This is a genomic window from Clostridium sp. KNHs214 (assembly GCF_000744935.1).
In the GTDB taxonomy this organism is placed as follows: Bacteria; Bacillota; Clostridia; order Clostridiales; family Clostridiaceae; genus Haloimpatiens.
The window spans coordinates 1-115343 of sequence record NZ_JQMW01000009.1; the positions used below are offsets into that span (position 1 = coordinate 1).

Consider the following 115343-nt stretch of genomic DNA (forward strand, 5'->3'; position numbering starts at 1 on the left):
CAGACAATAGCTGAATTAACAATGATGATAGCAACACCTCAATAAGGGGTGATTTTTTTGTTTTAAATTTATTAAATGATTTTATGGGAGAGTGGTAAATATGTTTAATTAACAAAAGAAAGTGGATTAGTAAAAAAATGTTTGGTGCCATTAATATTGAATGGTACTTATACATATGAGCAAGTACCAGCACTTTTGAACCTTAGAGAGTGTGTAGGAGAAGTATTAAAGGAAATGGGAGCTATAGAACAAATTTAAATTTGTAATAGAATGTTTGTAATAATATGACTTAGTTTTAAAATAGAACTTTTCATGTTTTTTTTATAACATGAATTTATAGGATTATGAAGCATATATTTAATAATAAAAAATATTGGAGTTGATATATGTTGAAGGAAAAATAGAGTTTTTAATTAATAAATATGGTAATGTAAAGGATTTTTCAATTAATAATAAGATAATGTACCCAAAAATGAAAGAAAATATTAAAATACCAGAACATGATGTTTATGGTAAAGGTATAAGAGTTCAGGACTTACCAGATAATATAAAACTAAATATGTGTTGTGCAGTCATTGGAGCACAACCATTTGCTAGAGATGATATTATCGCATACTCTTTAATTAAAGTAGGAAAAAATAAAATGAAAGTCCTATTTAACGAGGGGCGAGATGAAGATGTTGAAGTGATGGGTTTTGACGCAGTATATTATTATAAAAGACTTAAAGACGTGGTAATAAAGAGGGAAGTTGAAATAGGGGATGTATTTTTTCAAGAAATAAAAAGAATTGAGAATTCTGTTTTTATCACTTTCTATTCGGAAATTGAAAGTGATTTATTAGATAATGTTCTAGATTTTGCGCAAGAAATATCTGAGGAGATAATGGATAACTTAAGGTCATCATTAGGTTATAACATAAGATATATTGGAGGTGTAAAGAATGAAAAGGAACTTACTAAAGAGATAATTATTCCCTTACTTAGAAAACTAGGTTTTATTAATGTTCGATACAATCATGGTACTTATGAACATGGGAGAGATATTATATTTTCTAGAAAAACAGAATTTGATGATATGGAATATTATAGTGCACAAGTGAAATTTGGAGATGTTTCAGGTGATATTAGGTCACGACAAACAATTGAACTTCTTGAACAAATAAAACAAGCGTTTGAAATTAGTTTTAGAGATATATACGGGAAAACTATTGAAGGAATTTCAAAACTAATAGTTATAATATCGGGTAAATTTTCTAAACCAGCATTAGATCAGCTTAATGATGGATTAAAAAACAATGAAGCAATAAAGAATAATGTGATATTTATTGATAGACAAAAATTAGAGGGGTTAATAGAAAAGGTAGAGCATATTTAAAATGGAGAAAGAAGTTACATTAATTAAGTCCTTTTTTATATTATTTTTTGGAGGTGCATTTTGGAAAATGAAATAATTAAAATGGTTGCTAGCCAGGGAGTGTTTGCGATTTTTTTCGCTTACCTCCTTTTTTATGTGCTAAAAGAAAATTCGAAGAGGGAAGGGAAATACCAGGAGATTATATCAGATCTAACACAGAAATTTAATATCCTAGATGATGTTAAAAAAAGTGTAGACAAAATAGAAGAAAAATTAGAAAGGTAGGAGATTATATATGAAAATAGCAGTAAGAGGTGGACATAATTTTTTAGCAAAAGGTGCAAGTGGTTTAATTGATGAAACAACGGAGGATAGAAAGGTTAAAGATGCAGTAATTAAATATTTGAAGCAAGCAGGACATTCGGTTTTAGATGTCACACCAGGAAATATGGATTCTAGTTCAGATTTGGCGTATGGAGTTAACAAGGCTAATAATTGGCGTGCAGAACTATTTATATCTATACATTTTAACAACGCATATGATAGTTATAATGGTGCAATAGGTTCAGAAGTGTGTGTATACAATACTTTTGATATAGCACAAAGAGTTGTAAATAAATTAGGTGCATTAGGATTTAAAAATAGAGGACAAAAGGTTAGACAAGGTTTATATGAATTAAGAAAAACTGCATGTAAAGCAATTATATGTGAAGTTTGTTTCTGTGAAGCAACAGAGGATGTAACACTATATAAAAAATTAGGTGCTGATGTAATAGGCAAAGCTATAGCAGAAGGTTTAACTGGACAAACTGTTAATAGTACACCTTCTACACCAAAACCACAAGCTAAAGTAAAGAAAACTTGGGAAATTAATATTCAAGGACAAATAATTAAAGACTTACAGTATCAGTTAAACGTTCAATGCAACGCAAATTTAAAAGTAGATGGTTATTGTGGAGATAATACTGTAAATAAGTTAATAACCGTTCGTAAAGGAGCTAGGGGTAATATAACTAAGATAATACAAAAACTACTTATAAGAAAAGGATATTCGGTTGGTAGTTATGGAGCAGACAGTGTATTTGGAAATGGCACTTATAACGCTGTTTGTGCAATACAAAAGGCAAATGGATTAAGTGTAGATGGTGTGGTAGGTAAGAATACTTGGAAAGTTTTATTAAAGAAATAGGAGGGATGGATAATATGAGTATATTAAGTTTAATAGTATTAGCATTAATAGGAGAATCAGTTTGGGAAACATTAAAGATGTTATGGCAGCAAGGGAAGGTATCTGTAGATAGAATAGGGGCACTTATAGTTGGCTTGTTACTTTCTTTAGGTACAGGCATAGATATTATGTCTATGGTGGGCATTCCAATGAAATACAGTATACTAGGTGTTATTTTAACTGGTATATTAATAAGTCGTGGAGCAAACTTCATGCACGATATATTAGCAAGTATAAATAATATACAAACTAATTCTAAATTAAATGCTCCAAAAGAAATAGATCCAGTAAGTATAACAGAATTTAGAGATTAACTTTTAGGCAGCAAGCGGGGAAAACTCTGTTTGCTACCTTTTTTATTTTTTGCCTTGTTGATAACATGTTAATAACATACCATCAATGGGGTATTTTTATATACCATGGATATACCACCATAGGGGTATAAAACTATATACTGGTAAGCTATATACTAGTAACCATATACGTATAATAAGACTATATTTAATAAGACTTATATAATAAGAGATATATAAAATACTATAGTATAAACAACTAAGTATTATATACCTAAAGGTATACTATAAAATAATCGTTGGCGGTTGTTTTGTCAAGTATAAATTTAAATAAAAAGGTAACTATAATTAAATTTAGTTACCTTTTTCCATATTCTTTTAATAACAATTCTAAAGCTTTATCAAATAATTTTGAGATTGGAATAGAAGTTTCAGCTGACAACTCTTTAAATTCTTTTAATAGCTCTTTATCAAATGTACTTGAATAACGTTCTCTATTAACTAAAGTATCTTTTTTATTTTCCATAAAAACCTCCTAGATTTGATTATATCTATATTATACCATATAAATTAATTAATTATAAGCAATATTAATTAACTTTTTTCAAAAAAATAGTTGATTAATGTTAATCAATGTTGTATACTAAAATAAATTAATCAATATTAATTAACATTAATCAATAAGGAGGTCAACTATGAGTAACGGATTTACTAAAATAGACAATTCTATATTAGAAGACCAAAGCATATCTTTTGATGCAAAAGGCATTTATGCAATTCTATCAAGATATATTTCAATTCCAGGATTTAAAATAAACAAATCTCATATAAAATCTGTTACTGGATTAGGGCTTATTAGGTTTAATAGAGCATGGAAAGAACTTAAAGAAAAAGGCTTATTAATACAGACTAAAACAAGTGTTAATGGTAGATTTGAATATACTTATAGCCTGGGTAAAGAAAAATCTACTGCTCCAGTAGAAGAAAAACTTAATAAAAAACCAGTGGACAGTGATGGTAATGCTCCAATAGAGGGACAAATTTATATTGATGAAGTTATAGAACCAGTAGATAAAGATGTAGATATAGTAACTAAAGAAACTGGATTTAATAAAGGAAATGCTATGGAGCTATTAAGGGCTGCTAGTAATAATATTTTAAAAATAATACAAGCTTATAAATATGCTTTGCAGCAGAGCAATGTTAAAAATCTTTTCAAATATACATTATGGTGTATAAAAAACAATGTATGCCATAAAGAAAATAAGGTGAAGACAAGTACATTTAATGATTATGCACAACGGAAATATGATTATGACAAACTTGAAAAGGCATTACTCTACGGAGAAGAATATGAGTTGCCAGTATAGGAGGGTGATTTAAATGAATATTGAACTTATAATAAAGATTTTAAAAAAATCAGTAGAGTCAAGCGAAAGGGATTACAATAGGAATTTAGAGTTATTCGGTGAAGAAAGTGAATTAACTAGTTACCATAAAGGGCAATTAGAGGCGTATAAATTACTACTAGAATTTATTGAAGTTAATAATAAAATAGATGGGGGTATGTAAGAATGAGTAATTCTTATGATGTTACAGAAGTATACGAGATTGTAGAGTTTTTTAAAACTTTAAATAAGAATGACCATAGAAGATTTGAGAGTAGAAAAAATATAAGTTTAGAGTTGAATAAAATAGAATGTACTGAAAAAGAAAATTATACGAAAGAAGATATCTTGAAGATATTAAGAAATATTCTATAAATATAAAAACTGGAGGTAATTAAAATGAGTAAAATAACAGTTGTAGATTTAGGAAATTACTACATTAAATATATAGGTGAAAACAAAGGTAGTTTTAGCTCAAAATACACTACAGATTATCAAAGTTATCAAGAAAGTTTTCAAAGGGTGGAGATAGATGGATTTATAACATACTTAACTATAGGAGAATTTTCAAAGGAGTATGATAAAACTAATAAGGAGAATTTCATTCCTCAACTAATGTATGCTATATGCAAGGCTAACAAAGAAGATGTTATAAAAACTAATTTATGTCTAATGTTGCCTATAATGCAGATGGCCAATAAAAACAAGCTATTGGATATAATAAATAAACATAAGAATACTAAATTAAAGTTTAATGGCCAGGATAAGAATATTAATATAGAAGATGCTTTAATTTTACCTGAAGGTTATAGTTCTTATTTTAGTTTAACAAAAGAACAGAGGCAGGGCGACATATGTTTAATAGATTGTGGAAGTAGAACAATAAATTTAAGCGTTTTTGAAAATGGAAAAGTAGTAAAATTGCAAACCGTTAAGCTTGGATCATATGACTTCTATACTAAAATTAAAAATATAGAGAATAAAGATTACAGTGAGGAAGATATTCAAAGGCTTATAAATAATAAAATAATTACAGTAAATCCAAAAGAGTATAATTTATTTTTAAATAATATACTAAATGCTATAAAGCCATATGTTAACCTATCAACTTACAAAGTATATTGGACTGGTGGTACAAGCTTAATGTTAAAAGACTATATAAAACAATTGAAACTGCCAAGTAATACTATATTAGAAAATGCAAGTACCAGTAATGCAGATGGGGCGCTTGAAGCAACTAAGAAGGTGTGGAATAATAATGGCAATAAGTAAGAATAGCAGAAGGGTACAATTCACACTTAATAACTCCAAAGATAAAGAAAAACAGATAATACAATTCCTTGATGGCTGCTTAAATCCTAATGCAGCCATCAAGGAGATTATTTTTAGCTATATAGTGAGTAACTGTGATACACCATTACTCAAAGTTACTCAATCAGAAGTAACTCAAGGTGATACAAAGTCACCACAAGTGAGTAACATTGACAATAATATAGTGAGTGATAGTGATGATAAGTTAGTAGAAGTGAGTAACTGCGAGGAGAAGTCACTAGAAGTGAGTGAACTTGAAAAAAATGAAATGGATGAATTAAGTAAGTTTTTATAGAGTAGATAAAATTACCCTGTTTTTCATATGTTTACAAATTGTACAAGCTATTGTATAATTTAATGGTAGAATTACATATTAGGAGGTAAATGTTATGAAAAAAGTTGTAGGAATTATCAGTATTGTTCTTTTCTTCATAGTTACATTTCAGTCATGTGCAGCGGGATTAGGAAATGCCATGTCAAATTCAAAAGAGGTGAGTGGTTCAGCTGGACTTATTTTAAGCATATGTATGCTTATAGGTGGAATAGTTGTATTAGTATCTAAGAAACACAAAGGAATGGTCATTACTTCTATAGTATTTTATGTATTAGGCGGAGTAATAGGATTTGCTAATGCAGGTACATTTTCAGATTTAAAAATTTGGTCAACATTAAATTTAATATTTGCTGCTCTATTGATTTTTCATTTAGTTAAAAATAAAGAATTATATTTAAAAGAAGCTGAATAGGAAGTAAAGAAGCTCTAGTTTACCTAGAGCTTTTTCCGTACTAAAATCGTACTAATATTTTTTAATAACCTATAAAATACAATATAATATGTATAATTAATATAATGAAAGTAAGGAATATCAACGTTTGATAAACCTTACTTAAATAATGTGATTGAGTGGGAATAACGGAAATCCAGTAAAATCAATACTTAGAATACACGTTTTATAATAAAATAAAAAGAGGTACCTATGATCTTATGTTTAAAAATGTAATTTCATAGGTATTTTTTATTTTATAAAATATAGTAAATATTTGTAATATTCAATATTTTAAATACGATAATGGAATAAATTGTGATACAATCATATTAACAAGCTTGCTAAAGATAGTAATTATTTAGGATGGCTGAATAGTTAGTGCGCCAAGAAAAGCTTATTAATTCTGTCAAAGTGAAAGTCTTTGATGAGTAAGGTCTAACCAACCACTCATATCGAGTGTTGCATCGAAATTGGTAACAACTAGATGAAGCGTACACAGAGAACTATATAGACCACAGGGAAGACCGTAATTACTGAAGCTAAATGAGCCTCGTTATCAGTTTAATGCAGATGGTGACGTGATTAACTACACGGAAACCTATACAGAGGAATCGTAAAAGGTGAGATTCTCGAGGGTCTGTCGGGGTCGAAGGGCGTGGTATGTATAGAGAGAATTAATAGGAACTTGGGAGGCTCCTATGGCTCCAATAAATTTGGTAGGTCTATCCAATGAAAAAAGAGGACGGCTAATGCACATAGGAATTCGGATTAACTCATAGTACTCTGAGAACGGGAGAACCGTTTACGTGGGGAAGGGGTTAACAAATATATGTAGCTCACAAATGAAACATTATCTGGACTGCAGGACTGGAGGAAATAATGCAAACATCACTGTGGGGAATAGCAAGAAAATCAAAGCAAAATAAAAAATACAAATTTGGTAATTTATATGGGTTGATAAACAAGCAAGCTTTACACACTGCTTGGAAAGAAATAAATAGAAGCGCAGCTGCTGGTATAGACAAAATAACAGCAAAAGAGTTTGGAGAAGATTTAGACAGAAACCTAGATGAATTACTAAAAGAACTAAAAAATAAGAGTTATAAAGCTAGATTAACAAAAAGAGTAAACATACCAAAAGGAAATGGGAAAACTCGCCCGTTAGGATTGCCTACATTAAGAGATAAAATTGTCCAAAGAGCAGTTGCATCAATATTAGAGGCAATCTATGAACAAGATTTCTTCAATTTTAGTTATGGATATCGACCAAACACAAGTGCCCAAAAAGCAGCAAAAGAATTATCAGATAATCTAATGGGTAATTATAACTATATTGTAGAAGCTGATATTAGAAGTTTTTTCGATAATATTGACCATCAATGGCTTATCAAAATGTTAAAAGAAAGAATTAAGGATAAGGCATTTATAAGATTAATAGTCAAGTGGCTAAAAGCTGGCATACTAAATACTGATGGAAAAATAATAAACCCTAAAACTGGAAGTCCTCAAGGTTCAATAGTAAGTCCTATATTGGCAAATATTTACTTGCATTACTCGCTAGATTTATGGTTTGAAAAAGTTGTTAAGAAGTCTATAAAAGGCGAAGCCTGTATATGTAGAGTTGCTGATGATTTTGTCTGTGCGTTTAGATATAAAGAAGATGCAGATAGGTTCTATAAAGTAATAGGTAAAAGACTTGGAAAATTTGGACTGAAGCTAGCGGAAGAAAAGACAAAGATTATAAAATTTTCTAAATATGATGATGTAAAAAGTAAAAGTTTTGATTTTGTAGGTTTTGAGTATAGATGGAGCAAATCTAAAAAGGGTAAAAATATAGTAAAGCGTAGAACAAGTAGAAGTAAATTGAAGAAATCTATACAAGCTTTTAAAGATTGGTGTAAAAGAAATAGAAATAGTAAGTTCAAATGGATAATAAAAATGTTAAATCTAAAATTTAGAGGGTACTTTAATTATTATGGAGTTATAGGAAATAGTAAAGGATTATATGATTTTTATAATCCAGCTATAAAAATACTATTTAAATGGCTAAATAGAAGGAGTCAACGTAAAAGTTTCACATGGGAAGAGTTTAATCAGGCAATAAAGAGGTATGGATTAATTAGACCAAAAATAACAGAGAAAAAGTACAAACAAATTAAATTAAAAGTTTGCTTTGAGTGATTACGGAAGCGAGTATATTTGAAGAGCCCGGTGCGGTAATTCCGCACGCCGGGATTCTGTGCGGGGTGCGTTGGGTAACCAACGCGTCTACCGCGACCTAATATTGTTTTATCATAATAAAAGATTTTAAAAATTCTTAAAGAAGGGTGATTTTATGAAAAAAAAGTTTTATTAAAAAATATTGCGTTCATATTAGCATTTTTCACAGTTATGTTAATAGGAGGCAATGTTGAACATGTATTTGCTACTGAACCGGATATGATACAAACTATAAATATTAATAATTTTAAAGAATCTACTGAAAAAGTTAGTAGAACTATTACTATTACTGATTCAAATATAATTTTCGACAAAAATAAAGCTTTTAATGAAGGTTTTACAATTAGTTGTTTTAAGTATTATTACCGACCTTAATAGTTGGATTTTAAATCCGGCAAAAGAGGTCGGTTTTTATATTTTTACCTTAACCCTACCAGTTACATAAATGTTTTTATATGCTATAATTGGCATAAATAAGGAAATGATTGCACAATGAAGGCTACTGTAAAATCACATATATTTGACTTAATTTTTGACATAGTGGTGGTTTTAGGAATAGTCTTTGCTATGACTTATATACTTTATACTAGTTATAAAAAGCCATTTGATATATTAGGCATGCTAAGATTTATATTGTTAAATTTTACTTATGTTTAGACTGTTTAACTTATCATGAACAGAAAAATTTAAAGAAGATTTTAACAAGTAAGAGTGGAAGAGAAATAATTCAAAAAAACAGAAAAAGTGTTGGAAATGCACTTTGGTTTAAATAATGAGAATTAATGGAGGCATTTCGTATGAGAAATATTACAGGTCAAGATAAGGTTTTTGAAAAATTAATGACTGAAAAGGAACTGATTCAGTTTAGTATGTTTTATGCTATACTAACAGCTGAGGATTCTTTTATTGTAACTAATGATAAAAATGTAATTATTGGACAAGAATGCCCAACCTCTCCTTTATGGATTTACATTAAGAATAATTTATCTAATGAAGAACGTGAAGAAGTGGTTAAAATCATATGTGAAAAACTTGCCTTTAATCCTACTCTTAATATAGATGGAGAAGAAATATATATTCAGCGGATTTTGCAAGAAGTTTCAAGAATCTCTGGCAGTTCTTTTCAGATAAGTGTTCCTAAAAATTCATATGTTTGTCATAAGCCTATAAAGCCTAAAATCATTAGTGGCAGTTTATCAAAAGCCAATGAAAATGATTTAGAAATTATTACTATATTATCTAGAGATAATTGGGAAGACATTGGTTTTGGAAATCTTACACTAGAACAAGCGAATAAGTTTGCACAGAGAAAACTAACCAGACCAGATTTTCACGTTTGGAGAAATCAATATGAAAAAGTTGTTGCTATGGCATCCGTTCATAAATATGGCAAAGTTGCAATAACTGATGGTGTTTTTACTGATAGAAATGAACGTAATATAGGTTATGCAAAATTTTTAATGTTTACGATTACAAAAAAACTACTAAGTGAAGGGATTTTGCCGATATTATATGCCGATCGTCGCAAACCAGTTTCAAATCATTTATATCAAAGTATTGGTTATGAATTTTGTGGTGAGGTTACAGAGTATAGATTTTTAAATCGTAATTAGTTAGTATATATTGTTATTTTACATGTAAAATAGTTATCTGCTGTAAATTATAATATTTTGAAAGATTAAAAGTATTTTGCAATAATGTGACAGTGAAATGTTTATTATAGTGAATACATGGGGAAAGAGGAGACAATATGAAGGGGTATATTTTAAAACAAAAGAAATTGCTAATTTTAAGCACTTTATTAACAATTTTAGTAGCGTCATGCAACACTAGCATGGCATTTCTTATGAAACAGTTGGTTGATATAGGTACTATAAAGGATATTAACAAATTTAAGATTACAATTCTTATTACAGGGGTAGTTATAATATCACTTTTAATTAGTGAATACTTTAAAAAGATAGTAAATAATATATTGATAAAAAAATGGTCAATGGACCTTAAAAACGATGTTTTTGATAAATTGTTAAAAAGAAATCCTAAAAATTTCAATAGTAGTAACTCTGGGGAATATATATCTACACTTACAAATGATATTAATATGATAAAAGAAGTATATTTTGAAAGTATAATTGCATTGATACAAACAATTATACAGGTAATTATTGGTGCATACGCTATATTTAAATTAGATATACTAATAGGAGCTTTTGTAGTAATTTTAAGCATTTTGCCATTATTTATTCCAAAGGTAACAGAAAAATATCTTTCTAGTAAAAAGGAATTTCAAGCGCAGAAGATTGGTATTTTTACCTCTAAGGTTAAAGATATTTTTGAAGGATTTCAAGTAATAAGAAGTTTTAATATTCATGATAAAATAAACAGGGAATTTAGAAGGATAAATTATGAAGCAGAAGATTCAGAACTTAAATACAAGAATTACAATAGTTTTGTAAATATATTAACAGCTTTCTTTTCATACCTTATGTTATTGGTTTCTCTAGCAATAGGAACATATCTAGTTATTAAGGGAAAAGCAACAGCGGGTATACTTATTGCATCTATTCAGCTTATGGATATTGTGGATATGGCAGTTTTAGATTTTACTTATGAAGTTATTGATTTAAAATCCATTAAACTTGTTAAATGTAAAATTATGGGCATTGTAGATGAACAAATTCCAAATGAAGAAGGTATGGAGAAGGAAACATTTAATGAAAGCATCGAATTTAAAAATGTATGTTTTTCTTATGAGAAGGATAAAGAAGTTCTTAAAAATATTAGTTTTTCTTTAAATAAGGGAAATAAATATGCTGTTGTTGGACAAAGTGGTAGTGGAAAATCTACTATGTTAAATTTGCTTTTAAGATATTATACAGAGTATGAAGGAAACATATATATTGATGGAGTTGATAACAGAGAGCTTAAACTCAGCAATTTATATAGATTAATATCTGCTATACATCAGGATGTTTTCATGTTTGATTCAGATATTAAGGATAATATATGTTTGTATAATGATTATAGTGAAGAAGAAATAAAGAAAGCTGTGGAGTTTTCAGGATTAAGTAACATTATTAACAACGTAGAGGGCGGAATAAACGCACTTGTAGGTGAAAATGGGGGTAACCTATCTGGTGGTGAAAAGCAGAGAATTTCTATTGCTAGGGCTATAATAAAGCGTACTCCTATTATTTTCTTAGATGAAGCCACATCTTCATTGGACAATGAAGCATCATGGAAAGTTGAAAATTCAATTTTGAACTTAAAGGATATTACAGCCTTGGTTATTACACATAAATTATCGGGGGATTTATTAAAAAGGTATGATAAAATACTAGTTATGAAAGATGGAGTTTTAGAAGAAATGGGAAGTTTTCATGAACTTATAAATAATAAATCATACTTCTATAATTTATTTAATATTGAAGCTAATGTATAGAAAGAATATTATTATGATATTGGACTAGTTGCAAATAAGTTATCTGTGTTACAATTTAAATACAGATAAAGAGAGTATTAGAGATTTAGATAAAGCATATACTAATTTCTTTAATGGAAGAGGCTTTCCTAAATTTAAAAGAAAGAAAAAATCAGAAACTAGATTTTATAGTAGATATGACAAAATTTATTTTCAAGATAACTTTGTTAATATTGAAAATATAGGTAAAGTTAAATATAGGGTGGATTATGATATTGATTTAGGAATATCTCAATTAGCAATAACAAATATAGATAAATTAAACACTAGGAATGTTAATAAAACAAACAAAGTTAAAAAACTAAGTAAAAAGTTAAAAAGGCTTCAAAGACAATGTTCAAGAAAATATATTATGAATAAGAAGGGAGAGAGTTACCAAAAAACCAAGAACATTGCAAAACTTGAAAAGAAGATTAAAAAAACTTCATAGTAAACTTAAAAATATTAGATTAAACCATATACACCAAGTTACACAAACGAAAGTAGCCGCAATATAACCTCTTTGCAGGAGGTTATAAAATGGGCAAAATCGGACATTATGAAGTAGGAAAGAAACAAAACTATATATTTATATAATCTTTTTATAAAGTTTTATAAGGTTTTTGGTAACGGTGGCAATTTGGTACAGCAATATACAAAAAAAATCATTCGAGAGACATTCATTAAATTGTTGAATGAGCGTCAACTTAACAAAATCACAGTTAAGGATATTGCTACAGAATGTGAGATCAACAGGAATACTTTTTATTATTACTATTCAGATGTATATGCAGTTTTGTCAGAGATTTTCCAAACAGAACTTCAGACAGTCATTGATGAGTATAATGATACACTCTCATGGGAGGAAAGTTTTATTGTGGCTACTAAGTTTGCTTTAGAAAACAGGAGGGCTATTTATCATGTATATAATTCCATGCAAAGAGAAGAATTAGAGAATTATATATATAATGTAGCAGGAAATGTCATGATTCGGTATGTTGATAAAGTAAGTGAAGGTACCTCAGCTTCTTCCAGGGATAAAAATCTTATTGCTTCCTTTTATCAGTGTGCTCTTACTCAAATGGTGTTACGCTGGATTTCTTCCGGAATGAGTGAAAATCCTGAAATTATTATCAGACAAATCGGGAAGCTTTTCGATGGAAACATTCTCTTATCCCTTAAGCGAAGTGTTAGTTTAAATGATATATGATAAAAATCAATAAGGGATTTCTTTTTTATCTAATGTAAAAGACATAAGAAAGTTATATCGTCCTTATGTTTGTTGTACCAAAGAATGCAGTAAATGTTGCTTTTCTTGGGCAATTTGCTGAAACACTAGATGATCTAGGACGTGATACTATGTTTACTATTGAATACTCTGGACCTACAGCTATGGAAGCAGTATATGTATTGACTGGAGTTGAAAAAGGAGTTCATGAAGTATTTAATTCAAGATATGATATCCGTTATTTGTTAAATGCAGGCTTAAGTTTATTGGATGGCGAAAAGCCACAAATTGATTTACCACCATTAACTAGACGTAAAATTTTAAAACAAATATCAGGAACAGAAATTGAAGAGTTGCTAAAGAAATATGGAATTAGATAGCCCATTTAAATGCTTGTTTTGATACAATAACAGCAATGATTTCATTAATAAAGGTTTCTAAGGATTGAATAGTGTTGTAATGTATCAACTAATTAAAATTCTAAATACCTAAGCTCTATTTTGCATGTGAGATTTTTGTATATGTTTACAATGTATACAAAACTATGTATAATTTAGGTGGATTATGAAAATGAAGGAGGAGAATGTTTTGTTTGATTTCATATCAATTGTAGGATTTTTGGCTTGCATAGTTTGTATTGTTATGGCAATAGTTTCTTTAATTAAAAAAAATGGCAAGGCTAAAAAATTTGCAAAAGGAATTTTAGTAGCTTTTATAATATTTATGGTAGGAGTTATTAATAGTCCAAGCTCAAAAATAGATAGTAGTCAATCTACCAAAGTAAGTAGTAATAAAAGTGAAACTAGATGCAGTAAATCCTGAATATGCGGTTATAAGTGTTGGAAAAGGTAATAGTTATGGACATCCAAGCAGTTCTACAATGAGTAGACTTCAAGCTAAAAAAGGTATTAAGATATTTAGAACAGATGAAAATGGTACTGTAATAGCTATTAGTGATGGAAAAAATATAAAGTTTAATTGCAGTCCAGGTACATATGCTGCAGGTGATAATAAACCCAGAGTAACTAAACCTGAAAAATCGGTAACTAAACCTAAAGAATCAGTAACTAGTTCTTCCAATAGGACTAATAATAAAGCGGTTAGTAAACCAGCTCCAAAGATTGCTCCAGCACCGTCGCAGAATAATGGACAAACAGTATATGTGACAAAAACAGGAGATAAATATCATAGTGGTAATTGCCAATATTTAAGAAAAAGCAAAATCCCTATTAAAAAATCACAAGCAATAAGTCAAGGTTATGGTAGGTGCAGTAAGTGCAGACCTTAAAATAAAAAACTCTGGTTAAGCCAGAGTTTTTTTAGCTTAAAAAATAACACTTATGATATTTAATGTAATATATTGTAAAAAAACTATAGGGTTTAAATAAATTAATATAAATAAATCACTTATTTGAATTAAATTGTAAAAAACAATTAAGAAAAGATTGAATTTTCAGAATATAAGTGGTAAAATTTACAGAAGGAACTAATTTTACAAATATGTAATAATTTATAAGATGCTTAAACTATTTTTTATTTATCAATTAAAAGGGGGCTTTAAATTGAAAACAAAAAAATTACTAGCATTAACTTTAGGGGCAGCACTTATATTTTCTACAGCAGTTGGGGGTTGTGGAAATAAAGATGGAAGTGAAAAGAATACTTCCAAAGAAGAAAAAATGGATAAGGATCAATACATGAACTTAAATTTAGGGGCAGAACCAAAATCATTAGATGTGGCTAGATCAAGTGATACTATTTCATCACAAATATTCTCAGAAGTATACGAAGGGCTAACTAGAATTGAACAGGATGATAAGGGTAAAGATGTTATAAAAGCAGCTGGAGCAGAGAAATGGGAGCATAATGAAGAGGGAACCCAGTGGACTTTCCATTTGAGGGATTATAAATGGTCCGATGGAAAACCAGTTACTGCAAAGGATTTTGAATATTCCATAAAGAGAACCTTGGATCCTAAAACAGGTTCTAATTATGCATTTTTATTATCTCCAATTAAAGGGGCAGATGAATACAATTCAGGCAAGGGTTCAAAGGATGATGTTGGAGTAAAGGCTGTAGATGATAAGACTCTAGAATTTACATTAAAGCAACCGTGTCCATATTTCTTGGATTTAACATATTTTAAATTATTCTTACCTCAAAGAGAAGATATAGTAAAAAAACATGGAGAAAAATACGGTACTGACAGTGAGACATTAGAAGTATATTGTGGCCCATTTGTTTTGAAGGATTGGACTCATAATAATCAAATGATTCTTGAAAAGAATGATAAGTATTGGGATAAGGACAAGGTTAAACTTGAAAAAGTTAACTTTAAAATTATAAAAGATGAGAATGCTTCATATAACTCACTTTATACTGGTGCAATAGACACTATGGGAGTTTCAAAACCAGAATGGATTAAGAAATTTGATGCTACAGGAAAATTTGAGAATATAAAAGGTTTCTTGCCAGTATCATGGTATGTAGGTTTTAATCAAAAAGAAAAATTATTTACCAATTTAAATGTTAGAAAAGCATTTTCACTAGGATTTACAAGAGAAGATTACGCTAATGTTATAACTCATGGTAGACATGAACCATCTTATGGCTGGTGTCCTCCAACAGTTCAAATTAGCGGTAAGGATTTTAGAGAAACGGTAGGGGAAGAACCTGTTAAAGCTATGGCTAAGGAGAATCCGGATGCAAAAGCATTACTTGTTAAAGGATTGAAGGAACTTGGAATGAACGAGGATCCATCAAAAATAAATATTACCATATTATTATCAGGGACAGACCAATATTATAGAACACTTGCAGAGTATGTACAACAAATGTATAAGAAAACTTTAGGAGTAAACATAAAAGCAGAATATGTAGAATGGCCAATATTCCAGAAGAGAACAGATGAAATGCAATATCAAATGGCTATCATGGGATGGCAGGGAGACTATAATGATCCTAATACATTCTTTGATATATGGATGACAGATTCGGGTATGTGTAAGACTGGATGGTCAAATAAGAAATATGATGAACTTATAAAGAAGGCTATGAGTACATTGGATGTAAAGGATAGAATAGAAGCGTATAAGGAAGCAGAAAGAATATTGTTAGTTGAAGATGTAGCTATAGCTCCAACAATTTATTCTAGAAGGAATACTTATAGATATAAATATGTTAAGAAATTGATGAGTCCGTTATTTGGCAATGGTGTAGAGCTTAAGTATGCTTATACTTCTGGAAGACAGAAATAAAATTTAAAATAGATTTAAATAAAAATAAAAGGAATCAGTTTATGGTTTATACATAAATTGATTCCTTTTATTATGCTTAAACACATAAAAATTTTTAAGTTGTTAACTTTTCACTCATATTGAGAATGAGAGATTTATGCTAATTATCCCAAACTTTAAAAATTTATGAATTGTAAATAAAATATTCACAAAAAATTTTTATTATATATATTGACTAACAGTCATTAAGGAATATAATAGTAAGTGTAATAAATGACTATAAGTCATATATTAAAAGTTAAGCAATTAGTAGGGGATGATCCATCGGTATTTATGTATGTTTTATTTGAAATTATATTAAAAATTATAGGGAGATGATTCATCTATTGATTACTTTGGTAAAAGATGAAGGTATTACGGTAGGTAGCTATCGGATAAATTTTAAAAGGAGATGAAATAATGAAAAGGTTTGGGAGGTTTATAGCAAAAAACAGGATTTTAGTAGTTGTTATATCTATATTACTTGTATTTCCTGCTCTTTACGGAATGATATCTACAAGGATAAATTATGACTTGCTAACTTATTTGCCTCAAAACTTAGATTCCATGAAGGGACAAGAAATACTAGATAAGAAGTACTCAGATGCAGCTACTTCCATGCTTATAATTGAAGACATGGAACCTAAGGATATAGTAAAGATTAAAGAAAAAGTATCCAAAGTAGAAGGTGTAAATAAGGTAATATGGGTAGATGATGTTTTAGATACTACTATCCCAAAGGAAATACTACCAGATGAAGCTAGAAAGTCTTTTTATAGTGGTAATTCCACAATGCTTATTATAAAGTTTAATGAATCACCATCCTCGGAGAATACGCAACAGGCTATAACGGACATAAGAAAATTAACTAATAAACAGTGCTTTTTAAGTGGTATGTCAGCTATAGTTAAGGATACAAAAGATTTAGCAGATAAAGAAACTCCATTTTACGTTTTACTTGCAGTTGTATTTTCAGTAATAGTACTTAGTCTTACTATGAAATCAGTAATTATACCGTTTATATTTTTAGCAGCTATAGGATTAGCTATACTTTATAATTTTGGAACTAATATATTCTTTGGACAAATATCTTATGTTACGAAAGCACTAGCAGCGGTATTACAACTTGGAGTTACTATGGACTACTCTATATTCTTACTTCACAGATATGATGAAGAAAGGGAAAAATTAGAAGATAAAAATGAAGCTATGGCAGATGCTATAGCGAACACTATAGTTTCTATAACAGGAAGTTCACTTACAACTATAGCAGGATTTTTAGCATTATGTGTTATGACCTTGGCTTTAGGTAAAGATATAGGAATTGTAATGGCTAAAGGAGTTATGTTAGGTGTAATATCTACAGTTACTGTTTTACCAGCGCTTATATTGATATTTGATAAACCTATTCATAAATTTAGTCATAAGACAATTTTACCAGAGTTCAATAAAGTAGCTAATTTAGTTACAAAAAACTATAAAGCTTTTATAGTTCTATTTCTTTTATTGTTCATACCAGCAGTGTATGGAAATAATCACACAAAGGTTTATTATAACTTAGATGAATCTCTTCCAAAGGATATGGAATCTATAGTTGCTACAAATAAACTTAAGAAAGAATATAATATGACAACCACTCACTTTATATTAGTAAATGATAAAATAGAGGGTTATAAAGTTAAAGAGATGGTTGATAAACTTGAAAAAGTAGATGGTATAGAAAAAGTTCTTTCCTATGATAAGTTTATAGGTTCATCAATACCAGAAAGTTTTATACCTAAAGATATAAAAGATATATTTAAACAAGGTGGCTACAATTTAATACTAGTAAATTCAAAATATAAAGCAGCAAGAGAAGAAGAAAATACACAAATAAATGAAGTTAATAAAATAGTGAAGAGTTATGATAAAGGGGCAATGGTAGCAGGAGAAGGACCACTTACTAAAGATTTAATAGAGATTGCAGATAAGGATTTTAAACATGTAAATGTAGTATCTATAGCAGCTATATTTGCTATAATATTAATCTTATTTAGATCTATATCAATTCCTATTTTATTAGTTTCAGCTATAGAACTGGCTATATTTATAAATATGGGAATACCATTCTATACAGGAACTACAATACCATTTATAGCTTCTATCGTAATAGGATGTATACAACTTGGAGCTACAGTAGATTATGCAATATTAATGACTACTAGGTTTAAAGAGGAAATAGGAAACGGATATGATAGATTTGAAGCAGGAAAGATAACTGTTAAGGGAACGGCAAAATCTATAGTAACTAGTGGACTTACTTTCTTTGCTGCTACAGCTAGTGTTGGAATAGTATCCAACATGGATTTAATAAGAACATTATGTGGAATGATTGCAAGAGGAGCACTTATAAGTATGGGAGTAATATTATTTATCCTTCCATCAATACTTATAGTTTGTGAAAAATTTATAAGTGTTACAACCATGAAGTGGAAAAATGGAGAGCAACAAAAGTTAGATGAAAAAACAGCTTAATTTGGAAAGGAAAAGAGGGGATTACATTGAAAAAAGGTATGTCAAAAAAAGTTATAAGTTTAGTTATGGTAGGAACAATTTTAAGTTCTAATGCTGTTTATGCAAAAGAATTAATTCAAAAGGACGAATCTGTATATGTAACTTTAGGCGTAGAAGGAGAAGTTAAAGAAAAGATAGTAAGTGACTGGTTGCACAGAGATGATGCAAACGGAAATATAGAGGATAAGACATTATTAAAAGATATAAAGAATGTAAAAGGTGAAGAAAAACCTGATATACAGGGAGATAAGCTTATTTGGAATACAGATAAAAAAGATATATTTTATCAAGGCAAGACAGATGCTGAGCTTCCAATAGCGGTTTCTATAAAATATGAATTAGATGGACAGGAAGTTAAACCAAAAGATATAGTAGGTAAATCAGGAAAAATAAAAATAAAAGTAGATTATGAAAATAAATCATATAAAACTGTAAATGTAAAGGGTGAGGATAGAAAAATATATACTCCATTTACTACTGCTACTGTAGTTAATTTACCAATGGATAAGTTTTCAAATGTAAAAGTGAATAGTGGAGAAGTTGTTTCTGACGGAAATAATCAAGCTATAACCTTTATAGCACTACCAGGATTAAAAGAAAGCTTAAGTATAAATAAAGATGTAGAAGACTTAATAGATTTAAAAAACAGCTTAGAGATAACAGCAGAAGTAAAGAATTTTGAAATGGGACCTATTATGATGACAGCAACACCTAAAATTCCAGAGGTTAAGGAATTTAAGGATGCTAAAAATTTCGATGAACTATTTGAAGGATTGGATAAATTAAAAGATGCCAGCACACAATTAGAAGATGGCAGCTTTAAATTAAAAGACGGCAGCCAAAAGTTAAAAGATGGACTTAATAAGGCTAATGATAAGGTAAGTGGTGTGAAAGGCATGATGGGTAAGGAGCAGGATAAAATTGCTCTTATAAAATCCCAAAAGAATGTAGAAAAAGAAAGAAAACTTATAAGTCATGCTTTCTTTGCGAAAGATTTAGATACATCTATATTAGATTTAGGAGAGGTATTTTCAGATCCTACAGTACAACAATTATTAGATAAATCTTTAAAAGATTATAAGGCTTTAGATATTAATTCTATAATGCAACTTCCAAGTGTTAAGGAATTGATGAGACAAGAGAATCTACGTAAGATGGATAAACTTGAGAAGGATGCAAGTGAATTATTAAATTATGATATGGGAAAACTTCAACCTTTGATGAATGTTTTAAAGTACTCAGATAGTTTAGGTAAATTAGCTAATAATGCATCTGCACTTTATAATGGAATAGATATTTCTAAAATAGATCCGCTTATAAAATTAGCCCAAAATAAAGATGTTATTTTAAAAATGGCAAAGGATGCTAATGATTTAGGAACTTACTTGAAATCTGATCAGTTAAAACCTATTATGGGACTTGCAAATAATAAAGATAAGGTAAATGGATTAATAAATGCCAGTACAGAATTGTCTAAAGTAGACTTGGAGAGTATGAAGGGATTTTTAAATGATCAAAGTGCGGGAGCAATGGAGTTTATAAAGGCTACCGATTCTCTAGAAACAGATAAAGGACAAATGTTGATGGCAAAAGTAAAGTCTAATCCAGCTTTAACTGATGAGGAAAAAACTCAATTAATTAAAATTATAGGTGCTTCTAGTGCTATGCGTGAGGGATTGAAGACTTCAGTTCCACAAATTGCCAAAGCTAAAGATAATTTAGAAAAACTATCTGGATTACAAGCAAATTTAAAAGATGTGGCACCATTATTAGCAGCACTTCCAGCTAGCATGGAGTATGTAACTTCTACTGTAATGCCAAAAACTAATGAATTGTTCAAGGAAATGGAAGGTATTAGTCCATATTTAAAAGGAGCAGAAGGAAGCATTAAGTATATTAATGCTATAATGCCGCAACTAAAAGGCTTTAAAGGTGAGTTAGACAAAAATAAAGAAGGTATAGAAACAGCTCAAAAGGCATTGAATCCTGAAACTTTAGCTTATATTAAAGAGCTTCAACCAGTTGTATCATCTATGAAAGCAGATTTGTATGCTAATGAGAAAAATATAAAAAATATTAAAGCCCTAATGAATGCAATGAATGCTAATGGTGGAATGAAGGAAACCTTAAACAAAATAAATACTTTAGAAAAAGATATGGAAAAGGCTAAACCAATAATAAATAAAATAGAGAGTAGCTTAACTAAGGAGCAAATGAATCAAATTAAGAATTCACCAGAATTAATAAAGAAATTAAAGAGTATGCAGAGAGATTTAAAGGATAGTGAAAAAATATTAGAAGTAATGCAAAATGCATTAAAACAAAAGAATATAGAGCAGGCTAGAAGTCTAATAAATGCTCTACCACAATTGTCTAGTGGAGTACAGCAGTTAGCTGATGGTTCTAATCAGTTATATGATGGACTAGATACACTATCTGCTGGTATGAAGAAGTTTAATGATGAGGGTGTAAATAAAATATATTCTGAATTAAAAGGAAAGACACCAGATGTAGAAAAGCTAATAGATATAAAGGACAATATAGTTAATTTATCTAATGAATATGAAAGTTTTACAGGAGTTACAGAAGAAATGGAAGGAAAAGTTAAGTTCGTAATGAAAACAGATGAAATCAAACTTCCAGAGAAAAAAGAAGAGGCTAAAAAAGAAGATAAAAAAGAAAAAGGTGGATTCATAGCTTGGATAAAGAACTTGTTCCACATTAAATAAAAGCTATGTTAATATGAAATGAAAATTTATATAAATACACCATAAAAAGTTTGCTATAAAAGGTAGATTTATAAGTAAAAGGCTATGCATATAAAGGGATTTATTCTCCAATTCATGCAGGGCCTTTTGTTCTATATGCAACTTCCATGTATTTTACAATAATTTATTTTTATGATTATCTCACAAAAAGCATTACATTACTTGAATTATGAAATTTCTCTGGAATGACTTGCATAAGAAGCAAAGGAACTATTTAAATTTATTGTTCCGAGCTCTTATGCAAGTCATGGAGGAGAAATTTCATAATTCCACCACATTGTACCTTTTTGTTGTTTAATCATTTTTATGAATTTGTGTATTGAATTTCAACTAATGGGAAAAATAATTCAAAAATACATTATACAAAGGTTTACATAGCTTGATTTATTTTTATATATAAACTAAAATTTTTATATATAAAGAGTTTTGTTTTAGAGGGAGTTTTGCTCTAGCTAAAAATTATAAATAATTTAAAGTGCAAAACTAAATATAAAAACTTTTACGAAGCCATCGTCCATTGTCTCGTTGCTAGTTAACATGATGTGAAATTTAAAATTGTGTGTAAAGATTTAGTTAAATATTAAATAGTTTAATAATTTAAACAGTTTACAGGAGGCCAAAACATGATAAAGGGATTAAAATTAGATTTAAGTAAAACAAGTCCTTATTTAAAAGAACAAGAAATAATGAATCTACAGCCAATGGTAACAGCTGCTCACCAAATGCTTCATAAGGGCACAGGAGAAGGAAGTGATTTTTTAGGATGGGTAGAACTGCCACAAAACTACGATAAAGAAGAATTTGAAAGAATAAAAAAGGCTGCAGCGAAAATAAGAAGTAATTCAGAAGCATTAATAGTTATAGGTATAGGTGGATCATATTTAGGTGCAAGAGCAGCTATAGAAATGTTAAGCCATACGTTTAACAATTCATTAAATATAAATAAAAGAAAAAATCCTTTGATATTTTATGTAGGTAATAATATAAGTTCTACATACATGGCAGATTTGCTGGAAACTGTAGAAGACATGGACATTTCAGTTAATGTAATATCAAAATCAGGTACTACTACAGAGCCAGCCATAGCCTTTAGAATATTTAAAGAGCTTTTAGAAAAAAAATATGGAAAAGCTGGTGCTAAAGAAAGAATATTTGCAACTACAGACAAGAAAAAAGGAGCACTTAAAACTTTGTCAGATAATGAAGGATATGAGACTTTTGTAGTTCCTGATGATGTAGGAGGAAGATTTTCTGTTTTAACAGCAGTTGGACTTTTACCAATAGCAGTAGCTGGAATAGATGTAGATGAAATGCTTACAGGAGCTAGAGATGCAAAAGAAAAATATATTACAGATGACATAAATAACAACGATTGTTATAAGTATGCAGCTGCAAGAAATGCCTTATATAATAAGGGTAAAAAAGTAGAAATGATGATAAATTATGAGCCAGCAGTCCATTACTTTGGTGAATGGTGGAAACAATTATATGGGGAAAGTGAAGGAAAAGATGGAAAGGGAATATTCCCAGCAGCAGCGGATTTTTCAACAGACCTTCATTCCATGGGACAGTATATTCAAGATGGACTAAGAAATATATTTGAAACAGTGATAAATGTAGAAAAACCAAGAAAAGATATTCAAATAAAAGCTATTGAAGAAGACTTAGATGGACTAAACTTCCTTGCAGGAAAAGATATGGATTATGTAAACAAACAAGCATTTAGAGGAACGCTACTTGCTCATAATGATGGAGGAGTTCCTAATATAGTTTTAAATGTACCAGAATTAACGCCATACTATTTTGGGTACATGGTATATTTCTTTGAAAAAGCTTGTGCCATAAGTGGATATTTATTAGGAGTAAATCCATTTAATCAACCGGGGGTTGAGGCATATAAGAAAAATATGTTTGCTCTTCTTGGAAAGCCAGGCTATGAAGACATGAAAGAAGAACTAGAGAAAAGACTTTAAATAAGGATATTGTGAAGCAAGTGCCGTAAGAAAAATCACACTTTAAGTCCGTGAAATAATTGTAATTTGGGACTAATCACAATACGCTAAGAACTTCTACATGTTTGCAGATTTCAATTCCCTAAAACCTTAACTCGCTCCTTGCGTCCCTCAAACAAGAAGGTTTCTTAACGGGAATTGAAATCTGCAAACATAAGAAGTTCTAAAGCTAGTTCCATAGTCCCAAATTTCAATTGTTTCACTCTCTTAAAGTGTGATTTTTCGGTTCATGCATAAGCTATCTATGGGGGAATACAGCTAACTAAAGGATGATTTTCCTCCACTACGTTGTGGAAAATCTTTAATTAGATAAAAAAAGTAAAATGAAAAGGGCTAAAATTATTTCATTAAATGAAATAGTTTTAGCTTTTCTCTTTAGCGATTTAAAAATCTTTTATTGGCGGCAGCCAGCCTAAATACGTAGGCATGATTAGGATTTATATAACTTATATTTCGCATGTATAAAATACCAATAAATTATTTTATTTGATTTTATAACTAACGCATAATTTTCATTACCGTTAAAATCTAAATATTTTTAATATTCATCTTGATTCCTCCAAACTAAGTTTTGTAAATTTAATAATATCAAATAATCTTAGTTTAGAGATATATTTTTAGAAATTATTTAATAGGTAATTTTAACCTGCGAAATGTGAGATATAAATTAATGTTTCACGGCAAAATATATTAGGCTTTATTTAGTGCTTTATTTTGACAAGCAATTATTTATTAGTCAGAAGTTTAACACTTAAAAGTTTTTTTGGCGTGAGCCTGTTGATTTATAATGAATGATCGTCATATAGGTTAAGAAACATAAATATGTATTATAATAACAAATTCTAACATCTAGAAACTATAACCTAGTACTAAAAAACATTTGATGACTAGGGAGTAAACGAAAGGCTCCGCCTAAAAAAATATTATGAGCGCTTTCTCATTTATTTACAAATTAAAGATTTTCCATAGCGTAGCGGAGGAAAATCATCCTTTAGTAGGCCATCTCCCCTAGAAGCAATGTACGCATGAACTGAAAAATCTGTCTTTAAGGTAACAATAAATATATTTTCTTAGACTATTGAGCTAGCCTTAGAAATTCTTTGTTTTCAAATTTCAATACCCGTTAAGAAGCTTTCATTGTTTGAGCGCCGTCAGAAGCGAGTTTGAAAGCTTTAGGGTATTGGAATTTGAAAACATTAGAATTTCTTGGCGTACTGCGAACAGTCTAAGAAAATATATTTATTGTGGACTTAAAGACAGATTTTTCTTATGGTACTTATTTCACAATATATTCTTATTGGGTGTATAATAAGTTAAAAAACGAGGTAATAAATATGAGAATATTAGTAGATGCAGATGCTTGCCCAGGAAGAGATATTATAGAAAGGGCAGCTAAAGAAAGCCAAGTGGAAGTAATAATGTTTTGTGATTTAAATCATGTGATTAAGAGTAGCTATAGTAAAGTTATATATGTGGATAGTGGTTTTCAAAGTGTTGACATGAAATTAGCTAATGAAGCCCAAAAGGGAGATATAGTTGTAACACAGGACTTTGGAGTGGCAACCATGGCATTATCTAAGAGGGCTTATGCAATTGGACCTAAAGGGTATATATATAATGATGATAACATAGATAAGCTTTTATTTGAGAGACATATTTCATCTAAGGTCAGAAGAGCCGGCGGAAAAACTAGCAATGCTAAAAAGAGAAGTGCGGAAGATGACAAAAGGTTTTATGAAAATTTAAAGTTTTTAATAGAGAAATCACTATCTGCAATAGATTACAGCTAATTTATTTATAAAAACTCTAGATACCATTAGGATTATGTGATAAAATCATTTTGACAAACTAATACGTTAAAGGAGTAGTATTATGATATTGATGAATTTTTTCGAAATATTGGGTACTATTGCTTTTGCTATTTCGGGAGCTTTGTTAGGAGTTCAAAAAAAACTTGATATTTTTGGAGTATCTTTTTTGGCAATGGTAACAGCTGTAGGGGGAGGAATATTTAGAGATATAGTTATAGGCACAATACCTCCAGCGGCTTTTCAAGATCCAAAGTACTGCTTAATAAGCATAGGTACTGCTGTAATAACTTTTCAGCTTCATAAGGATATGAACAAGCTTAGAAAGATAATATTAATATCTGATGCTATAGGTCTTGGTATATTTACTGTAATTGGAGCTAATGCAGCATTTTCCCATGGGATAAAGGGAATATTTATAGTAGTATCTACAGGATTATTTACTGGTATTGGCGGAGGTATACTTAGGGATGTAAGTGTTCAGCATATACCGATAGTTTTTAGAAAAGAAATATATGCTGTGGCATCTATTTTAGGAGCTTTAGCTTTTTACCTATGTTATAAGTATATATCTAAAGAAACTTCAATTTATATAGGTTTTATTGTAACATTTACTGTACGAATAATCTCCGTAAAGTATAATTTAAACCTTCCCGGATGTGAGCAAAAGCATGAAGACTTAACGGTGGGTTAGTATTGTTGTAGAGATTAGTTAGGTATGATGTGGTTTTTTTTATGTTTGTTTGAAATAGGGCAATATGCAATGTTTATATAAATTTCCTTGAGTAGTACTATATGGTATAATTATTATAATCATCATTTACTAGCTAGGGGGTTATATAAATGTCATATGTGGTTAAAAAATACATAAAGTGGACAAGTATATTGACGGCTATAAACTTAATAGTAGCTGCCTTAATATGTTGGTTTACAGGTAAGAGGAATATGGGGAATTACAGTACTATTTTATTTTGGACATCAGGAGTAATTATGGCACTAGGAGGATTTTCTTTAACTGGTAGTATAGGTGGTCGAAATAACATGGGGTATCAAAAGGCTAGAACCGTTGGTACTCAAGACCAACTTAAGAGGGTTAAAGAAGATTTGGATGCTACGGAAAAAGACATGAAATTCATATTAATAGCAGGTGGTGCTGGATTAATTGGATTTTTAGTGAGTGCATTAATTTTAAAAATTTAAATATAAAAGTAATCACCTCAGATAAACGTAATGCTGAGGTGATTTTATATATAAGGTACATGAAAAGAAATAACAATTCAAATATACTAGCATACTGACTTGTTATTATTTGAATGTGCCTAAACAAAATTCTTATTTTCAGGAGGAGTTTTTTTACTTATATGAGCTTAGAAAATAATATTCATGGGTATGCTGCAGTTGTGTTTCCTTTGGTAGAAGGAGAAAATAGACTGTAGGCATCATGGCATAAATAAAAAAATAGGGGATGAGTACATGCGTATAGGTATTGATTTAGGTGGAACTAGTATAAAAGGTGGCATAGTGGATGAAAAGGGTAGTATACTTTTACAAAAAAGCTTGAAGACAATAAAAGGGAAAGATGAGAATGGAGATAAAATTTGTAATGGTATAATACAAATTATAAGGGAGCTTATTAAAGCAAAAAATGTATCAATCGATGAAGTAGAATTAATAGGTTTAGGAATTCCAGGAAATATAGATTATCAAAGGGGTATAGTAGGAAGGTGTGTAAACTTAGGCTGGGAAAATGTACATTTAGGCAGCATATTGGAAAAGGAATTTGGTAAAAGAGTCCTTATTGATAACGATGCAAATGTAGCTGCTGGTGCTGAATATTTATTTGGAAGCTCAAAAGATAATAAAATATCGCTTTTAGTAACTTTAGGAACTGGTGTAGGTAGTGGAGCTGTATTAAACGGAAAGATATACAGAGGGATAAATGGAGCTGCCATGGAATTAGGTCACACTATTGTTGGAGAAAACTTTTATAATTGCTCCTGTGGAAATAATGGATGTTTAGAAACATTTACTTCCGCAACAGCTATAATTAAGTATGCCATAAAATTAATAGAAGAAGGCAGAAAAACTATTATCACTGATAGTGTAAATGGAGAGTTACATAATATAGATGCAAAAATAGTTTTTGATGCGGCTAGAAAAGGCGATGGGGTTGCTTTGGAGGTATTAAATAGATTTATAAAATATTTAGCTATTGGTATAAATAATGCAATAAATATTTTAGACTTAGATTCAGTTGTAATAGGCGGAGGAGTGTCTGCAGGGTGTGATTTGTTTATAGATAAATTAGTAAGTGAGATAAATAAGATCAAGTTATATAAAGATACATCTCTTTGTACTATAAGAAAAGCTACTTTAGGAAACAGTGCTGGAATTATAGGCGCTGCTATGCTTGATAAGATATAATATAGAATTGAAAGGGTTAGGATTAGCATACAAAAGGTACAGAAAGAAAAGTTTTAAGTACATAAGAAGTATATAAGGTGGAGTGATTACTCTACCTTAGGCACGTTCAAATAAATAACAAGTCAGTATGCTAGTTTATTTTGTGTCATACTGCGTCAGCAGAACCCACCGATAGTTCTACTAGCGGCGGAAACTGCTTCCTTGTCTGACACAAAATATACCTGCATCTTTGACTTGTTATTTATTTTCATGTACCTTATTTAAATTCAGGCATATCTATTTCATCCTTTATGCCTTCTGGATATAATAAAGCGTTGTTGGTTCTTTCCATAATATTATAACCAAGTTTAGAAATTTGAACGTCTATATTTTTCTTTTTATAGGTATAGTCCGGATTGTAGTTTTCAAAATCCTTAATCATATTATCACTCTCCATACTTGTGAACTCACTCACCGCCTAAAATGTGGGAGCTTCCTGCTTTCTAGAGTTAGTAACATATACTCTTCATAGGCTTAACATCGGGTAGAACCAACCTTATATATACAGTTATCAAAGAACATTTATACAAGTGTATTATATACGTTTTTTATTAATAATATACTTGTAAGTTATGGTATTTTCAGAAGTGTATAGAACACTTCTGAAAATAGTGTTATCCATTGAGCTGTGGTATTAAGAAATTCATATACAATATATTGGTTTGAAATTTAATAGCAAACCAATGTGTTGTAGAATTTATTCTTAGTGCGGCAGCCCCATTTTCATGCAATAATATTAAAATAGTTGCTAAAATGCAAAATTTGTTAAAAAAATAAACTATAATATTCCTAAAAATTGAAGGGTTTATAGTAAATAAATTGAATATTACAATATAAACTATTAAAATTATTGTTATAAAATATATAAGTATAGTATAATATATTTATATACATAATATGGGTGAGCACTGTAAATTAGGCATATTTAATAATTGGTGGTATGATGGGGGATTGATTATGAACGAAATAAATATTAGGTGTAGTTTAGAAAGTCCTCAAGATAAGCAAAAGGATATATTACTTACAGTAGAAGGCGCAGAAGAAGAAAATTTACTTTATAAGTTTCTTATAGGTAGGGATGGTACGTGGAAAACACTGCGAGATTTTCAAAGCAATAATAATCTTTTGTGGTGTCCAGAAGAGGATGGAAAATACATAATAATGGTACAAGCTAAAAAGCAGGATAGTAGAAGTGGTTTTGATTATGTAAGTAAAATAGAGTACATTATAGGTGAAGATAAAGAAAGACTGATAAATGGTTTATATATAAATAAGGAAGATGTAAATTTAGGCGATAAAATAACTATTACTGTAGAAGGAACTAAAATTCCTTTAATGTATAGATATTGGATAAGAGAAGAGGATAAATGGGAATTAATAAAAGAATATTCACCAGAGAATATGTTAAATTGGACTGTTTTGAAGCCTGGTATACAGCAGGTATTAGTAGAATGTAAAAATTTAGATTCCGATAATAGTTGTGATGATTTTCAAACTGTGTCTTTTAAGGTAAGAGACATAAGAAAGCTTGAAATAACAGACTTTAAGTGTTTAACTAAAAATTTATTAAAGGGAAAAGAAATACTATTTCAAGTAAATGCTTCTTATGAAGATAGTAGAATGATTTTATATAAATTTGTAAAAATATATTCAGATGGAAATGTAAAATGTATTCAAGATTATTCTACTAAAAGAACTGTATCTTATACTGAAAATGAAGGTGGAGAATTTAAACTTTTATGTCTTGCTAAAGATATGTATTCCACAAAAGAATTTGATGATAGGGCTATCATACTTTATAAAGTTAAGCAATATGAAAAAATTAAAATACAGGCTTTTACTACAGATTTAAGTTCCCCTCAAATATGTGGTACAGATATAGAACTTAAAGCTATAGTTAAAGGTGGAGAAAATTTATTATATAGATTTAATATAAAGGGTCCGGAAAATAGGGATTCTGGGTATATTGAAAGTAATAAATATATATGGAAACCGGAGGAAATAGGAAATTATACTGTAGTGCTGTATGTAAAGGATGAAACCTTTGAAGGTGAATACGAGAGCAAAGAGAGTTTGGAGTTTAATATAGATGAAATAAGTGCGGAAGATGTAAAAATAGAAGATGTGATTTATGAAAAAAGAAATGCATATTTAAAAAAGCAAGTTATAAATGTACAAATAGAAGCTTCAGGTGGAATAGAACTTAAATACAGTTTCATTGTAAGAAAAGGCGCCAAGGAAGTTGAAAAAGTAAATTATGGAAGTTGTAATTGGGTGAATTTTACTCCAGAGGAATGTGGAATTTATGAGTTAGAAGTAAGAGTTAAGGATAAGTATTCTAGAAGAGAGTATGATACCCATGAAATAATTAATATGGAGGTGAAAGATTATTTACCAGCTAATATAGATTATGTTCTTACAGATCCAAGAGAATTCTATATGGTAGGAGATGAAATAAGATTAGAGGTTATATGTCCAGAGACACAGGATACTATGGTTAAATATATATTAAAAATAAATGGACATCCTGTGGAGGAAACAGATTATATATATAGTAAATTATATAAAATGTTGCCAAGATGCAAGGGTATTTATCAGTTAGATATATATGCAAAAAATATAAAGAGTACTGAAGAATATGACAGCAAAAAATCTATTAGAGTATGTGTAAATGATTGTTTCCCAGTAACTGACACAAAACTAAAAAGTAATAAATTATGCTTTAATATCAATGAATGTGTAACTTTTTCTGTTAGTAGTGAGGGTGGAAAAGATGTGGTATATGAATTTTATCTAATGGAAAAAGGAGAATGGAAGAGGGTTCAAAGATACAATAGAAAGGAATATTATAGTTTTATTCCTTTTTCACAGGGAATTTACAAAATATTAGTACTTTCAAAGAGTAGATATAAAAAACAGGCTTATGAGGATTATGATAGTTTTCAGTTTTTAGTTGAGGAGCCTAAAGAGCAGCATAAGATGGAAAAAAATGATGAGGTAGATGTGTATGTATAATTTCTGTATTAAGTTATGGGAGTTATTGTTCGAATATATAAGTAGTAGGAATACGAGGTGATTTTATGAGAATAGAAGATACACAAAATGTATTATTTATGAAAATGTTTATGGATAGCTTTAGCAATCAAATAGGAAAGGATTCTCCTGCATTTTCAGTTATGTTAGAAAGTATGTCTAAGGCTTTAGAGGGAAATGAAAGTTTTATTTCACAAGGAAATAGTTCACAAATCAAAAATATGTATAGTTCCGAAGGCTCTAGTATATTAAGCAAAGATATGCAAAATACAGTTAGTCAAATAAGAAATGAAATAAGTAGTGAGATGAGAAATGAAATAAAAGGTGGAAACTCATCAGATAAAATTAATAAAGCAATAAAAAATGCTGCCGCTAAATATGGTGTTGAAGAAAGTTTTATAAGGGCTGTTATAATGCAAGAGTCTTCTTTTGATCCATTATCAAAGTCTTCTGCTGGAGCAATGGGTCTTATGCAACTTATGCCTGGCACAGCAGCATCTTTGGGAGTTACAAATGCTTATGATATAGACCAAAATGTAGATGGAGGCACAAAATATTTAAAAGGATTATTAGAATCCTTTGGAAATTGTAAAGAGATGGCCTTGGCTGCATATAATGCAGGACCTAATGGAGTTAGACGAAGAGGTGTTACATCTCCAGGAGAAATATATAAGTTGCCTCGTGAAACTAGAGGTTATGTGGATAAAGTTATGAAATACTATAAGGGAGCTCTTTAGAACAATAGTTTCTTATAGGGTTGAATTATAAAGAATTTAATGCTAAAATTTTTTAATATGAATACATGTAAAAATGAAAGCCATAATATAATTATGACTTTTATTTTTTTCTAAAAAGTAAGGGGGAGATGAAATTGGAAAGATTGGATAAGGTTTTATCTAATTTAGGGTATGGAACGAGAAAAGAAATAAAATCTTTTGTAAAAAATGGTCTTGTGACAATAGATGGAAGTGTGATAAAAGATAATGGAATGAAAATAGATCCGGAAAAAAATAAAATCGTTGTAAATGGTGAGGAAGTAATATATAGAAAATACATATATCTTATGATGAATAAGCCAGATGGGGTGGTATCAGCTACTTTTGATAAATATGATGAAACTGTAGTAGATTTAATTAATCCAGAATATCAAATTTTTAATCCTTTTCCTGTGGGAAGATTGGATAAAGACACAGTGGGGTTATTGATTTTAACCAATGATGGTGAGTTAAATCATAAACTTATATCTCCTAAATACCATGTGGATAAAAAATATTATGCAGAGATAAATAAGCCACTGGATGAAAAAGATGTGGAGGCTTTTAAGGAGGGGATAGTTATAGATGATGGATATAAATGTATGCCAGCTAAACTGGAAATAATAAATTCCAGTGAGGATGGTGCCGAGTCCTATGTGACTATACAAGAAGGAAAATTCCATCAAGTAAAAAGAATGTTTCAGGCAATGGAAAAAGAAGTTGTGTTTTTAAAGAGAGTTTCCTTTGGTAGTTTAGTTTTAGATGAGAATTTATCAGAAGGTGAGTACCGAGAATTATCAGGAGAAGAGATAGATATATTGAAGAGTTGTAAAAACATTATATAGAATATGTAAAAAAATGAAGGATTTCATTTAATTTTAAAAATGTTTACAATTAATTCTGCAAACACTATTGCTTTTTTGTCTTTATTTTAATATAATAATATTGCAAGGATAAATGAAAAGATAAATAGCCCCCTTTTTATTTATCATCAAAACAGCCCCGCCCCAAGGGCTGTTTTTGTTTTATGTTTTATTTCTTAAATATTAGTTATGTAAGATTTATAAAATATATGTAATAATATAGGAAAAAATTAGATAGAATATTATACTAAATGACAGGAAAATTCAAATTCTCTAGGAGGGTTTGAATTTTTTATTAATTTAATAGATTAAAGTCGTACAAAATGGTAAAATATATATATGAATTATTACAGGGAGTGAGTAGCAATATGAGTGGGGAGTATATATCTAAATTAGAAAATGAAGAAATGGATTTTTTGTTTGACGCTATATTAAAGTTAGAAAACAGAGAAGAGTGCTATAGGTTTTTTGAAGATGTATGTACAATCAATGAAATAAAAGCCTTAGCACAGAGAATGCAGGTAGCAAAAATGTTGATGGAGAGAAGGACCTATTTAGATATTGCAGCAACTACAGGAGCAAGTACTGCTACTATAAGTAGGGTAAACAGATCATTAAACTATGGAAGTAACGGTTATAAATTAGCTTTTGATAAGTTGAATTGGAACCCTTAAAATCAAAACGGTTTAATTAACAGTACCTGTATGTGAGGCACGAGGATATCCCCAAAATTTTCAGGATTAAATCGTGCTTTTATTAATTTTAAGCTGATAATGTTTGATATAATGTAAAGATGTCTATTATAATAATATAAACAAAGTTCTTAGTTTTAGATGGGGTATTACAGTAAGTAGCCATGAGATAAACAAAGTTCTTTTTAATTAGGAGGTAGCAGATGGAATTAAAAAAACTTTTAAATAGAGAACAGTATGAAGCAGCCAGTACTATAAATGGCCCTCTTTTAATACTAGCAGGGGCTGGTTCGGGTAAAACTAGAGTATTGACCTATAGGATAGCTTATATGATCCAGGATTTAGATATATATCCTTCCAGCATATTAGCCATAACCTTTACCAACAAAGCTGCAGGAGAAATGAAAGAAAGAATAAAAGCTTTAGTAGGAGATGTGGTGGACAGCATGTGGGTTTCTACATTTCACTCTAGCTGCGTTAGGATTTTGAGAAGAGAGATAGACAAAATAGGCTATAATAAGAATTTTGCCATATACGATACATCAGACCAAAAGGTACTTATGAAAGAATGCATGAAAGAATTAAATATAAATGATAAGGATATAACTGATAGAGAAATTTTAGGCAAAATATCAGATCAAAAGAACAATTTGATTTCTGCTGAGCAGTTTAAAGCAGAAAATGAAAGAAATTATAAATTAAATAAGATAGCTGATGTATATTTGCTATATCAAAAGAAGCTAAAAAGTAACAATGCTTTGGATTTTGATGATTTGATTTTTAAAACTGTAGAATTATTAAAGAAACATAAGGATGTCTTGGAGTTCTATCAAAGAAAGTTTAAATATATAATGGTAGATGAATATCAAGACACCAATAGAGCACAGTATGAACTGGTAAAATTACTAGCAGCAGGTCATAGAAACATATGCGTGGTGGGGGATGATGATCAATGTATTTACCAGTGGAGGGGTGCAGATATAAGAAATATATTAGATTTTGAAAAAGACTATGCTGATGCTAAGGTGGTAAAGCTTGAGCAAAATTATAGATCTAAAGCTAATATACTAAATGCTGCCAATGAAGTTATAAGAAATAACGCTCAAAGAAAGAATAAAGTACTTAGGACAGAGATGGAAGATGGAGATAAAATAAACATATATAGAGCATATTCAGATATGGATGAAGGTATGTTTGTATGCAAAACTATAAAGAATATAATGAAAGAAAATGATAAAAGTTTTAAGGACTTTGCTATACTTTATAGAACCAATGCACAATCTCGTGTCTTTGAGGACATATTTATTAAAAATGCTGTACCATACAGAATAATAGGTGGATTAAAATTCTATGATAGAAAAGAAATAAAGGATATATTAGCTTACTTAAAACTTATAAACAACCCTGTGGATGATGTGAGCTTAAAGAGGATAATAAATGTACCTAAAAGAGCTATTGGGGATACTACAGTAGACAAAATACAACGCTTTGCAAATAGTATAGATGATTGTCTTTACAGCGTCATATTAGATGTGGAAAATGTGCCAGGATTAAGTTCAAGAAATATAACATCTATAAATAAATTTACAAGCCTTATAAATAGCTTCATAGCTAATAAAGATGAAATGATGGTTTCAGAGCTTATAGAGGAAATAATAGATAAAACAGGATATTTAGATTCCCTTCTAAAAACAAATACTATAGAGGATAAGGCTAGAATAGAAAACTTAAAGGAACTGGTTTCCGCTGCAGTAGAGTTTGAGAATACTTCAGAGGATAAAAGCTTATTTGCATTTTTAGAACAAGTTACTCTAGTTTCAGACATAGATAATTTTAATGAGGAAGCAGATTCCGTGGTGCTTATGACAGTACACAGTGCTAAGGGGCTTGAATTTCCAGTGGTGTTTATGGTTGGCATGGAAAATGGGGTATTTCCAGGGATGGCTTCATTAAATGATTTTAATGAAATGGAGGAATCTAGAAGGCTTTGTTACGTTGGAATAACAAGGGCTAAGGAGCAACTGTACATGACGTCGGCAGAAAGTAGAAGGGTATTTGGAAGAACTGTATGCTATGAGGAATCAGATTTTATAGCAGAAATACCACTAAAGTTAAGGGAAAGAGTAAATCTCCAAAACAATGATCCTAGAGTTATGGCCAGAAGAAGCGTGGATACAGGTCTTAGAAATAATCCTCATAGCCTTAGAAATTCTTTCAAATCATTTTCTAATTACTCATCTAGAGAAGATAGTAATGTATGGAATGAAAGTAATGAAGGGAAAGAAGCTAGTGAAAATGAGATAGTAGAAGGAAGAAAAGTTAAGCATTCTACTTTTGGGGTGGGTACTGTAGTAAGTAAAAAAGTTACTGATAGTGGAATTAAAATCACTGTGGTATTTGATAGCTATGGCATAAAGAATTTAATTTATAATAAATCCATATTAGAAATACTGTAAGGTACATGAAAAGAAATAACAAGTCGAAAATTCTAGTATATTTTGTGTCAGACAAGGAAACAGGTTCCGGCGCTACTAGGACTATTGGTGGGTTCTGCTGACGCAGTATGACGCAAAATATACTAGCATACTGACTTATTATTTATTTCAATGTGCCTAAGTGGTGTGAGGTGAAATTTTTGGACAAATATATTGAAAGAATAAAAGAATTAGTGCATGTACTAAATAAACATTCATATGAATATTATGTATTGGATAATCCAACGATATCAGATAAGGAATATGATGAAATTTATGATCAACTTGTAAAACTTGAAAAAGACACAGGATTTATATTGCCCTATTCTCCAAGTCAAAGGGTGGGAGATGGTATATTATCGGGATTTGAAAAGTATACTCATAGGGCTAAACTTTGGAGTCTTGATAAATCACAGGATATAAATGGTATAATTCAGTGGCATAATAGAAATAAGAAAGCTGTGGAAGAATACAATAGAACCCATGAAGAAAAACTACCTGAGTTAAAATATATAGTTACAAAGAAGTTTGATGGTCTTAGTGTGAATTTAACTTATGATGAAAGTGGTGTACTAAGTAAAGCAGCTACTAGAGGAACAGGGATAATAGGAGAAGATGTAACAGCCCAGGTAAAGACTATAAAATCAATACCTCTTAAAATTGATAATGGAGCAGTTGTAGAAATACATGGAGAAGCTATAATGACAAAAGAAGCTTTTGAGGAATATAATAAAAATGCCCAGGTTCCCCTTAAAAATTTAAGAAATGGGGCTGCTGGTGCTCTTAGAAATTTAAATTTAAAAGAAACCTCTAAAAGAAATCTTTCAGCTTTCTTCTATGATGTAGGATACAACGAAGGAAAAGCATTTGAAACCTATAGTGAAATGATGGATTTTATAAAGAAAAAGGGACTTCCTGTAGATGATTACATAAAGAAATGTGAAACTATAGAAGATATAAAAAGAGAAATAGAGTATATAAATAAAATTAGAGGGGAATTGAACTATGATATAGATGGAGCAGTTATAGCTATTGATAACATAAGAACTAGGGATGTGCTAGGCTACACAGTAAAATTCCCTAAGTGGGCTATAGCTTTTAAATTTGAAGCAGAGGAAGCCACCACTACTCTTTTGGATGTAGAATGGAATGTGGGTAGAAGCGGTAGGGTAAGCCCTACGGCTTTACTAGAACCAGTGGATATAGCAGGGGCAACGGTTAAAAGAGCCACATTGAATAACATGGATGATATAGAAAAAAAAGGTGTCAAAAAGGGCTGCAGAGTGTTTTTAAGACGTTCTAATGATGTTATACCAGAAATAATTGGTGTAGTAGAGGAGAGTCTAGAAGGAGCAGAAGATATAAAACCACCTGAAAAGTGTCCTTATTGCGGCAGTGAAGTTGTAAGAGACGGAGCACATTATTTTTGTGAAAATACACTGTCTTGCAAACCACAGTTAGTGAAGAGTATAGTTCATTTTGCTTCAAGAGAAGCTATGAATATAGAGGGATTTAGTGAAAAAACAGCAGAACAACTTTTTGAAAATCTAAACATCAAATCCATAAGTGATCTTTATAATGTAAAAAAAGAAGAATTGTTGACTTTAGAGAGATTTGGTGAGAAAAAGGCTCAAAATCTAATAGATTCAGTGGAAAAAAGTAAGAATCCTGATTTAGCTTCATTTATATATGCACTTAGTATACCTAATGTAGGTAAAAAAACTGCCACAGATTTAGCTAATACATTTAAGAATTTTGAAAGTTTTAAAAATGCTAAATTTGAAGAGCTGATCCAAATTCAAGATATAGGTGAAACCGTGGCTAAATGTATTGTAGACTTTTTTAGTGATTCATTGATAAGTAAAAGTGTAGATGAATTATTTAATGTTGGGATAAAACCTTATTTTGAAGATGTAAAAATAGAAGAAAATAATTTTAAGGATAAAACTATAGTGATAACGGGAAGTCTTCAAAAATATAGTAGAACAGAAATAAAAGACAAATTGGAGAATCTTGGAGCTAAAGTGTCATCAAGTGTTAGCAAAAAAACAGATTATGTTTTAGTGGGGGAAGCACCAGGATCTAAATATGAAAAAGCTTTAAACCTAGGAATTAAGATTATTACGGAAGAAGAGTTTGAAAAGTTAGTATAAAAGTGCTTAAAAAACTAAAAAAGTATAAAATAGCTTAATATAAATAAATTACCTTATTTACAAAAGACGAATAAACAGTTAATATAAATTGAATAATATAATTGAATGTAAATTTCGCATTGAATACTGATTATTGTAATCAATTATTTCACAGTCAGCAGTAATGCGAATTATAAATTACAATTAAGTTAATTTTAAAAGTAATTATGTAAGCGGAGGAAGAAAAATGAGGAAGGTAATTGATATTTTAGGATGGGTATGTGTTTTTATAACAGTAGTGGTTCTCGTCATAACGCTGTTAACTACATATCAATTTATATACCTAAGGCATTTTAATACTTACAGGATTATTCAACTGTGTATATTTTTCACGGCAATCACTTGGTCTATTAAGATGTTTATCCAAAAGCCGGACCATTCCAATATAATTTATCCTTTATTGTACATGCTTTTAGCAATGGGAACTATATTTTTTATGTATATTGGAGTGTATTAGTAGTTAATAGTTAATAGGTAATTTTATCCCTAGTCGTTGTGTATAAATTGCTAGTTTTATCTAAGATTAAACTAGCAATTTATACTTAAAGGCTGGGGATTTTGTTTAATGTAAAATAAGAATACACAATCCTAAAATTAATAGAGGATCATATATTAGATATTTGGAAATTTGTTAAAAAAAACAGGTATGTAAAAATAAAATTTTTGTGGTAAAATAGAAATGTTATGTTATATAATAATTAGATTGGTTATAATTAATACAAACAGGAAGTGAGGGATAATATGTCAGTTTCAAAAAAAGATGTTGAATATGTAGCAGAACTTTCAAGATTAAGTTTCAATGAAGAGGAAAAAGAAGCTCTTGTAATTGATTTAAATAATATCTTAAATTATATGGAACAGTTAAATGAATTAAATACAGATAATGTAGATATAGTGGTAAATCCTTACTATATGGAAAATAAATTTAGAGAAGATAAGGTTACGGAATCTATGGAGCTTAAGGATGTTTTAGAAAATGCTCCAGAAAAACTAGAGGAATATGTAATGGTTCCTAAGATAATAGAGTAAGGCACATTCAAATAAATAATAAGTCAGTATGCTAGTCTATTTTGCGTCATACTGCGTCAGCAGAACCCACCGATAGCCCTACTATCGGCGAAACCTGCTTCCTTGTCTGACACAAAATATACCAGCATCTTTGACTTGTTATTTCTTTTCATGTACCTGATAGCTTTAAATAAGGAGGTATATAATGGATTTTTATAAATTAAAAGCCCACGAGATAAAAAAATTAATAGAAGATAAAGAAGTAAAGGCTGAAGAAGTAACAGCAGCTTTTTTAAATAGAATAGATGAAGTGGATGAAAAAGTAGGAGCTTATCTTTATGTAGCTAAAGAAGAGGCTTTAAATAAAGCTAAAGAAGTAGATGAAAAATTGGCTAAGGGCGAAGAAGTAGGAAGTCTTGCAGGAGTGCCTGTAGCAGTAAAGGATAATATAAATGTAAGGGGAATGCAAAACACTTGTGCTTCTAAAATACTAGAAGGATATGTGGCTCCTTATGATGCCTTTGTAACAAAGAAATTAAAGGAAAGCAATGCTATTATATTAGGAAAAGCTAACATGGATGAGTTTGCTATGGGATCTTCTAATGAAAATAGTGCCTTTAAACCTGTTAGAAATCCATGGGATTTAACTAGAGTTCCAGGGGGATCTTCTGGTGGTTCTGCAGCTTCAGTAGCAGCCTTTGAGGCAGCTCTCTCTCTTGGAACAGAAACAGGGGGATCTGTAAGACAGCCAGCTTCTCTTTGTGGAATAGTTGGATTAAAGCCAACCTACGGAAGAATTTCAAGAAATGGAGTGGTAGCTTTTGGTTCCACTTTAGACCAAGTGGGAACTTTCGGAAGAGATGTACAGGATTGTGCACTTTTAACAGGAGCCATAGCAGGCCTTGATAGTGGAGATTTCACTACAGCAGATGTGAAGGTTCCAGACTATACAAAATTCCTTACAAAGGACATAAAAGGAACTAGAATAGGTGTGCCTACAGACTTTTTCCAGGGACTAGATGATAAAATAAGAAAAAAAATACAAGAATCTATAGGAGTATTAAAGGAAAACGGTGCTATAGTTGAAGAAATTTCACTTCCATTAGCAAAATACTCTTTAGCAGATTATTATATTATAGCTTGTGCAGAAGCTTCCTCAAACCTTGCTAGATTCGATGGTATTAGATATGGATATAGAGCTAAGGATTTTAAAGATTCTGTGGATATATACTTTAAATCTAGAACAGAAGGTTTTGGAGAAGAAGTGAAGAGAAGAATAATGCTTGGAACTTATGTGCTTTCAGCAGGATACTATGATGCATATTATAAAAAGGCATTAAAGGTAAGAAAACTTATAAAAGAGGAATTTGATAAAGTATTTAAAAACTATGATGCTATAATAACACCAACGTCACCTACTACAGCATTTAAAATAGGTGAGAAAACAAAGGATCTACTTTCAATGTACTTATCAGATATATACACAGTACCTGTTAATATGGCAGGAATACCAGCTATATCTGTACCTTGTGGCATGGTAGATGGACTTCCAGTAGGAATGCAAATTATGGGGAATTACTTTGAGGAAGAAAAATTATTTAAGTTAGCATATAGCTATGAACAGTCAACAGATTATCATAAGGAAATGCCAAGAGTATAAAGGAAGGTGAAAAACATGGAGTTTGAAGCAGTTATTGGACTAGAAGTTCACGTGGAACTTGCAACAAAGACAAAAATATACTGTGGTTGTACTACAGAATTCGGAGGGAAACCTAATACACATGTTTGTCCTATATGTATGGGACTTCCAGGTTCACTTCCTCAGCTTAATAAAAAGGTAGTAGAATACGGAATGAAGGCAGGAATTGCTTTAAATTGTTCTATAAATAAAGTAAACAGAATGGATAGAAAAAATTATTTTTATCCAGACTGTCCTAAAAATTATCAAATAACTCAAGATGAAATTCCTCTATGCTACGATGGATACATAGATATAGAATTAGACAATGGGGATAATAAAAGAATAGGACTAGAAAGAATTCATATAGAAGAAGATGCAGGAAAACTTCTACACACAAAATTAGGAACACTTGTGGATTATAATAGAGCTGGAATTCCATTGGCTGAAATAGTTTCAAAGCCAGATTTAAGAAGCCCTAGAGAAGCTGTATTATATCTTGAAAAATTAAAGAGTATATTACAAGCCACAGAAGTATCTGATTGTAAAATGGAGCAGGGTTCTTTAAGATGTGATGCTAATATATCCGTAAGAGAAAAAGGTGCAGAGAAGTTTGGTATAAGAACAGAGATAAAGAACATGAACTCTTTTAAAGCTTTAGAGAAAGCCTTAAACTATGAATTTGAAAGACAGACTAAGGCGGTTGAAAATGGCGAAGAGCTTAGAGTGGAAACAAGAAGATGGAATGAAACTAAAGGCATAACAGAAGTCATGAGAAGCAAAGAGGAGGCTAATGACTATAGATATTTCCCAGAGGGAGATTTAGTTACTATAAACATAGCTGACAGCTGGATAGAAAGAATTAAAGAAGAAATACCAGAGCTTCCTTATGCAAAGGTAGAAAGATTCTTAAAGGAATATGAGATCCCTAAATACGATGCAGAAGTAATAGTGTTAGCCATGAATATGGCTGATTTCTTTGAAGAAGCTGCAAAGGAAAGTTGCGATGCTAAAGCTGCATCTAACTGGATAATGGGCGACATATCAAGACTTATGAATGAAGAGCTTTTAGAAGCGAAGGATCTTAAATTTAATCCAATGCAATTAGCGGAACTTATAAAACTTATAAACGCTAAAACTATATCTAATGCTATAGGAAAAACGGTACTGGAAGAAATGTACAAAACAGGAAAAAATCCTAAGCAAATAGTAGAAGAAAAGGGATTAGTTCAAAATAGTGACGAAGGAGCTATACTAGAAGTTGTTAAGCAGGTTTTAAAAGATAATCCTAAGTCTATAGAAGATTATAAGAATGGTAGAACTAGAGTTACTGGATTCTTAGTTGGTCAGGTTATGAAAGCCTCAAGAGGAAAGGCAAATCCTGAAATAGTTAATAAATTAGTAAATGAAGAAATAGTGAAACTATAGAAGAACTAAACAAAGTTAAGAAAAAGGGCCTACAAATTTTATTTTGTGGCCCTTTAAAAAATTGTTAGGGTATTAGGCACATTCAAATAAGATACATGAAAAGAAATAACAAGATTATTTGAATGTGCCTAAATTCTTTAATGGTTATTATCCTTTAAGATATTATGAATATAAAGAATAATAAAGAATATGCACATATTAGGTTCACTATAAAAAGAAAGTTTTTTCTGTTTAAAACATTCTTTCTTTTTATTAAACTCTATACTTTTAACAAAAATAGGGGCATACTGAGTATTTTCTGGTGTGGATATATTAGGCATTATAAAGTATTGTTCCTCTAATAAATCCTCAGACTTAAGTGAAAAGTTTTTATACCTTTCTACATCATCTAAATTTGGGGCTTCAGGCCAGCTTAAAATTACACCAGAGTTTACTAGTTGATATTTAAATATATTATGAAGTATAGAATTATATTCCTTAAAATCTTTTATTGTAGATTGAATCAATAGGCAATTTAAATATAATATGATTTCTAAAGAAGAAAATGTATTTTTTTTATCATCAGTTGAATAATAGAATATACCTAAGTTTTCATCGTATAATTTTATTAGGTCATGAAAGATTTTTTCACTTAATTCTTGGAATTTTATAACAGGCATAAATTTATTTATAGAGGTTAAGTTTATAAATAAAAGAGATTTTTCCTCTATAGGTTTTTTAATCTCCTCTAAAGCTGTGTTTTCGTATTTATTTAGCAATAGGTCACACACATCTAAAAGCAGTAATTTAGCATTTTCCTCTTTAGAATAATGATAAAATACGTTTAGACCAAAACAAATTTTATTTAATTCTTCTAAGGATAAAGTATATAAATCATCTTTAAATTCTAAGAACATTTTTAGTATATCCAGTGAAAATTTTTTGAAGTCTTCACTATATTTGTCTCCATAACAGGAGTATTTATAGTAAGCGGCCATAAATAGAGCTTGATCTGAAAATTTGAATTTTTTATTTTTATCTTCAAATACTATATTTTCAGAGAATGTTTCTGTAGAATCTATTTTATTTACAAACACACCTTCTGGATTTCTAAGATAAGAAGCATAAAATAAAAGTTGATTTCTACATATGGACATATATAATTTATAGTACAAGTATTTATCTTTACATATGTTTTCAAAATTCTTGTAGTGATCCAGTAATTCTAGAAGACAAAGGGTCATAAAGGCATTGGAAGAGGGGGGTACTTCTTTTTTAAACTTTTCCTCATTCCACATTAAATTTCCATATTCCTCTACTAATTTAGAATCTGCTTTTTTATAGATGCATAGTAGTGGAGAAAATCCTTTAATTATGTTAATATCGTTATTAGAAAAAGAGTTGTCCTTTAAATCTTCTAAGGGAATTGCAATTCCACATTTTGAATTTAAAACTATATGTTTTAATGATTCCTTAGAAAGGTGAAAGAGTTCGCTGATAATACTATCTTTATTGATACTACTTATCCTTAAAAAAGGACCAATATATTTCAAAATATATACACCACCTAAAATTAATCCTTATAAGAATATATGAAAGTTTGCTGCAAATATTGCTTGTTTATTAAAAAAAGATTAAATAAACTTAAGGAGTGAATTATAAAGTGAAAAGATTGGTAGTAGCTAGTAATAATGAACATAAAATTGAAGAAATAAAAAATATACTTTCTAAATTTGATTTGGAAGTTTTATCTCTAAAGGAAGTAGGAATAAATATTGATATAGAAGAAACAGGAACTACATTTATGGAAAATGCTTATATAAAGGCAAGTGAAATATATAAAATAGTAGAAGATGCTATGGTTTTAGCTGATGATTCAGGATTAATGGTGAATGCGTTAGGTGGAGCACCAGGTGTATATTCAGCACGTTTTGCAGGAGAGCATGGAAACTATAAAAAGAACAATGAGAAGCTTTTAGAAATGTTAAAAGGTATAAAGTATGAAGATAGAAAAGGTAAATTCGTATGTGCAATGGTTTTAATACTAGGAGAAGATAGAACTATAAAAGTTCAAGGAGAAGTGAATGGTTTTATTGTAGAAAATCAAGCTGGAGAAAATGGATTTGGATATGACTCGTTGTTTTACATACCAGAATATAATATGACTTTTGCTCAAATGGATGGGGAAATAAAGAATAAAATAAGCCATAGAGCTAGAGCTTTAAGAGAACTTGAAGATAACGTAAGAATTGCAATGCAGGGGGAATAAGAGTGAAAATAGGCATTATAAGTGATACACATAGAAATTTAACTTGCATAAGTAAATTAGAGGATATATTTAAAGGAACTGATATGATAATACATTTAGGTGACAATGTTAAAGATGTAGATGAAATATCTAGTCATTTCAAATGCCCACTTATAAGTGTAAGAGGAAATTGTGATTTTACCAATAAGGTACCTGATGAAATAGCAAAAGAAATAGGTGGAAAAAGGTTTTTTATAACCCATGGACATAAATATGATGTTAAGTGGGGAATAGATAAATTAAGATATAGAGCACTAGAATTACAAGCAGATATAGTGTTATTTGGACACACTCATTGTTCCATGAATCAATGCATTGAAGGTATATGGTATGTAAATCCAGGAAGCCCATCTTTGCCTAGGGATGCCAGTAAAACCGTAGCCGTTATGACAATTGAGGGTGATAAGGTAGATATATCCATAATGGGAATAAACTAAAAAACACAAAAAAAATTCTAAAAAGGTATTGACGAAATAGACAGTATAGTGTAGAATAATCATTGTCGTCGGGAACAAAACATCTGAAATGAAAAAGATGAAGTTTTCATAGACAGTGATTTCGGGGTGTGGCGCAGATGGGAGCGCGCGTGGTTTGGGACCATGAGGTCGCAGGTTCAATCCCTGTCACCCCGACCACAAAACCTGCGGGTGTTGCTCAATGGTAGAGCGCCAGCCTTCCAAGCTGGACACGAGGGTTCGATTCCCTTCACCCGCTCCAGGATATGCGTCTTTAGCTCAGTTGGATAGAGCAACGGCCTTCTAAGCCGTGTGCCGGGGGTTCGACTCCCTTAAGACGCACCAAAAGTGTGCCATTAGCTCAGTTGGTAGAGCACCTGACTCTTAATCAGGGTGCCCAGGGTTCGAATCCCTGATGGCGCACCATTTATTTAAATATGGTGGATGTAGTTCAGCTGGTAGAGCACCAGATTGTGGCTCTGGGTGTCGTGGGTTCGAATCCCATCATTCACCCCATATATTGGGATGTCGCCAAGTGGTAAGGCACTAGACTTTGACTCTAGCATTCCGTAGGTTCGAATCCTGCCATCCCAGCCAAAATGATCTACTAGCTCAGTCGGTAGAGCACATGACTTTTAATCATGGTGTCCGGGGTTCGATTCCCCGGTAGATCACCAAAAATGCAGGTGTGGCGGAATTGGCAGACGCACTAGACTTAGGATCTAGCGCCTACGGCGTGGGGGTTCGACTCCCTTCACCTGCACCAATAAGCGGAAGTGGCTCAGCTGGTAGAGCGCCACCTTGCCAAGGTGGATGTCGCGGGTTCGAGTCCCGTCTTCCGCTCCAATAAAACCTGCGGGTGTTGCTCAATGGTAGAGCGCTAGCCTTCCAAGCTAGACACGAGGGTTCGATTCCCTTCACCCGCTCCAGGATATGCGTCTTTAGCTCAGTTGGATAGAGCAACGGCCTTCTAAGCCGTGTGCCGGGGGTTCGACTCCCTTAAGACGCACCAAAAGTGTGCCATTAGCTCAGTTGGTAGAGCACCTGACTCTTAATCAGGGTGCCCAGGGTTCGAATCCCTGATGGCGCACCATTTTTATAAAAATACAATTTCGGGGTGTGGCGCAGATGGGAGCGCGCGTGGTTTGGGACCATGAGGTCGCAGGTTCAATCCCTGTCACCCCGACCACAAAATTTGCGGGTGTTGCTCAATGGTAGAGCGCCAGCCTTCCAAGCTGGACACGAGGGTTCGATTCCCTTCACCCGCTCCAAGATGTGCGTCTTTAGCTCAGTTGGATAGAGCAACGGCCTTCTAAGCCGTGTGCCAGGGGTTCGACTCCCTTAAGACGCACCAATTATTTAAATATGGTGGATGTAGTTCAGCTGGTAGAGCACCAGATTGTGGCTCTGGGTGTCGTGGGTTCGAATCCCATCATTCACCCCATATATTGGGATGTCGCCAAGTGGTAAGGCACTAGACTTTGACTCTAGCATTCCGTAGGTTCGAATCCTGCCATCCCAGCCAAATGATCTACTAGCTCAGTCGGTAGAGCACATGACTTTTAATCATGGTGTCCGGGGTTCGATTCCCCGGTAGATCACCAAAATGCAGGTGTGGCGGAATTGGCAGACGCACTAGACTTAGGATCTAGCGCCAACGGCGTGGGGGTTCGACTCCCTTCACCTGCACCAATAAGCGGAAGTGGCTCAGTTGGTAGAGCGCCACCTTGCCAAGGTGGATGTCGCGGGTTCGAGTCCCGTCTTCCGCTCCAACAAAACCTGCGGGTGTTGCTCAATGGTAGAGCGCCAGCCTTCCAAGCTGGACACGAGGGTTCGATTCCCTTCACCCGCTCCAAATGCGCCTTTGATTTAACAATTAAAGGCGCATTATTAATGAAGAGATATTTGTTGCGCCCATAGCTCAGTTGGATAGAGTGACAGACTTCGAATCTGGAGGTCGAGGGTTCGAATCCCCCTGGGCGCACCATGTAAGGCAAAAACGTAGGGCACCTGTATCAAGGCTTTAGGAGATTTAGTAGATTCCTTAAAGCCTTCTTTTTTTACCGATATTTTTAAAACGGCGGCAAAAATAAATAAAAAATTAAATAGACAGTATTTTATCTATTTTTTTAGCAACTTCTTTTTGCATATCTGGTAGGACGTGTGAGTAAGTATCTAGTGTCATAGACACAGTGGTATGTACTAACCTTTCAGCAACTACTTTGGGGTTTACTCCAGCTTTCAAATTTTCTTTTAAGTATATGATCCTTTAGATAGTTTTTTAATAGTGCTATTTCAAAGTCAATGAATACTTCTATTTTTATTTCTTCCTTTTGAGATTCGCCAGGAATTCAATAGGTCTTAAAGGTGATGCATTAAAAGTAGGTAAGCATTGGTAGATATTTGGTGTGTCCTTTCTGTTGTAGTAAGAGAATTAATAGAGAAAGATAAAGGATAGTTTACAGAGAGAGCATATAAAAAAGTTAATAGGGCGTTAAGGCAGAAATAGAAACTGTTATAAAAAGAGGGTAATACTCCTAATATGTAGAAGTGCTTATATTGAAGGAGGAATTGATATGAGTGATAATGCAACAGAACAGTTAGGTGCTTTTTTTAGTCAAAATACTTATAGACTTGAAACAGTAATTAAGCTATTAGTAAACAAAAATATTATAACCAAAGAAGAATTTAATAAAATGGCTAATGACATTCTAGAATCCAAAAAGAAACAGCCAAAAACAAAAACTGACATAGTAGATAAATTAAAAGACAGGGTGTTTTTAAAGTAAAAAAGAAAATATTTAAAATGGAGTTGGTAAGGAAATTAACTGAAATGTTAAATTAAGATTTTTATACATGGATATGTGACGTTGAATGGTAATAGTAGAATAATCTACAGTAAGAACTCTAAAAATTATAAAGTGTTTAACAAAAATGCTTGCATAAAAAGACAATTATTGTTATTATATATGTATAAATTTGGTATGAAAGGTTATAAAATGGAAAGGTGGTTTCATATCAAAAAATAAAGAAGAACGGGGAAGGTTGCTATGAAATTAAATTTACAGAAACAAGAAGTCCTAAATATTTTAAAAGCTATAAGAAGTGAAAGAGCAGCAGCTAAGGAGTATTATGATGAACATAAGGAAGAGGAGAAAAGGGTTGGCGTAGCTTCACCGGAAGAATGGAAAGACATATATAATTCAATAATTAGTCAAGCTCATGAAGAGGACGAGCTTACTATGATTGAACTTATGAAATAAGTCCTAAGCCTTAGGGCTTGGGCTTATTGCTTATTTTTTTATACAAAACAATAAGCCGCACATTAATGTACGACTTAATTTTTCAATTAACAGATTAAACAGAAAGGATCATATCCATATCCTAATTATAATTTTAAATCTTCTATATTGCAACAATAATTAGTAAATTCAGCTATTCAAAAAGACGATAGAATAGAGTTAATCAATAGACTAAGCAAATACAACTAAGAATAAACTATAAAAGAGGAGAAATGATAGGTTCACAGAATATATAAATTGAAGATAAAATAGTCTATTGAGGGTGATGGGTATGGATAAAAATAATAGGCAGTTACTACAGACGGTTTTAGATGTAGCTTATGATGGTATTGTAGTTGTGGATAAGGAAGGATATATTACCATGATGAATAAAGCCTACAGAGAATTTTTAGGAGTAAAAAAGGCTGTAGGCAGACACGTAACGCAGGTTATAGAAAATACTAGATTGCACTTGGTATCGAGAACGGGAAAAGAGGAGATCGGTGAACTTCAGGAAATAAAAGGAAGGTATATTGTAGCCACCCGCTTTCCTATAATAAAAAATGGAGAAATTCAAGGTGCTATAGGGAAAGTGCTATTTAGAAATGTAAAAGAACTTAATGATATATATAATAGAATAAATAAAATGGAAAAAGAAATAAACAATTATAGAGGAAAGCTAAGTTCTTTAAATAGAGCAGTATATTATTTTAATGACATAATTGGCTCTAGTGAGGCAATTAATGAAACAAAATTACTTTGTAGCAGGGTGGCAAAGACTAATTCTAACGTTTTACTGTCAGGGGAAAGTGGCACAGGGAAAGAACTATTTGCACATGCTATACATAATGAGAGTAATAGAAAATATGCCCCTTTTGTGAAGGTTAATTGTGCAGCTATTCCTATGGATCTTTTGGAATCAGAGTTGTTTGGTTATGAAAAAGGGGCTTTTACAGGAGCTGCTAATGGAGGAAAGATAGGAAAATTTGAGATGGCTCATGGAGGAAGTATATTTTTAGATGAAATAGGTGATATGCCATTTCATATGCAGGTGAAGCTCTTAAGGGTAATACAAGAAAAAGAAGTGGAAAGAATAGGCTCAATGGGGCCTAAAAAGGTGGATATAAGAATAATATGTGCTACCAATCAGGATTTAGAGAAATTTGTTAAAGAGGGTAAGTTTAGAGCAGATTTATATTATAGGCTTAATGTGGTAAATATAAAGATTCCTTCTCTAAGAGAAAGAGGAGGGGATATAGTTGAATTAACGGATTTTCTAATTAAAAAAATATGTAGTGATTTAAATAAAACTATAAAAGGTATTTCAAATGAAGGTATGGAGAGCTTAAAAGCTTATTATTGGCCTGGAAATGTAAGGGAATTAGAAAATTCCATAGAAAGAGCTATTAACCTTTTAGAAGAAAATCAGCTAATACATTCAAGTCATTTGCCAAAAGAAATAACTGGTAAGTCAGAAGAGAAAATAGTGACTTTAGAGCAGTGTGTGTTCGAAGCAGAAAGAAAAGCTATTATAAATGCTTTAAAGGTTTATAGTGGTAATAGAAGTAGAACTGCAAAGGCTTTAGGCATAAGCAGATCCACTCTATATGAAAAAATGGATAAGTATAAAATTCTGTAATATAAGACTGCTATGTTAAAGATTTAAAATTAGAGATTCAAACTTAGGGTATAAAATTAGCCACTATAAAGCTTTATAAAAATAGTGTAAATTTAACCAAGAATTCCTAATTAGTTGTAAGTAAATGAGGGAGATTTCACTGTGTGTACAATAAATAGTACAAGGAAAGGTATGATAAGATGAAATTGTACGAAATTTGCTACAGTTTTATTGAATAAACTAGAAATTGTATGGAAAATCATACAATTTTGAGTATTAATAATGAGTATTTTGGTTTTAATTAAGTAAAAAATTTTATAAGCATATAAAAAATGGTTATTGTTGTTGTAATAGATTTGGAGCTAGTAGTTAATGTACGTACATTTATTATGATATGAATTTATAGAAAATTTTAAAAATTCCATAAATGGCATGAATATTGCTTTCATAACTTGATTATGCATAATGTTTAATAGACTAAGGGGGTTATGAATATGGGTAAGATAAAAAACATAGAAGAAGCGTTGAAAATGATTAAGGATGGAGATACCATAGCAATAGAAGGTTTTGTAGGTAGTGGACATCCTGAGGAAATTACTTTAGAAATGGAGAAGAAGTTCTTAAAAGAAGGAAAACCTAAAAATTTAACACTTGTTTATTCGGCTGGACAAGGAGATGGAAAAGAAAAAGGACTTAATCATTTAGGGCATGAAGGATTATTAAAAAGAATAATCGGAGGACATTGGGGACTTGCTCCAAAACTTCAAAAATTGGTTTTAGAAAATAAAGCAGAGGGATACAATCTTCCTCAAGGAGTTATAAGTCATTTATTTAGAGACATAGCAGCAGGAAAACTTGGAACTATAACACATGTGGGACTAAAAACTTTTGTAGATCCAAGAATACAAGGTGGTAAATTAAATGAAATTTCAAAAGAAGATTTAGTACAACTGCTGGATATTAACGAAAAAGAATACTTATTATATAAAGCTTTTCCTATAGACGTAGCTTTAATAAGAGCAACTTACGCTGATGAAAATGGAAATGCATCATTAGAAAAAGAAGTGGCTCCTTTAGAGAGTCTTGCTATGGCTCAAGCTGCCAAGAATAGTGGGGGCATAGTAATTTTACAGGTGGAAAAGGTAGTTAAGAATGGAACACTAGATCCTAGATTTGTTAAGATACCAGGAATGTTAGTAGATGCTATAGTAGTTTCTTCGCCAGAAAATCATATGCAAACTTTTGGAGAACAGTATAATCCATCCTATTCAGGAGAAGTTAAAGTTCCAGTGGAAGCTCTACCGAAAATGAATTTAGACGAAAGAAAAGTAATATGTAGAAGGGCAGCTAAAGAATTAGAGTCAGGTACTGCCATAAACCTTGGTATAGGTATGCCGGAGGGAATTGCTATGGTAGCTAGCGAAGAAGGCATAGGAGGGCTTAATCTGACTGTAGAAGCAGGTCCTATAGGAGGAATACCTGCAGCTGGACTTAGCTTTGGAGCTTCTACCAATGCAGATTGTATAGTAGATCAGCCTTCACAATTCGATTTTTATGACGGTGGTGGCCTAGATGCAGCATTTCTAGGACTTGCTCAATGTGATGAAAAGGGTAACATAAATGTTAGTAAGTTCCACACAAAAATTGCAGGTTGTGGGGGATTTATAAATATAACTCAAAATTCTAAAAAGGTTATATACTGTGGAACTTTTACTACTAGAGGATTAAAGGAAAAAGTGGAGCAAGGGAAATTAACTATATTAAATGAAGGAACAGTTAAAAAGTTTGTTAATAAAGTAGAACAAATTACATTTAGTGCAGAATATGCTTTAGATACTGACCAGTATGTACTATATATAACAGAAAGAGCTGTATTTAAACTTCAAAAAGAAGGTTTAGTTTTAATAGAAATAGCACCAGGAGTAGATCTACAAAGGGATGTATTAAATCAAATGGAGTTCAAGCCAATCATATCTCCAGAACTTAAACTTATGGACGAAAGTATCTTTAAATAATATTTTGATTATTTTAAAAATACTAATAAAGGAAATATTAAAATGTTATAGAATAATTTCAAGAGGTGAATTTCATAATTCCATTACATTCTACCTTATTGTGGGTTAATCATAATATAACATTATGTACCTCTTGGAATTTAATTGTTAAATTCAGCTATATGTATTTGTCACTGTGGAAAATCACCTTTAATTTATAAATATAATGTGCTGGTTTATACAATCCTTATCTATAGTATTTAGGCACTATGGTCAACAAAGGATTTAGGAAAATTAAAACAGAGAATATAATTTCACATTGTGACATTATATTCTCTATCTTTTTATATTCTAAAATTTTTCAATTGAAAAAAGGGCTAGAAAAGCGAAGCTAATTGAAGCTTTGCCCCACTGAATTCTGGCCTATAAGTCATAAATTGTTCAGTAATTTATATTTACCTTACTGGTTTTATGAACATTTGAGTCCAATAATAAACTCCAGATGAGGTCTTAGCAACTCCTACACCTATTTGTGTAAATGAAGGGCTTAGAATGTTTCCTCGGTGCCCAGGAGAGTTCATCCAGCTATTCATAACTTCTGCGGGAGTACGTTGACCGTAGGCTATGTTTTCACCGGCAGAAGAAAATCTCAATCCAAAATTTTGCATCATATCAAAAGGAGAACCGTAAGTTGGTGATTGGTGAGAGAAATATCCCTTATTTATCATGTCTTGAGATTTATATCTTGCTACTCTTGAAAGTTCCCAGTTAGCACTTAGTGGAGCAACTCCTGCCTTACTTCTTTCTATATTTACAAGACGTATTACTTCATTTTCAATAGTTTTTATATCATCGATATTTGGTATATTTATCTTTTGTCCTGGATATATTAATGCAGGATTTTTAATTTGAGGATTAGCTTTTGCTAGCTCACTTAATCCTATTTGATATCTAACAGCAATTTTCCACATACTGTCCCCAGAAACCACTGTATATGTGGCTGGAGATGCAAATACAGTAGTAGAACTGCAAATATATAGGAATAAAGCAGCAAAGTAAGTTAAAAAAATTTTATTTACAGATGACTTTTTCATTTTTACACCGCCTTTAGATTAATTCATAGTTCACTTATATTTTTAATTTATTATAAAATTTTATGCTAGCATTAAGGAGGCATTTTTGTAAAAAAAATATAAATATTAAGAGGAAAGTAACCTTGCTTTGGAGAACTTAAAAATAGGGTTTTAGTTTTATAAGATAGTTTTTTAGTGGGAATTTAAAGTTGAAGGGGGGACAGTTTAAAAATAATTTGTATAAGTTGTTACTAAGATTTAGATAGTTTTATATTATTTTAGCGGTTCTTACTAAGGCACATTCAAATAAATAATAAGTCAGTATGCTAGTCTATTTTGCGTCATATTATATCAGCAGAACTCGTCTATAGTCCTACCAAAGGCAGAAACTGCTTCCTTGTCTGACCCAAAATATACAAGCATCGTTCACTTGTTATTTCTTTTTATGTACCTAATTTAAATCTAAAAATTTTGAAGGGTGACTTAAATGGGAAAAGTTTTATATGTTGACTTTAATTTTAACAAAGAGAAAAAAGAAAAAATGTATGGTAAGAATTATGGAGAAGTAAAGAAGTTAGAAGATATTACAATAACTAAAAAGAAAATAACTAAGAAAAAAATAACCAAAAATAAAATAAATAGGGACACTTTAAAGGGTGTATTGTGGCTAGTTACTTTTTTTACCATATATGTTGTTTCGGAATTTGTATCTAAAGACATTAAAAAAAACTTAACCACTTTGAATTTATTTATTTTAATAATAGGTATAGTTTATATAACCTATAGGTCTAATTATTGTAATGGCAAGATATTGGGAGAGGGAAAATTAAAAAAAGATATAGAAAATAAAAAGAGCAAGTACTGCTCATAGCAAAACACTTTTCTTCAGAGTAATTACCAATTATGCTTTTTTTAAAAATAGTTGTTAATAAGTAAAACCGCTAGATTATATAATGATAAACTGGCGGTTTATTTAAGTCCGTTATGAGTAAACTATGATAATTAAAACAAATTTTTCATTTAGCGCTTTATATTATTTTAATGTTTTAAACTCATAGCCTTGAGATTTTAAGTATTCTATAATCTGAGGTAGGGCATCAGCAGTAGTTTTCTTGGTACTTGCATCGTGCATTAGTATAACTATATGATTCTTTCCAGATGAGGTGCTTTTTATATTAGAAAGAATATTTTGTACAGGTACATTTTGACCAGCTGCATCGCCGCTAGATACATTCCAATCTATATATCTTACACCTTGAGATTTAAGTTTTTCTTTAAAAGGATTTTTTCTTTTTTCGAAAGAACCACCTGGAAATCTAAAAAGCTCAGTTTTAAACCCATTTCCAATATTATTTTCAATAATATTATTTGCAGTGTTAAATTCTTGCATGAAAGAAGGAACACTTCTATAAATATTTTTATAATCATGAGTGTAAGAATGGTTTCCTATAGAATGTCCTTCTTCAAATTCCCTTTTTAATAAATCTCTATTTTGTTCTGCTAGTTGACCTAATACAAAAAAAGTAGCTTTAACATTATATTGCTTTAATGTATCTAATATTCTAGGTGTTATATTTCTAGTAGGACCATCATCAAAAGTTAAAAAAGCAACCTTTTGACCATCTTTATGAAAAGCTTGATCAGCAAAGACATTATAATCATTTTTATCCATAGTTTTACTGCTTGTACCATTTTTTGCATTATCTTTGTTAGTTGCATTGGACTTTTTATGGTCTTTAGTATTTTCACTGTTTTTGTCTACTTTTGAATTTATTTCTTTTTCATTTGAAGTAGGTTCTTTTTCTGTAATATTTTTTTTACTTGAAGCTAATGAACTTGTGCTAATAGTAGCTACGGCTTTTTTAGAATTATTATTTAAATGTTTAAAAATTAGTAATGAACATATTATAATAGCGAATAATATAAAGACACCTCCATACAATTTTAGATTGTGTCTTGACCTATGTTTTCTTTTCCTATTTATTCTTCTATCTCTAGGTGGTTTATTATCCATATAGTTGCTCATTTTAAAACCTCCATTCGCTTAATTTATCTGTACATACTCAGCTAATTTTATAGTATAACTTCTATTAGACAAAAGGGTTACAAAATAGAAAATTTAATAGAAAAATTTATATTAAAAGTATTCCTAAAGAAGCTTTATTCTTCATTTTCAATTTTACATTCTACATTTGAAAGACTTGTAAAGAGGTTTTATCTTTAAGTTTTTATTTTATAACTTACTTAACTTCTGCAAAATAAAAAGTTGAATTGGTACTATTACCAAAAAATAAATATGGCACACTGACTTTTTCCGTGTAAAATATAAGTTACAACACAAATATTACCCGGAGGTGGTCAGTATGCCAAATAAATTTAATAATATTATATCCATTAATGATGAACTTTACAATTACTTAAATGATGTAAATTATGGAATGAGTAAACCGCAATTTCATCATATAACCACTATTATTAATGGATTAATAAATTTAGATGGCACAAAGTCTTTACTTAAAATCTCAGAACATATACTAACTGCTAAAAGTAGTAGCTCAATATATAGATTTTTGAGTCACTCCAAGTGGGACGATAGTCTCATTGATAGAAATCGCATTAACTATTTAAATTTACATTTCAATAAACTCATAAAATCAAAATCCGTAGGATTCTTAGTGATAGATGATACCGTGAATCCTAAAATACAAGCAAAGAAAATGCAAGGATTAAGCTATAATCACTGCCATACAGAAGGTAAAACTCTTTGGTCTCACTGTGTAGTTACTTCTAATTTTGTTGCAGGGAATATGTCTATCCCTTTAACCTACAAGCCTTATTTAAGTGAAGAAAACTGCAAAAAACACAATAAAACTTTTATGGGAAAGTCGGATATAGCTTTAAATTTTATTAGTTCTTTTGAAAAACCTACTAACTGCGATAAAGTATATTGTCTTGTTGACAGTTGGTATACTAGCGAAAAGTTAATAAACGGTTGTATGCTAAAAGGTTTTAACCTTATTGGTGCTTTAAAATCTAACAGAAAAATTTCTCCATTAGGAATCACAATGCAAATTAAGGAATTCGCTAAATATATAAATCCAGCTACCTTAGATGTAGTTACCATCGAAGGTACTGAGTATAGAATATATAGATACGAAGGTAAAGTTTCAAAGTTTGAAAATGCAACAGCCTTAATTTGCTATGAAGTTGATGGAGATGGCTTCAAAGATCCTGTATACCTAATGTCTACGGATGTAGAACTTAACAACGAGGCTATAATAAAATACTATCTAAAAAGATGGAGTATTGAAACTAACTACAAATATCTTAAAACACACTTAGGATTTGATGAATATAAAGTTCAAGGTATACTCTCTATCGAGAGATACTTTCTGCTTACATTTTTAGCAATCAATTTCCTAGAGATTTATAGGTTATATCATCTTAAGGAGCTTAAAACAATTGGAGATACCATAAAATCCATCAAAAGCCTAGCGGCTAAAGAACTAGTATATTTTGTTTATGAGCAAGCTAAAAAAGATGTACCTATAGAAAAAGTACTTACCGAGCTAAAGTTAGCCTGTTAGAAAAATTTGTTAGTTATTTATAGGATAACTATAAGTATTACCAATGTAATAATATTCATATATATAAATATTTATCCATAAATGGATTTTTAGCTTTTAAAATTAAAGAAGTTAAGTAACTTATTAAAATATAGGAAAGTTGAATGAATAATTAAACTAATTACTACATTATCTTTATTATATATGGGTTTATTCAAAGATATGCTATGATATATTTGGATAAAAAGAAACCAGGACTATCGATGGGTTCTGCTGACGCAGTATGACGCAAAATAGACTAGCATACTGAATTGCTATTTATTTGAATATGTTTAAGGAATCTGAAAGTTTAAAATATATATAATAAACTAAATGTGTTTTAAAATATGAAAGTTATGATAATAATATATTGTAAAAAACACTTGAAAAAAGTAAAATTTGTGGAATAATTAATATAAGGTTGAAATTTTAATATATATAGTAATATACTAGTATATACATTGGAATTATAATATATGATTAGTAGTTTAATAATAATGAGTATAGTTTATAAATATTAGTAATAATATGTGCGGAGGTATTAATATGATAAAACATATAGTTATGTGGAAATTAAAAAGTGAGGCTTGTGGTAATAATAGAGAGGATAACGCTTTAAAGATGAAGAAGCTTCTAGAGGATTTACAAGGAAAAATAGATGAAATAATCAGCATAAAAGTTAGCATAAATCATAAATTAGCTCCAAAGACAAATTTTCATGTTATTTTAGAAGTAGAAGTAGATAATTTTGAAGCATTAAAGATTTATTCAAATCATCAACTACATTTAAAAGTAGTAGAGTTTATAAAAGAAGTTTCAGAAGAAAGAGTTGCTTTAGATTATCAGGTATGTTAAGAGTTTATAATCATTAGTATGGAGAGGTGTTATGATGACTAGATTTAAAAATATGTTTATAACTATGTTAGTAGCCATTCAATTAACAACTTTAGTAGGATGTAAATCTAATGACGTTAACAGTAAAAGTGAAAAAAGTAATAAAGGAACTTCTTCTATTAATGCTAAAAAAGATCTTTCAGAAAAAAAATCAGAAAAAAAAGAGTACTCACTAAGCGATTATTTTCCTTTTCAACCAAACATAAAGATGACTTACAAAGGTACTGGAATTGAATATGCAGGTAAGGAAGTATTTGTTGACTTTATAAGTGAGAACAAAATGCAAGTAAGAGAAAATAATGGTGGTACTGAATTTGCAAAGGTAGTAGAAGTTAAAGATGGAGAAATAAGAGTCATAATGACTAAAGAAGAGTTCTATTTTAAAGACAACTTAATACAGTTAATGCGAGATGGTAAAATAGATATTAGTAATTTTAAAAATGATGTAATACTAAAAGAGCCTATAAAGGTAGGAACTAAATGGAATGATTATCAAGGAAAAGAGAGAAAGATAACTTCGTTAGATGCTCCAATAGAAACACCTTATGGTAAATTAAATGCTTTAGAGGTAACTACTTCAGGAGAAGGTTATGTGATGAAGGATTACTTCTTTCCAACTATAGGACACGTTAAAAGAATTTATGAATCAAAGGACATGAGAGTAATTACAGAACTTATGAGTGTTGAACAAAATGTTCCATTTGTTCAAAATATAAAACTTTACTATCCTAAGTACTATCCAAAATCCAATACTGAAGGCTTGGTATACAGAAATCAAAATATAGAATTAAAAACTAATGGAGAGATAAAAGATATATTTGAAAAATATTTTAAAGAAACTCCACAAGATAAAGATACTATGAAAATAATGAGTGACAATACAAAAATAAATTATGTATACATGGATGATGAAGAAAAGAAGGTTTGTATAGATTTCTCAAAGGAATTTGTGACGCAGATGAATGCAGGAACTACTAAGGAGTCGCTAATACTACAATCTGTAACAAACACACTAGGAAATTATTATGGTGTAGAAAAAGTTTATATATCCATAGATGGAAGTCCATATGAATCTGGACATATATTGTTAAATAAAAATGAAAGTTTTAAAGTTAATGAGAGTAAAGCTAAAGAAATGGAAATAGAAAAGAAATAATAACTATTAAAATAGACTATATGGCTGAATATATAATTAAATTCAACTATATAGTCTATTTATTTTAGAAATTAATGAATAAGTTTTTTTAAAATTAATTTATTTAAAAAGCCCAATCACCATTTTTAAACACGTTTATTTTTTCTCCGTCTGGAGTTTCGCCTATGATGTCTAAATCTTTTGAACCTATCATAAAGTCTACGTGAGTTAACGAAGTGTTGACACCAGCTTTTTCTAAGGCTTCCTCATTCATTTCACTGCCACCCTCTAAGCAGCTAGGATATGCAGCACCTAAAGCTAAGTGACAAGAAGCATTTTCATCAAATAGAGTATTAAAGAATACTATATTTGAGTTTGAAATTGGGGAGTCATAAGGAACTAGAGCTACTTCTCCTAAATAATGAGATCCTTCATCCGTTTCTATTAGTTTTTTAAGAGTATCATAGCCTTTTTCAGCAGTAAAATCTACTACTTTTCCCTCCTTAAATGTTAAAGAAAAATTGTCTATTAAGTTACCAGCATAGTTAAGGGGCTTTGTACTTTTAACTACACCATTTACTCCAGTTTTTAAAGGAAGTGTGAAAACTTCTTCTGTAGGCATATTGGCAACAAAATAAGTTTTATCTCGGTTGTATTCTCCGCCACCGGCCCATATATGGGTTGGAGGTAGTTCTATAGTTAAATCTGTTTCTTTTGATTTGTAGTTAAGCTTTTTAAATTTTTTATTGTTTAGGAATTCTACTTTATTATTTATATTTTTTAAGTGAGCATTCCATGCTTCTACAGGATCATCCTTATCTACTCTAACTATATTAAATATATTTTCCCATAGCTTTTCTACAGCTGCATCTTCTGAAATTTCAGGGAATACTTTTTTTGCCCAGCCTTTAGTAGGTACTGAAATTACACACCAAGCTACAAAGCTGTTCATCATGTACTCTTTATAGGCTTTAAGTGCATTAGATGCGGTTTTCACGTATTCTGATATTCTAGCAGGATTTACATCCTTAAATAATTCAGGGTCAGAAGCTGCTATAGAAAGAAATGCAGCGCCGCCTTTTGCTAGTTCTTCAAGTCCCTTTGCTTCCCACAGAGGAAATTCTTTAAAAGCTTCATCTGGTGCTTTTAAATATTTTATAAGAGATAATTTTTCGTCATTCCATCTAACGTTTACATTTTTAGCACCCTTATCATATGCACAGTCTGCAATTAGTCTAACAAACTCAGCACATTCTATTGGCGCATTTATTACTAAAGTTTGATCTTTTTGTATGTTTACTCCAACTTCAACTGCTAACTTTGCATATTTTTTTAGTGTTTCTGTAAAATTGTTCATGGTATCACTCCTTTTATATTGATAAAAATCCCATATGAATTGGTTTATCAATATTATATTCACTAATAAATACATAAATCCTTCTTTATTTTACATAAAAAGTAGTTCTATTTATTTTTATAAAATTTTAAAAATATAAGTCCTCCCAAAATACCACCTAAGGTATCTATAAGAACATCCCTAAATTGACCGCTTCTTCCAGGTACGAAAAGTTGATGAAACTCGTCAGTACAAGCGTATAAGAATACAGTAAAAACTGCTATTTTGAAACATTTTTTTCTACTGAAATGGTATCTTAAGGCATTGAATAGAAGTATGCATAATATAAAGTACTCTGTAAGATGTCCAGCCTTTCTTACAATAAAATTAGTAGCTTGTCCTAAGTAACTATTTAAATCTAAACCTATATAATTAAAAATTTCTATGATAAAGCCACTTTTACCATCGGATATATCTGCTGGATCTGCAGAGAACATAAATATTACTATCATCCATAAAATTACCGCAATATAACTTACTATTTTTTTGTATTTAATATTTTTGTTTTGATAATTTTTCATATAGCACTCCTAATATAATCAGATTTTAGTGTAATTAAACTTTTGAAATTTAGAACGATATACTTGTTTTTTAGTTAAGGTACATGAAAAGAAATAGCAAGTCAAAGCTGCCAGTATATTTTGTGCCAGACAAGGAAGCAGGTTCCGGCTTTAGTAGGACTAGGGGAGAGTTCTGTTGACGCAGTATGATGCAAAATAGACTAGCATACTGATTTAGTATTTACTTGAATGTGCCTAAGTTACGAGAATAATATATAAAAATAGACTACATATAGTATATACTACAAATAAAAAAAAATCACGCCATATATTTACAAATGTTTTTTTATAAATCTACTAATCCTAAATTATAAGTGTAAATGGACAAAGATATTTTCTAGTGTTTTGGAAAATTAGTTTTTGTAAATGGATTATGGGTTATGATATAATTTCTCTATAATATGAGTATGGTGAGGATGAATGTTGGGATGAAGATTATTTCATAGTCTCATTAAAGTACCATCATAGTCTCGAAAAATAGACAATTAAAAGAACTTACGGAGGGATAGGAATGAAATTGTTTTTTATATCAGACATACATGGGTCTAGTTATTATTTAAAAAAGGTTTTGGAGATATTTGAAAAGGAACAATGCGATTATCTTGTTATATTAGGAGACCAATTATACCATGGAGCTAGAAATCCATTGCCAAAGGATTACAATCCAAAAGCGGTTACGGAAATGTTAAACAGTTATAGAGATAAGGTAATAGCAGTAAGAGGCAATTGTGATAGCGAAGTGGATCAGATGGTTATAAAATATCCTACTATGAGTGATTACAATATAGTGTTGTATGAAGGCAAGAGATTATTTTTAACTCATGGACATATTTATAACAGAGATAATTTACCTAATTTGTCTTCTGGAGATGCTATTATATATGGACATACCCATGTGCCAGTGGCAGAGAAACAAGAAAATATATTTGTAATAAATCCGGGGTCTATTACTTTCCCTAAGGAAAATACCCCTCATTGCTATGGAATTTTTAAAGAAAATATATTTACTATAAAGACATTAGAGGGTGAAGTTTACAAAGAAATAGAATTATAAATTTCCCGGGAAGCAAATATAAATAAAAACTAGTGAATGTATACTTTGGGTTTTATAGGTTACATCTTTATGAAAGAAGTGAATATACATAAAAATTAGTGAATGCCCACTAAATTAGAGGGTGAGGATGCTAGTTAGAGATATATATGATTAGAAATTATTAGATTATTAGGATATGGCAGTGGATATTAGTCAGTGGCTACTGGGGATTAGGGACTAAAAAAGGAGGGTGTCAGTTTGGAGGTTATAAAATTTTTGCAGTCTTTTTCTAATCCAGTTTTAGATAAAATTTTTTCAGGTATAACTATGACTGGAGAGGAGTTTATACCTATAATGGTATTAGCTATTATATTTTGGTGCAGGGATAAAAAGCGTGGATATAAATTGGGTCTTGCATTGACATTTAGTATAGTATTCAATGGAGCAATAAAGGATATAGTGAAATCTCCAAGGCCTATAGGTGAAGAAGGAATAAAATCTTTGCGCACTAAAACAGCAACAGGATATTCTTTTCCAAGTGGACATACTCAAAACATCACAGTTCTATTTTCATGGTTAATGATAGAATTTAAAAACAAATGGCTTAATGTTTTAGGTGTATTATTAATAATATTAGTAGCCACATCTAGAATGTATTTAGGTGTTCACTGGCCTAAGGACGTAATAGGGGGTATAGCTTTTGGCATAATAAGTGTTCTAGTTGGAAATTATATATTTGACATAGAAGATATTAGAAAAAGAAATGTTGTTTTTATCTTTTTAATGGTCTTATCTTTAGTGGGAACTGTATTTTTCAAAAGTACAGACTATTATAAAGCTACTGGAGTATTTTTAGGATTTTTTACAGGATATTTTGTAGAGAGCAGCTATATAAAATTTAGCGTAAAAGCCGCTACTACTAAAAATATAGCTAAGATATTATTAGGTCTTGTGGGAGTTATAGCAATAAGAATATTTATGAAGAGAATACTTCCAGCAGATAATTATGGAGATATATTAAGATACTTTGCCATGGGTTTTTGGTGTACGGCAGGAGCTCCATATTTGTTTTTAAAGTTTAACTTAGCGGAAAAAGAATTTAAAACTATGAAGAATGTGAACTAAATGAAAAAGAAGAAAAGTTTATAGAGTAGATATAGACTTTATAAAAAAGAAAAAATTAAAAATATAGCATAGAAAAGAGAATTAAAAATATAGAATAGAAAAGAGGATTGAATATGCTGGAATTTCAGGATTTGTCTAAATATACCCTAGAGGAAAAGGAAGAAATAATAATAAATAGATATAAAAAACAATTAAAATTTGCAGGCAAAAAGCATGGAATTGTAAAGAAGATAAGCAGTATTAACAACAACAGCAAGCCTAATCCAGAAAGACTTTGTGTAGTGGAGGGCATATGGGGAGTTACTATGCTTTTAGAGCATAATATACGTATAAAGTATCTTTTGGTATGCCCTGAGGATATATATACTGTAGAAGCTCAAAGGCTTATAGATCAGTGTATAAATATATCTGAAAATTCCTTTGTGGTGTCTAAGAAGGTTTTTGACACTGTCAGTGAAAAAGGAAATGCTCAGGGTCTTTTATGTGTAGGATATATGAACAGCTATACTTTTGAGGATATACCTGTAAAGAAGAATAATGTAGTAGCAATTTTAGATGGATTAGAGATTCCGGGAAATGTAGGAACCATACTTAGAAGTTCTGATGCCACAAAAATAGATGCGGTAATTATAAATAATAGAAAAACCAGATTAAATCATCCCAAATTAATAAGAAGCAGCATGGGAGCATGTTTTAGCGTACCAATTATAGATAGCAATTTTGAAGAAACCAATAATTGGCTTCGTGAAAAAGGCTTTAAAACTATTTTTACAGATACAGATGCTAAGAATCAGTATTTTCAACTAGATTATAGTGGAAGAATTGCCATTGTGGTAGGCAGTGAAAGATATGGCATATCTGAAGGCTGGTATCAGGAGGATTATAGTGCTATTGCCATTCCAATGCTGGGTGATTGTGATTCATTAAATGTGGGCATTGCCACAACTATAGTATTGTATGAATCTGCACTAAAAAATAAGGGGATATTAGTTAGAAAATAATTTAAATCTACATAACATAGCTAACTATTCTCTCTGAAATAAAGGGGCTGTCGCATTAAGAAATTTACATATAATATACTGTTTTGCAAGCTTAAACTTAACACAATATATTGTAGTATTTATTTTTAGTGCAACAGCCCTTTTATTTATAATCTTTATTAAATTGTTAAATATTTTTTATTAAATATTTTCTATCTGCCAATCTACAGGTTCTTTTCCTATACTTTTTAGAAAGCTATTAGTTTTAGAAAATGGCCTGCTGCCAAAGAAACCTCTTGATGCAGAAAGAGGACTTGGGTGAGGGGACTTTACTATATAGTGTTTGGGATTATTTATAATGCTAAGTTTAGATTGAGCGTTGCTTCCCCAAAGAATGAACACTATAGGATCCTCTCGCATATTTAGCAGTTCTATTACTTTGTCAGTAAAATATTCCCAGCCGACACCTTTATGAGAATTTGCTTGTGCTGCCCTTACGGTTAGTACAGTATTTAAAAGCATAACACCTTGATCTGACCACTTCTTTAAATAACCGTTATTTGGTATATAATAACCTAAGTCTTCTCTAAGTTCTTTAAATATATTTACTAAAGAAGGAGGAGACTGAACCCCTGGTTTTACAGAAAAACTTAAACCATGAGCTTGATTAGGGCCATGATAAGGGTCTTGCCCTAAAACAACAACTTTTACATCCTTATAAGCAGTATAGTGAAGGGCATTAAAAATATCGTACATATTGGGGTAAATTTTTTTAGTCTTATATTCTCTTATTAAAAATTGTCTTAGTTTTAAATAATATTCTTTTTGAAATTCATCTTTTAATAATTCTTGCCAATCATTTTTTAAAATCTCTTTCATACTATCACCCATGAACATTATAACATAAAAAATATTAGAGATAGATTGTAATTATGGAATAATTAGCTCCTAAATATTTCATGTTTAGGAGGAGTGAAAGTAAATATTGCAAATAAGGCTATAAGTATAAGAATAAATATTAAAGATAGTTTTTCTAGTAATGGAAAGGATTTTTCACAGGTCATTAATTTATAGCTTACTATTTGACACACAATACATCCTATAATGTAAATAGATATATCTATGAATAAAATAGAATGATTTGTAAATGCTGTATAAGTATAAAATATTATTACTATCATAAGTTCAAGACACAATATACCCGCAGCTTTTCCAAGCCAATAATTATTCACGTAATTTTTTACTATAGGATATTCTATTAAAGAAAATATAAGCAAAGAAAAGAAACCTAATTTTAGATGTTCCCACACACTCTCATTCACAGGACTAAATATTCCAACTATAGGATTTTGTCCTGACCACTCATAGGTAAAATGAAGTAAGGAACCAACTACTATCATAATAATAGCCCCTATGATGATAAGCCATAGTATTAGATTATTTACATCTTTAATCATTTTCCCAAAACCTCCTTTGAGAAAAATATATTATACATATTATACAAAAATGCCATAAAACTACAATGAATGTATAAAACTAATGAAAATTTTTATAATTAGTTGACTATTGCATATATACTGTATATAATATATATATACAGTATATATGCAATACACACATTGAATGAAATACATAGATTCTAATAAACTAAGGAAGTTGTTGTTTAAGGATATAGTTGGGGTTCATTTTCGTAAAAGATGTGAATATTGCAGTAAGTATCCATGGAATAAATTGAATCTAATTATAGATTGAATCTAATTATAAAATGTAAGGAGTAATGAATATGAACATAATAATATCCAATGCTTCTGACAAAGCAATTTATCAACAAATTGTAGACCAGATAAAGGCAGCGGTAATAAAAGAAGAGGTAGACATAGGTGAAGCTTTGCCATCTATAAGAAATTTAGCAAAGGAACTGAATATAAGCGTTATAACTACAAAAAGAGCTTATGAAGAGTTGGAAAGGGAGGGATATATAGAGACAGTTCCGGGAAAAGGAAGTTTTGTGGCGGCACAAAAGGATGAGTTATTGAAGGAAAAGAAAATGAAGATAATTGAGGATAAGCTTCAAAAAGTAATAGATGATAGTAAGATTATGGGGCTATCTTTAGAAGAACTATTAGAAATGATTAAGTTACTTTATTAAAAATTTATAATAAACAAGTAAATTTAAAATATAAACTATTAAGTAAATTTAAAATATAAAACGTATATTATGATTAAACCACAATAAGGTATAATGTGATGAAATTATGAAATTTCTCCTCCATGACTTGCATAAGAGCTAGGAACAATAAATTTAATTTAAGAAATTCTAATCTTTTAGCCATATAAAATTATCTAACGCTCACATTCAGCGTCCTGCCTCAGGTTCGCTAGCCTGGCGTCCTTGCCAGGCTTACGATAATTTTATCTGTCTAAAAGAAGAATTTCTAAAATTAAATTTAAACAGTTCCTTCGCTTCTTATGCAAGTCATTCCAGAGAAATTTCATAATTCAGGTAATGTAATGCTTTTTGTGGGATAATCATATTATTTGTTTATAAAATTTAAAAATTAAAATCTGAGCAGATTAGAATGGAGGAGTATTAAAATGGAGAATATTTTAGAAATAAAAAATGTAACAAAAGAATATAAAAACTTTACATTAAAAAACATAAACTTTAATTTGCCCAAGGGGTATATCATGGGATTTATAGGGCCCAATGGAGCAGGAAAAAGCACTACTATAAAGTTAGTTATGAATCTTATAAGAAAAAATTCCGGAGAAATAAAGATATTTGGTCTTGATCATATAAAGCATGAAAAAACTATAAAAGATAGGATAGGTTTTGTTTATGATGAAAATTACTATTATGAAGATTTAACTATAAATGAAATTAGAAATATAATAAAACCTTTTTATTCTAAATGGAGCGATGAAGTTTTCAACAAATATATAAAAGATTTTAATTTAAATCCAAAGTGCAAAATAAAGTCTCTATCTAAAGGAATGAAAACTAAATTTGCTTTAGCAGTAGCCTTAAGTCATCAAGCAGAATTTATAGTAATGGATGAACCTACAGCAGGATTAGATCCTATATTTAGAAGAGAAATATTGGATATCTTATATGATTTAATACAGGATGAACAAAGAAGTATATTTTTCTCAACACATATAACTACAGATATAGAAAAAATATCGGATTATATAACTTTCATAAACAATGGTGAAATAATATTTTCTAAAGAAAAAGATGAGATATTGGAAAAATATGCATTAGTTAAGGGTACTAGAGAAATTGCAAAGGATATAATAAACGGGGGAAATAGAGAACAATTCATAGGAATAAAAGAAAATAGTTTTGGTTTTGAAGGCATTACTATGGATAAAGAAGGTGCAAGAAGAAAATATGGAGATAAGATAATAATAGAGAAACCAAGCCTTGAGGATATAATGCTATATACAGTGAGGGGGGCATAAGAATGTTTAATTTAATTAGAAAGGATATGCTGCATGAAAAAAAGTATATAAAGACTAGCTTAATTATGATTGCTTTTGTTTTATTTTTTTTAAAAGATTTAAAAAACAATGGGGTATATTTTCTTGTAGCTTTTGTTATCTTATATTCTATATTAGGATCAGTAGATATAGTTGAGGAAAGACAAAAGGTAGGATATATAATAAATTCTCTTCCAGTTACAAGAAAAGAAATAGTCATGAGTAAATATTTAAAGCTAATAATTATAACACCTATAATAATATTTATATTAGTTGGATTATCTAGAATACTTCAAAGGTTTGGAATAGCTCCGCTTGAATTCAAAACGGCTGTATATATGTTTTCTATTATTATTGCAATTTACTCTATAAATTATTTGTTTTATTTTACTTTTGGAGCAAAAATTTCTGCTATGATGCAAATTATAATTTACGTATTAGTTTGGAGTTTCTCTTTTACATTTTTGGTAGAGTTGTCACAAAAGGGGTTTATGAATTTGATAGATAGATGGAATGAGTATGTGGGGGTAATTTTTGCTTCTTCAATTATAATTTTTGCAGCATGTGGCAGCTTAGCAATAAAGCTATATGAGAGAAAAGATATTTAATATTAAAGAGAGTCAAGAAAGGTGTTTATTTTATGAGTAAAATTGCAAGGTATAAATAAGATTTAGTTTTATTTCATATAGAAAATATGTATTGATGAATATTAGTGTATTAATTGACTAGGAGGTGAAGTTTATTGGGAGTTTGGTTATTACAATGCATTCTCTCAGTAAAGATAAAAGATGATAAATTTAATAAGAAAAGACCTTATTATAGTTAAGAAAAGTATTATTATATTTATTTTATTGTTAATACCAATTACTTATGGATGCTATAAGCTTTCTAATTTTTTTAATTTTCTTGCTTATGTTTTTATAATATTTTTTATGAGCTATTTTACATTTACCTTTATGGAAAGCTTTAAATATGCAAAGGAGACTTTGATAGTAAATAGCCTTCCTATAAAAAGGGAAGAAATAGTTATGCATAAATATTTGATGCTTATATTGTATGTTTTAATATTTGGAGTTGTAGTTATGCTAGAGACAACACTTCTTAAGCTTTTTAAAGTAGCTGGGGGAAGTGTGGCTAGTCCTTGGACTATAGTAGTAAGTTTAACATTAAGCTTTATTGTATTTTCATTTTACAATCCATTTTCTATAAATAATACTTCAGGTGCACAAAAGTTAAATAGCATAATATATATTTTTGTATTAGTAGTTCCTGGAATAATGAAAAAGGTACTAGCAACTTCAATGGGTGAGAAAGTTTTGACCTTAATTGTGAGTATAAAAAATATAAACCTTGTACATTTATTCTTTCTATGTATAGGTATTTTATTTTACTTTATATCTTTTGGAATATGTACTAAAATATATAAGTTAAAGGATTTTTAATTGATAATTGTCAACAAGTAACCATTATCAATTTCTATGAATATAATGAGGTTATAATGATATACTGGGGATGTTTTGAATGTTAACTGCTGATGCGGTGTTTGAAGGTGGCGGAATAAAAGCCATTGGACTTGTAGGGGCTTTATGCTGCTTGGAAGGAAAAGGATATAAGTGGAATAGAGTGGCTGGTACGTCAGCTGGAGCAATGATTGCATCTATGGTAGCAGCAGGATATAAAGGGGAAGAAATGAAAAACATAATCCAAAATATTAATTACAAGGATTTCCGAGATAGTAGAGCATCCAAAATTAAAATTGTAAAAATGATTAATTTTTTCAAGGATAAAGGAGCATATACTGGTGATCCTATTGAAAAATATATATACCATCTATTAAAGGCTAAGGGAAAAGTAAAATTTAAAGATATATGGGGTAATTCAGGTTCAAAGCTAAAAATTGTTGCAGCGGATATTACTAAAAATGATATGCTGATACTTCCAGATGATTTAGTTAAATACAATATAAATCCAAAGGAATTTGAAATAGCCAGGGCTGTAAGAATGAGTATTGGAATTCCTTTTTTCTTTAAACCTATAAAACTTAAATACAATAAATTAAATAATAAAAGAGATAAGGAAAATAAAACAATATTAAATTATAAATATATTAGTGATTACAAAGACAGTATTAATAATCATGAAAAAAGCATCGATTATAAAGGAAACATTAGTTATATTGTAGATGGAGGAATTTTAAGCAATTTTCCTGTATGGATATTTGATATAGAAGGAAGCCCTAGGTGGCCTACTTTTGGATTTAAATTAGTAGAAAAAGAATTAACCCATACTGCTTCAGGTAAAAAGGATTTTACTTCTTATACTCTAGATGTGATAAATACTTTACTAAACAGAAATGAAATGAGATACATAAGAGATAAGGATCTAGTGAGAACTATATCCATTCCCACATTGGGGGTAAAAACTACAGAATTTAATTTAAGCCAAGAAAAAAATCAACAATTATTTGATTCTGGATACATTGCAGCAGAAAAATTTATGGGCAGATGGGATTTTGATAGGTATATAAGATTTTATAGAAAATCTATTTGAATGTTCCTAAATAAAGTAGAAATAATTAATAAAAGCTTTAGTCATTGATAAATATATGAGTAATTAATGTTTAATTAAGGGGGAGGTCGCACTAAGAATAAATACTACGATATATTGTGTTAACTTTAAACTTGCAAAACAATATATTGCATGGGAACTCCTTAATGCGACAGCCACTTCTATCTAAGTACACACCTATTTTTAGCTGATAGGCACTTGCTGCACATTAGGCATTTTGGCTCATAAGAATAATCATTTTTAAACTTAGTTATAATATCTGGTTCGCAAATTAAAGGTCTACAAAGGGAAAAATATTGTATGTTAGTTGAGTTTAAAATATCTGTCATGCTTTTTTGGCTTCGATTTCCTCCAACTAATATTAGAGCACAATCCACTTCTTTTGATATTTCCGCGGCTTCGGTTTTAAAGAAGTTTTCATCTTTTCTAGTCCCTGTGTTAGGTCCTGTTATTTCTATAGAATCTATCCCTAATTTGTCTAATTCTATACATAAGGATTTACAATTTTCAAAAGCTTGTCTATCTTCTTTTAAATTTCCACAGTTCATTTTTATGCTAATGTGAAAATCATCTCCTGATTTTTCCCTTATGGAGTTATATATTTCAAAAACCATCTTGTCTTTACAGTAGCAATCTAAGCTGCTATGTGGGTCGTGAATTTGGATGCCGTCAAACCCAGCCTTTTTAGCCCTTTCCGCTGCAGCAAGGAAGTTATCTACCACATAGTTTTTTACTTTATTATTGATAAAGTCTTTGCTTAGACTTTTTCCAGTATTATTTTTATTATTTAACTCATCTAAGTATTTCTCTATAGAACCTCTATAAATTATTTGAAGCAGTATTTTAGTGCCATAACTGTGTATTATTTGAGTAAGTTTTTTATACTCATCTATAAAAGAATCATCATATACTCCCATCATTTTAGGGGAAGGATGTTCACCAGCAGTTATATAGGTGTATCCAGTTATTATAAGCCCCACACCTCCTTTAGCTAAATCTTCATAGATGCTGTACACTTCTTCAGTCATATGGCCATCTTCAGTGTTCCTTCCTTCATAGGTGGCAGAACGAAAGAATCTGTTTTTTAACTCCATATTTTTAATTTTAGTTTTGTCAAATAAAGATAACATAATAACACATCCTTTTTAATAGTAGTAATTCAACAAAAAAATTCAAATATAACTTCATTATACAACAATAAGAATAGATAAAATGTTGTAATTTGATTATAGAAATAAGAATAAATAGAATGTTGTAATTTGATTATATAGCGATAACAATGGGTAAAATAGTATAACTTTATTATACAGCAATGGCACTGAATAAAATATTAAAGTACATAAAATTAGAAATATAGTAAATATAAAAAATATTCACATTTGTGAATATAAATTGCAGTAGCTGTGGATTACATGGTAATATATTTATGTACGAGCTTTGAAAGCAGTTTTTGAGAGCATTTTAATAAGAATAAAAAATAACCTATAAGTACATTTCTGGAGGTGCATCATGTTAAAAGTAAATTTTCACCAATTGGGAGAAATAAATGCTGATAAACTTCTATATGCTGTAATAGTTGCAAGATATAATGGACAGTGGATATTTGTTAAACATAAAGAACGGGATACTTGGGAAATACCAGGAGGACATAGGGAGATTGATGAAAACATAAATGATACTGCTGCTAGGGAATTATTTGAAGAAACTGGAGCAAAAGAATTTATATTAACGCCTATTTCCATTTACTCAGTGGAAAAAGGGGATATAGAATCCTATGGGCAGCTATTCTATGCAGAAGTTCAATCACTAGATAATTTGCCAGATTACGAAATTGGAAAAATAGAATTTTTTAATGATATGCCTAAAAAATTAACCTATCCGTTAATTCAACCACATTTATTTAAAAAAGTTTTAACTATAGTAGAATAGTAAATAAAAAGCCGCTATTCTAAATCTTAATGCGATAGCGGCTTATTATTAAAATAATTATGAATAAAGGGTCATGTTCCATATATTTTAACTATTATAAGCTTTTATAGGAGCTATTTGTAAAATCATTTTTAATATTATTATTTACCTCTTCCATCAGTATAAGCGTATTTAAGTTCTACGCCACTGCCGAATAAAGGAGTCATTAAGTTTTTAACGTATTTGTATCTGTAGGTATTTCTTCTGGAATAAGTTGTAGGAGCTATAACTGCATCTTCAACTAGGAGAATTTTTTCGGCTTCCTTATAAGCTTCTAATCTTTCTTTTTCATCTATAGAACTCATAGCTTTCTTTAAGAGCTCATCATATTTTTTGTTTGACCATCCAGTTGGAACTATTCCAGCTCCACTCATCCACATGTCAAAGAAAGTATTAGGATCGTTATAATCTCCAATCCAAGCCATACCAGCTACTTGATAATCCATTTCGTCTGTTCTTTTTTGAAGTATATCAAAGGTCATATATTCAGCTTTTATATTAACACCTAATGCCTTTTTATACATTTCTTGTTCATATTCAGCTGCTTTTTTAGTCTCGGCATCTGTATTACCATGTAAAATTGTAACTGTTACTTTACTTGGGTCTGGATCCATTCCTAATTCCTTTAATCCTTTTATTAAAAGTTCCTTAGGATCTTGATTATCTTCTATCATCTTTTTAACTGGCTCTTCTTTAGCTATTTCTCTATAGTCTTTTCCATTTAGTTGAATTGTTGGTGGGCACCAACCATATGCAGGAGCATTTACACCATAAGTTATGACATTAGCGTAATCATCTCTAGTGTATGCAATAGAGAATGCTTTTCTTATATTTGCGTTGCTGAATAATTTATCCTTTTGATTAAAGAACAAATATCCAGTAGATGGCCTAAAACCTTTTATATTCTCCATTTCATCTTTCTTTTGCTCAAATTTCTTTATCCATTCAGGTTTAGTAACTCCACCAGAATCTAATGTGCCGTTTAATAATGAACCGTAAGCTGCATTAGCTTCTTTTATTATTTTAAAGTTAACTTTTTCAAGTTTAACGTTATCCTTATCCCAATATTTATCGTTCTTTTCAAGTAATATTTCTTGTTGATGCGTCCATTCCTTAACTATAAATGGTCCACAATATACTTCTAAGGTACTTGCTTCTGTACCATATTTTTCACCATGCTTAGCTACTATATCTTCTCTTTGAGGAAGGAATAATTTAAAGTATGTCAAATCAAGGAAATATGGACATGGTTGTTTTAATGTAAATTCTAGAGTTTTATCATCTACGGCCTTTACTCCAACTGCATCCTTAGAACCTTTACCTGCATTATATTCGTCTGCCCCTTTTATTGGGGATAGCAAGAATGCATAACCAGAAGCTGTTTTAGGATCTAATGTTCTTAGTATGCTGTACACAAAATCTTTTGCAGTAACCTTTTTGCCATCTGACCAATTATAATCTCTTAAGTGGAAAGTCCAAACAGTACCCTCTTCGTTATGTTCCCACTTTTCTGCTCCAGCAGCTTTTATAACGTCTTTACCATCTTTGTCCTGTTCAACTCTTGTTAAACCTTCATAGACTTCTGTAAAAATTTGTGCACCGTAATAATCATTAGATCTAGATAAATCTAGTGACTTTGGTTCAATACCTAAATTAAGATTTAAATATTGTTCTTTATCCATTTGAGTTACCTTAGGTGGATCTTTTTTCTTGTCATTAGGTTTTTTCTCTCCGCATCCCACCAAAGCTGTAGAAATCAATAAAGTTGTGCCAAGAACAAGTGATATTAATTTTTTACTCTTCAATTTATAACCTCCCCTTATAAATTTATAGTTAAGAATTAAAATTTATAGTAACAACAATACATTGTGCATATAAAATTTATTTTACAAGTATTAAAAAGGAATACTTTAAAAGTAAAAAGTATATGTTAGTATTGCTGGATAATATATTATATTACCCAGTATATGTTAATAGTACAAAAAAGTGTTACAAGTTATTTACAAATATAGACGAAAAAAGTGTTCATATTTTTCAAATTCATTATGATGTTATAATTATGAAATTTCTCCTCCATGACTTGCATAAGAGCTCGAAACAATAAATTTAAACAGTTCCTTTGCTTCTTATGCAAGTCATTCCAGAGAAATTTCATAATTCAGGTAATGTAATGCTTTTGTGGGATAATCATAATTATTAAGAAAATACAATAAACATAAAATAATATGTAGGTCTTAAACAATGTCAAAATTAGTAAAAAAATATTATTCAGCAGTATATTAGATGGGGGAAGTTTATATGAACGATGAAGTAGAGAAAGTTTTAAAAATGGTTGATGAGAGAAAAATATCTTATGATCAGGGGGCAAAATTAATAGCTTCAATAAACAAATCAAAAAAAGAAGAAACAAGTATATATGATTTTCATAAAGAGTCAGCTGATAAGCAGTTTTATGGAGAAAAGATGCTTAAAATTAATATTTTATCCTCTAAGGGGGATAAAATTAATTTAATACTTCCTATAAAGGTGGTTAAAATTATATTGAAGTCAAAAAGCAAAATTAACAAATTAAATGTTAAAGATTCCAAAGGAGTAGATTCTGAAGCTATAAAAGAATTAATTATAACGGCAATTAAAAAAGGTATTGAAGGAAAGATAGTTGATTTAAAAACTCCACAAGGAGATATTATTGAAATAATAATAGAATAGGTGAACTATTAATGCATAGGTAGAGTAATTATATGGGGGAGTTTAGGTGAAAGTTCATATAAAAAATAATGACGGTAAAGAAAATGTAGTAAATATACCTTTATGGCTTTTAGGAATTGGCAATGGTAAGTGGATTACGAAACTTATAAATAGTAGTACTACACATAATAAGAATATCGCGGAAAAGTGCTCAGAAAATAATTGGGAAGGAGCTTTGGAAAGTTTAAAATTTATTCAGGAGATGGATAAAAAACAATTAAAGAAGTGTATAAGTATTTTAGATGAATATAAGGGATTAAAAGTGGTAGAAATTAAAAGCAACCATGGAACTTATGTTAAAGTAGTTATTTAAATATGGGTATGTAAATTTGGAGATAGGCATTATTTTTTATTTCAGATTTAATTAAAAAATTACATTTAAAATCTACGAAAAACATGTTAAGTATGCTAATATAAGAATGTATTTAAAGTAGAGAAAGTTATCAAATTTGACATTTTAGGATGTTTTGTTTACAAAAAAAGTACTTATATAAGGTACTGTAGATGCAGGCAAACTTAAATTAATATAATAATTTTGAGCTGCATATAGGATAGGGGAAATCTAACTATGGAAAAATTAAAGTTATTGAAAAAAACTATAAAAGAAATTAAACGTTCACTAATAATATGCATTATATTAGTTATGAGTATTACTATGCTTGGATGTGAAATGAATAAAAAAATAGGGGGAATAAAAAAGGAAAGCAATAAGCAAACCTATGCTATGGGGACTATAGTGAGTTTAAAAGTATATGGTGAAAAGGCAGAGGAAAATATAGAAGAAGCTATAAAATTACTTGGAAACATAGAAGATAAGATGTCTGTAAATAAGGAAAGTAGTGAAGTAAATAAATTGAATTCTTCATCAGGTAATAAATCGCAAAAGGTAAGTAAAAAAACTTACTATGTTATAAAAAAGGCTATGGAGTACAGTAAGCTTTCAGAGGGAGCCTTTGATATTACAGTGGAACCTTTAGTTAAACTATGGGGCATAGGAACAGATAAGGTAAGAATACCTTCAAAGGAAGAAATTGAAAAAGCTAGAGAACTTATAAATTATAAAAATATAGAAGTTAATGAAAATGGACAAATCTATTTGAAAAAGCAAGGAATGAAAATAGATTTAGGTGGCATAGCCAAAGGTTATGGTGCAGATGAGATAAAGTCTATGCTTATAAAAAATGGAGTAAAAAGTGCTTTTATAAATATAGGTGGAAATGTAAATCTCTTGGGAAGTAAAACAGATGGCAACCCATGGAAAATAGGAGTTCAAAATCCCCTAAAGGATAAAGGAGAATATTTAGGTATTCTAACTGTATCGGATAAATCCATAGTAACCTCAGGAAACTACGAGAGATACTTTGAGAAGAATGGTAAAAGATATCACCATATTTTTGATGTAGCTACAGGATATCCAGCAGAGAAGGGACTTATAAGTACTACTATAGTTTCAGACAAGTCCATTGATGGAGATGCCCTATCTACAACCACTTATGTGTTAGGATTAGAAAAGGCTATAAAGCTTGTGGAGAGCCAAAAGGGCGTGGATGCAATTTTTGTGACTAAAGATAAAAAGGTTTATGTTACTTCTGGATTAAAGGACAGCTTTAAACTTACGGATGAAGAATTTCAATATGTTAACTAGCAAAGTTTAGGAATTAATATAGATTAAGTAAGTACATAAGCATTAGAAAATTAGATAGATCAAGGAGAAGAGTATGAAAAAAGGAGATAGAATTGTATTAGTTACTATAATGGTACTAATCATTTGTAGTATAGTTGGAATTTTGGGTTATAGGTATTTTTATAAAAATGGCAAAGCAGTAGCTATAATAAAGCAGAATGGTAAAATAATTAGAACTATAGATCTTAGCAAAGTTACCAAGAAAGAGGAAATAAAAATACCCAGTGCAGATGGACATTACAATATAATAAAAGTAGAAAAGGGAAAAATTAGATTTATGGATGCAGATTGTCCAGATAAAATATGTATAAAGTCAGGATGGATTAAAAAGCCTGGAGATAGCGCAGCTTGCCTTCCTCATAAAATTATAATAACAATACAGGGGCAAAATAGTGAAGTGGATGATGTAGTATATTAATTAGGAGATAGGTAAGAAGTAGTAGGTAAAAGGTAAGAAGTAATAAGTAATAGGTAAGAAGTAATAAGTAAGAATTAAGGATAAAACTCAAAGAGTTTTTTATAATTAATTTGTAAGTAACAGGTGATAATTAATAGTTGTGCTAAATTTTTTTTAGAGCTCTTACCTCCTCTACAAATTGGAATTTTAAATTAAAAAAGTTTATTTATGTAAGATAGAGATTAAGATTTATGTGCGAAAGTTAAGTTATTAAATTAGAGATGGATGTGTTGACATGAGGGAAGGTAATAATTTTAAAAAAAGTTTAAATAAAAGAGTATTTTTAAGTTTAATGGTAGCAGTGGCCCTTGGAATATATGTAATAGAAGCGCAAATTCCTGTGATTTTTCCAGGAATAAAATTAGGACTTTCAAATGTTGTTTCACTAATAGTGCTCATAAGCCTTGGGGGTAAAGAAGCTATTTTAGTAATGTTTTTACGAACTTTACTAGGAACTATGTTTACGGGAACTCTGTCCTCATTCTTATTCAGTATAACAGGGGGATTACTTAGCAATATAATATCCATAATAATGTACAAAAAATTTAGCAAATATTTTAGCATAGAAATAATAAGCATAGTGGCAGCGGTATTTCATAATTTAGGACAACTTTTGGTGGCAGCATTTATAGTACAGGACTTTAGAATATACATATATTTTCCGATTTTAATGATATCTGCTTTGATTACAGGATATTTTATAGGTTTAGTAGCTAAATATTTTAACAAACATATAGTTAAAATCATCTAAATCGAAAAGGGTAGAAACAACAAAACGACAAAAAACGGTAGGTGACTGTCACCTACCGTTTTTCTAAACAGCTTCTTCTTTAGCAAGAATAAGCTTTCCATCGTGAGCTTTAAGCACCTTAGTAGGGCACTTTTCCACGCATTGCATGCATAGAGTACATTTAGTACTATCTACTACAGGAAGATTGTTTTCTAAGACTATAGCACCGCTAGTGCAGTTTCTAGCGCATAAACCACAGCTTATACATCCAGCGTCACACACTTCTTTTACTTCCTTTAGTTTATCTTTTGAGTTACAAGAAACTCTTATTATTTCAGAAACAGGTTTAATTTCAATGACATGTCTAGGACATATATTTGCACAAGCACCACAGGCAGTACATTTTTTTTCATCTACAACTGCAATACCATTTTCAATGCTAAGAGCTCCAAATTGACAAACCTTAACGCAACTTCCAAGTCCAAGGCATCCAAAGCTGCAAGCTTTAGCACCACCGCCAGGAAGTACAGAAGCTTCTAGGCAGTCCATATTTCCATAGTAAGTACCTTTCATTTTTGCAGTTTCGCAGCTGCCTATGCATTTAACAAAGGCTTTGGTAGGCTCTGCAGCTTCAACCTTAACACCCATTATTTCTCCAATTTTTTCAGCAGCAACAGCGCCGCCTACAGAACAACAATTTGGCTTAGCAGCACCATCTACTACTGCTTGTGCATAGGCATCGCAGCCTGCATAGCCACAGCCGCCGCAGTTAGCACCAGGTAGACAGTCTTTTATTAAAGGCACTCTCTCATCTACTGGTACATGGAACTTCTTAGAAGCGTAGCCTAAAACTAAACCAAACACAAGACCTAATCCCCCTAAACTTAGGGCAGGAAATAATAAACCATTTACATCCATTTATTCACACCTCCCATTAATGAATTAATCCTTGGAATCCTAAAAAGGCTATGGACATAAGTCCAGCTGTAATCAATGAAATAGGAAGTCCCTTCATAGCCTCAGGCATATTTTTGTTTCCGTCCATTCTCTCTCTTATACCTGCAAGAAGTACAATAGCTAGCATATATCCAAGGCCGGAACCCAGCCCTGAAACTACAGAACCCAATAAAGTATATTTTTCATTCATGTTGATTATAACAACACCTAAAATAGCACAGTTTGTAGTTATAAGAGGTAAGAAAATTCCAAGAGCCTTGTAAAGGGACGGACTTTTCTTTTTAATAACCATTTCCACAAACTGAACCAAAGAAGCTATAACCAATATAAAGGCAATGGTGTACATGTAAGGTATATTTAAAGGAATTAAAATAAAATTGTACACTATATAAGAAATAAATGATGCTAAAACCATAACAAATGTAACAGCAAGTCCCATACCTGCTGCAGTTTCTATTTTTTTAGAAACTCCCAGGAAAGAACAAATTCCAAGGAATTTAGATAAAACAAAGTTATTAACTAAAAGGGAACTAAAAAATATTAAAAATAAATTCATAGAGTTACCACCTCTCTTATGATCTAGATGATTTTTGAATAAATCACTATAAAATTGGCTACGGAGTTGATTTTATAAAACAACTGCCGCGTATTTATTATGAAGCCTATTACTAATGTTTTACAGAGCAATGAGCACAGTTTCCGTCACAGCCTTTAAATTCAGTAATTCTCTTATTTTCCTTTGATTTTCTTGCATTAAATAAGTTTATTAACGCCATTAAAATTCCAAGAGTGAAGAAAGCACCAGGAGCTAATATCATTATTATTGCAGGCTGAAATGAAGACGGCATAACTTGATATTCAAATATCTTTCCAGTACCTAAAAGCTCTCTTATAATACCAATTACAGTAAGAGAAAGAGTAAATCCAAGACCCTGTCCAAGACCATCAAAAATAGAAATTATAGGGCCATTTTTAGAAGCAAAGGCTTCTGCTCTTCCAAGAATAACACAGTTAACAACTATAAGAGGAATAAAAATACCAAGAGCTTTATACAAATCAGGCACATAGCCTTGCATTAAAAACTGAAGTAAAGTAACAAAACCCGCAATAACAACTATAAATGAAGGAATACGAATTTTGTCTGGAATAAATTTTCTAAGAAGAGAAATAACAAAGTTAGAACCAATAAGCACTACAGTAGAAGCAATTCCCATACCTATACCATTTTTGGCACTGGTAGTTACTGCTAAAGTAGGACACATAGCTAAAACTTGTACGAAAGTAACATTCTCAGTTAAAATACCATTTTTTAATCTTTCTAAAGGGCTTGCCATTAGTTATTCCCTCCTTTTAAATTGTTTTTATAGAAATTAACAGCGTCATTAACGCCTCTAGTTATAGCCTTTGAAGTTATGGTAGCTCCAGTTATAGCTTGTATTTCATTGTCTTTAGCTGAAGAAGCCTTAGTAACCTGTAACTCTTTTTCTATGGATTTTCCTTTATATTGACCATAGAAAGCAGGCTTTTGAGAATTAGCTCCTAGTCCAGGAGTTTCAGATTGAGATAAAACCTTAATGCCTTGAACCTTTCCATCAGTTGAAATTCCAACCATTAATTCTATGTTTCCCCCATAGCCTTTAGTATTAAGCTTCATGGCATAACCAACAGTTTTACCGTTTTTTAAAGCTTCATTAACTTCCACAATGTTTTCAGTTAATTTAACATCTTTCTTTTTAAATGTATCACTATTAGTTAATAACTCTTGCATAGCTTCTTTATTTGTCTTATCTGCTTGAACTGCAATTGGTTCCTTTGTAACAGTATAAGCGCAGCCAAGTATCAATCCAGCAAAGGCAGTTATTACTAATAAAAGAATGCCTAATTTAAGAGAACTTTCTTTTTTATTCATTTAATTCACCTTCCCGAACTTTGTTGGAATTACATATTTATCTATAAGAGGAACAAATAAGTTCATTATAAGTATTGAATAAGAAACACCTTCAGGATAAGCGCCACTGAATATACGAATAACTGATGTCAAAACTCCGCATCCTATAGCGAAGACAACTTGTCCTTTTTTAGTCATTGGACATGTAGTATAATCTGTAGCCATGAATATAGCACCTAGCATAAGTCCGCCAGCAAATATTTCATAAAGTCCATTTCCAGTCATAAATCCATTTCGACCTATTACAGTAGTTAAAATAAATACTGTTCCCACATAAAATACAGGTATATGATATGAAATAACTCTTCTATATAGAAGATAAGCAAAACCTATAAGTAAAGCTAAAGCAGAGGTTTCACCAATACATCCTCCCACATGACCTACAAATACATTCATAAGTGATGGAAGACTTCCTTCAGCACCTTTTAAAATAGCTAAAGGAGTAGCAGATGTAGCACCATCTATTGTCCAATTCGTCATAGCTGATGGCCAAGAAGATAGTAAAAATGCTCTACCAGCTAAGGCAGGGTTCACTATATTTTCTCCAATGCCTCCAAAGAATTGTTTTACAACAATAATTGCAAAAGCACTGCCTATGGCTACCATCCAAAGTGGAATGGATACGGGCACATTAAATGAAATTAAAATACCAGTTACCACAGCGCTTAGATCATTTATAGTAATTTGTCTTTTAGTTAATTTTTGCCAAAGCCACTCTGAAAAGACTGCCGAAACTATAGCAGTTATCATTACTAGAGCTGCTCTAAATTTAAAAAAGTATATTCCAGCTAAAGCTGCAGGAATTAAAGCTATTATCACATCTCTCATTATGCCCTTAACAGTTTCATTAGATCTAATATGTGGAGATGAAGATAAAGTTAACATTGATTCATTCATATATGTCACCTCTTATCTATTTTTTTCTCTTGTTAGCAATAACAGTACGTTTGCCAACTCTTAGGGATTGAACTAAGTGGTTTTTAGCTGGACATACGAAGGTACAGCAGCCACATTCAATGCAATCCAATCCATTTAATTTTTCAAATTCATCAAACTCATGTCTTTCACATAGAGAATGAAGTGTTCCAGGCATTAGATTCATTGGGCACGCTTCTATACACCTTCCACATCTAATGCAACTAGTAGGTTCAGGCATGAAGCCTTCTTCTTTTGTAAGGCATAAAACTCCAGAAGTACCTTTCATTGCAGGTACATCCAAAGATGACAGGGTCATTCCCATCATAGGACCACCGGAGATAACCTTTACAGGAGCTTCTTTAAATCCACCACAGAATTCTACTAATTCCCTTATAGAAGTACCCAACTTAACTCTAAGATTTTTAGGTTCTTTGACAGCTCCACCTGTAACAGTAACAATTCTTTCAGTTAAAGGAAGACCTAAAACCACTGAGTTATAAATTTGATAAACAGTACCTACATTTTGAACCACACAACCTACATCTGCAGGAAGCTTTCCTGAAGGTACTTCACGATTAGTTATAGAATAAATAAGTTGCTTTTCAGCACCTTGTGGGTATTTAGTTTTTAGAGCTTTAACTTCTATGTTAGAATAATTCTTACATAATTTCTCCATAAGTTTAATAGCATCTGGTTTGTTATGTTCAATGCCTACATAGCCTTTAGCCTTAGGAAACATTTGTAGAATAATGTTTAAACCTTCTAATATTTTATCTCCTTGTTCTAGCATTAATCTATGGTCACAAGTTAAATATGGCTCACATTCAGCAGCATTGACAATTATTGAGTCTATATTTTTGTCTGCTGGAGGATTAAGCTTAACATGAGTAGGGAAAGCAGCGCCGCCCATACCAACTATTCCAGCATCTTTAATTATGTCTAGCAATTCTTCTTTGGAAAGTTTAGTGTAGTCTCTTTTTTCTTCATTACTAGAAAAAGCTTCATATTGATTGTCATCTTCCACTATTATAGAAGTAACCTTAGTGCCACCAGCAGTAAGCATAGGGGCAATATTTTTAACTGTACCAGATACACTGCTATATATAGTAGATAACCCAAATCCATTAGCTTGTCCTATTTTTTGTCCCACTAAGACTCTGTCCCCTTTTTTAACTAAAGGTTCACAGGGAGCACCTATATGTTGGGACATAGGGAAAACTAAATCTCCCTTTGGAAGATAATCTTCTATAGGTTTATTTTCACTGAGATGTTTACCATGTGGTGGATATATACCACGTTTAAAAGTTAACAAGTTCATAACCATATACTTCCTTTCTTGCTGAATTATAGTGAAAGAAACTAGCTGTGTAAAAAAATAGTTTTTTCATAGAATATATAATACAGCTTCAAATATATAATAATACAGTATAAAGCAAAGAAAAAAATATTTCTACAATATTATTAAAAAAATGAATGAATTTTTAAAAAATGTATCATTCACATGATAAAAAAGGACTATTTTTTTACAAATTAAGATAAAAAAGTGATATAGTAAAAATAAGTAAGCGGATTTTGTACTAATATGATACATGTAAAAATAAAGATAAATAAGCTGAGGATTGTTGATTACTTTAATAATAAAATAACAAGCTTATAGTATTTAGCTGGAATTTCAATGTAAATATAGCATATAATAAACTGGATAAGTAGGGTACTATTCATTACTTTTACAGTTGCTAATTATTAAAATAATTAAATATTATCTATATTGATCAATGGGTTTGTGAAATTTTTTTGATGGTTGCATAAATATTACTTGTAGCAATTTAAATATATATGGTGAAAAAAATCATCATAAAGGATACTGTTATATAACTGATACATGAAATTATAAAAACTGTTATAATAATAACAGGTTACTTAAATAATTTTTAAGGATTATATGTAAGTTTATTGAAATTACAAACGCGGTTAGTATAAAATAAGGTTAAAAGTATAAGATTCTAGGGTATATTTTACATTTTAGTATAATAGTGATAATGAAAAAAATAATTTAAGGGGAAATATTATTCTTATGTAGGAAATATGTAATACTAATTGCTAGAATTTTATCAATTAATGGTTAAATTCATGACAAAAACAAAGATGAATTTTATATGGAATAGTTCAGAAATAGCTGGTGAAAGCAATAGTATTGTAAGTAGGGTTAATAATTTAAAAATGCTATTATGAAAATACAGAAAAATATTTTCATAATAGCATTTTGGGGTATGTTTTTAGTAAGAACTCATTTGTTGTAGAACTTCCATATACCTTTTAGAAACATCCGGACAAACAGATAATAAGCTGTCTACAACATAGTCAATATTGCTATCATCGATTTTCTTGCCACTAGAGCCATTGTCAAAGATTTTGTTTTCAGTAGTTAGGGTATTGTATACAGTATTTACAATAGGAGATTGCATTACTTTATCATTTTCTAAACACTGATTTGAAAAGTATAATTCATCCTCTTCAACTATAAATTGAGCGTATACATATTCTTTTTCGCATTCAGGTGAAGAGCAAGGGTATTTTGTGTGTTCTACATGTTTAAGATCTAGTATGTTACTTTCTTCTTTACGAGTTAAAACACATCTTAATTCAAGCTCTAAAAGTCTAGCTTTTATATGTTCAGAAAAGTTTTGTCCTAATTCTGAAATGAAACGCTTAGTAGATATAGTTTTTTTCATATTATAATTTTTTCTCAAAATTACCGACCTCCTGTATATTTTTCAAATAGTTATCACAAGAAACCGCAATGATTCTATTTGTTATGAACCTTAATTTTAAAATATAAAATTTTACATAATTTACATAAAATATTCTTAGTCATATAAAAAACCACCTTAAAAAAGGTGGAAGAATATCGCTATATAAAATAAGCTAAAAATTCATAAATTATTAAGTTATTAAATTATAGTCTTGTAACGTTAGATGCTTGAGGGCCTTTAGCGCCTTGCTCTATTTCAAATTCTACTTTATCGCCTTCATCAAGACTTTTTCTTCCTGATTGTCCTTGGATTGATGTGTAATGAACGAAAACGTCATCTTCACCTTCAACTTGTATAAATCCAAAGCCTTTTTCTGCATTAAACCATTTAACTGTTCCTGTTTTCATTAAAAATCCTCCTAAATTAAAACACGTTGATTTTTTATATTATATATAAAGAGTGTTTTATTACTTATTACTATTATACCACAATAACAGAGAAATAACCAAAAAAGTTTTAAAATTATTATTTTAATATATATATTAAGAATAAGCAACAGAAAATTGTAAAAAAATATTAGTACATGGCATAAATTTAAGACATTATATATTAGTGTGTTAGATATTAGAGTGCTAGTTTGCAAGTATGCTAGGGAAGAATGATTTTCCTTTTGTACCTTACTGTGGGTTAATCATATAATAAGATATTATGTAAAAAGTGACTTAAGTCATGAAATACAGTTACTTAAGGTAATTGTAATGAATTATCCATTTCTGTATAATATAATTGGTTGTAAAATTTGGTATACGAAAGCAGAGGCAATTTTTTATAACCAAGAGCTTGGCTATATATTACCTATTATAAATTAAACTGCAATTTAAGTTAAAATATCTTATTGTAAAATTAACAATTAAAGAAGAATATAAACCTAAGGATAGGGGGGTATGAAAGTGATAGAAGTTAAAAATTTAAGCAAAAGCTTCAAGGATGTACAAGCGGTTAAAAGTGCTAGCTTCACAGTAAATAAAGGTGAAATAGTAGGACTTTTAGGAGAAAATGGTGCTGGTAAAACCACCACATTGAGAATGCTTGCCACTATGTTAAAGCCTACAGGTGGTAATGCGGAGATAAATGGTTACAGTATTATAGAAAAACCTCAAAAGGTAAGAGGAGAAATAGGTATTTTATTTGGTGGAGATGTAGGGTTATACGATAGACTTACAGTAAGAGAAAATATAAGATATTTTGCTGAGCTGAATGGCATGAGCAAAAAAGAAGCTGAAGACAGCATAAATTACTTTGTGGAAGAGTTGGAGTTAAAGGAGTATATGGACAGAAGAGTAGGAAAACTATCAAGAGGTATGAAACAAAAGGTTTCTATTGCCAGATCTATTGTGCATAAACCTACAGTTATGCTATTTGATGAACCTACCACAGGACTAGATGTAACTGCTGCGAAGCTTGTGCATGACTTTATATTGCAATGCAAAGAACAGGGAAAATCTATTATATTTTCAAGTCACAGCATGCAGGAAGTGGAAAAACTTTGTGACAGAATCATTATTATTAACAAAGGAAAGATCATTGAAGAAGGCACCATAGGATATTTTAAAGACAAATACCAAAGCAAGAGTATGGAAGACATATTTATAAGACTGGTAGGTGATAAATAATGAATATAGTGTCTATTGTTTATAAAAAAGAATTAAAAGACATGTTCAGAGATAAGAAAACTTTAATAGCAGCTATATTAATACCTCTTCTAATGTATCCAATAATTTTTGGATTCATGGGAAAGGGAATGAAAAGCAATATGGATTCTGTAAAAAAAGAAATGAATGTAGTAATAGTTGATAAAGGAAATAGTAAATTAGGGCAATTAATAAAATCTCAAAAGAATATAAAATTAAAGGAATCCAAGGATGTTTTTAATGATGTAAAGGAAGGGAAAATCCTTTTGGGTCTAGAGATCCCAGAGAATTTTGATAAAAATGTAAATGAAGAGAAAAAAGCGGATATTATTATAACTATGGACAATACAAGTCAAAAATCAACTATGGCTATGTCAGAAATAAATGCCATTATAGATCAGTATTCTAAGGCTGTAGTAGGGGCTAGACTTAAGGCTAAAAATATAGATACATCTATATTAACTCCTGTAAATCCCGTTATAAAATCTGCAGAAAAGAAGGAAAATGGAGTAGCTAAAATGATGTTATCCTTGCTTCTTCCTATGATGCTTATAATGTTTGCTGCATCAGGTCCTATAGCTTCAGCTACAGATTTAGGAGCAGGTGAAAAGGAAAGAGGTACACTAGAACCATTATTAACTACTCAAGCTAGCAGAATGTCACTACTTTGGGGTAAATTTTTAGCTATAACTACCATGGGAATAGTAACATCTATAGCTTTTATATCAGGACTAGGTATATCCATGAAAACTTCACCAGAAGCTTTTAATTACGGTGTAGATGGAGCTAAATTCAGCATGGAGCCTAAAACTTTGCTTATTATAGCATTAATAACTGTACTTCTTACTATGGTTTTTGGAGCACTAGCTCTTGCTATAAGTATTTACGCCAGATCCTTCAAGGAAGCTCAAACTTACTTGACTCCTTTAAGCTTTATAGGAATGCTTGGTTTTACATCTTACTTCATAGAACCTAAAAATATGTCTATGATATTCTTAAACATCCCTGTGGTAAATGCCACGGCAGTTATAAAAGAACTTATTTTGGGAATGTTTAATGCAAAGCATTTAATAATAGTGCTTGCATGGATGGCAGTTTACATTGCTTTATCTATATCCTTTGCAAGGTATATGTTTAGTAAGGAAGAAGTTATATTTAGAACTTAAAATAAAAGGGCTGTGGCACTAAGAATAAATACTACGATATATTGTGCTAGATTTAAATTTTTAGAACAATATACTGTATGTAAATTCTTTAATGCAACAGTCCCTTTGATATAATAAATTTTTCCTTAACTAACAGTAGTTAGTTATATGGAAATAAATAACAAGCAAAAGATGATGGTATATTTTGTGTCAGACAAGGAAGCAGAACCCACCGATAGTAGAACTATCGGTGGGTTCTGCTGACGCAGTATGACGCAAAATAGACTAGCATACCGACTTGTTATTTATTTGAATGTGCCTAAGGCTAATTCTTCATAGAATTCACAATGAGCAGTATTGAAATATGGCGTAACAAATATTCCAGCAATACCTAACGTAAAAATAGAAAGTAAACTCCAACCTATAAAGCTAAGATAGAAAGTAAACAGCCTACTTTTGTTTCTATCCAGAAATAACTTCAATTTATTTGTAAAATGTGTTGACAAATTTAATTTTCAAGAATATAATAATAAAAAAAGAATTCATAGTAAAATACTCGGAAATACCTTGAAGAAGGAAAGTAACGTAAATAAAGTTTTACAGAGAGGAAATCATTTGCTGAAAGATTTCTAAATGAAGTTTATGTGAAGTGCCCTTTGGAGTTGTGTACCGAACTTATTTAGTAGGCTACACCGGGTTCACCCGTTACAGTGATAGAGCATAGCGCTGTGCTTGAAAAGGAAGCTGGGGTTTTTATTTATAGAAATCCAATTAGAGTGGAACCGCGGATATAACTTCGTCTCTATTATTTAGAGAGGGAGTTTTTTGATTTTCTAAGGGATTTCCAAATAAAACAGAGAGTTTACTATGAATAATAATTTATATATAAAGTAATTAATGAAAGCATTTTTCTATTTTAATGTGAGTAAACAAAGGAAACGTCCACAACAGTGGAATAACATATAGTGAATGCATTATATGTATAAAGTAAACAGAAGCAAGATTTAAATAAATGTATAAAGTATATATGAAGGGAGTGAAAATTTAGTGGGCTTGTGTATTTATAATGAAGTTTATTGTGCCATAAAATTGTTTATTTATATGGTCTTTAGTAATTATAATGCATTTTCTCGCTAAAGATAAATTATGATTTATAACAATGTAATAGATATGATAGGTGCAACACCTTTATTTAAACTTAATAATATGGTAGAAGAAAACATGGCAGAGGTCTATGTAAAGCTAGAAAAATACAATCCAGGCGGAAGCATAAAGGACAGAGCTGCTCTTGGCATGATAGAAAAGGCAGAAAAAGAAGGTACCTTAAAAGAAGGCTACACTATAGTGGAACCAACTAGCGGCAACACCGGCATAGCCCTTGCTATGATAGGAAAGTTAAAAGGTTATAAAGTGATAATAGTAATGCCAGAGACCATGAGTATAGAGAGAAGAAATATGATGAAGGCCTATGGTGCAGAACTAGTTCTTACAGAAGGCAGCAAGGGAATGAAAGGTGCCATAGAAAAAGCCATGGAAATAGCGAAGGATAAAGAGGGGTACTTTATACCTCAGCAATTTATAAATGAGGCCAATCCACTTAAACACTACGAAACCACAGCAGAGGAAATAATAGAAGATTTAAAAGATATAGATGTATTTGTAGCTTCAGTTGGAACTGGCGGAACTGTGATGGGAATAGGTAAAAAACTAAAAGAATATGAAGAAAATATAAAAATTGTAGCTGTAGAACCTGAAAAATCTCCTGTAATATCTGGCGGTGAAGCAGGACCTCATAAAATACAAGGCATAGGAGCAGGATTCATACCCGACATCTACAGGGGTGAATTAGTAGATAAAGTCATTACTGTATCTGATGAAGAAGCCTTTGAATATGCAAGAAAAATGGGAAAATATGAAGGAATTTTAGTAGGAATATCCTCAGGAGCAAACATTGCAGCAGCCATAAAAATTGCCAAGGAAATAGGCAAGGGCAAAAAAGTTGTTACAGTAGCTCCAGATGGAGGAGAAAAATATCTTTCTATGGGATTATATGATTAAACCATAAAAAGGTACAACGTGGGGAATTATGAAATTTTATAATTCAAGTAATGTAATAATTATTGTGGGATAATCATGTAATTGGTATATAATGGAGGTGAATTAAATGAGAAATCCATTTGGATTATTAAAATATGATTTGAAAAATGCTATGGATAAAGACCCAGCTGCAAGAAACATGGTGGAAGTTTTCTTTTTATATCCATCTATCCACGCAGTTATACACTACAGAATAGCACATTTTTTATATAAAAAAAGATTCTTCTTCGTAGCTAGATTTCTATCACAGCTATCAAGATTTTTCACTGGAATAGAAATACACCCAGGAGCCACCATAGGCAAGGGACTGTTCATTGATCACGGTATGGGTGTTGTTATAGGAGAAACAGCTGAAATAGGGGACAATGTAACCTTATATCATGGAGTTACACTAGGGGGCACAGGAAAAGACAAAGGCAAAAGACACCCTACAGTAGAAAATAATGTAACTATAGGCAGTGGCGCAAAGGTTCTAGGGCCAATATTAATTGGAGAGGATGCAAAAGTAGGAGCCAATGCAGTAGTTTTAAAAGATATACCAAAAGGATCCACCGCAGTGGGAATACCAGCAAGAATAATCATTGAAAAATATCCATCAGTTATAGAAATAAATGATTATTATGGGAAAAGAAAAAAGATATATAATGAAATGGTAATATAGAAAATAAGCAGTAAGTAACACAAAGTTACTTACTGCTTATTTTCTATTATGTTTTTAATATATTGTAAGTTAAATTTACTAGTTTTAAATTCATCATTTGTGATTTTATAATATTTCGAGCCATATTGATCACGAACATTGATAATTTTTAAATTTTTATCATAAGTTCTTATGGTTACTGTATAATTAAATATATTTGAGCCATCATCTTTTTTAAAATATAATTCAATACTATATGGATTTTGTAGATTATGAGGTCTTGTGTTTTTCAGTTCAATAATTCTTAATTTTTTTAGATATTTTACTATTTCATTAAGGTTATTTTTATCAGTACATTTAATTGTTTTGTAATTTGATTCCTCAGTTGGCGCAATAGTAATGGACGCTTCAGTAAATTTACCATTTTTATATTGCTTTAAAATTAAGTTATAAAAAGAACCCCATTTAGGTGATGCTAAATAAATAAAGCTAACAATTAAGGCAATACCTAGTATTTTGAAAATTAATTTTTTACGCATAGGACACCCCCACAATTTATATTTTATAGAAAACTTGTGAAAACCACCATTGCTTGTGTCTGTGGTAATTCACTTGAATTAATAAATAGCCCTTATAATATTATATCAATTTTTAGTTAATATTTGACTCTTATTTTAATTTATGTATAAAACAATTATGAGTTTTATGAAATATAAGTAGAGTGTTAATTATTCCATTTACTATTTGAATAAAGCACATTACTTTTAACCAAAATATATTTGTAAATGAAAATATATTAAAAGGAGTGTTTAAAATGGGTGTAGTAACTAACGTAACTGACAAATAACAAGCTTGTATAGATGCTTGCGGAAAGTGTGCTCAAGCATGCTTTGAATGTTTTGATGCTTGCTTACAAGAGACAGACGTGATTGCAAGAAAAAATTGCATAAAAATTTTAGTTGAATGTGGCAAAATGTGTAGTATGTCAGCAGCAATTATGTCAATGAGTGGTGAATTTGCAAAACAACACTGCGGTCTTTGTGCAGATATTTGTAACAGTTGTGCACAAGAATGTGCAGTGTTCAAAGACGATCATTGCCAAAAGTGTGCGGAACAATGCCGTACCTGTGAAAAGGAATGTAGAAACATGGCTGCAAGATAGTAAGGCCATAGTTTAAAAAATTGAGAAAAGTGGAGTAAAATTTACTGAAAATAAGTTTAACCAAGAATTCTCGCTTCAGCGCAAGTAAGTTGAGGAGAATTTAGTGTAATAATATAATAATAAAAAACAAAGCAGTAAGTAACATAAAGGTGTTTACTGTTTTGTTTTTTTGCTAAATTTACCACATATATTAACACATAAAATATTTCACTAAGTACAAAACTAAAGGAGAATGTGAATAATAAAATATAGTTTTGTGTCATATACAAAATGTATAAATTGGAGGGAAATTTTTATGTTGAATTGGAGAAATATTGTTTTGTCATCTATATTGGCGGGGACACTTATAGCACCAACAGCTGTTTATGGCATGGCTAATTTAAACAATAATTTAGTTGCAAGCTGCAAAATATATAGTGAGCCAGAGAATGAGGAAAAAAAATGTCCAGATTGTAAAGATGAGCATGAAATATTCCAAAAAAGAATGGAAAAGCGAATGAAAGATAGAGATGAGCTCATAGATAAAGCTGATAAAATAGTTCCAGGAACTAAATCTCAGTGGGAAAAGGTCAGTAATGAAAGGAAGAAATTATTGACAAAATTAAGAGAAAGTAAACCAGAAAAGGAAGATAATCAAGGAGAAAATCTCAAAGAAAAATTTAAAAATAGGCAAAACATGAAAGAAACTAATAAGAAAAAGTGGGAGGATTTGAATGAAGCTGTAAAAGATAAAGATGCTCAAAAGGTTAAGAGCAGTTTTCATTCTATACTCCAAACAATGAAGGAAAAAAATGAGAAGTTATCAGAAAAAATAAATAATGCTAAAAAATAGTATAAAAGGCTCTCACATGGTGGGAGCTTTTATTTTGAAGTTTGTTTAAAGTTATATAAAAAATTATCTTTTATAAGTTACATGAAAAGAAATAACAAGTCAAGGATGAAAATAGGAAACTCATACCTTTATGGATAAGTTTTTTATAGGTTATTAAACCATCATAAAAAGGAAGTATTATATTAAAAGAGAATTAAATAGTAACACATGATATAATTTAGGTACATAAAAAGAAGTAACAAGTTAAAGATGCTGATGCATTTTATGTAAGATGAGGAAACAGGTTCCGTCTTTGGTAAGGCTATCAGCAGGTTCTGCTGATTCAGTATGATGTAAACTAGATTAGCATACTTACTTATTATTTATTTGAATGTGCTTTATTTACTATATTGGAGGGGGTACAGCATGAGCAGCATATTGTTAGTTGAAGATGATAGCATATTAGCATATAGCGTAGAATATACACTAAAGGGTGAAGGATTTAGTGTAAAGTGTGCGGGAAATGTAAAAAAGGCTAAGGAGAGTTTTAAAGAAGAAAGCTTTGACTTAATAATTTTAGATGTAATACTTCCAGATGGCAATGGATATGAGCTTTGTAAGGAAATAAGAAATATATCTGACGTACCCATAATTTTTTTAACCTCCTGCGATGAAGAAGCTAATGTGGTTATAGGATTGGACATAGGAGCTGATGATTATATAACCAAGCCTTTTAGAATAAAAGAGTTAATATCAAGGATTAGGGCTATACTTAGACGTAATAAAAGAGTCTTAAATAACTCAGATTTATTGCTTTCTGGAGATATAAGAGTGCAGACACTACAAGGGAAAGTTGAAAAAAATAATGAAGAAGTAGTACTTACAGCACTAGAATATAGACTGCTTTTAATATTTATAAAGCATCCAAATCAAATACTAAGTAGAAATATTATATTAGAAGAATTATGGGATAGTGAAGGTGAGTTTGTAGATGACAATACTCTTTCAGTATATATAAGAAGACTTAGAGAAAAAATCGAGGATAATGCAGCGGAACCTAAATATATAATTACTCATAGAGGATTAGGGTATAAATGGAATTACAAGGTGAGTAATTAAGAAAAAGCTATATTTGGAGGGTAGGAATATGGAGTCAACTTTAAAAAATCCTGAAATGAAAAGCATAATTATAAAAATTTTAATAGTTCAAAGCATACTTGCAGGGATTACATATATATTCTTTGGTTATCAATTTAATAAATTAAATACAAACATAGTAAACCAAAATTCTATTATGATAGGAAAGATATTATATGAGCACCCTGAGCTGGAAAATAAAATTATAAAATATGTAACAAAAAAACCTACGGAAACGGAGGTAATTACGGGAAAGAAAATATTAAAACAGTATGGGTACTATGAAAGCATGAAAGTAACCTCTCAGCCGCTACTTGAAAACTTTTATAGAAGCTTTAAAGTAAAATATATTTCAGTATTTGTACTTGGTTTTATGTTTTTAATTTATATAGTTATATTAGAATATAAAAAGATATTTAAAAAAGTAAAAGATATATCACTTGCCTCAGAAAAAGTTATAGAAGGTGATTATAGCTTAGTATTCGATGAGGGCAAGGAAGGAGAATTCTCAATTTTAGCTCATAATTTTAATGTAATGTCTCAAAGACTTAAATTAAGTCTACATAAGCTTCAAGAAGATAAGGTTTTTTTAAAAAATATAATTTCAGATATATCCCATCAATTAAAAACTCCACTAACGTCATTATTTACAATTAATGAACTTCTACTAACTCGCAAGGAAATGAAAGAAGATATAAAAATAGATTTTCTAGAAAAAAGCCAGTCTCAATTAAATAGGATGGAATGGCTAATAATAAATTTGTTAAAAATAGCGAGGCTTGAAGCTCAAGCCATAAGTTTTCAAAAGAAAAATATACTTGCAATAAATTGTATTGAGAGAGCCTTAAGTAGTTTAAAATTTAAAAGCGATGAAAAGCACCAAAAGATAACTATAACTGGTGATGTGGATAATGTGCATTTCTATGCTGATGAACAATGGACAACGGAGGCAATGTTAAATATTATAAAAAACTGCATGGAACATACAAAAGAATGGGGAGAAATAAAAATAAATGTCTTAGAAACTCCTTTGTTTAGTAGGATTACCATTGAGGATAATGGAGAGGGGATAGATAAAAAAGATTTACCTCATATATTTGAAAGATTTTATAAGGGAAGTAATTCTGTAAATGCAGAAAGTGTAGGTATCGGACTAGCACTTACTAAAGTTATTATAGAAAACCAAGGAGGAAGTATATGGGTCACAAGTAAAAGGGGGAAAGGAAGTAAGTTTGATATCACCTTTTTAAAGACCATAATATAGAAACCTTACTATTTAGTAAGATAAAAAACACCTTCCTGTAAGTTTGAAATTTTATAATAATATAGAAGCACAAAATAGATGCGGCACATGAAACAAAATAATATTTCAAAATAGGGAGGAAAAACTTAATGGAGTATGGGAGCATATTTAAAGATGAGGTGATGGGAGCATGAGAAATTATAGTTCTATCACATATAGATATTTAAAAGGGCAAAAGAAAAGGACTATACTTACAATAATAGGAATAGTTCTATCTGTTGCGCTTATCACAGCTATAGGTACAATGTTAGTAACTATGAGAGGAAAATGGATAGATGATGTTATAAAGGAAACGGGGCATTATCACTCAAAATTCATACAAGTAGATGGGGAAAAGATTGATAAAATAAACAATAATGTAGATATTGACAAGATATCAGTAACTAATGAAGTTGGTACAGGAATAGTATCAGCTGTAAGTAAGGAGGAAAGGGATAATAATCCTATAGCTCTTTCGAGGAGATATTTAGATATAAAAGCCTATGATAACAGAGCACTACGGATGATTCCTATTAAAATAAAAGATGGTAGGCTTCCAAAGAAGGAAAATGAAATAATACTAGAATATTGGGCACTTGATTATTTACCCGGAAAACCTAAGATTGGAGATAATATAAAATTAGACATGGGCATCAGAAAAGTAAAGGAAATGAATGAGAATGATAAATCCGGAGAAGCTCGGGACACCTTTACTAAAACAGGAGAAAAAGAGTATACAATAGTGGGTATTACTGAACCTAAATTTTCATGGCCAGGCGGTTACTATACTCGAGGAATTACTTTTTTAGATGAAAAAAATCTATCAAAAGATAAGAAATATGAAGTATATGCAAAGATGAAATCAGTGAAGGAAGTACATGAAAAATCTCAAGAAATAGTTGAAAATCTAAATATTCAAGGAGGAAGAACATCAGAAAATCCACAGAATCATAAAATTGAATATAACGAGAACCTCTTAAGATTATATGCTCAAAGTTTAAAGGATTCTACAAATAAAGGATTAATAACTGTGACGGCATTTATAATAGTTTTAATTATTATAAGCACTGCAGCGGTTATATATAATATACTTAACATATCCGTTTTAGAGAGAATTTCACAATTTGGAATACTCAGATGTATAGGAGCTTCACCAAAGCAGATAAAAAAATTGGTTTTAAAAGAGGCATTGATTTTAAGTGTCATAGGTATACCTTTAGGACTTGCTAGTGGAGTAGTAGCTATGGAAATAGTAATTCACATAGTGAATATGTTAGTAAAGGAAAAAATAAAAATAGTTGTATCACCTATTGTATTTATAATAGGCGTTATATTAGGATTAGTTACAATTTACTTATCTGCCATAGGACCAGCTAAAAAAGCTTCTAAAGTTTCAGCTCTGGAGGCTGCAAGAAATACAGGGAGCTTAAAGAAAGAAAATCTAAAAAAGGTTAGAAAATATAAAATAATTAATAGGATTTTTGGAATAGAGGGACAAATTGCCTATAAAAACCTTAGAAGAAATAAAAAGAAATTTAGAGTTACAGTATTTTCATTAGTTGTGAGTATAGTACTTTATATAGTTTTCGGAAGCTTTGCAAGTCTTGTATTTAAAATGGGAGTAGTAAAGGAAAAAGATATGAAGGATTTTGTGGTGTGGAGAAATGAAAATGCAAATAAAGAAATAAGTGTTTCTACTTGTGATGAAATTGGAAAACTTAAAGATGTAGAAAAAGTATATAAAGTTATGACAAACAGTAAAGTCATTCCAGTGCCTAAGGAAAAAGTGAATCCTAAATTATTGGAGTTAAGACCTCATTTAAAAAGCGGAATAAAAGAAGAAAATTTACTTCTTGATAATAATATTTTGATTTCCTATGGAGATAATGTATTACCTGAGCTTAAAAAATATCTTAAGGAAGGTACTGTAGACAAAGAAAAATTAAATAGTGAAAATGGAGTAATAATCATGAAGACAAATAGTCTAAATGATGAAGATACCGGAAAAACTACTATGCTGGATGTAGTAGATTTTAAGGTTGGGGATGAAATTAAAATTTTTAATGAAAATCACCCAGAAAATAATAAAAGTCATGACCAAAAGAATGTTAAAACTGTTAAGGTTGTAGGAATTTTAGAAAAGGGTATTTTAGGTAATGAGTATAACCTTAATGGTGAAATAAGTTTAATAACTTCTGAACAGGTATATAAAAAGCTTACTGGAAATAATCATATTGAAAGATTGTTTGTGCAGTTAAAGAAAGACTGTGATAAAGGTAATGTAGCAGATTACTTAAAGACATTAAGTAAAAAGGACCCTAGATATGAGTATATAGATGCTGCAGAACAATCAAAACAAAATAGGCATGAAGCTATAGTAATCAATATATTTTTATATGGCTTTGTAGCAGTAATAAGTCTAATAGGGTGTTTAAATATTATAAATACCATAAGTACAAATTTAATGCTTAGAAAAAGAGAATTAGCAATGATGATGGCAGTGGGCATGGATAAAATTAAAATGAACAAAATGGTTTGTATTGAAGGAATATGCTATGGTGTAATAGCATCACTATATGGAGCAGTCATAGGAACAGTACTTTCATATAAATTATTTACACTAATGAGCAATTTCAGAGACTTTCAGTGGGTATTCCCTGGAAAGCAAATTTTAGCAGCTGCTCTTGGAGCCATAGTCATTTCCCTTGCAGCTACCTATATACCTTTAAGAAAAATAAACAAGGGAAATATAATTGAAAATATTAGAGCGGAGGAATAGAAGCAGCTGTAATATACCGAAAGTTACGAAATATATTTTAAAGTATTTTGTTCAAAGGATATTAAATATAGGGTATACTATTGAATATAAGCAGATTGTATATAAAGTTTAGGTGAATTTAACTAAGAATCCCTTACTTCAATGTATCAACTGCGGGTAGAATGTAGTGCAAAAAAATTAGTATTTAAAATAAATGTATAAGTGGAAACTATTTAGGATTGAGGAGTGAGAGTAAATGAAAAGAATACCCTATGGCATTTCCAATTTTGAAGTTTTAAGGGAGGAAGATTACCTTTATGTAGATAAAACTTCTTATATAGAATTATTAGATAGATACGCTCCTTATAATTTTTTTATGAGACCTAGAAGGTTTGGAAAAAGTAAAATGGTTCAAGAAGAACTTGGAGATGATGATTTAAAGAAAGTATTGATTATTATGGTAGGTAAAAAGGATATTCATACTGTAGAGATATAGAAGTAAATAAAACAAGGACAGTTAACAAGTTTTATGAAAAACTTGTTAACTGTCCTTTTAATCATAAACTTTTTCCAATATTATATTCTCATCGAAGCCACCGCGTTCACTTCTCTTATGGTAGCATTTATCCAAAAGATCCTTCTCAGAATAGCCTAAATTTTTACCAAGGGAAAATATAACTTCCATAATATCTGCCAGCTCTTCTAAAAAAGAATTTAATGATAGCTATGATTAAACCACAATAAGGTATAATGTGATGGAATTATGAAATTTCTCCTCCATGACTTGCATAAGAGCTCGGAACAATAAATTTAATTTAAGAAATTCTAATCTTTTAGCCATATAAAATTATCTAACGCTCACATTCAGCATCCTGCCTCAGGTTCGCTAGCCTGGCGTCCTTTTAAGGGTTACGATAATTTTATCTGTCTAAAAGAAGAATTTGTAAAATTAAATTTAAACAGTTCCTTCGCTTCTTATGCAAGTCATTCCAGAGAAATTTCATAATTCAGGTAATGTAATGCTTTTTGTGGGATAATCATAGCTATATTTTTAGATAATAATTTTTAATCCTAAGATAATAAAAGATATCAGACTAAATTTAGAGTTTATCTATATAAAATATTATAATACTAATTTTAAAATAAGAAAATGTGATTAATGATTTTACTAGAACTTTTATGTGAAATTAATGGTTATAATAAAAATACATTGAGAAAGACATATAAACGTTGGTATTATATAATAATAAAGATAATTATTATTATATAATTAAGGAATAGAAATATGAGTTTATACAATATTAAGTCAAGATTCATAAAATAATAAACAGAAAGGAATGGTGTAAGTGATGATTAACATTAATAATGCTGAGTTATGGTATGAAACATATATGGATTTAAGCACTAAGGAGAAAGATGAATATATTATGGAGACATTAAAGAAGTCGTTGTCTGAAGAGTTTGTTAAAGAAATAGACTTTGTTGGTTTTATAATTGAATTATTTGATGATTTTATGGAAAGAAAAGATTATGAAAAAATGTTTAAAGTGTATAATGATATAGTGGAAAATAACGAAAACTTAATTAATGAAGAGTTTTATTTTATAGACAATAAATTTATAGATTATTATTTATTTAAGCAAGATAAAGAAAAATTAAATTTACATTTAAAAAGTTTTATAAACAATCCAATAGATTCAATTGATTATTTAATTCCTATGATAAACAAATTATGTTGTTACGGATATGATGATGTAGCAGTGGATATATGTGAAAAAATATATTTTTCTGTAAAGAACTCTAATAAATTATTTGGAAATGTAGAAGGTGAACTCTCAAAATTTATACTTATGTATAAAATACAGGAAATGTATACAGAGATAAAGAAAGAAAATTTAATTAATCAAGAGAATATATTAGAATTTTTAAGAAAATATGATTTGGATATTACTAAACATTATAATATGATTGTTGAAACATTAAAAAGTGATATGGCTAACTTTGAAATTATAAAAAGTGGAGAGTTTGAATATGATGAAAAAGAAAATATTCAAAGATTAGAATTATATTTTTGCAAGTATATGATGGATGAAAAAAATATAAGTTTTAATGTAAGTAGTGATTTATGGTACTCAGCCATAGAAAATACTGTAGAAAACCGCAAGATAAAAAATGAAGAGTATGCTTTTGATGAATATTTTTTTATTGATGATGAGAAGTATGATGAATATTTAGGAAGCCAATTTCAATTTTTATCACTTGATAGGTTAGGAGCTTTTAAAATAGGTTATGGTATTCATTATGTGTATGATTTTTTATATAAGTACAAATTAATTTCTCAAGAGGCTTATGAAAGTAGTTTACAAATTATTGAAGAAAAAAGGAAATTGGTCTTAAAGTCTATGAATGAAGAATCATGGAAATATAATTTTGTATGTATATGGAATAAGGCAGATTCTATAGATGTTAATGATTATACTGCTGAAAAAGATTTTATAGAAAAAACATTTTATGCTAATATTGATTTTAAAAAATATATGCCAAAAGAATATATGGAATCCTTTAAAAGGATAGAAAAAAGAATAAAAGAAAAGGAACGAGAAAGTAAAACTATACGAAAAGAAATTAATATTGGTAGAAATGATCCTTGTCCATGCGGCAGTGGCAAAAAATATAAAAAATGTTGTGGAAAATAGAAAAGGAGATGAAATTATGTCAGAAGAAAAAATACAGTATGAAACAGATGATAATGAAAAGAAATATGATTTAGATGAGGAAAAAGATAATTACAGTTTCGGAGAAGAGATAGTAGCGGGAAGAGCTGTGGAAGCAGTTATGAATTTATTAGGAATTATTACATTATTAATTACAATAATTGCGGCTATAATTTCCTTTATTAAATTTAAGTGGTTAGTTGGTTTAAGTATATTATTTTTAGGCATAGTTTTAACTTTAATAATATTTGCTATAAGCAAAATCATTGAATTGCTTACAATTAACACAGTAAAAATGACTAGGCTTGAAGAACAACTTATGGAATTAGCTGAAGATGGCGTTGTAAGTCTGGTAATAGATTCTAATATAAAAATTCCTAACAGAGAAGCTAGAAGAAAGAAAAAGTAGAGCGAGTTTCTAAGCTACTTTAAATAACAAAGAAAAAATTTATGGATAAGTATAATTAATACAAAATATGTGAAAATGGAATTTGCTAAATAAAAAGTGAAAGGTGAGAATGAATTTGTATATTAACGAAACTAATATAGAAGTACGATATGTGGAAACTGATAAAATGGGCATTGTTCATCATTCCAATTATTATGCGTGGTTTGAAGTTGGAAGAGGTGCCTTTATAAAAGGTGCAGATATGACTTACAGGGACATGGAAAACTATGGTGTTATGCTTCCTGTATTAGAAAGTGGCTGCAAATACATAGAGGGAGCAAAGTATGAGGATGAGCTAATAATACAAACCTGGATTGAAGAAATGAATGGAGCAAAATTAGTATTTAACTATAATGTTATAAGAAAAGAAGACAGTAAAATTATAGCAAAAGGGAGCACCAAACATGCCTTTGTAAACAGCGATTTTAGAATTATCAACATTAAAAAGAAAATGCCAGAGTTATGGAATAAATTAGAGAAACTTTATGTGAAGTAAAGAAAACAGGGGCAGTTAACAAGTTTTATGAAAAATTTGTTAACTGTCATTTTAATCGTAAACTTTTTCCAATATTATATTCTCATCGAAGCCACCGCGTTCACTTCTCTTATGGTAGCATTTATCCAAAAGATCCTTCTCAGAATAGCCTAAATTTTTACTAAGGGAAAATATAACTTCCATAATATCTGCCAGCTCTTCTAAGTTCTTATCAGTATGAAATTCTAAAACTTCCTCATCCAGCTTTTTTTCTAAAAGAGACAAAGCTTCCTTAGAATCTGCAATGTGAATATGGCATTTTCTACCGGAATTTTTGATTATTTCAGGTATTTTATCTCGTACAAGTTTGTTGTATTCTTTCATGAAAAAACCTCCTAATATTTATCTAGTATATATTTCGTGGTTACATATAATAATGAGCAGATATTCTAATAAATAAGAATTTAATGGTAGCTATACCCATAGATAATAATTTTTAAGATTAAGATGAATAAAAGATATAATCTCAAACTTAAAGTTTATATATATAATATTATAATATTATAATATTAATTTTTAAATAAGAAAATGTAATTAATGATTTTACTAGAACTTTCATGTGAAATCTATGGTTATAGTAAAAATACATTGAGAAAAACTTATAAAAAAGTTAGTATTATAGAAGAAAAACATTATGAAAAAATATTTAAAATGTATAATGATATAGTTGAAAATAACGAAAATAAAAATCACCGTTGATGGATATGAGGTAAAAGAAAAGCCATGTTGCTTTTTAGCTGAAAATGGTGCTTGTAAAATTGAAAAGTGTAAACCGGAAGAATGCAGAGAATATCCATTTACAAATAGTCTAGATAGATTGTTTAGCTTGCTTAGTATAGTTAGTTTTGCAAGTGTTTGCCCTGTAGTATTTGAAATGCTGGAAAGATTGAAGGGGATTTATGGGTTTAGGTGGAGAGGACGTTATTAGGTTAGATAGACATGGAATGAAAGTTTGAAATTAAATAATTATATACAAAATTCTATAATAAATTAGAAAACTATTAGTAATCTTAATGAAGCGTATTGGTAAATATATAATGATAGTACGTTTTTTTATAATTTTAGCAAATAGAAAGAAAACTGGGTAATATTGTGGTAGAATTTATTTGGAAGGGATCTCATTTGGAATACCCTTTAATTTGAAATTATTGATTACAATGTTCAATAGTTAATTATTAGTGAATGTATAAATATATATTAAAATTCTAAGGAGACATTTGATTTATGAACAAAGATAACATAAAGCTTAGAAGTATTGCCGAGGAGTTATTTGTAGATATATTTGGAGAAACCTTTGGGGAGGAGAATACAAAATATCTTTTTATTCAATATCCTGTGGTGGATATATACGGCAATCATAGATATATTGACTTTGCTTTAGAAAGTGAAGGAGAGAAAATTGCCATTGAAATAGATGGTGGAACTTATCACGATCCTTCAAAAATTTCTACAAATAAATATTATGATGATTTACTTAAACAAAATAGTTTAGTATATGGAAATTGGAAGGTATATAGATGGCCCTATAAAATTCTTTTGGAGCAAAGGGAAAGAGTTAAGGACGAGCTTTTAACTTTTCTAGGAGAGCTTCCAATGTTCATGGAAAATGAAGATTTTCTTCCAGAGCAAAAGGGAAGGACATTTATATTAAAGGATCATCAAAAGGAAGCTTTGGAGAGTCTTGAAGATATGAGAGAAAAGGGAGAAACCATAGCGCTTTTGTATCATGCTACAGGTACTGGGAAAACGATTACAGCAGTGTCGGATGCTAAAAAGGTTGGAAAAAAGACTTTATTTTTGGCGCATACTAAAGAACTTATCGGACAAGCTGAAAAAGCCTTTGGAGAGGTATGGGGAGAAGTGGCTTGTGGAACATTTACAGGAGATGTTAAGGAAAAAGATAAACAAGTGGTGTGTGCTACGGTGCAAAGTATAAATGGAAACTTAGAAGAATTTAACAGAGAAGATTTTGGATATATAATTGTGGATGAAGCCCATCATGGCAGTGCTGAGACTTACAGAAAAATTTTAAGATACTTTAAGCCGCAATTTATATTAGGACTTACAGCTACTCCTGAGAGAAGTGATGGAGAAGAAATATTAAGTATATTTAAAAATGTAGCTCATAGATTGGATTTAAAAAAGGCCGTAGAACTTGGCGAATTAGTACCTATAAGATGTATTAGGGTAAAAACTAATGTAGATATAAGGGATGTGAGAATTCATGGAATAAAATATAACACTCAGGACTTGGAAAGCAAGTTATTTATACCAGAGAGAAATAAACTTATTGTAGATACTTATTTAAAATTTGCAAAAGGAAAGCAGACAGTGGTTTTTTGCGCCAGTGTAGCCCATGCAGAAGAAATAGCAAACTTATTTAAAAAGTCAGGGGTAAGGGCAGAAGCGGTTTCTGGAAGATTAAATTCTAAAAAACGTGAAAGAATTTTAAAAAGCTATGAAAAGGGAGAAATAAATGTATTATGTGCCTGTGACTTATTAAATGAAGGATGGGATAGCCCTAAAACAGAAGTCCTATTCATGGCTAGACCTACCATGTCAAAAACCATATATATGCAGCAGCTAGGTAGAGGTACTAGAAAAAGTGAAGGCAAAGAATATTTGATGGTATTTGACTTTATTGACAATGCAGGTTTATTTAACATGCCTTATTCCTTACATAGAATGTTTAACATAGAAAAATATATCCCTGGTAGTTTAGTTCTGGCAAAGGACAAGAATAAAAGAATGGAAGAGCAGATGCTTTTAAGAGGCGAAAAACCAGAAGCAATACTAGATTTTCCAGTAGATGTTACAGATTACGAGTTAGTAGATTTATTTAATTGGCAAGAAAAAGTTAAGGGAATGATTTCACAGCTAGAATTTGTGAGAATGGTTGACGTACAAAGTGAAACTTTAAACAGATACATAAAAGAGGGAAAAATTCAGGCGGATTTAGAAGTACCTATGGGCAGCAAAACTGTAAGATATTTTAATGAGGATACAGTGAATAAATATGCCAAAGAATTTGGTTGGGACATAATAAATGCATCCAACATGAAAGAGAAGTTTATGGAAATGGTAAAAACCATGGACATGTCTTATTCTTACAAGCCAGTGCTACTAATGGCTATGCTAGAGAACGTTAATGAAAAGGGAAAGGTTCTTATAGATGATATAGTAGATTACTTTATAGATTTTTATGAAGATAGAAAAGCAAGACACCTAGTAGTTGAAAAGAAAAACAGCCTTTACTGCAGAGAAAAATACTCCAAAACAGAAGTTAAGAGAAATATATTTGCCAATCCTTTTAAACGCTTTGAGGACATGGGATTTATGAAGAAATCCAAAGATGCAGAATATGTGGAGTTTAATTATCATGTGTGGAAGAAGCTTTCGAGGGAGGAAAGGGTTTGGATTTGGAAATGGTGTGAGGAGAAGATTGGGGAGTATTATGGGAGAGTTTAGTGTTAGCCATAAGTTTTATTAAACACCAAATTATTGTTAAATACATTTGGAGTGATTGAACTTATGTATTAACTTTCTTATCAAGTTTGCTATAAATTGGATGTTAGTAATTACCTTAAGTTTTTTATGAATATTATAGAGTTGAAAATAATTTAGGAAAGGATGAAAGGAAAGCATTTTCTTGAACGAAATTCAAAGAAACTTTAAAAAAGAAATGAAATAGGGTCTTAAGAATGTTAAAAAGAGAGATAAAGAAAGTTATTATAAGTATCCTATGCAAAATCATTTAGATAATTCTGAACAAAGGCGTATCCGAGAAAATACTGAAAAAGTAAAAGGGTCTTTTGGAAGAATGTATAAAACATTTTTCAATACCATAATTGTTATAATTTTGATTGCTGGAATTGGAGCATATATCCAAGGAAAGTTTAAGAATGACAAAATACTTAATACGAAAAATTATATATTACCTAATATAAATAATAGTTTGACTGCAGATGTAAAGCAACAAAGAATAATAAAATATCTTAATACAATAAATCCATATCAAGACAATATAAATGTAGATGTAAATTTACGCAATGCAGATGCGAAATCTGTTGATAAAAAATTACTTACTTCAAAAGAGTATGTTGATAATTTAACAGTATATAAAAATAGAATAAATTCAAATTTAGTTAAAATGGAAAATGTTAATTGTCCAGAAGAATTAAATAAATATAAGGATATGCTCCTGGAGCAAAATTCAACAATGCGCTCAGCTATTGATTATGAAATTCAATATATTAATTCAAGAGATAAAGCCACTTTCAATAAAGTAGTTGAATGCTTTAAAAAGTGCAATGATATGAATAAAGAAATTTCTGATGAAATTAATGAGGTGTTGGATAGGCAGGTACTTAGATATTGAGGGTATGAAATAGAGTTGTGTAGAAGTAATATGAATAATTAGAAATTATTATTTAAAAATATAAATTTTGGAAGGGTAGAGTAAAAATGGATAAAGATATATTAGAATGGATAATAAACGAAATGGATGAAAATCAGTTACAAGATATATGTAAAACTATAAAAATAAAAATACCTGGATTTAGGAGTGTTAATAAGTATCCTAAAATGCTAATTATTCCTAACTTGTTAAAAAACAAGAATAAGCTGTTTGAGTATTTAAAGGGTTTAGCAGGTATTTCAGAGACAAAGAAACAACTTAAAGATAAAGATATAATAGAAATGGAATCACTTATTAATATTAATGATAAGGAAAAAACTATTGAGCAAATTATATATTTAGTAACACAGGATGTATTAGAATATACAAAACTTGCAAATAAAATTATTAACCAAATTAAGTATAAAAATAATACAGGAAATATGAGTACAATTAATACGGAAAATGAAAATATAGAAATTAAAAATTCAATAAAGAATGAGAAAGAAGAAGATAGTATGATGGATAATGAAAAAATGATTAATAAATATGTAGTTACAATAGAAGAAAAAAATGGTTTTTATAATATATATCCTTTAGAAAAAATTGAAAATGATAAATTAGTAAAAGTACAAAAAGAAGATTACCCTGATTATGGTAATATAAATGTAAACCCGTGGTATGAATTTTCAAAAAAAAATTACAATACTGAATCGCTGTTATGGATTTGTAAATTTGATCAAAAGCAATTAGATGAAAATATAATTAAAACAAAAGGTAAATTCGATGGAGATAATAAAATTAGAACAAAATTTAAAATTGATGGTGATGAATTAATAAAGCAGAATAATATATACAAGATAATTAATGAAGGAATATATGAAATTGTGGAATTGGTTGAAGATTACACAAATTTAGAAGAAGTTATTTATAAAGATGATAAAATTTATATTAAAAACAAACCTATTTATGAAAAATTTTACATAAAGGATAATAATTATATGTATGGGCCATTTAGGTACGAAGAAAACATTAAAGGTGGAGGTTATTACATAGACAGAAGTAGTAATAATTATACAATACAAAGATATTCTATAAAAGATAATAAGTCTTATATAAGTGTAAGTGAAGTAGAATTAACAAATGATTATATAAGTACTAATTTAGCATTAGTGTATTTCCATGATAAGGAGAAATTAATAAGTGAAACAATAGATATAATGAATAAGGAAGAGTTATTAAAAAAGCTTAAAGAAACAATAAATGCTAAAAACACAAATTATTCTAGACAGCAAATCCAAGAAATACGAAGTAACATTATAGCTATTGTAGATAATTCCTTATCTGAAGGTAGAATAAATCGCATAAAAAGTTTAATTGAAAATACAGAAATAACAGATAAATTTATAGAAAATGATTTAACTGAGATAATAGAATTATTACTTGAGAATAAAGAAAATCGAAATGTTATTGCTAATAAAATACTTGAAAAGCCAGAAAATTTGAGAAAGTTGCAGAATTATGAAATAGTTCAATCTAAGATAGAAAATAAAAAAGAAGAATTAAAGAAGTTGCAGCAAAAAATAAATGTTAGAAGACTAGAATTAGAACAAATAAATATTGAAAATAAAAATTTCACTAATAAAAATATTAATGAATTAATTGAGAAAAGTAATGAAGATGTAAAAGAAATGGAACGTAAAAGGGAAGAAATAACAGAAGATATTGAAAAATTAACAAGAAAATATAATTTATGCACTGATATTGAAAAACTTATAGAACAAAGAAAAAAATTTGAAGATGCAAAGGAAAAAGAAAAATCTAGTTACAATGCATTTCTTTTAGAAAATCAAAGAAGAAAAGAACAGGAAAAAGTAATTGAAAAAGAGATTAAAGAAAAATTAGAGAATACAACAAAACAATATACAAATATTGCTTTTGATGGAATGATTGCTAATGAAATGTTAGAATCAGCAGCTAAGTGGATTAAAGGCAAAGATATGAAAAACTTTGAAAAAGCAATAGGAGCAAAAGAAAACTTTCAAAAGGTTATGGAGGTTAAATCATTTAAAAAATATGATGTTATAGATTATATATATAACAAAATTAAACTAACTAGGAATTATAGTAGAAATGATGTAATTAATATTATGATATGTTTAAACCAGGGATTTTTAACTGTATTTGCGGGAGAACCAGGTGTAGGTAAAACTTCTGTATGTAATATTATTGCTAATGTATTAGGTCTATCTAATAAGAATAGTGATTATAATCGTTTTACTGAAATCTCTGTAGAAAAAGGATGGACATCTAAAAGGGATTTAATAGGATATTATAATCCATTAACTAAATCTTTTGATAAAAATAACAGTTCACTTTTTAAAGCGTTTAATATATTGGATAGAGAATATAAAAATGAAATTAAAGATTTTCCTTATTATATACTACTAGATGAGGCTAATTTAAGTTCTATGGAGCACTATTGGGCAGATTTTATGAATGTTTGTGATTTAGATAAAAAAAATAGAAGGATTAATTTGGGTGAAGATTATATTTATAGTATACCTGAAACGTTGAGATTTCTAGCAACAATAAATTATGATCATACAACAGAAACACTATCCCCTAGACTTATTGATAGGGCATGGATAATTTTACTGGAATCAAGTAATTTAGAAATAGATAATGATGATTTAAATCTATATTGTGAGCAGGAACAAAAATTGAATGATGGTATAGTTATGTTTGATGATTTAAAAAAATGTTTTTTAGATTATTCATGTGATAGTTGGGATGAAGGAGCTGCAAGTTCAATGTATGAAGAATTGAAAGAAATTTATATAATGTTTAGAAAAAATAACATATCAGTAAGTCCAAGAATTGACAATATGATTAAAAGATATTTAAAAGTAGGGTGTAATTTGCTTAGGGATACTAATAATGCATCACGTGAATTTGTAGCGTTAGATTATGTTGTTGCACAAAAATTATTACCTAAAATTAATGGTTACGGTGATAATTATGAAAAATTTTTGGAGAACTTGCAGGATAAATTTAACAAAAATAATATGATAAAATGTAAAAATATTGTAGAAAATATGATTGAAAAAGGTAAAAATAATATGCAGTATTATCAATTTTTTGCTTAAAGAAGGTTATGAATATGGAATGTAGATTAATATTACAATCTAAATTAACAAATGAAGTGGATATAACATTAACAGAAATAGTTGAAAATAATATATTTTTAGCTAATGAAAGTTGCGGGGTAGTCTATAGCAACCTAGAATATAGTGCTAAAATATATTTTGATAAAGATATTCAAAATATTAAATTTTATGTTAATGATACATTAAGAAAGAGTTATTACTGTGATGGAAAGATATATTTTAATGATGACAATTTTTTAGATAATAGGATATTTTTAAATTATTTTGGATATGTAAGTATAAAAGTTTTTATTGAAGGTAATGATGGTAATTATGAGTTTTATTCTGATTACTTAGACGTAGCAGTAAGAGATAACGTATCAAGTAATAATATAAGAAAAATGATAGATTATATAGCTGAAAATTCACAAAAATATTTATTTCAAAAGGATGATAAAGTAAAGGATTTTGCAGATGTTATAAAAAGTAAAAATAAAAATATTGTTACTGAAATTTCTATACTTGAAAATATAATATTTGAATATGAAAAAAATTTTAAGTATTATAAAACAAGTGCAAAATATAAAATAAAAAGTAACTATATAGTTGATGATTTCGAAAAGGTAAAGGAAATAAATAATGAAACAATTCAATATATTATATCTAATCCACAGCAGTTAATAACGGTAAACTATAATACTGGAATTAGATATCATAAATTAAATTTACAGCCTAAAAAGACATTAATAAATAAAAATGAACTATGTTATGATATATATGAAAATAAGATAATTGTTGGATTTTTAAAGTATATTTATAATTCGCTGATAGATAAGATAGCATATGTAGAAAGTCAAAATAATAAACAACAGAAATATTATATTAATGTCGGATATGTATCATTGTCGAATGAAATATATACAAAGTTAAATGATACCTTAAATAAATATAGAAAAAAAATATATGATATTAAGAATAAAGTTCAACAGCTTTATTTTATGTATAAGCAGACATTAAAATGTGAAGAAATAACCATAAGTGGTATTCCTAACCCTACAGCTATCTTTATGGAAATACAGCATTATAGAAAAATATATAAGGTAATAAGAGATTGGTTTGAAGGTGGTAATTATAATTTTGAGAGGGAAAAAATGATATTAACATTTTCAGAAGCAAGCCAGATTTATGAATATTACGTACTTTTTAATCTTAATAATTATATTATTGAAAATGGATATTATTTAAAAAAGCCAAAAAAATTTTTATATACTCTTAAGAAAAGTGCTAAATATGTAAATACAAGATTTGAAAACACGTTTGTATTTGAAAAAAGTGGTACAAATATAACGGTATATTACCAACCTGTTATTTATCTTGATCAAGTATTTAATGATATAGGGTTATTTAGAAACAACGATATATCATTAAATGGTGAAAAGGCTCAATATTATACTCCAGACTATGTTATAAAAATAAATAAAGAAGGATTATCAGAATTTATAATTTTAGATGCAAAATGGTCTACTAATAAATCTGTTATTAATTATAGATTCAAAGAAATAGTATATAAATATATTTTTTCTATTAGCACAGTCCATAATAATGATAAAATAAGCAAGGTTTGGGTTATAAATGGTCAAGAAATAGAAGACCAAAAGGAGAATATTTATAATTTTTATAATAGTAAATTTAAAAGCAGAAATGATGAGTTACAACCTTCAGCAAAAATTATAACTTTAAATCCTAATGTAGATGTAATTATGCAAAAAAATTTTTTGAATCAATTATTTTCTAGTAACTGGACTAGGAAGAATATATAAAATAATTGCTAGTAACAAAAATATTTTTATAATTTGAAAGTAGATTTAATGATATATGTAATAATAAAAATATATATAAGTTATTAAAATATAATTTTAATTAAAGTATGTATAATGGTTCAATGAAGTGAAAATTAGTTATAGTATATAGAGCTTCATTTTGGTAACTTAAAATAACAAAGTAAAGATTATTAAAATAGAATATAAAATTTATAGAAAAGAAACAGTGGTTTTATCTTGAACCACTGTTTCTTTTCTATAAATTTTAAATGCATATTGTTGTTATTTTTAAATATGTATGTATAGATAAGGGGTATTTCTTAGTTTTAAGAGCAATTAATAAAGGAGATATAGTTAAGTGGTAAGGGAATCAGAATTTAGATCTTATGCATACATAAAAAACACTTTAAAGAAGTTAGGATGGAATACGAAAAATCCCCAAAGAGATTTAAATGGGCAATTATATACTCAAGGTGAATGTTTATCAAATTTATATATAAAATCTCAATTGATAAATTTAAAGCCAGAGTTTATTGTTAAAATAAGTGAAGAGATATATTGGATAATTGAGGCTAAAGGAAAAAACGCAGAATTAAATAAAGCAGTTAGTGAGGCAAAAGAGTATGGAAATTTAATCAATAAACATAAAAAAATAAAAGCAAAAATTGTTACTGGTGTTGCAGGAAATGATACTGATGGGTATGATGTTGAAAATTATTATTTAGAAGAAAATAATGAATATAAAATAATTAAACATAATGGTATAGAAATAACTTCCTTATTGGCAGTTAATCAAGTTGAAATGTTAATAAAAAATAATAGTAGCAATTTAATGGATTTAAAAGTAGATGAGGAGCACATGCTTCATATAGCTGAAAATATTAATGAGGTTCTTCATTTAGCTTCCATAAATAAAGATGATCGTGCTGCGGTCATTGCTTCTTTATTGTTAGCTCAAATTGATTCAAAACTCAATCTTAATGAATCACCATCTATAATTGTAAGGGATATAAATAATAGAGCTGAAGATGTTCTTATACGACATAATAAAAGAGAATTTTATGATTATATTGAAATTAAACTTCCTAATAATATACAAGCTCAGAAGAAATATAAAAAAGCATTAATGAAGACAATGAGTTTATTAAATGAAATTAATATAAAGGCTGCTATGAATTCAGGAACGGATATACTGGGTAAGTTTTATGAAGTATTTTTAAAGTATGGTAATGGAGCAAAAGATATTGGAATAGTATTAACTCCTAGGCAAATTACAAAATTTGCTTGTGAAGTATTAGATATAAATGAGAATGATATAGTATACGATCCAACATGTGGTACAGGAGGCTTTTTAGTATCTGCATATGATTATGTTAGAAAAAATTGTTCTATAGAAAAGTTAGATGATTTTAAAAAACATAAAATTTTTGGAATTGAACAACAACCTAAAATTGCTTCGCTTGCTATTGTAAATATGATATTTAGAGGAGATGGAAAAAATAACATTATTAATGATGATTGTTTAAAAAAACATATTACAAGAAAAAAGATAAATGAATCATTTTCAGCAGAATACTTAACTAGTAATACTAGTGACGAAGAAAGAATTTATAATAAATTTAGGCCTATTACTAAAGTATTAATGAACCCGCCTTTTTCTTTAAAACCTAAAGATGAAAAAGAATATAAATTTATTGAGCATGCGTTAGATCAAATGCAAGATGGAGGAATATTGTTTAGTGTATTACCATATTCGGTATTAGTTAAGCAAGAAGATAGTCTTAGATTTCGAAAAAAATTATTGAGAGATAATACCCTGTTAAGTGTTATTACATTTCCAAAAGATTTATTTTATCCTGTAGGTGTTCAATCAGTAGGAATAATAATAAAAAAAGGTATTTCACATCCATGGAAGCAGAATGTTTTATGGATAAGGGCATTGAAAGATGGGTATATAAAAGTAAAAGGAAAGAGGCTATTTTGTGAGAATGAACAAAATCATATAGAAAAAATAAAAAACCTTGTAAGACAGTTTATTAAGGAACCTAGTATGAGGATTAAAGAAATAGACAAATTTCAGATAGCGTCTGTAATTGATATTAAAGATGATAGTTTAGAATTGGTACCAGAAGTATATTTAACAGAAAATAAAAATTTGCCTTTTTCAGAAATAATAAATGGAATTGATGAAGTTATTACTAGATTTATAGCTTTTTCTATACTTAATAAAATGATTTCATTAGATGAATTAAGTTATATGGGCATAAAAAGTAAAAAAATAGAACATAATTCACCATTAAATTTAATGGAAGTATCAATACTAGATATATTAGGCAAACCTAATAAAGGACCATATCATGTACATGGACAATTATTAGAAGGTGATATTCCATTGATTTCTACTACAACACAAAATAATGGAATTGTTGGATTATATGAAATACCAGACAGAAATATATTCAAAAATGCTATAACCATAGCATGTGATGGAACACCACTTACAACTTTTTATCATCCATATAAATTTACTGCTAAAGATAATGTTCTAGTATTTAATCTTTCAAATAAAATTAAATTAGCTACAGTATTTTATATTATAATGGAAATTAATAGAGTTAAATGGAGATTTTCATATGGAAGGAAATGTTATTTAAATAAGGTAGATAAGATAAAAATATTGTTACCATGTAAGAATAATAAAGAAATTGATGATGAATATATAGAAAGATTAATGAAGTCATTTTCGGGGTGGAAATTGGTGAAAAAAATTATAAGTAAGTATAATTAAATTAACAAATTACCTGAAAAAGAGATGTTGAAAAATACAAAATATTTCTTAAATTAAAGAAGAAATCCATTTTGTTAATTATTTTGACTACAATGTCGTAAGGCTTGCCACATTTAAGTATATAAGTTTGGTATAACACAAAGGCAGTATTGAATATTTAATTTCACAAAAATGTAAAGATTTAGATAGAAAAATCGCATAAAAAATTCAACTTTTGTATATAGAATATTGATATAGGACTAGGTATAGATAAAAAAGTAAACTATCTAAACTTTACTAAGTATGGATAGTTTACTTTTAAATATTTATAAATACCAAAGGGGAGAAATGTTTGATTCATATTTAGATGAGTTTTTATTTTCCTTATTAGTATATTTAGCTAATGGGGGTTGTCTATTACATACACTCATACAAAGATTATCAATTTCTTTTGGATTGTCAATAAATTCTCGAATCCACCCTTGTAGAAATAGTGTTGGAGGATCATACTTACTTTCACGATTAGAAGTATAAGAATAAGCTTGCTCTATAATAAATAATTGAGCTAATATTGCAGTAATATTAAGAGAATTTAAAAAATGCTCAAAATTTTCGTTTTTTAATATTTGAATCTCTTTTATTGGGTCATTTCCATAAAATATATTATCAAATGCCAGCAAAAGTGGCTTTTTTAATTCAGGTCTACATCTAACTCTTAAGTTTAAATCAATTAAAACCCTAAGATGGTTAGGGCGGAATTCTCTTTTATTCTCAGAAAACCAAATTTGAAAATTCCTATTTGAATCATAGTTATTAAATCGTTTTGGTAGTTTAGATGGTCTATAAATGTAAATTTCAGAAATATTTTCTTTATAGATTAATTTTTTAGTATCAAATTGTAGTTCTTTTACAATATTTAAGAGTTCATCATATTTCATTAAAAATACCTCCTTGATTTAGATAGTAGTTGTTATTGTAATGATTAAAAGTTTTATTTAAATATAAAATTCTATAGTAAGTAGTTAAATCCTCTTACTTCGATATTGATTAATAAATAATTTTCTGGGGAAAATTCATAATAAATACATTTAGGGGTGAGCTTATGGAGAAGAATTTTAAATTGGAGACGGATACCATATGGAATTTTGAAGAAAGAGGTAATTGGTGTACTCATAGGGGGGATTATCCAGGAAACTGGAGTCCATATGTACCTAAAAATATAATATTAAGATATTCTAAAGAAGGGGAGTTTGTTTTAGACCAATTTGTAGGTAGTGGGACGACTTTAATAGAAGCATGTTTATTAAATAGAAAGATTATTGGTTGTGATATTAATGATAGAGCTTTAAATATTTGCAGTGATAGGATTAAAAATCTTAGTAAAAAGGATAATGTATTTTTAAAGAAAAGAGATGCTAGAAATTTGTATGATATAAAAGATGAATCCATAGATTTAATATGTACTCATCCACCATATGCTAACATCATTAAATATAGTAAAAATATAGATGGAGATATATCACTACTTGATATAGAAGAATTTTATGAAGCTATGAAAGATGTGGCTAAAGAATGTTATAGGGTATTAAAAAAAGAAAAGTATTGTTCTATACTTATGGGGGACACTAGAAAAAGAGGATTTATTATTCCTTTAGCATTTAACGTATTGAATATATTCATGAATTCCGGATTTAAATTAAAAGAAATAATAATAAAACAGCAACATAATTGTAAGTCCACTGAATACTGGAGAGATATAAGTATAAAAAGAAATTTTTATTTGATTGCTCATGAGTATTTGTTTGTTTTTAAAAAGTAACTTTTGAATTTTAAATACTAGTAATGTATAATTTATTAGTATGGTATATTAAATTTAAAAGGGAAAAGTGATAAAAATGATTTATTACAAAGGAAATAATTATAAGCTTTATATGGGAGATTGTTTAAAAGAGTTAAAAAGAATAGAAACAAAATCTGTGGATATGATTTTTGCAGATCCGCCATATCGGCTTAGTAACGATGGAATAACTTGTAAATCAGGAAAAATGTCAAGTGTTAATAAAGGTGATTGGGATAAGTCTAGAGGTATAAAAGAGGATTACAATTTTAATAAAAGATGGATTAGAGCGTGTAATAGAGTTTTAAAAGACGATGGGACTATGTGGATTTCTGGTACATATCATGTAATTCATTCTATTGCATTTATATTACTTGAAATGGGTGATTATATTATTAATGAAATAGCTTGGGTTAAACCTAATGCTGCTCCTAATATGGGGTGCAGGTGTTTTACAGCTAGTCAAGAAACACTATTATGGGTAAAGAAAGATAAAAAGGCTAAACATGTATTTAATTATAGTTTTATGAAGGAATTAAATGGTGGAAAGCAGATGAGAAGTGTATGGACAATTCCTACTACACCTAAGAGAGAAAAGGTGTATGGATATCATCCTACTCAAAAACCAAAGGAATTATTGTATAGATGTATAATGGCAAGTACTGGTAAGGGACAATTAATATTAGATCCATTTTGCGGCTCAGGAACTACAGGGGTTGTTGCAGTAGAAAATGAAAGAAAATTTATAGGAATAGATAATTTAGAAGAATATGTAGAACTTACAAACAAAAGAATAGAAGCAATTTAGGGAGGAATTTAATTGACATATAGTAATGCAAAGCCATTTTTAAAATGGGCAGGAGGAAAAACACAGTTACTTGAGCAATTTCAAAATTATTATCCTGAAACGTTAAAGGCAGGAATGATAAAGAGATACATAGAACCTTTTTTAGGTGGAGGAGCAGTTTTTTTTGATCTTATTTCAAAATATGAATTTGAAGAAGTAATTTTAAATGATATTAATGAAGAGGTAATTTTAACTTATAATGTTAT

At 29.8% G+C, this 115343-nt stretch carries 106 protein-coding genes, 22 tRNA genes, 2 pseudogenes and 1 other annotated feature (1 of these 131 running past the window's edge); of the genes and pseudogenes, 105 read left to right on the forward strand and 25 right to left on the reverse strand.

The window, feature by feature from the left end:
• Positions 1 to 373 precede the first annotated feature (373 nt).
• The 4 genes from CC89_RS02555 to CC89_RS02575 are packed head-to-tail and all read left to right on the forward strand — an operon-like array spanning position 374 to position 2896.
• Positions 374 to 1375 carry a hypothetical protein gene (locus CC89_RS02555; RefSeq protein ID WP_035288738.1) on the forward strand — a complete coding sequence of 334 codons (1002 nt, stop codon included), beginning with the start codon at positions 374 to 376 and terminating at the stop codon, positions 1373 to 1375.
• A 60-nt stretch (positions 1376 to 1435) separates the two neighbouring features.
• Entirely contained in the window at positions 1436 to 1639 is a 204-nt protein-coding gene (locus CC89_RS02560) for a BhlA/UviB family holin-like peptide (protein WP_035288741.1), read from the forward strand.
• Between the two features lie 10 nt (positions 1640 to 1649).
• Positions 1650 to 2543, forward strand: coding sequence for an N-acetylmuramoyl-L-alanine amidase (locus CC89_RS20975; RefSeq protein WP_051931422.1), 894 nt, complete (start codon positions 1650 to 1652; stop codon positions 2541 to 2543).
• Between the two features lie 14 nt (positions 2544 to 2557).
• The gene (locus CC89_RS02575; protein WP_035291102.1) at positions 2558 to 2896 is read left to right on the forward strand and encodes a hypothetical protein; all 339 of its coding nucleotides are present in this window, start codon (positions 2558 to 2560) and stop codon (positions 2894 to 2896) included.
• Positions 2897 to 3233: 337 nt separating this feature from the next.
• Here the strand turns inward: CC89_RS02575 and CC89_RS19815 are convergent, their stop codons facing one another.
• Positions 3234 to 3401, reverse strand: coding sequence for a ribbon-helix-helix domain-containing protein (locus tag CC89_RS19815; RefSeq protein ID WP_081896941.1), 168 nt, complete (start codon positions 3399 to 3401; stop codon positions 3234 to 3236).
• A 169-nt stretch (positions 3402 to 3570) separates the two neighbouring features.
• On the opposite strand from CC89_RS19815, the gene CC89_RS02580 reads away from it, so the two are divergent.
• The 24 genes and pseudogenes from CC89_RS02580 to CC89_RS02685 all read left to right on the forward strand — a co-directional run bounded on the left by CC89_RS02580 (position 3571) and on the right by CC89_RS02685 (position 28089).
• Positions 3571 to 4245 (forward strand): hypothetical protein, encoded by a 675-nt coding sequence (locus CC89_RS02580; RefSeq protein WP_035288744.1) that lies wholly within the window; start codon positions 3571 to 3573, stop codon positions 4243 to 4245.
• A gap of 13 nt (positions 4246 to 4258) precedes the next feature.
• On the forward strand, positions 4259 to 4447 hold the full coding sequence (locus CC89_RS02585) for a hypothetical protein (protein WP_035288747.1): 189 nt from the start codon (positions 4259 to 4261) through the stop codon (positions 4445 to 4447).
• A gap of 2 nt (positions 4448 to 4449) precedes the next feature.
• On the forward strand, positions 4450 to 4638 hold the full coding sequence (locus CC89_RS02590; protein ID WP_035288750.1) for a hypothetical protein: 189 nt from the start codon (positions 4450 to 4452) through the stop codon (positions 4636 to 4638).
• Positions 4639 to 4662: 24 nt separating this feature from the next.
• On the forward strand, positions 4663 to 5535 hold the full coding sequence (locus CC89_RS02595) for a ParM/StbA family protein (protein WP_035288753.1): 873 nt from the start codon (positions 4663 to 4665) through the stop codon (positions 5533 to 5535).
• On the forward strand, positions 5522 to 5869 hold the full coding sequence (locus CC89_RS02600; RefSeq protein ID WP_035288756.1) for a hypothetical protein: 348 nt from the start codon (positions 5522 to 5524) through the stop codon (positions 5867 to 5869). The genes CC89_RS02595 and CC89_RS02600 overlap by 14 nt, the downstream gene beginning before the upstream one ends.
• A gap of 94 nt (positions 5870 to 5963) precedes the next feature.
• Positions 5964 to 6320 (forward strand): hypothetical protein, encoded by a 357-nt coding sequence (locus tag CC89_RS02605; RefSeq protein ID WP_035288759.1) that lies wholly within the window; start codon positions 5964 to 5966, stop codon positions 6318 to 6320.
• Positions 6321 to 7220: 900 nt separating this feature from the next.
• Positions 7221 to 8522 carry a group II intron reverse transcriptase/maturase gene (gene ltrA / locus CC89_RS02610; RefSeq protein WP_035288762.1) on the forward strand — a complete coding sequence of 434 codons (1302 nt, stop codon included), beginning with the start codon at positions 7221 to 7223 and terminating at the stop codon, positions 8520 to 8522.
• A gap of 210 nt (positions 8523 to 8732) precedes the next feature.
• A complete protein-coding gene (locus CC89_RS20315) occupies positions 8733 to 8936 on the forward strand; it encodes a hypothetical protein (protein ID WP_185750655.1) in 204 nt (67 codons plus the stop codon).
• 117 nt (positions 8937 to 9053) lie between these two features.
• Positions 9054 to 9218, forward strand: coding sequence for a hypothetical protein (locus CC89_RS20320; protein WP_185750656.1), 165 nt, complete (start codon positions 9054 to 9056; stop codon positions 9216 to 9218).
• Between the two features lie 140 nt (positions 9219 to 9358).
• Positions 9359 to 10174 carry a GNAT family N-acetyltransferase gene (locus tag CC89_RS02615; RefSeq protein WP_035288765.1) on the forward strand — a complete coding sequence of 272 codons (816 nt, stop codon included), beginning with the start codon at positions 9359 to 9361 and terminating at the stop codon, positions 10172 to 10174.
• Positions 10175 to 10311: 137 nt separating this feature from the next.
• A complete protein-coding gene (locus tag CC89_RS02620) occupies positions 10312 to 12003 on the forward strand; it encodes an ABC transporter ATP-binding protein (RefSeq protein ID WP_035288768.1) in 1692 nt (563 codons plus the stop codon).
• A gap of 28 nt (positions 12004 to 12031) precedes the next feature.
• Positions 12032 to 12472 carry a hypothetical protein gene (locus tag CC89_RS02625; protein ID WP_051931424.1) on the forward strand — a complete coding sequence of 147 codons (441 nt, stop codon included), beginning with the start codon at positions 12032 to 12034 and terminating at the stop codon, positions 12470 to 12472.
• Between the two features lie 189 nt (positions 12473 to 12661).
• Positions 12662 to 13231 (forward strand): TetR/AcrR family transcriptional regulator, encoded by a 570-nt coding sequence (locus CC89_RS02630; RefSeq protein ID WP_035288772.1) that lies wholly within the window; start codon positions 12662 to 12664, stop codon positions 13229 to 13231.
• A 68-nt stretch (positions 13232 to 13299) separates the two neighbouring features.
• Positions 13300 to 13629 (forward strand): annotated as a pseudogene (locus tag CC89_RS02635) (oleate hydratase); the annotation flags it as partial.
• A 190-nt stretch (positions 13630 to 13819) separates the two neighbouring features.
• A complete protein-coding gene (locus CC89_RS02640; protein WP_035288778.1) occupies positions 13820 to 14071 on the forward strand; it encodes a hypothetical protein in 252 nt (83 codons plus the stop codon).
• Positions 14046 to 14537 carry a ComEC/Rec2 family competence protein gene (locus tag CC89_RS02645; RefSeq protein WP_051931427.1) on the forward strand — a complete coding sequence of 164 codons (492 nt, stop codon included), beginning with the start codon at positions 14046 to 14048 and terminating at the stop codon, positions 14535 to 14537. Before CC89_RS02640 ends, CC89_RS02645 begins: the two co-directional genes overlap by 26 nt.
• Before the next feature lie 274 nt (positions 14538 to 14811).
• Positions 14812 to 16506, forward strand: a complete 1695-nt coding sequence (locus CC89_RS02650; protein WP_035288781.1) for a peptide ABC transporter substrate-binding protein — start codon at positions 14812 to 14814, stop codon at positions 16504 to 16506.
• A gap of 438 nt (positions 16507 to 16944) precedes the next feature.
• Positions 16945 to 19038, forward strand: coding sequence for an efflux RND transporter permease subunit (locus CC89_RS02655; protein ID WP_035288784.1), 2094 nt, complete (start codon positions 16945 to 16947; stop codon positions 19036 to 19038).
• A gap of 38 nt (positions 19039 to 19076) precedes the next feature.
• Positions 19077 to 21806, forward strand: a complete 2730-nt coding sequence (locus tag CC89_RS19385) for a hypothetical protein (protein ID WP_185750657.1) — start codon at positions 19077 to 19079, stop codon at positions 21804 to 21806.
• Between the two features lie 662 nt (positions 21807 to 22468).
• Positions 22469 to 23818 (forward strand): glucose-6-phosphate isomerase, encoded by a 1350-nt coding sequence (locus tag CC89_RS02665; RefSeq protein ID WP_035288787.1) that lies wholly within the window; start codon positions 22469 to 22471, stop codon positions 23816 to 23818.
• 1373 nt (positions 23819 to 25191) lie between these two features.
• Positions 25192 to 25647 (forward strand): YaiI/YqxD family protein, encoded by a 456-nt coding sequence (locus CC89_RS02670; RefSeq protein WP_035288790.1) that lies wholly within the window; start codon positions 25192 to 25194, stop codon positions 25645 to 25647.
• An 82-nt stretch (positions 25648 to 25729) separates the two neighbouring features.
• On the forward strand, positions 25730 to 26359 hold the full coding sequence (locus CC89_RS02675) for a trimeric intracellular cation channel family protein (protein WP_035288793.1): 630 nt from the start codon (positions 25730 to 25732) through the stop codon (positions 26357 to 26359).
• A gap of 149 nt (positions 26360 to 26508) precedes the next feature.
• Positions 26509 to 26865, forward strand: a complete 357-nt coding sequence (locus CC89_RS02680) for a hypothetical protein (RefSeq protein WP_035288795.1) — start codon at positions 26509 to 26511, stop codon at positions 26863 to 26865.
• A 273-nt stretch (positions 26866 to 27138) separates the two neighbouring features.
• Positions 27139 to 28089 (forward strand): ROK family protein, encoded by a 951-nt coding sequence (locus CC89_RS02685; RefSeq protein WP_035288797.1) that lies wholly within the window; start codon positions 27139 to 27141, stop codon positions 28087 to 28089.
• A gap of 256 nt (positions 28090 to 28345) precedes the next feature.
• Here the strand turns inward: CC89_RS02685 and CC89_RS20325 are convergent, their stop codons facing one another.
• Positions 28346 to 28510, reverse strand: a complete 165-nt coding sequence (locus tag CC89_RS20325; RefSeq protein WP_185750658.1) for a hypothetical protein — start codon at positions 28508 to 28510, stop codon at positions 28346 to 28348.
• A gap of 575 nt (positions 28511 to 29085) precedes the next feature.
• Between CC89_RS20325 and CC89_RS02690 the strand changes: the two genes are divergently transcribed.
• The 9 genes from CC89_RS02690 (at position 29086) to gatB (ending at position 42251) form a co-directional block, all read left to right on the forward strand.
• The gene (locus CC89_RS02690) at positions 29086 to 31143 is read left to right on the forward strand and encodes a triple tyrosine motif-containing protein (protein WP_051931431.1); all 2058 of its coding nucleotides are present in this window, start codon (positions 29086 to 29088) and stop codon (positions 31141 to 31143) included.
• Between the two features lie 65 nt (positions 31144 to 31208).
• Positions 31209 to 31898: a lytic transglycosylase domain-containing protein gene (locus CC89_RS02695; RefSeq protein WP_035288799.1), complete on the forward strand. Its 690-nt coding sequence runs from the start codon at positions 31209 to 31211 to the stop codon at positions 31896 to 31898.
• Between the two features lie 134 nt (positions 31899 to 32032).
• Complete coding sequence (locus CC89_RS02700; RefSeq protein ID WP_035288801.1) at positions 32033 to 32761, forward strand: pseudouridine synthase; 729 nt, start codon at positions 32033 to 32035, stop codon at positions 32759 to 32761.
• A 386-nt stretch (positions 32762 to 33147) separates the two neighbouring features.
• Positions 33148 to 33453, forward strand: a complete 306-nt coding sequence (locus tag CC89_RS02705) for a YerC/YecD family TrpR-related protein (RefSeq protein WP_035288803.1) — start codon at positions 33148 to 33150, stop codon at positions 33451 to 33453.
• Positions 33454 to 33674: 221 nt separating this feature from the next.
• Positions 33675 to 35927 carry a DNA helicase PcrA gene (gene pcrA / locus CC89_RS02710; RefSeq protein ID WP_035288805.1) on the forward strand — a complete coding sequence of 751 codons (2253 nt, stop codon included), beginning with the start codon at positions 33675 to 33677 and terminating at the stop codon, positions 35925 to 35927.
• Positions 35928 to 36106: 179 nt separating this feature from the next.
• The gene (ligA, locus tag CC89_RS02715; protein ID WP_035288807.1) at positions 36107 to 38098 is read left to right on the forward strand and encodes an NAD-dependent DNA ligase LigA; all 1992 of its coding nucleotides are present in this window, start codon (positions 36107 to 36109) and stop codon (positions 38096 to 38098) included.
• A 780-nt stretch (positions 38099 to 38878) separates the two neighbouring features.
• Positions 38879 to 39166 carry an Asp-tRNA(Asn)/Glu-tRNA(Gln) amidotransferase subunit GatC gene (gene gatC, locus CC89_RS02725; RefSeq protein ID WP_035288811.1) on the forward strand — a complete coding sequence of 96 codons (288 nt, stop codon included), beginning with the start codon at positions 38879 to 38881 and terminating at the stop codon, positions 39164 to 39166.
• Positions 39167 to 39350: 184 nt separating this feature from the next.
• Complete coding sequence (gene gatA, locus CC89_RS02730; RefSeq protein WP_035288813.1) at positions 39351 to 40805, forward strand: Asp-tRNA(Asn)/Glu-tRNA(Gln) amidotransferase subunit GatA; 1455 nt, start codon at positions 39351 to 39353, stop codon at positions 40803 to 40805.
• A 15-nt stretch (positions 40806 to 40820) separates the two neighbouring features.
• On the forward strand, positions 40821 to 42251 hold the full coding sequence (gene gatB / locus CC89_RS02735) for an Asp-tRNA(Asn)/Glu-tRNA(Gln) amidotransferase subunit GatB (RefSeq protein ID WP_035288815.1): 1431 nt from the start codon (positions 40821 to 40823) through the stop codon (positions 42249 to 42251).
• A gap of 137 nt (positions 42252 to 42388) precedes the next feature.
• Here gatB and CC89_RS02740 read toward each other — a convergent pair whose 3' ends face one another.
• Complete coding sequence (locus tag CC89_RS02740; RefSeq protein ID WP_035288817.1) at positions 42389 to 43783, reverse strand: hypothetical protein; 1395 nt, start codon at positions 43781 to 43783, stop codon at positions 42389 to 42391.
• Between the two features lie 110 nt (positions 43784 to 43893).
• On the opposite strand from CC89_RS02740, the gene CC89_RS02745 reads away from it, so the two are divergent.
• The 24 genes from CC89_RS02745 to CC89_RS02860 all read left to right on the forward strand — a co-directional run bounded on the left by CC89_RS02745 (position 43894) and on the right by CC89_RS02860 (position 46980).
• Entirely contained in the window at positions 43894 to 44499 is a 606-nt protein-coding gene (locus tag CC89_RS02745) for an XTP/dITP diphosphatase (protein WP_035288819.1), read from the forward strand.
• A gap of 2 nt (positions 44500 to 44501) precedes the next feature.
• On the forward strand, positions 44502 to 44975 hold the full coding sequence (locus CC89_RS02750) for a metallophosphoesterase (protein ID WP_035288821.1): 474 nt from the start codon (positions 44502 to 44504) through the stop codon (positions 44973 to 44975).
• 122 nt (positions 44976 to 45097) lie between these two features.
• Positions 45098 to 45173 (forward strand) — tRNA-Pro (locus CC89_RS02755).
• 8 nt (positions 45174 to 45181) lie between these two features.
• Positions 45182 to 45255, forward strand: a tRNA-Gly gene (locus CC89_RS02760).
• Between the two features lie 6 nt (positions 45256 to 45261).
• Positions 45262 to 45338, forward strand: a tRNA-Arg gene (locus CC89_RS02765).
• 5 nt (positions 45339 to 45343) lie between these two features.
• Positions 45344 to 45419, forward strand: a tRNA-Lys gene (locus CC89_RS02770).
• 14 nt (positions 45420 to 45433) lie between these two features.
• Positions 45434 to 45509 (forward strand) — tRNA-His (locus tag CC89_RS02775).
• A 5-nt stretch (positions 45510 to 45514) separates the two neighbouring features.
• Positions 45515 to 45590: transfer RNA gene (locus tag CC89_RS02780), tRNA-Gln, on the forward strand.
• Between the two features lie 4 nt (positions 45591 to 45594).
• A tRNA-Lys gene (locus tag CC89_RS02785) sits at positions 45595 to 45670 on the forward strand.
• 5 nt (positions 45671 to 45675) lie between these two features.
• Positions 45676 to 45759 (forward strand) — tRNA-Leu (locus CC89_RS02790).
• A gap of 4 nt (positions 45760 to 45763) precedes the next feature.
• Positions 45764 to 45839: transfer RNA gene (locus tag CC89_RS02795), tRNA-Gly, on the forward strand.
• A gap of 9 nt (positions 45840 to 45848) precedes the next feature.
• A tRNA-Gly gene (locus CC89_RS02800) sits at positions 45849 to 45922 on the forward strand.
• A 6-nt stretch (positions 45923 to 45928) separates the two neighbouring features.
• Positions 45929 to 46005: transfer RNA gene (locus CC89_RS02805), tRNA-Arg, on the forward strand.
• Positions 46006 to 46010: 5 nt separating this feature from the next.
• Positions 46011 to 46086 (forward strand) — tRNA-Lys (locus CC89_RS02810).
• 20 nt (positions 46087 to 46106) lie between these two features.
• Positions 46107 to 46182, forward strand: a tRNA-Pro gene (locus CC89_RS02815).
• An 8-nt stretch (positions 46183 to 46190) separates the two neighbouring features.
• A tRNA-Gly gene (locus CC89_RS02820) sits at positions 46191 to 46264 on the forward strand.
• A 6-nt stretch (positions 46265 to 46270) separates the two neighbouring features.
• A tRNA-Arg gene (locus tag CC89_RS02825) sits at positions 46271 to 46347 on the forward strand.
• Positions 46348 to 46361: 14 nt separating this feature from the next.
• A tRNA-His gene (locus CC89_RS02830) sits at positions 46362 to 46437 on the forward strand.
• A gap of 5 nt (positions 46438 to 46442) precedes the next feature.
• Positions 46443 to 46518, forward strand: a tRNA-Gln gene (locus CC89_RS02835).
• 3 nt (positions 46519 to 46521) lie between these two features.
• Positions 46522 to 46597 (forward strand) — tRNA-Lys (locus CC89_RS02840).
• 4 nt (positions 46598 to 46601) lie between these two features.
• Positions 46602 to 46685 (forward strand) — tRNA-Leu (locus CC89_RS02845).
• A gap of 4 nt (positions 46686 to 46689) precedes the next feature.
• Positions 46690 to 46765, forward strand: a tRNA-Gly gene (locus tag CC89_RS02850).
• 9 nt (positions 46766 to 46774) lie between these two features.
• Positions 46775 to 46848 (forward strand) — tRNA-Gly (locus CC89_RS02855).
• 55 nt (positions 46849 to 46903) lie between these two features.
• Positions 46904 to 46980: transfer RNA gene (locus CC89_RS02860), tRNA-Arg, on the forward strand.
• A 114-nt stretch (positions 46981 to 47094) separates the two neighbouring features.
• Here CC89_RS02860 and CC89_RS19820 read toward each other — a convergent pair.
• Positions 47095 to 47238, reverse strand: coding sequence for a hypothetical protein (locus CC89_RS19820; protein WP_185750659.1), 144 nt, complete (start codon positions 47236 to 47238; stop codon positions 47095 to 47097).
• A gap of 331 nt (positions 47239 to 47569) precedes the next feature.
• Here CC89_RS19820 and CC89_RS02865 point away from each other — a divergent pair, with 331 nt between their 5' ends.
• The 4 genes from CC89_RS02865 (at position 47570) to CC89_RS02880 (ending at position 51907) form a co-directional block, all read left to right on the forward strand.
• Positions 47570 to 47782 (forward strand): hypothetical protein, encoded by a 213-nt coding sequence (locus CC89_RS02865; RefSeq protein WP_035288823.1) that lies wholly within the window; start codon positions 47570 to 47572, stop codon positions 47780 to 47782.
• A 261-nt stretch (positions 47783 to 48043) separates the two neighbouring features.
• Complete coding sequence (locus CC89_RS02870) at positions 48044 to 48256, forward strand: hypothetical protein (RefSeq protein WP_035288825.1); 213 nt, start codon at positions 48044 to 48046, stop codon at positions 48254 to 48256.
• 310 nt (positions 48257 to 48566) lie between these two features.
• Entirely contained in the window at positions 48567 to 49913 is a 1347-nt protein-coding gene (locus CC89_RS02875; RefSeq protein ID WP_286161290.1) for a sigma-54 interaction domain-containing protein, read from the forward strand.
• Between the two features lie 473 nt (positions 49914 to 50386).
• Positions 50387 to 51907 carry an acyl CoA:acetate/3-ketoacid CoA transferase gene (locus tag CC89_RS02880; protein ID WP_035288829.1) on the forward strand — a complete coding sequence of 507 codons (1521 nt, stop codon included), beginning with the start codon at positions 50387 to 50389 and terminating at the stop codon, positions 51905 to 51907.
• Between the two features lie 434 nt (positions 51908 to 52341).
• On the opposite strand, the gene safA is transcribed toward CC89_RS02880, so the two are convergent.
• Positions 52342 to 52980: a SafA/ExsA family spore coat assembly protein gene (safA, locus tag CC89_RS02885; protein WP_035288831.1), complete on the reverse strand. Its 639-nt coding sequence runs from the start codon at positions 52978 to 52980 to the stop codon at positions 52342 to 52344.
• A 466-nt stretch (positions 52981 to 53446) separates the two neighbouring features.
• On the opposite strand from safA, the gene CC89_RS02890 reads away from it, so the two are divergent.
• Positions 53447 to 53830 (forward strand): hypothetical protein, encoded by a 384-nt coding sequence (locus tag CC89_RS02890; protein ID WP_035288833.1) that lies wholly within the window; start codon positions 53447 to 53449, stop codon positions 53828 to 53830.
• A gap of 162 nt (positions 53831 to 53992) precedes the next feature.
• On the opposite strand, the gene CC89_RS02895 is transcribed toward CC89_RS02890, so the two are convergent.
• Complete coding sequence (locus CC89_RS02895; RefSeq protein WP_051931433.1) at positions 53993 to 54985, reverse strand: polysaccharide deacetylase family protein; 993 nt, start codon at positions 54983 to 54985, stop codon at positions 53993 to 53995.
• Between the two features lie 337 nt (positions 54986 to 55322).
• Between CC89_RS02895 and CC89_RS02900 the strand changes: the two genes are divergently transcribed.
• The 3 genes from CC89_RS02900 to CC89_RS02910 all read left to right on the forward strand — a co-directional run bounded on the left by CC89_RS02900 (position 55323) and on the right by CC89_RS02910 (position 58614).
• Positions 55323 to 56546: an IS701 family transposase gene (locus tag CC89_RS02900; RefSeq protein WP_035288835.1), complete on the forward strand. Its 1224-nt coding sequence runs from the start codon at positions 55323 to 55325 to the stop codon at positions 56544 to 56546.
• Positions 56547 to 57110: 564 nt separating this feature from the next.
• Complete coding sequence (locus tag CC89_RS02905) at positions 57111 to 57419, forward strand: Dabb family protein (RefSeq protein WP_035288837.1); 309 nt, start codon at positions 57111 to 57113, stop codon at positions 57417 to 57419.
• 31 nt (positions 57420 to 57450) lie between these two features.
• Entirely contained in the window at positions 57451 to 58614 is a 1164-nt protein-coding gene (locus tag CC89_RS02910) for a GerMN domain-containing protein (protein ID WP_081896943.1), read from the forward strand.
• Positions 58615 to 58717: 103 nt separating this feature from the next.
• Here CC89_RS02910 and CC89_RS02915 read toward each other — a convergent pair whose 3' ends face one another.
• Both CC89_RS02915 and CC89_RS02920 read right to left on the reverse strand, forming a co-directional pair.
• Positions 58718 to 59950: an aminopeptidase gene (locus CC89_RS02915; RefSeq protein ID WP_035288842.1), complete on the reverse strand. Its 1233-nt coding sequence runs from the start codon at positions 59948 to 59950 to the stop codon at positions 58718 to 58720.
• Positions 59951 to 60057: 107 nt separating this feature from the next.
• The gene (locus CC89_RS02920) at positions 60058 to 60510 is read right to left on the reverse strand and encodes a VanZ family protein (protein WP_035288844.1); all 453 of its coding nucleotides are present in this window, start codon (positions 60508 to 60510) and stop codon (positions 60058 to 60060) included.
• A gap of 550 nt (positions 60511 to 61060) precedes the next feature.
• Between CC89_RS02920 and yfcE the strand changes: the two genes are divergently transcribed.
• The 3 genes from yfcE to CC89_RS19390 all read left to right on the forward strand — a co-directional run bounded on the left by yfcE (position 61061) and on the right by CC89_RS19390 (position 63708).
• Positions 61061 to 61603, forward strand: a complete 543-nt coding sequence (gene yfcE / locus CC89_RS02925; protein WP_035288846.1) for a phosphodiesterase — start codon at positions 61061 to 61063, stop codon at positions 61601 to 61603.
• 237 nt (positions 61604 to 61840) lie between these two features.
• On the forward strand, positions 61841 to 62707 hold the full coding sequence (locus tag CC89_RS02930) for a phosphatase PAP2 family protein (RefSeq protein WP_035288848.1): 867 nt from the start codon (positions 61841 to 61843) through the stop codon (positions 62705 to 62707).
• A 113-nt stretch (positions 62708 to 62820) separates the two neighbouring features.
• Positions 62821 to 63708 (forward strand): RNA methyltransferase, encoded by an 888-nt coding sequence (locus CC89_RS19390; protein ID WP_051931434.1) that lies wholly within the window; start codon positions 62821 to 62823, stop codon positions 63706 to 63708.
• 180 nt (positions 63709 to 63888) lie between these two features.
• On the opposite strand, the gene CC89_RS02940 is transcribed toward CC89_RS19390, so the two are convergent.
• Positions 63889 to 64566 (reverse strand): uracil-DNA glycosylase, encoded by a 678-nt coding sequence (locus CC89_RS02940; RefSeq protein WP_035288851.1) that lies wholly within the window; start codon positions 64564 to 64566, stop codon positions 63889 to 63891.
• 62 nt (positions 64567 to 64628) lie between these two features.
• Positions 64629 to 65144 (reverse strand): DUF6512 family protein, encoded by a 516-nt coding sequence (locus tag CC89_RS02945; protein WP_035288854.1) that lies wholly within the window; start codon positions 65142 to 65144, stop codon positions 64629 to 64631.
• A gap of 326 nt (positions 65145 to 65470) precedes the next feature.
• Between CC89_RS02945 and CC89_RS02950 the strand changes: the two genes are divergently transcribed.
• The 5 genes from CC89_RS02950 (at position 65471) to CC89_RS02970 (ending at position 69720) form a co-directional block, all read left to right on the forward strand.
• Entirely contained in the window at positions 65471 to 65836 is a 366-nt protein-coding gene (locus CC89_RS02950; protein ID WP_035288856.1) for a GntR family transcriptional regulator, read from the forward strand.
• A 446-nt stretch (positions 65837 to 66282) separates the two neighbouring features.
• Positions 66283 to 67152, forward strand: a complete 870-nt coding sequence (locus CC89_RS02955) for an ABC transporter ATP-binding protein (RefSeq protein WP_035288860.1) — start codon at positions 66283 to 66285, stop codon at positions 67150 to 67152.
• A 2-nt stretch (positions 67153 to 67154) separates the two neighbouring features.
• Positions 67155 to 67778 (forward strand): ABC-2 transporter permease, encoded by a 624-nt coding sequence (locus tag CC89_RS02960; RefSeq protein WP_035288863.1) that lies wholly within the window; start codon positions 67155 to 67157, stop codon positions 67776 to 67778.
• Positions 67779 to 67958: 180 nt separating this feature from the next.
• Positions 67959 to 68612, forward strand: a complete 654-nt coding sequence (locus CC89_RS02965; RefSeq protein WP_035288865.1) for an ABC-2 transporter permease — start codon at positions 67959 to 67961, stop codon at positions 68610 to 68612.
• A 79-nt stretch (positions 68613 to 68691) separates the two neighbouring features.
• Positions 68692 to 69720 carry a patatin-like phospholipase family protein gene (locus CC89_RS02970; RefSeq protein WP_035288867.1) on the forward strand — a complete coding sequence of 343 codons (1029 nt, stop codon included), beginning with the start codon at positions 68692 to 68694 and terminating at the stop codon, positions 69718 to 69720.
• 179 nt (positions 69721 to 69899) lie between these two features.
• On the opposite strand, the gene CC89_RS02975 is transcribed toward CC89_RS02970, so the two are convergent.
• Entirely contained in the window at positions 69900 to 70868 is a 969-nt protein-coding gene (locus tag CC89_RS02975; RefSeq protein WP_035288869.1) for an oxidoreductase, read from the reverse strand.
• 379 nt (positions 70869 to 71247) lie between these two features.
• Here CC89_RS02975 and CC89_RS02980 point away from each other — a divergent pair, with 379 nt between their 5' ends.
• Positions 71248 to 71667, forward strand: coding sequence for an NUDIX hydrolase (locus CC89_RS02980; protein ID WP_035288872.1), 420 nt, complete (start codon positions 71248 to 71250; stop codon positions 71665 to 71667).
• A gap of 140 nt (positions 71668 to 71807) precedes the next feature.
• Here the strand turns inward: CC89_RS02980 and CC89_RS02985 are convergent, their stop codons facing one another.
• Positions 71808 to 73511: a peptide ABC transporter substrate-binding protein gene (locus tag CC89_RS02985; protein WP_035288873.1), complete on the reverse strand. Its 1704-nt coding sequence runs from the start codon at positions 73509 to 73511 to the stop codon at positions 71808 to 71810.
• Positions 73512 to 74004: 493 nt separating this feature from the next.
• On the opposite strand from CC89_RS02985, the gene CC89_RS02990 reads away from it, so the two are divergent.
• The 5 genes from CC89_RS02990 (at position 74005) to CC89_RS03010 (ending at position 77346) form a co-directional block, all read left to right on the forward strand.
• Positions 74005 to 74415, forward strand: a complete 411-nt coding sequence (locus CC89_RS02990) for an SHOCT-like domain-containing protein (RefSeq protein WP_035288876.1) — start codon at positions 74005 to 74007, stop codon at positions 74413 to 74415.
• 46 nt (positions 74416 to 74461) lie between these two features.
• Complete coding sequence (locus CC89_RS02995) at positions 74462 to 74767, forward strand: hypothetical protein (protein ID WP_035288878.1); 306 nt, start codon at positions 74462 to 74464, stop codon at positions 74765 to 74767.
• A 255-nt stretch (positions 74768 to 75022) separates the two neighbouring features.
• Positions 75023 to 76099, forward strand: a complete 1077-nt coding sequence (locus tag CC89_RS03000) for an FAD:protein FMN transferase (RefSeq protein WP_081896944.1) — start codon at positions 75023 to 75025, stop codon at positions 76097 to 76099.
• 73 nt (positions 76100 to 76172) lie between these two features.
• Entirely contained in the window at positions 76173 to 76556 is a 384-nt protein-coding gene (locus CC89_RS03005; RefSeq protein ID WP_035288881.1) for a NusG domain II-containing protein, read from the forward strand.
• Positions 76557 to 76830: 274 nt separating this feature from the next.
• Positions 76831 to 77346 carry a Gx transporter family protein gene (locus tag CC89_RS03010; protein WP_035288884.1) on the forward strand — a complete coding sequence of 172 codons (516 nt, stop codon included), beginning with the start codon at positions 76831 to 76833 and terminating at the stop codon, positions 77344 to 77346.
• Between the two features lie 63 nt (positions 77347 to 77409).
• Here the strand turns inward: CC89_RS03010 and CC89_RS03015 are convergent, their stop codons facing one another.
• The 8 genes from CC89_RS03015 to CC89_RS03050 form a co-directional block, all read right to left on the reverse strand.
• Complete coding sequence (locus CC89_RS03015) at positions 77410 to 78243, reverse strand: RnfABCDGE type electron transport complex subunit B (protein ID WP_035288887.1); 834 nt, start codon at positions 78241 to 78243, stop codon at positions 77410 to 77412.
• A 16-nt stretch (positions 78244 to 78259) separates the two neighbouring features.
• Positions 78260 to 78838, reverse strand: coding sequence for an electron transport complex subunit RsxA (gene rsxA, locus CC89_RS03020; protein WP_035288890.1), 579 nt, complete (start codon positions 78836 to 78838; stop codon positions 78260 to 78262).
• A gap of 112 nt (positions 78839 to 78950) precedes the next feature.
• On the reverse strand, positions 78951 to 79616 hold the full coding sequence (gene rsxE / locus CC89_RS03025) for an electron transport complex subunit RsxE (RefSeq protein ID WP_051931436.1): 666 nt from the start codon (positions 79614 to 79616) through the stop codon (positions 78951 to 78953).
• Positions 79616 to 80191 (reverse strand): RnfABCDGE type electron transport complex subunit G, encoded by a 576-nt coding sequence (locus CC89_RS03030; protein WP_035288893.1) that lies wholly within the window; start codon positions 80189 to 80191, stop codon positions 79616 to 79618. Before CC89_RS03030 ends, rsxE begins: the two co-directional genes overlap by 1 nt.
• Positions 80192 to 81127, reverse strand: coding sequence for an RnfABCDGE type electron transport complex subunit D (locus CC89_RS03035; protein WP_035288895.1), 936 nt, complete (start codon positions 81125 to 81127; stop codon positions 80192 to 80194).
• A 16-nt stretch (positions 81128 to 81143) separates the two neighbouring features.
• Entirely contained in the window at positions 81144 to 82466 is a 1323-nt protein-coding gene (gene rsxC, locus CC89_RS03040) for an electron transport complex subunit RsxC (RefSeq protein ID WP_035288898.1), read from the reverse strand.
• 958 nt (positions 82467 to 83424) lie between these two features.
• Entirely contained in the window at positions 83425 to 83898 is a 474-nt protein-coding gene (locus CC89_RS03045) for a hypothetical protein (protein ID WP_035288901.1), read from the reverse strand.
• Between the two features lie 206 nt (positions 83899 to 84104).
• Positions 84105 to 84308, reverse strand: a complete 204-nt coding sequence (locus CC89_RS03050) for a cold-shock protein (RefSeq protein WP_035288903.1) — start codon at positions 84306 to 84308, stop codon at positions 84105 to 84107.
• Between the two features lie 543 nt (positions 84309 to 84851).
• On the opposite strand from CC89_RS03050, the gene CC89_RS03055 reads away from it, so the two are divergent.
• Complete coding sequence (locus tag CC89_RS03055; RefSeq protein ID WP_035288905.1) at positions 84852 to 85574, forward strand: ABC transporter ATP-binding protein; 723 nt, start codon at positions 84852 to 84854, stop codon at positions 85572 to 85574.
• Positions 85574 to 86758, forward strand: coding sequence for an ABC transporter permease (locus CC89_RS03060; RefSeq protein WP_035288907.1), 1185 nt, complete (start codon positions 85574 to 85576; stop codon positions 86756 to 86758). The genes CC89_RS03055 and CC89_RS03060 overlap by 1 nt, the downstream gene beginning before the upstream one ends.
• A gap of 284 nt (positions 86759 to 87042) precedes the next feature.
• Here CC89_RS03060 and CC89_RS19825 read toward each other — a convergent pair whose 3' ends face one another.
• Positions 87043 to 87243 carry a DUF975 family protein gene (locus CC89_RS19825; RefSeq protein WP_081896946.1) on the reverse strand — a complete coding sequence of 67 codons (201 nt, stop codon included), beginning with the start codon at positions 87241 to 87243 and terminating at the stop codon, positions 87043 to 87045.
• A 52-nt stretch (positions 87244 to 87295) separates the two neighbouring features.
• Positions 87296 to 87544: a binding site (T-box leader), on the forward strand.
• Between the two features lie 339 nt (positions 87545 to 87883).
• Between CC89_RS19825 and cysK the strand changes: the two genes are divergently transcribed.
• Together cysK and epsC are read left to right on the forward strand one after the other, a co-directional pair.
• A complete protein-coding gene (gene cysK, locus CC89_RS03065; protein ID WP_035288909.1) occupies positions 87884 to 88795 on the forward strand; it encodes a cysteine synthase A in 912 nt (303 codons plus the stop codon).
• A gap of 106 nt (positions 88796 to 88901) precedes the next feature.
• Positions 88902 to 89495, forward strand: a complete 594-nt coding sequence (gene epsC, locus CC89_RS03070) for a serine O-acetyltransferase EpsC (RefSeq protein ID WP_035288911.1) — start codon at positions 88902 to 88904, stop codon at positions 89493 to 89495.
• Between the two features lie 29 nt (positions 89496 to 89524).
• On the opposite strand, the gene CC89_RS03075 is transcribed toward epsC, so the two are convergent.
• Entirely contained in the window at positions 89525 to 90013 is a 489-nt protein-coding gene (locus CC89_RS03075; protein WP_035288914.1) for a hypothetical protein, read from the reverse strand.
• 317 nt (positions 90014 to 90330) lie between these two features.
• On the opposite strand from CC89_RS03075, the gene CC89_RS03080 reads away from it, so the two are divergent.
• The 6 genes and pseudogenes from CC89_RS03080 to CC89_RS21390 form a co-directional block, all read left to right on the forward strand.
• Complete coding sequence (locus tag CC89_RS03080) at positions 90331 to 90636, forward strand: four-helix bundle copper-binding protein (RefSeq protein ID WP_286161321.1); 306 nt, start codon at positions 90331 to 90333, stop codon at positions 90634 to 90636.
• Between the two features lie 295 nt (positions 90637 to 90931).
• On the forward strand, positions 90932 to 91468 hold the full coding sequence (locus CC89_RS03085) for a hypothetical protein (protein WP_035288916.1): 537 nt from the start codon (positions 90932 to 90934) through the stop codon (positions 91466 to 91468).
• Positions 91469 to 91873: 405 nt separating this feature from the next.
• Positions 91874 to 92566 (forward strand): response regulator transcription factor, encoded by a 693-nt coding sequence (locus CC89_RS03090; RefSeq protein ID WP_035288919.1) that lies wholly within the window; start codon positions 91874 to 91876, stop codon positions 92564 to 92566.
• Between the two features lie 28 nt (positions 92567 to 92594).
• Complete coding sequence (locus tag CC89_RS03095; RefSeq protein ID WP_035288921.1) at positions 92595 to 93848, forward strand: HAMP domain-containing sensor histidine kinase; 1254 nt, start codon at positions 92595 to 92597, stop codon at positions 93846 to 93848.
• 169 nt (positions 93849 to 94017) lie between these two features.
• The gene (locus CC89_RS03100) at positions 94018 to 96645 is read left to right on the forward strand and encodes an ABC transporter permease (RefSeq protein WP_035288924.1); all 2628 of its coding nucleotides are present in this window, start codon (positions 94018 to 94020) and stop codon (positions 96643 to 96645) included.
• 235 nt (positions 96646 to 96880) lie between these two features.
• Positions 96881 to 97036 (forward strand): annotated as a pseudogene (locus tag CC89_RS21390) (AAA family ATPase); the annotation flags it as partial.
• 141 nt (positions 97037 to 97177) lie between these two features.
• Here CC89_RS21390 and CC89_RS20985 read toward each other — a convergent pair.
• Positions 97178 to 97309 (reverse strand): hypothetical protein, encoded by a 132-nt coding sequence (locus tag CC89_RS20985; RefSeq protein ID WP_353600925.1) that lies wholly within the window; start codon positions 97307 to 97309, stop codon positions 97178 to 97180.
• A 664-nt stretch (positions 97310 to 97973) separates the two neighbouring features.
• Between CC89_RS20985 and CC89_RS21395 the strand changes: the two genes are divergently transcribed.
• The 3 genes from CC89_RS21395 (at position 97974) to CC89_RS03125 (ending at position 100282) form a co-directional block, all read left to right on the forward strand.
• The gene (locus tag CC89_RS21395) at positions 97974 to 99320 is read left to right on the forward strand and encodes an SEC-C metal-binding domain-containing protein (protein WP_353601173.1); all 1347 of its coding nucleotides are present in this window, start codon (positions 97974 to 97976) and stop codon (positions 99318 to 99320) included.
• Positions 99310 to 99747 carry a hypothetical protein gene (locus tag CC89_RS03120; RefSeq protein ID WP_185750661.1) on the forward strand — a complete coding sequence of 146 codons (438 nt, stop codon included), beginning with the start codon at positions 99310 to 99312 and terminating at the stop codon, positions 99745 to 99747. Before CC89_RS21395 ends, CC89_RS03120 begins: the two co-directional genes overlap by 11 nt.
• A gap of 115 nt (positions 99748 to 99862) precedes the next feature.
• Positions 99863 to 100282 carry an acyl-CoA thioesterase gene (locus CC89_RS03125; protein ID WP_035288933.1) on the forward strand — a complete coding sequence of 140 codons (420 nt, stop codon included), beginning with the start codon at positions 99863 to 99865 and terminating at the stop codon, positions 100280 to 100282.
• Positions 100283 to 100333: 51 nt separating this feature from the next.
• On the opposite strand, the gene CC89_RS03130 is transcribed toward CC89_RS03125, so the two are convergent.
• Entirely contained in the window at positions 100334 to 100645 is a 312-nt protein-coding gene (locus CC89_RS03130) for a nucleoside triphosphate pyrophosphohydrolase (RefSeq protein ID WP_035288935.1), read from the reverse strand.
• Positions 100646 to 100988: 343 nt separating this feature from the next.
• On the opposite strand from CC89_RS03130, the gene CC89_RS03135 reads away from it, so the two are divergent.
• From CC89_RS03135 to CC89_RS03160, 6 genes are all read left to right on the forward strand, one after another.
• Entirely contained in the window at positions 100989 to 101249 is a 261-nt protein-coding gene (locus CC89_RS03135; RefSeq protein WP_051931437.1) for a hypothetical protein, read from the forward strand.
• A 296-nt stretch (positions 101250 to 101545) separates the two neighbouring features.
• Positions 101546 to 103789 (forward strand): DEAD/DEAH box helicase, encoded by a 2244-nt coding sequence (locus CC89_RS03140; RefSeq protein ID WP_035288938.1) that lies wholly within the window; start codon positions 101546 to 101548, stop codon positions 103787 to 103789.
• A 274-nt stretch (positions 103790 to 104063) separates the two neighbouring features.
• Positions 104064 to 104699, forward strand: coding sequence for a hypothetical protein (locus CC89_RS03145; protein WP_035288940.1), 636 nt, complete (start codon positions 104064 to 104066; stop codon positions 104697 to 104699).
• Positions 104700 to 104785: 86 nt separating this feature from the next.
• Complete coding sequence (locus CC89_RS03150; RefSeq protein WP_035288942.1) at positions 104786 to 107866, forward strand: DUF8727 domain-containing protein; 3081 nt, start codon at positions 104786 to 104788, stop codon at positions 107864 to 107866.
• A 14-nt stretch (positions 107867 to 107880) separates the two neighbouring features.
• Positions 107881 to 109686 (forward strand): DUF2357 domain-containing protein, encoded by a 1806-nt coding sequence (locus CC89_RS03155; protein WP_035288945.1) that lies wholly within the window; start codon positions 107881 to 107883, stop codon positions 109684 to 109686.
• Between the two features lie 358 nt (positions 109687 to 110044).
• The gene (locus tag CC89_RS03160; RefSeq protein ID WP_051931439.1) at positions 110045 to 112474 is read left to right on the forward strand and encodes an N-6 DNA methylase; all 2430 of its coding nucleotides are present in this window, start codon (positions 110045 to 110047) and stop codon (positions 112472 to 112474) included.
• A 305-nt stretch (positions 112475 to 112779) separates the two neighbouring features.
• Here the strand turns inward: CC89_RS03160 and CC89_RS03165 are convergent, their stop codons facing one another.
• Positions 112780 to 113391 carry a hypothetical protein gene (locus tag CC89_RS03165; protein WP_035288948.1) on the reverse strand — a complete coding sequence of 204 codons (612 nt, stop codon included), beginning with the start codon at positions 113389 to 113391 and terminating at the stop codon, positions 112780 to 112782.
• A 164-nt stretch (positions 113392 to 113555) separates the two neighbouring features.
• Between CC89_RS03165 and CC89_RS03170 the strand changes: the two genes are divergently transcribed.
• The 3 genes from CC89_RS03170 to CC89_RS03180 all read left to right on the forward strand — a co-directional run.
• Positions 113556 to 114272, forward strand: coding sequence for a TRM11 family SAM-dependent methyltransferase (locus tag CC89_RS03170; RefSeq protein WP_035288950.1), 717 nt, complete (start codon positions 113556 to 113558; stop codon positions 114270 to 114272).
• Positions 114273 to 114348: 76 nt separating this feature from the next.
• A complete protein-coding gene (locus CC89_RS03175) occupies positions 114349 to 115098 on the forward strand; it encodes a DNA-methyltransferase (RefSeq protein WP_035288952.1) in 750 nt (249 codons plus the stop codon).
• Positions 115099 to 115110: 12 nt separating this feature from the next.
• A protein-coding gene (locus CC89_RS03180) for a DNA adenine methylase (protein ID WP_035288955.1) crosses the window boundary here: on the forward strand, positions 115111 to 115343 show its 5' portion. It continues 691 nt past the right edge of the window; 233 of the gene's 924 nt are visible here — the first part of the coding sequence; its start codon is at positions 115111 to 115113; the stop codon falls past the right edge of the window.

Bases quoted from the DNA above. Each gene is read 5' to 3' on its own strand.
- CC89_RS03095 (WP_035288921.1), top strand. From the start codon at position 92,595: ATGGAGTCAACTTTAAAAAATCCTGAAATGAAAAGCATAATTATAAAA.
- CC89_RS02640 (WP_035288778.1), top strand. From the start codon at position 13,820: ATGAAGGAGGAGAATGTTTTGTTTGATTTCATATCAATTGTAGGATTT.
- CC89_RS03060 (WP_035288907.1), top strand. From the start codon at position 85,574: ATGAATATAGTGTCTATTGTTTATAAAAAAGAATTAAAAGACATGTTC.
- CC89_RS02900 (WP_035288835.1), top strand. From the start codon at position 55,323: ATGCCAAATAAATTTAATAATATTATATCCATTAATGATGAACTTTAC.
- ltrA (WP_035288762.1), top strand. From the start codon at position 7,221: ATGCAAACATCACTGTGGGGAATAGCAAGAAAATCAAAGCAAAATAAA.
- CC89_RS02990 (WP_035288876.1), top strand. From the start codon at position 74,005: ATGAACGATGAAGTAGAGAAAGTTTTAAAAATGGTTGATGAGAGAAAA.
- cysK (WP_035288909.1), top strand. From the start codon at position 87,884: ATGATTTATAACAATGTAATAGATATGATAGGTGCAACACCTTTATTT.
- CC89_RS02890 (WP_035288833.1), top strand. From the start codon at position 53,447: ATGGGAAAAGTTTTATATGTTGACTTTAATTTTAACAAAGAGAAAAAA.
- CC89_RS02620 (WP_035288768.1), top strand. From the start codon at position 10,312: ATGAAGGGGTATATTTTAAAACAAAAGAAATTGCTAATTTTAAGCACT.
- CC89_RS03175 (WP_035288952.1), top strand. From the start codon at position 114,349: ATGATTTATTACAAAGGAAATAATTATAAGCTTTATATGGGAGATTGT.
- CC89_RS02950 (WP_035288856.1), top strand. From the start codon at position 65,471: ATGAACATAATAATATCCAATGCTTCTGACAAAGCAATTTATCAACAA.
- CC89_RS02955 (WP_035288860.1), top strand. From the start codon at position 66,283: ATGGAGAATATTTTAGAAATAAAAAATGTAACAAAAGAATATAAAAAC.
- CC89_RS02965 (WP_035288865.1), top strand. From the start codon at position 67,959: ATGATAAATTTAATAAGAAAAGACCTTATTATAGTTAAGAAAAGTATT.
- CC89_RS20320 (WP_185750656.1), top strand. From the start codon at position 9,054: ATGAAGGCTACTGTAAAATCACATATATTTGACTTAATTTTTGACATA.
- CC89_RS19390 (WP_051931434.1), top strand. From the start codon at position 62,821: ATGCTGGAATTTCAGGATTTGTCTAAATATACCCTAGAGGAAAAGGAA.
- CC89_RS02895 (WP_051931433.1), bottom strand. From the start codon at position 54,985: ATGAGCAACTATATGGATAATAAACCACCTAGAGATAGAAGAATAAAT.
- rsxE (WP_051931436.1), bottom strand. From the start codon at position 79,616: ATGGCAAGCCCTTTAGAAAGATTAAAAAATGGTATTTTAACTGAGAAT.
- CC89_RS02685 (WP_035288797.1), top strand. From the start codon at position 27,139: ATGCGTATAGGTATTGATTTAGGTGGAACTAGTATAAAAGGTGGCATA.
- CC89_RS02585 (WP_035288747.1), top strand. From the start codon at position 4,259: ATGAATATTGAACTTATAATAAAGATTTTAAAAAAATCAGTAGAGTCA.
- rsxC (WP_035288898.1), bottom strand. From the start codon at position 82,466: ATGAACTTGTTAACTTTTAAACGTGGTATATATCCACCACATGGTAAA.
- CC89_RS02615 (WP_035288765.1), top strand. From the start codon at position 9,359: ATGAGAAATATTACAGGTCAAGATAAGGTTTTTGAAAAATTAATGACT.
- CC89_RS03130 (WP_035288935.1), bottom strand. From the start codon at position 100,645: ATGAAAGAATACAACAAACTTGTACGAGATAAAATACCTGAAATAATC.
- CC89_RS02690 (WP_051931431.1), top strand. From the start codon at position 29,086: ATGAACGAAATAAATATTAGGTGTAGTTTAGAAAGTCCTCAAGATAAG.
- CC89_RS02880 (WP_035288829.1), top strand. From the start codon at position 50,387: ATGGGTAAGATAAAAAACATAGAAGAAGCGTTGAAAATGATTAAGGAT.
- yfcE (WP_035288846.1), top strand. From the start codon at position 61,061: ATGAAATTGTTTTTTATATCAGACATACATGGGTCTAGTTATTATTTA.
- CC89_RS02865 (WP_035288823.1), top strand. From the start codon at position 47,570: ATGAGTGATAATGCAACAGAACAGTTAGGTGCTTTTTTTAGTCAAAAT.
- CC89_RS02695 (WP_035288799.1), top strand. From the start codon at position 31,209: ATGAGAATAGAAGATACACAAAATGTATTATTTATGAAAATGTTTATG.
- CC89_RS03015 (WP_035288887.1), bottom strand. From the start codon at position 78,243: ATGGATGTAAATGGTTTATTATTTCCTGCCCTAAGTTTAGGGGGATTA.
- CC89_RS19815 (WP_081896941.1), bottom strand. From the start codon at position 3,401: ATGGAAAATAAAAAAGATACTTTAGTTAATAGAGAACGTTATTCAAGT.
- gatC (WP_035288811.1), top strand. From the start codon at position 38,879: ATGTCAGTTTCAAAAAAAGATGTTGAATATGTAGCAGAACTTTCAAGA.
- CC89_RS20985 (WP_353600925.1), bottom strand. From the start codon at position 97,309: ATGGAAGTTATATTTTCCCTTGGTAAAAATTTAGGCTATTCTGAGAAG.
- CC89_RS19385 (WP_185750657.1), top strand. From the start codon at position 19,077: ATGTCAAAAAAAGTTATAAGTTTAGTTATGGTAGGAACAATTTTAAGT.
- gatA (WP_035288813.1), top strand. From the start codon at position 39,351: ATGGATTTTTATAAATTAAAAGCCCACGAGATAAAAAAATTAATAGAA.
- CC89_RS02905 (WP_035288837.1), top strand. From the start codon at position 57,111: ATGATAAAACATATAGTTATGTGGAAATTAAAAAGTGAGGCTTGTGGT.
- CC89_RS03050 (WP_035288903.1), bottom strand. From the start codon at position 84,308: ATGAAAACAGGAACAGTTAAATGGTTTAATGCAGAAAAAGGCTTTGGA.
- CC89_RS02870 (WP_035288825.1), top strand. From the start codon at position 48,044: ATGAAATTAAATTTACAGAAACAAGAAGTCCTAAATATTTTAAAAGCT.
- CC89_RS02605 (WP_035288759.1), top strand. From the start codon at position 5,964: ATGAAAAAAGTTGTAGGAATTATCAGTATTGTTCTTTTCTTCATAGTT.
- CC89_RS02655 (WP_035288784.1), top strand. From the start codon at position 16,945: ATGAAAAGGTTTGGGAGGTTTATAGCAAAAAACAGGATTTTAGTAGTT.
- epsC (WP_035288911.1), top strand. From the start codon at position 88,902: ATGAGAAATCCATTTGGATTATTAAAATATGATTTGAAAAATGCTATG.
- CC89_RS20315 (WP_185750655.1), top strand. From the start codon at position 8,733: ATGTTAATAGGAGGCAATGTTGAACATGTATTTGCTACTGAACCGGAT.
- CC89_RS03005 (WP_035288881.1), top strand. From the start codon at position 76,173: ATGAAAAAAGGAGATAGAATTGTATTAGTTACTATAATGGTACTAATC.
- CC89_RS02975 (WP_035288869.1), bottom strand. From the start codon at position 70,868: ATGTTATCTTTATTTGACAAAACTAAAATTAAAAATATGGAGTTAAAA.
- CC89_RS03000 (WP_081896944.1), top strand. From the start codon at position 75,023: ATGGAAAAATTAAAGTTATTGAAAAAAACTATAAAAGAAATTAAACGT.
- CC89_RS02600 (WP_035288756.1), top strand. From the start codon at position 5,522: ATGGCAATAAGTAAGAATAGCAGAAGGGTACAATTCACACTTAATAAC.
- CC89_RS02580 (WP_035288744.1), top strand. From the start codon at position 3,571: ATGAGTAACGGATTTACTAAAATAGACAATTCTATATTAGAAGACCAA.
- CC89_RS02945 (WP_035288854.1), bottom strand. From the start codon at position 65,144: ATGATTAAAGATGTAAATAATCTAATACTATGGCTTATCATCATAGGG.
- CC89_RS03085 (WP_035288916.1), top strand. From the start codon at position 90,932: ATGTTGAATTGGAGAAATATTGTTTTGTCATCTATATTGGCGGGGACA.
- CC89_RS21395 (WP_353601173.1), top strand. From the start codon at position 97,974: ATGATTAACATTAATAATGCTGAGTTATGGTATGAAACATATATGGAT.
- pcrA (WP_035288805.1), top strand. From the start codon at position 33,675: ATGGAATTAAAAAAACTTTTAAATAGAGAACAGTATGAAGCAGCCAGT.
- CC89_RS02680 (WP_035288795.1), top strand. From the start codon at position 26,509: ATGTCATATGTGGTTAAAAAATACATAAAGTGGACAAGTATATTGACG.
- safA (WP_035288831.1), bottom strand. From the start codon at position 52,980: ATGAAAAAGTCATCTGTAAATAAAATTTTTTTAACTTACTTTGCTGCT.
- CC89_RS03155 (WP_035288945.1), top strand. From the start codon at position 107,881: ATGGAATGTAGATTAATATTACAATCTAAATTAACAAATGAAGTGGAT.
- rsxA (WP_035288890.1), bottom strand. From the start codon at position 78,838: ATGAATTTATTTTTAATATTTTTTAGTTCCCTTTTAGTTAATAACTTT.
- CC89_RS03145 (WP_035288940.1), top strand. From the start codon at position 104,064: ATGCAAAATCATTTAGATAATTCTGAACAAAGGCGTATCCGAGAAAAT.
- CC89_RS02940 (WP_035288851.1), bottom strand. From the start codon at position 64,566: ATGAAAGAGATTTTAAAAAATGATTGGCAAGAATTATTAAAAGATGAA.
- CC89_RS02875 (WP_286161290.1), top strand. From the start codon at position 48,567: ATGGATAAAAATAATAGGCAGTTACTACAGACGGTTTTAGATGTAGCT.
- CC89_RS03010 (WP_035288884.1), top strand. From the start codon at position 76,831: ATGAGGGAAGGTAATAATTTTAAAAAAAGTTTAAATAAAAGAGTATTT.
- CC89_RS03170 (WP_035288950.1), top strand. From the start codon at position 113,556: ATGGAGAAGAATTTTAAATTGGAGACGGATACCATATGGAATTTTGAA.
- CC89_RS02920 (WP_035288844.1), bottom strand. From the start codon at position 60,510: ATGAAAAATTATCAAAACAAAAATATTAAATACAAAAAAATAGTAAGT.
- CC89_RS02670 (WP_035288790.1), top strand. From the start codon at position 25,192: ATGAGAATATTAGTAGATGCAGATGCTTGCCCAGGAAGAGATATTATA.
- CC89_RS02595 (WP_035288753.1), top strand. From the start codon at position 4,663: ATGAGTAAAATAACAGTTGTAGATTTAGGAAATTACTACATTAAATAT.
- CC89_RS02575 (WP_035291102.1), top strand. From the start codon at position 2,558: ATGAGTATATTAAGTTTAATAGTATTAGCATTAATAGGAGAATCAGTT.
- CC89_RS02675 (WP_035288793.1), top strand. From the start codon at position 25,730: ATGATATTGATGAATTTTTTCGAAATATTGGGTACTATTGCTTTTGCT.
- CC89_RS02960 (WP_035288863.1), top strand. From the start codon at position 67,155: ATGTTTAATTTAATTAGAAAGGATATGCTGCATGAAAAAAAGTATATA.
- CC89_RS02970 (WP_035288867.1), top strand. From the start codon at position 68,692: ATGTTAACTGCTGATGCGGTGTTTGAAGGTGGCGGAATAAAAGCCATT.
- CC89_RS02590 (WP_035288750.1), top strand. From the start codon at position 4,450: ATGAGTAATTCTTATGATGTTACAGAAGTATACGAGATTGTAGAGTTT.
- CC89_RS03035 (WP_035288895.1), bottom strand. From the start codon at position 81,127: ATGAATGAATCAATGTTAACTTTATCTTCATCTCCACATATTAGATCT.
- CC89_RS03100 (WP_035288924.1), top strand. From the start codon at position 94,018: ATGAGAAATTATAGTTCTATCACATATAGATATTTAAAAGGGCAAAAG.
- CC89_RS03165 (WP_035288948.1), bottom strand. From the start codon at position 113,391: ATGAAATATGATGAACTCTTAAATATTGTAAAAGAACTACAATTTGAT.
- CC89_RS02980 (WP_035288872.1), top strand. From the start codon at position 71,248: ATGTTAAAAGTAAATTTTCACCAATTGGGAGAAATAAATGCTGATAAA.
- CC89_RS02665 (WP_035288787.1), top strand. From the start codon at position 22,469: ATGATAAAGGGATTAAAATTAGATTTAAGTAAAACAAGTCCTTATTTA.
- CC89_RS02910 (WP_081896943.1), top strand. From the start codon at position 57,451: ATGATGACTAGATTTAAAAATATGTTTATAACTATGTTAGTAGCCATT.
- CC89_RS03030 (WP_035288893.1), bottom strand. From the start codon at position 80,191: ATGAATAAAAAAGAAAGTTCTCTTAAATTAGGCATTCTTTTATTAGTA.
- CC89_RS03140 (WP_035288938.1), top strand. From the start codon at position 101,546: ATGAACAAAGATAACATAAAGCTTAGAAGTATTGCCGAGGAGTTATTT.
- CC89_RS02915 (WP_035288842.1), bottom strand. From the start codon at position 59,950: ATGAACAATTTTACAGAAACACTAAAAAAATATGCAAAGTTAGCAGTT.
- CC89_RS20975 (WP_051931422.1), top strand. From the start codon at position 1,650: ATGAAAATAGCAGTAAGAGGTGGACATAATTTTTTAGCAAAAGGTGCA.
- CC89_RS03090 (WP_035288919.1), top strand. From the start codon at position 91,874: ATGAGCAGCATATTGTTAGTTGAAGATGATAGCATATTAGCATATAGC.
- CC89_RS03075 (WP_035288914.1), bottom strand. From the start codon at position 90,013: ATGCGTAAAAAATTAATTTTCAAAATACTAGGTATTGCCTTAATTGTT.
- CC89_RS03150 (WP_035288942.1), top strand. From the start codon at position 104,786: ATGGATAAAGATATATTAGAATGGATAATAAACGAAATGGATGAAAAT.
- CC89_RS02705 (WP_035288803.1), top strand. From the start codon at position 33,148: ATGAGTGGGGAGTATATATCTAAATTAGAAAATGAAGAAATGGATTTT.
- CC89_RS20325 (WP_185750658.1), bottom strand. From the start codon at position 28,510: ATGATTAAGGATTTTGAAAACTACAATCCGGACTATACCTATAAAAAG.
- gatB (WP_035288815.1), top strand. From the start codon at position 40,821: ATGGAGTTTGAAGCAGTTATTGGACTAGAAGTTCACGTGGAACTTGCA.